Origin of the sequence: Flavobacterium cerinum (genome assembly GCF_004028155.1) — a bacterium.
In the GTDB taxonomy this organism is placed as follows: domain Bacteria; phylum Bacteroidota; class Bacteroidia; order Flavobacteriales; family Flavobacteriaceae; genus Flavobacterium; species Flavobacterium cerinum.
This window is the reverse complement of record NZ_SBII01000010.1, coordinates 1-115343: the sequence shown is the minus strand read 5'-3', so window position 1 is coordinate 115343 and position 115343 is coordinate 1. Positions and strand designations below refer to the sequence as shown.

Here is a 115343-nt window from a genome sequence, read left to right as displayed (position 1 = left end):
ATAAAAATGTATCTTAATAGCAACTGTTTGCTAAGGATGAAAAATCCAGCTATTGGCTATATTCGTTCAGGAGAAGGGAACTTTATGGACTCAGTCGGCAGCCTAATTTGCGGCCACTTTGCCCCAAAACGATTGGGTCACATTCGGGTTTTGGGTTAATGAGTTTTATTTTTTCATAGAAATGATAGAAATTCTTGTTCCATATCGTGTAATTATGCGCAAACTTAAATGTTATTTCATCGGCAGTTCCTTGTTTTATTTTTACCTGCCAAAGCCGCCCATTATTTATTTGAATAGATGTTTTACTAATTTCGGTAATGTCGCTAAGTTTAAAAATTGCTTTTTGAAATTCCTTATTTACGGCATAAAAGTTTTCGTCATCAAAATAAAACTCATCGTCGCTAATTAACCCCTTTTCAAGTCCGAATAGAAAAGGTCGGGTTGATATCTTTTTCAGTTGAAAATTAGTGTTTTCAGAATTTGAATAAGTGATTTTATTATTTTTCGGTTTAAAACCAATGATATACTTTCTATAGATTTCTCCAATTAAAAAAAATGAAAAAATCAAACCGCTAATTGTGATTAAAAGAACAAAATAATCACCAATTTTATCAGCATTTAGAGATATCGCTACAATGAATAATACGTAAATTATGGAAACAATTACTATTCTTTTTACCATTCTTTTTTTAATTTCTGCTAAGGTATTGAACTTGTCGATAACTTCTATGACTAAATTGCTGGTCATTTGGGTTTCAGTAGTAAGTAGTTAGTCTTTACAAAAAATCAGCTACTTTAGTCAACGTGTGAGTTTCGGAAAAAACTTGACGAATTGATAAATGTCTAATTTATGCCCCACAATTGGAGATAAACGATTATCGATAAATTAAAATGCTCTCACTATTATTGATAACAAAAACATAGCGATTTAGATACTTTGCTTACCGAAAGCAAATTGGAGATACTGTTGCTTGCTGTTTATAATATCCGGGTTGGACCTAAAAATACATAAAGCGGGGGATAAGCCGTTTCCCATAATGTCCTTACCTTAGCTGAAGACAGAAGAATTTTAATATTGCCATCCCACCTAATAAATAAAACCATTGAAAAAACTTATCGTACTACTAGGATTCCTCCCCTTTATTACCTCGTGCAAAGGCCAGGACAAAATAGACTTATTCCAACTGCATCTCAATGAGACCATTGAAAGCCTAATCGATTTTGATGACATCAAAAGAATCGGTATTGAAACTGTTGAATATCCCTTTTGCTTGTTGATTGAAGTTTCGGATGGTATTAACTATACTTTTGACGGCATTGATCTGACAGGACAAAAGGTATTTTTCCAGATCGATTCGGAAATGCTTAAAACGGACAGCCTGACCAAACAGGGTGGTGGACATATTGACATGGAACCCTTCAGAGACAAGACCGCATTGACTGCTATCCTAAAAAAGTATACAGCAGCAAATACACTCTATGGTATCAGGATAGAAATGAAAACTGAGAAATTAAAGAAACAGATCCTTACAAAATTGGAAAAAAAATACGGAAAAGGAATTAAAAATCCCAATACCGATAATGGACTCTACTGGAATCTGAAGGAAGCTAATAAGTTTATTTTCTTTGCTCCTGATTACGACCGGTTAATTATTTTAAACAATACTGATCTTTCCAAGACTTGTTACTGGGATATTATGAATGGGACGATTGATTTTGGAGGGTGCAACAAGGAAGAGTATACGAAGGAATTGCTTAAAAACGCACATCCTAAAAAAGAAAGAACCGAAAAGTTAGCTGTGAGGATTGATAAAGATTGGAATCTCAACGATTTTGTTGTGGGAAAAACAACTGAGCAGGATTTTTTGTCCTCGTCAACCAATCAAAACTTTGAAAGAATGATTGTAATAGACGGCAGCAAAGCTTCGGCTAAAGAAATATCCTATAACAATGAGGGAAAAACACTTTTTTTCAATTTTTCAGTGAGTCACGATGTTGAAAATAAAAAAAACAACGTCTTAAAGGGGTATAGTTTTCAGTATTTTAAGAAGGGAGATATCTCATTTGAAAATGGCCTTCGACCGGGTATCTCTTTTAAGGACGCTATCAAGTTATTCAGCAAAAATGAAATCAAGAATTATGAAGATTTAAAATTTTCGAATTATATAGAAATACAAAAGGAAAACTATACGGTGACACTTAACTTTGACGGTGACTATTTGTTTTCGGGTATCTATATAAAATGAGCAGTAGTCTGAATTTAACTCGTTGGAAAATGAGGAGTTATTTGTAATGCTTCATTTAAGATTGGCAACCAAGTTTGACCAGTCTTCCATATATTGATTAAATGCTGCATATGTAAGCGATTGCCCCTCACAGAAAAGCGTCCTTTTTTGCATATATTAGTTGTTCGTTATTCTATATAGAGGCCGATATGCAGTTTAAATACTGCAAAAATTGCTCTAATTTATAAATGATTTTTGTTCAAAAATTTATAAATTTATTTAATAAATAAATTTTCGATGGTAGGTCTAAAAGTTGGTCCAATATTTTATAAAGTAGGTACTGGAGACCTTTTGCACAGTTTTTTTTCTTCAATCGCTTATAACCTTGAGGATAATAAATGGGGAGCAAAGTTTCCTTTTATAATGAAAGAGTTATATGCCAAGGAATTATCAGTTGAAGATATTCCTCAGGCTGTAAAAGAGATTAATTTAATAAGAGAAACATTCAAAGATTATGCACCTAATTGTGTAATATGGGATATAGAAAATCTTGAAAAACGTCCACCATGGGGTGATGATATTGCTGCCCATATAACTAGCTTATCTAATTATTTTCACACTAGTGAGGGGCAGGACTTATTTGAAACATTCTTAAAAGCCTTGGAGACAGCAGCAATAATAAAAAAAGTTTTAAAAATTAAAAGCCTTTAATTTTTATGTTGACATAATCTTAATTAATATTGATTTTTAATCATAGGTTAATATGATTGTAAACCATAAATCTGTAAAATATAAACCCTATGAATTCAACAGATAAAAAGATTAAAGAAACAATTGCTGAATTAAAAGAGTGGTTGGATAAACCGACACGCAAAGAAGAAGATTATCAGAAAAGAATTACTGAAATAAATGAAGAGTTAAAGTCGGAAAAACTAAGGAAGTCGATTCGATTACAATTTGAGTATTTAGACAATTGGTATTGTAATAATTTTGTTTATGAATTATTAACAACTAATTATACTACTTATAAAGTTGATGCTTGTGCAAATGGGTGTCATAACTTATTGATATCAAATAAATTGGCAGAATTATATCTTAACAATCCACCAAAACCAGCTTTTGATAAAGCTGTCTATTGGCTTGCCAATTGTTTATCTCAAAAGTGGTATAAGGAAAGTGAAATATTGATCGAAATTATTAATAATGGATTAGAGTCAAAATTTCTTGATGGTGGATGGGATATAAAAACAGCATCATGGTTTATATTGGTAATAGCAAATAATGGGTTTCAAAAATCTGTTGATTTTTCTGGTTTTAATTATCCTGAGCATATGGGGGTGTATCAAAAAGCTTTAGATAATTGGGATACTGAAAATTTAGCTTTATTGGATGAGATCGTTTCAAGTCTCTGTGAATTTCACTTAAACGAAGCTTCCAATGGTGATTTAAGCGACATCGCAGCAAAGAGTGACCCTATGTTTTTTCAGTTCAGCAGTACAAGATGGTTTGTTTATGCTTTTGAAATCTTAGCATGGTTAAGCGTTAGAGAAAAGAGAAGCTTAAGAAATCCTGAGAAATTTAGTCATCCGTTGATGAATATTGAGCTAAATAAATTAGCTAAAGAAAGTGCCTCAATGCCTATTAATGAGCTTTTTGAAAAAGTTATGGATAAGTTAAATTCTTAAAACAGGATTATTGTTAGATAAAATTGCTGCTATATTTAGTATATAAAGATCTGTTAGAAAATTTGCAGCGTATTAGTGGGGAAATACAAGCCTTGCTGGAGAAATTGAAACATAAAGGATCATATTAAGAGAGAACCCTGCATCAGGCTTCTCTCTTAATTTTCAGTTCAACTTCACTGTTATACCCCGGATGGTAGGATGGCGTATATTTTATATATTCAAAATCCTGAAGTTTCTTAAAGTAATTATGGCAAGTAGGCAGGGTAGATACATGAGATAAAGCCATAATTTTACTCCTGCTGACCTTAATCACACTTTTGTGACCCTGCCTGTATCCCAGATGCAGAATTGCCATCAAAAACGCAATATTTTTTCTTTTTTGGACTTTATCATTGTCAAATTACTATTTAAGAATTTTACATTTTGCTGCTGGAATTACGCTTACAACAAGGAGCTTGGAATATAGAGGATTTTCAACTTAAAAAAAAACTCTGTTTGCTTATCGTTTTAAAGAGAATGTGAAAGGAATACTAAAGTGAACTATTTGATAACTTCATGAAATCCAAGCTGGTTGCATTGTTATTTTTAACTATCAGCCTTGTTGGTGCAACAGGGAAGAAGGATGATAAGCTTAGTTTTAAAACAGCATTCGCTTATATGATCACAGGGCTGGTTACCTTTTTTGTAAGTTATGTATTCCTGCATATGCCTTATGGTATCCAATGGAAGGCTATTCTTTATATTGGTGTTACTTCTGTCGGATTTTTGTTGATGCTTTCAGGTGGAACTTTACTGTCCAGAATTATAAAAGACAGATTAAATGGCAACGACACTTTTAATACTGAAAACGAGACTTTCCCACAGGAAGAGCGCCTTCTGCTGAATGAAAATTCCATTAATATTCCTATGCGCTACCAACTGAAAAACAAATGGAGAAATGGATATCTGAATGTGCTCGCCCCATATCGAAGTTCATTGATATCAGGAAGTGCGGGAGCAGGTAAAACCGTTTTTGTGGTCAGGGAATATATAACCCAATCACTTGCTAAAGAAGACCCGTATGCCATGCTGGTGTACGATTTCAAATTTCCTGACCTTTCGAAGGTAGCTTATAATCATTTTCTGAAGAACAAACATAAGTATAAAGGTCAACCGGAGTGTCTTTTTCTAAATTGTGAAGATCCATCCAGGTCGCATCGTGGTAATCCACTCGAACCACAGTTCATGATTGACATAACGGATGCCACGGAATCATCAAGGACAATACTGTTAGGACTAAATAAGGAATGGCAAAAGAAACAGGGAGACTTTTTTGTAGAGTCACCAATTAACTTTTTTACGGCAATAATCTGGTATTTGAGAAAGGTGTATGATGGTGAATATTGTACACTGCCACATGCGATAGAATTGATACAATTGGAGTATGATGTGCTGTTTACCATACTCAGAACCCAGAAGGAAATCGAGGTGCTTATCAATCCTTTTATTAATGCTTACCTAAATGACGCTATTGAGCAGCTCGAGGGTCAAATCGCCAGTGCAAAAATAGCCTTGGCGATATATAAACAATATCAGGAACTGATTGTAAAGTATAGGTTAGAAGAATAACTTTAATTTTCTTTATCATAATACGTAAAAGAATAAACCTCGCCTATACATTTTAAGCGAGGTTTTATTTTATCTAAAATATTACTTCTTAGATTCTTCGATAGAAACTTTTCTAAATTCTTTTAATAGTTTCTCCAACTCTAAAGTTGATTTACGAGCTCTTGCTCCGGCAGCTTTAACACCTTTCTCAATTAGTGAGTCAGATTCGGTTTTAAAAGTTTCGATTTCAGCATTGATTTTTTCAATTAGATCTTTCATATTTCTACGTTGTTAAATTATGGGGCGCAAAAATATTAGTTTCTCCGTGTTTCCAATAACTTTTATTTGAAAATTACTTTATCGATCCATAGATTAAAGTGATTTTTTCTTCTCCCTAATTAGAATTCATTTTTTTTGAATTTCTAAGTTTGGTATAATACAAATTAAAACTTCCCCTTTGTTAAGCAATTGCTGGCAATTCGATTAAAAATCGAATAAAATTATTTAAATAGTAAGTATTGTTACTTCAATATTATTTATGTTAATTTTAACATAAATAATATAAAATAATGATTTTTTAATAAAAACATAAGCAAATATTTATTCATATAGATAAATATATATTTTTGACTTCTAAATATTAGGCAGTTAATACATGTTAAATTAATGAAAAAAAATTGAAGTTCTATCTGTTTTTATAAGTGTTACTGTGTGATCTTATAAGAAACGCTGTCGATATTTTTCTGGTCGACTCCTTGCTATTGCTTGTATGTATTGACAAAACACTATTTTTTTAATTGATCATCCCAAATTTAATACTACTTAAAAAATGCTAATAAGATGCTTTTTACTGACGCAATCACTATTTCTTTTTTGTACCACTATGCAAGCCCAGGATGTTCTTTGGGAGAAATCCTATGGAGGTAAACATGCTGATTATCTTTTTGATGTAGAGCCTACGGCAGACTATGGTTTTATTCTGGCGGGAAGTTCTCTTTCCGAAAAGTCAGGAAATAAAACCTCCGATAATCAAGGTGATCTTGATTACTGGGTTTGGAAGATGGATGAGCAGGGTGAACTTAATTGGCAAAAAAGTTTTGGAGGGCCGGGAGCAGATATGTTGTATAGTATTCGTAACACAATTGACGGAGGCTTTATCCTGGCTGGAACATCGGATTCTGGAATAGGATTACATAAAAAAGATTCATGTCGCGGAAGAGAAGATTTCTGGATTATTAAATTAAATGCTAAGGGACATGAAGAATGGCAGAAAACTATTGGAGGAATCGGACAGGAGTTATTAAAGAGTATTGCCCAAACCACTGATGGCGGATACATACTAGGAGGCTCCTCTGCTTCAGACATAAGTCCAATAATTGCTAAAGGCGGCAACGATAAATATGGTAAATCAGAGGTAAACCGTGGCAACATGGATTACTGGGTCGTTAAACTGGATGAAAGAGGTGAAATAAAATGGCAAAAAACATTTGGAGGAATATATTCAGATGTTTTGGAAAGTATTGAACAAACCAAAGATGGAGGATATATTCTGGGAGGATCATCTAACTCCCCATCATCTCAGGATAAAGCAAATGAAAGTTATGGAGCGGGAGATTACTGGATTATAAAACTTGATAAGGATGGAACCGTAGAATGGCAGAAAACCCTGGGAGGTGAGCATGACGACCATCTTTCCTGCATATCACAAACTAAAGATGATGGGTATATTATTGGTGGTAATTCTATTTCATCTTCTTCGGGAAATAAAAGCAAACCCAATAGTAAAGGTACCGATTTCTGGGTGGTTAAATTAGATAACATGGGCGATATACAGTGGCAGGAAACCTATAATACGGGAAGTGTAGATATCCTTACTTCCTTAATTGAAAATAACGATGGTACATTTCTTATAGGCGGTTATGCACAAAGCGAAGTTATTGGTCTTAAGAAAAACGATAAAAAAGAAATCAATGATTATATCGCTTTAAAAATTTCTGCGGAAGGGCAAGAAATATGGAAAGAAACGGTTGGTAGTAAAGGAGAAGATATTTTGAAAAAACTCATTGAAACCCGCGATAGAGGATATCTCTTGGCTGGGACTTCCCAAGGAGAAATATCAAGAGATAGAAATAGTAGTAAAGGCAGTAATGACTTTTGGGTTGTAAAGCTTAAAGACAAGGCAAAGAAAGAAAAAAGAAAAACTTTATTAGAAGCTATTCCGAATCCTGCAAAACCATTTACAAATATAATTGTAGGTTTTGATTTTACCAGCGGTACATTATCATTATTTGATCTTAGTGGCAGGCAATTGCAAACCTTTGAAGTAGACAGTAGGACAATTCCACTAGACTTAGGGGCCTACCCCGAGGGTATATATGTTGTAGAGGTACGTACTGATAAAGGTACCGATTCAGTAAAAGTCATGAAAGGAAAAAATTAAAAACTCACAAAGCTGTAAAACACTTGAATAATGAAAAAAAAGGCTTTTTTTATAATAATAAATTTATTTTTTTGGATCAATCTATATCCTCAAAAACCAGCCAGTATTGTTGGTCAGTTACCTAGTATTTCTCCGTCTTCTCCAACAGTTGCGGGTTTAATGAAATTTGAAGAAGTACCGGTTAATTATTATACAGGTATACCGGATGTTTCTGTTCCATTGTATAGTGTTGAAACTTTATCTGCAGATATTAGGATGGATATTGCTCTTAAGTATCATCCGGGTTCAATAGCGGTAGAAGAGACAGCATCATATACAGGTTTAGGATGGAGTTTGTTTGCAGGAGGGAGTATTTCAAGAACTGTAAAAGGTTCTCCTGATGAACAGGCAGTTTTCTTTGGAGGAAGTTCTAATATCAGGATAGGAATTCTGCAAGATAACATTAGTGATGCAAGTGGCGGGGATAAAATAAACAGATACGAGCAGGTTATGGCTTTACAGGGAACCTATCCAACGGGTCCTTTAAGTGACATGATTGGAGAGTTTGGCTGGGGAGTAGCTCAGAAAGGGGTATTTGATACCCAGCGTGATCTTTTTCAATACAACTTCATGGGAAATACAGGAAGGTTCTTTATTAAAAGAGATAAAACTAGTGGAGCTTTAGTAGCTGTAAAGCTGGATAACGATAATGCAATAACCATTAAGCTTAATTATTTTCAATCCTATAGTAATACGGAACATAGATATACTATTGTATTTAATGGTTTTGAGCTTTACGATGATAAAGGGTATAAGTATATTTTTGGTACACCGGGGCAAAACGGACCAAATGAAGTAAAGGTAGGAATAGAGATGACAGAAGAGTATAATGATATAAGGTCAAATCCTTTTGCTCTAGGTTTTGGTAATTCGTTTCCGGTTCTTAATCCTTCCCTTTTAAACTATCCTAGTGCCTTTCATATTACCGAAGTTTATGACAACAATAACAGGAGTTTAGTGAGATTTACTTATAAGCCAGCGCAGGAAAACACTTCCAGTCATCAGGAAACTTCAAATTATATTACATCTCCAAAATACTTTTTGAGTGATGTTCAATCTGCACAAGGAACCATTTATGGATTGTTTCCGGAGTATTCAATTTCTGACAAAACAACCTCTGTTGCGACTCAAAAATTAGATGTAATAGAAGTTATCAATAAAGCGAGAATTAAATTTGAAACGGGAACAGGCAGGTATGATTCCGATATGAATGCTGATGGCCCTGTATTAAATTCTATGACAGTAACAAACTGGTATGGGCAAATAGTTAAACGATATGATTTTAGCTATGATTATGCCAGTATTTCTACGTCGGCTCTTAACGCTAAAAGTCTTAACAGAATGATTTTAACAGGTGTTAATGAAAAAAACACAATAAATAATACTGAAACTATTGGTTATAGTTTTTCTTATAAGGAACCTATAATATCTGTTTCCACTCCGGTTCTAAAAGATTACTGGGGCTATTATAGCAAAAGAATGGCTAACAGTAAAGAACCCGATACCTATTGGTGCAGTGCACAGGTACTTGAAAAAATCACACAGCCAACAGGGGGGAGTATAGTTTTTGATTTTGGCCCTAATACCTATTCGTATGTTGGTAGTGAGGAAGTTACTGATTTTTCTATTGATGATAACTACAGGGAACCATTGGTAATACAAGTAGCTGAAAATGGAGAAATAGGTTTTTACCCCACTATAGTTATTCCTACACCTTCATGGCATTCTACGGATTCCCCATATGTAGGAGGCAGAGTCTCGATACGCACCGATGATGGAGAGGTTAAAAATGAACCATTTGATGTATTAGGCGATTATGGTATGAATGATGGTACCGGAACAAGTGAATTATTCACTTTACAGCCAAATAAAAAGTATTATTTAAGTTATAAAATCCCTGATGGAGCAACTCCAACGGGACTCCCGGCTACTGTAAAATTATATACACCTGGTAGTAATGGAAAATTCACAACCGACTCAAAGGGCACAGATAATGAATGGCTCATGGGGGGAGGTATCAGAATTAATAGGATCAGCTATTATACTGACGACAATGCTTCAGCACCTGCTATTACAAAACATTTTGACTATCAGGTTTTTAATAAAAGAGCAAGAAGCAGCGGATCTCTGGCATTCGCAAAGCCACTGTATAGATTTCACCAGGGTAGTACTGTATATTATCCAGGTATACCGGCGGATTTTGGAGGTACGACAAATCCGGATCCTTTATTCAATGTTGGATATTCAACAGCTACAATAAATAATAGCTTATCTTATATTAGAACTAAAGGATCTGATGTAGGATATAAAAATATTACTGTTTGGGAAACAGGAAAGGGTAAGTCAGAATACACGTATACGAGCCCTATTGATTATCCAGGAGATTATGAGCTACGACCTCCATTCAGACCATCTGAGCATACAGATTATAAAAGAGGCTTAGTAAGGAATGAAAAACATTATAGTGAATTTGTAGGGCCTAGTAGTGATACAATTTACAGGCCTGTTTCAGAAAATATCTATGATTACGATATGGGTACACATGATAGTTTTGGACATATTGGTAATATCATGGATGCAGGAAGTTCACCTAAAGCTCCTGAGTTTGCTACATACCTTAGTTTTCGTGACTGCATAATCAACACTTACTGCCGTAATGGTTGGGCATATGGGAACGAGAGTGATTTCTATCTTACTATTGGAAATGAAGTCAGGGAGCTGTTTGGATGGCCTACATTATTACAAAAAACGTCAAAAGAGTATTTCTATGAAGGTAACGGTTTAACTGCCAAAACGCTTACTACTGTTGAAAACTATGAATACAATTTTAGTAATAAAAAATTAAGTAAAGCAAGCACAATTAATAGTTTAGGTGAAATACTGACAACTAATTATTTTTATGATACCGATTGGGATTCTAAAAACCGCATTGGCGTACTTAAAAAGACAGAGTCTAAAAATGGAAGTACAGTTCTGGAAACCAAAGATATAACCTATGCTAATACTATTGGAGCCAGCGGTAATATAGCTTGGCTGCCAAAAACCATTTCTACATCAAAAGGGACTAATGCTTTAGAGTCAAAGGTACAGTTCCTAAAATATGATCTGTATAATAACCCTCTTGAAGCCAAGCTGGAAAAAGGTACTTCGGTATGTTATATTTGGGGGTATAATTTTAGCCAGCCAATAGCAGTTATAGAAAACATTACTTATAGCGCTATTAACTTGCAAAAAATAACAGACGCGCAGGTGGCATCTGATCTTGCTGCATCTACAGATGCACAGTTCTTCTCTAAAAATCTTTCACTAGCAGGGAAACTGGAAGCATTAAGAACTTCATTGCCGGCAACCGCAATGATGACTGCATATATTTACAAACCTTTAGTTGGGGTTGTTACCATGATAGATGCCAGAGGGTATAAAACATATTATTCTTATGATGGTTTTGGGAGGTTAAAAGATGTTAAAGACAATGAAGGCAATCTGCTTAGTGAAAATGATTATCGCTACAAAAATTAATCATTAGTAACATTAGGCAAATCTAACAACAGACACATCATGAAAATCAAAATATACGCATTATATATTTCTCTGTTTTGCTCGCTTTACGGCGCGGCACAGACCACCACAGAAAACCACGTAAAAACCACAGCTTATCGCTTGCCTACAACAACTTCAGATGTTACTAAGGCAAAAGTAAGTGTAACTTATTATGATGGCTTAGGCAGGCCTGTGCAGCAGGTAGCAGGAAAGGCTTCGGCAACAGGTAAAGATATCATTACACATATTGAGTACGATGCTTTTAATAGACAATCCCGCGAGTATTTACCTTATGCCAGCGGTGCTTCCAATTTGTCATTTGATAGCTCGGCAAAAGCGAATACAGAAGCGTTTTATAATACAGCTGTCTATGAGAACACTTTGAACCCTTATAGTGAGAAGTTCTTTGAACCTTCGCCGCTTGACAGGATACGCAAAGAAGCTGCCCCGGGTAATATATGGCAGGGAGATCCCTATATGGATAATGACCATACTGTAAAATTTGCCTATCAGACGAACACTACAGACGATCAGGTATCGAAGTTTACTGCTGTGGCCACATGGAGTGACAAAAACAAAATATATGAGGTTTCGCTGGTATCTTCCGGTTATTATGCAGAAGGGCAGTTGTATAAAAATGTAGTGCAAAATGAAAATAAGACAGCAGCTGTTTATACAGGAACAGTAACAACGAATAAAAGTTATCTTACAGAGGAGTTTAAAGACAAAGAAGGTAAAGTGGTCTTAAAAAGAGCCTATTGGGATACTGATTTTACAGATACTTTTTTTACACGTGCTTTAGATACCTATTATGTTTATGACCAATACGGCAATCTAACCTATGTTCTGCCTCCATTAGCAGAGGGTACAACATCTCAGTTAGATGATTTATGTTATCAGTACAAATATGATAATATGAACAGGCAGGTTGAAAAAAAGCTGCCGGGTAAGAACTGGGAATATATAGTGTATGACGGGCTTGACAGAATAATTGCGGTAGGACCAACAGCATCTCCTTTTGGGGATGGAAGTACAGGATGGCTTTATAATATGTATGATAGCTTTGGCAGGTTATGCCTTACAGGATGGTATCCTGCAACCATAAATGCCAGTAACCGTAAAACGCTACAGGCAGCAAACACAGGAACAATTAATTTATTGAGAGGCACAGATGTTATAGACGGTATAAATACAGGATATACGGCAGCGGCTTTAGTACCTGCGGGCTTTAAACTGCTTTCTGCAAAATATTATGATAATTATACATTCCCGGGAGGGATCTCTAGTTTTCCTGCTGTAGAAGGGCAAACTGTTTTAACTGAGGTTAAAGGACTTGCTACCGGAAGCTGGACACGTGCAGTGACCTCCTCTTCTGAAACCTTTGGAGAAACAGCCTATACTCTTTATGATAATAAAACAAGACCTATTTGTAACAGGAATACCAATTACTTGGGAGGTTATACCCAAACCGATACTAAACTGAATTTTGACGGAACACCTTCTTATACTGTAAACAAGCATAAAAGGATTACAAGTAGTGTTGAACTTGTTACAAGAGAGGATTTTGCATATACTGAGCAGGATAGACTCTTACGAATTACACATAAAATAAACGCACTGCCTGCACAATTAATGAGTTATAATTTCTATAATGAATTAGGGCAGTTAATATCTAAAAAAGTTGGGGGAGTGGATATAAATGGTGCTAGTGTGGCCTATCTTCAAAAAGTAGATTATGCTTATAATATACGGGGATGGCTTACGGATATTAATGATGTTACCGACCTTGCACTTCCTGATGGGAAACAGGATCTTTTTGGGTTTAATATAAATTACACTGATGCACCAATTAATACGGTTAACAATCTTGTAAAGCCAAAATTCAATGGTAATATAGCTGAAACATCATGGCGTACTACAAGTGATAATATACGACGTAAGTATGGATACCAGTATGATAACCTGGACAAGCTGGTTAAGAGCTGGTACCAGATGCCTGGCGCTACTGTAAGTCTAAGAAATTCATATAATGAGCAAGTGCGTTATGACGCCAACGGGAACATCACTGCCTTAAAACGAAATGGAGAAAATGATAAGGAAGATGCAACTATTGAAATTGACGATCTGAAATACACATATAAAGGAAACAGGTTATTGCAGGTAATAGACGCTACAAACCATCCAAAAGGATTTAAAGACAGTAGCGACAACACAGGTGATGATTATACCTATTATGACAACGGTGATCTTAAAACCGATAAGAACAAGGGAATTATTACTCCTATAAAATACAACCATCTTAACCTGCCTGTCGAGATAGTCTTTAATAACAATACCAGTACAAAAATTAATTATTTTTATGATGGAGAAGGTAAAAAACTGATGAAAACCGTTACTAATGGGGCTTTGGTTACAACCACAGATTATCTGACAGGGTATCAATATACAAATGGAGTTTTGGATTTTTTTCCTACGACAGAAGGTTATGTAAAAAGTACGGTAGCAGGATCAACAACATCCTACAATTATGTGTTTAATTACAAAGACCATTTGGGGAATGTAAGATTAAGTTATACATTAGATCCTGCTGACAATGTAGTTAAGATAATGGAGGAGAATCATTATTATCCGTTTGGGTTAAAGCATAATGGGTATAGCCCAACGCAAAAAATATTTGCAATGTCCAATCCTCCTCATGTAGTTTTAACACCGGTACTAAATTCGGCAGATGCTACATACAGATATAAATACAATGGGAAAGAACTGCAGGATGAATTGGGGCTTAATCTTTACGACTATGGAGCCAGGAATTATGACCCAGCAATAGGCAGATGGCTTAATATTGACCCACTAGCGGAGAAATCCAGAAGGTTTTCGCCTTATGTATATGCACTAAATAATCCTGTCTTTTTTATAGATCCTGATGGTATGGAAGCAAGAGCTGGTGGCGTTGGTTTTTTGAGTGGTTTAGGTGCAGAAATAGCAGGAGTTAAAACTTCATTTTTTGATGGACCAATAGCACCAAATCCAAAAGCAAAAAGGAAAAATGTAGATTTTTCTAAATACTTAGACGGTCTTTCGCCTACTTTAAATGATAAGAATAATATTCCATTATCTAGTGAAGAGCAAATTGCATTAGGATTGAGAAATTATGGAGGTGATTATTCAGGAAGTGTATTTGACAAGACAATGTATGCTTTAGACCAAATTAACGAATATAACCCAATAGCTAGTTTATGGGATGGCATCAGTGGATCAATAAGCGGTACAGATAGACTTGGTAATCCACAATCTGATTTTGAAACTGGTTTAAAATATGCTTCTGCTGTTCCAATAGGTCGAGTTACCACTACAGTAGGGAAAGCTTTAACAAAAGCCGAATTATCGATATTAAGAAAAGGAATTAACACGACACTTGCAAGTCCTAATAATATAAGTCATATAATGCAAGCAAAACATAAACTAAATGGTATATTAAAAATTGCAGGAAGTGAAAGAAATGTAGTTCGTAGATTATATTTGTCATTAGGACAACAAGCATCTTTACCTGCTTCAGGAACTTTTGAGAGAATTGTAACTGTATATGGTGAGAATATAACTATTAGAGGTGCTGTAGTAAATGGAACTCCTAGGATATCTACAGCCTTTATACCATAAAATATATAAAGACATGGAAATTGATTATAATTATGAGATTAACAACTTTGAAAACGAAATTTTTAATAATGAAATACCTTCCGATGTAATTCTTCTTAAACAAACGTTTGTTGTTTGGTATTCGTTAGTCGAAGGAAATACTAAACTTGATGAAGTTTGGTTACAAGATATTTTGAATAGAAATACTAATCTTATTAGAAAACATTATCCCAGAGACCCTAACCTCCTCTTTTTGCGAGGATGGATGATAGAGATTAGTTCTTGGTTGTTTGATTCTGAAGATAGCAATTTTGGTAGTAAATATTTAATTTCAGCATATAAATATTGTCCAAATAATCTATTATTCAAATGGGCTTTGAGAGGTAGTATAAACTTATCTAAGGATGAATTAAATATAATAAAGATTTCTATTCAAAATAGGTTTGAAGATTATTATGTTGATTACAGACCGATTAGGGAATACTATCAAGATATGATTAAGGACTCTTAACTCTTATTAACATGTTTTAACTACACATGCATAATTGTAATTTTATAATAAAAAATTAATAGCGACAGCTTTAATGAATTACTCTAACTAGTGTTTCACTTTTTAAGATACTTAAAAAGCAAATTGCATCAAATTAGGATTATAATGTAATGATTATGGAGCAAGGAATTATGATCCTGCAATAGGCAGATGGCTTAATATTGACCCACTAGCTGAGAAATCCAGGAGGTTTTCGCCTTATGTTTATGCTTTAAATAACCCCGTCTTTTTTATTGACCCTGATGGAATGGAGGCGAGAGCAGGAGGTGTTGGGTTCTTAAGTGGTTTAGGTGCAGATATAGCGGGAGTTAAAACTTCATTTTTTGATGGACCAATAGCACCTAACCCAAAAGCAAAAAGGAAGGAAACGAATTTTTCCGGGCAATTGGAAGGTTTGCCACCTCCACCGTCAACAGTTTTAGAAAATCCGAACGAGCCGCCGGTTAATTTATTTAGAAAGACAGAAGAAGATGGTTTTCTGGATATTGTTAAAGATTTTGAAAAAAGCGCAGTAACCGGAGATAATGTTTTTAGAGTCTTAGGACATGGAAATGTAGGACTGCTGCAAAATGATTCTGACTATGGAAGTTATAGGAGAATTCAAAAGGTGGAGCACTTTAATGAGATGATGTCTGAGGCTAGTCCTCAATTCAAAAAGATTGCAGGGGATAAAAATGCAATATTTACTTTAATTTTATATGCATGTCTTTCAGGAAAAAGTGATCCTGGAGTACCATCAATCGCTGAAACAATATCAAAAGCTTATCCAAATGCAACAGTAATAGGCTTTGACGGTTATTTGTATTACGGAGGGAAAAATGGTCTTCGAGGGGTTAGCTCTGATATTACTAAAAATCTAAAGGATGGGAATGCTGTTTATTTTCGTAATGGCCAACAAACAAAAAAATTATCTACAAATCAATATTTTAAAAAGAAAAAGTAATGAAAAAAATTATTTGTGTCGTATCAGTAATCCTTTTTTTTGTGAGTTGTAATAAAAAAGTTGAAGAAATCAATACTGGACAAAAATATTTGAAGGATTTCAACAACAGTAAAAAGATGGAGGAATTGTCTAATAAAGTTCTTAATGAAGGCGACACGATTGCTTTTTTGGAAATGTCTGATATTTATGCACTTAGTAGTCATCAAAAAGAATTTTTATGGTATGCGCTACGAATGGCAACAGATTATGAATATCACGGGGCCTATTATGAAGCATATTTTATCCTCCATACGGATTACGATATTGAAAAACATGAAGGGGTTAATAAACTGGCTAATTATTATCTTCTAAAAGCCTATGAGTTAGGAAATAAAGATTGTAAAGCAAGCATTAAAGAAAGGTTCAATCAATCGGAGATTCCGACTTCAAAGGAATATTGGCGAACATTTAATTAATGTACTTAGAAATAAACTTTCATTAACGTACTTAAATAACACATCAATAAAATCGGAAGATCTTTGGAAAAGTATTCAATGATTATAATATTATTTCAGATTTAGGGATATGAGATTTAGTGTTTCTAATATTTCCAAAAAAGAAAAAGCAATGAAAAAAAATATTTGTGTCGTATTAGTAATCATTTTTTTTGTGAGTTGTAATAAAAAAGTTGAAGAAATCAACACTGCACAAAAATATTTGAAGGATTTCGACAACAGTAAAAAGATGGAGGAATTGTCTAATAAAATTCTTAATAAAGGCGATACGATTGCTTTTTTGGAAATGGCTGATATTTATGCACTTAGTGGTCATCGAAAAGAATTTTTATGGTATGCTCTACGAATGGCAACTGATTATGAATATTCCGGGGCCTATTATGAAGCATATTCAATCCTCCATACGGATTACGATATTGAAAAGCATGAAGAGGTTAATAAAATGGCTAACTATTATCTTCTAAAATCCTATCAGTTAGGAAGTAAAGACGCTAAAAGGAATATTCATTCAAGGTTCAATCAATCCGAGATTCCGACTTCTAACGAATATTGGCGAACAATAAATTAATGTACTGAAATGACACATCTTATTTAATTAATTCTTTTTTTAATACTTTATTAATCACCTCGAGCGACTAAAAGACAATGCGATATTTATGAAAAAAATTATTATAGTGTTCGCTGGCATCATTACAATTTCTTGCAGTAAACGAGATAATGATGTTAAGCAGAAAGATGTTAATCAGAATGAGGCGATTAATCATTACAAGCAAAATGCATTATTAAAAGGAGATGACTTTGCATACGGTACTTATTTGGAGTATTGTGATAATAACAATCTCTATTTAGAAAAGCTGCCTGTATCATTAATAATGAATAAGAAGTATAATAGTAAAAAGTCATACTATCAGATATATAGAAATATTATTGAGCTTTATAATAACAATAATTATAGAGCAGATTATTTAGAGAACTTGAATGACATTGATAGACGTTTTGCTATTTCTTATTTAGAGGCAGGGGCAAAAAAAAATTTTCGTAGTTGTCAAATGACTCTTGAAAAAATCTTACGAAAAGGTTATGGAATTAAAAAAAATACTGCTAAATCAGATAGTTTATATTCTATTTTAGAGAAGGATTCTGCTATTGGAAGAATTTATTTAGAAAATAGGAATAATAAATCAAAAATTGACAATATTGTATTCTAAATATTTGCGATATCAAATCCTCCTCACGTAGTTTTAACTCCGGTACTAAATTCGGCAGATGCTACCTATAAGTACAAATACAACGGGAAAGAATTGCAAGATGAACTAGGATTAGACCTCTATGATTATGGAGCCAGGAATTATGATCCCGCAATAGGAAGATGGTTTAACATTGACCCATTAGCAGAGAAATCTAGGAGGTTTTCGCCATATGTTTATGCACTAAATAATCCTGTTTTTTTTATAGATCCTGATGGAATGGAGGCGAGAGCAGGCGGTGTTGGGTTCTTAAGTGGTTTAGGCGCCGAGATAGCAGGTGTTAGAACTACATTTTTTGATGGACCAATAGCACCTAATCCAAAAGCAAAAAGAAAAAACGTAGACTTTTCTAAATACTTAGACGGTCTTTCGCCTACTCGAACAGCAGGAGGAGACCCAAAAATAATTAAGCGAAATGAATGGGGAGCGAAAGCACCAATTACACAAGGCCGTGAGTGGAAAAAAATAAAAACTAATTTAAAGGTTTATTATGACACTATAACAGTGCATCATTCAGGAAACCAAAACAATGCACTGACAATTCAAGCATTGTAGTATAACGAACAAAAAGATGGGTATGCTGACATCCCTTATCATTTTGCGATTGACGGTAATGGTAATATTTATGAGGGAAGACCGATTGATATTGTTGGGTCTCATGTAAAAGGTGCCAATACCGGAAATATTGGAATAGTGCTTATGGCCGACCTTGATAGTCAGAATACAGGCTTAGGTAAGATCCAAGGTTTTGTAGAAAATGTTTTAGGAGATGGAAGTGCCTCATCTCAGATGATTGAGTCCTTAGTTAATTTAACTCGATATCTAAATTCAACTTATGGAATTAAATATTTTGGAGGACATCAAGAAGCTATCCCTAATCGATATTGCCCGGGAGATATGGGTATGGAGTGGGTCCAGAGAATTCGTAATACATACAAGTTTAGTAAACCTATTGAAAAGCAATAATCAACAACATGAAACAAATTTCTTTTATTTTAAACTTTATAACACTTTTACTTATAGTTATAACTCCAAGGTTTTTTCACAATGATTTTACAAGTTTAGCTGATCGCTGCATAATTTTCAGTTTAATTTTAAATCTTATATTATTTAAATTTAAAAATTATACTTTCCTAAAAAGCTACTTAATTATTTCTATTTGTCAGATAATGTATTGTCTTATAACAGTCACTTCAAATTCTGAACTAGATCATCATAGATCAAGGATATTTGACTTGTTTGCCTATCCTGAAATTTTTGGAGATGAATTCTTAACCATTTTGGAAAGTACATCAATGATTGTTTTAGTAGTATTTTTATTTTTAGAAATACGATATATCTACATAAATCTAACAAGAAAAGTATAAAGTGGTAATACATTAATGTTTATTATAAGGTCTTGTTTAAGAATTATATATACTATGAAAAATTATTTATTATTGCTTTTATTACTAGTTATTTCTTGTAATGAGAAAGTTGAGAGCAAAAAAAATACTGCAATGGGTAGTGCTTTTTATGAAGGTTACCGTAATGAACCAAAATTAGAAGAATTATGGAAATCAGCATACAAGAAAGGTGATACAATTTCTTATTTGGAGATGATGGATATTTTTGTTCTGAGCGGTCATGAAAACGAATTTCTCTATTATGCAATATGTATGGCCGACAAGCATAATTATCGTCATGCAAATATAGAAGTATATGACATTTTGAGAAAATTACCAGAAAGAAATGATAGAATGAATAAAATTGCAAACTATTATCTTCTGAGGGCCATCGAATCCGGTCACAAGGGCGCGATTAGAGATTTAAAGGAAAGATTTGGTACTGATTCCCCTCCAAAATCAGAAGATTATTGGAAAACTATTCAGTAATTATAATACTGTTTCATATTTAGTAATTCTAGTGTATTGAAAAAGAAAAAGTAATGAAAAAAATTATTTGTGTCGTATCAGTAATCATTTTTTTTGTGAGTTGTAATAAAAAAGTTGAAGAAATCAACACTGCACAAAAATATTTGAAGGATTTCAACAACAGTAAAAAGATGGAGGAATTGTCTAATAAAATTCTTAATAAAGGCGACACGATTGCTTTTTGGGAATTGTATGATATTTATTCATTAAGTGGTCATCAACAAGAATTTTTATGGTATACTCTACAAATGGCAACAGATTATGAATATCATGCTGCCTATTATGAAGCATATTCAATCCTCCATACGGATTTAGATATTGAAAAACATGAAGTAGTTAATAAAATGGCTAACTATTATCTTCTTAAATCCTATGAGTTAGGAAGTAAAGACGCTAAAAGGAATATTCATTTAAGGTTCAATCCATCAGAGATTCCGACATCTAAGGAATATTGGCGAACAATTAATTAATGTTCTGAAATAACAAATCTTATTTAATTATTTGCTTTTTTAGGCACTTTATTTATCACCTGGAGCTGCTAAAAAACAATGCGATATTTATGAAAAAAATTATTATAGTTTTCGCTGGCATCATTACAATTTCTTGTAGTAAACGAGAAAAAGTTGTTAATCAGCAGGAGGCGATGAATCATTATAAACAAAATGCATTACTAAAAGGAGATGACTTTGCATACGGTACTTATTTAGAATATTGCGATAATAACAATCTCTATTTAGAAAAGCTACCTGTATCATTAATAATGAATAAGAATTATAACAATGAAAAGTCGTACTATCAGATATATAGAAATATTATTGAGCTTTATAATAACAACAATTATAAGGCAGAGTATTTAGAAAATTTGAATGACATTGATAGGCAGTTTGCCATTTCTTATTTAAAGGAAGGGGCAAAAAAAAATTCTCTTGATTGTCAAACAACTCTTGAAAAAATTTTGCGAAAAGGATATGGAGTCGAAAAAAATACGGCAAAATCAGATAGTTTATATTCTATTTTAGAGAAGGATTCTGCTATTGGAAGAATTTATATAGAAAATAGGAATAATAAATCAAAAATTGACAAAATCGTATTCTAAATGACTTGTATTTTAATTAATTAGAAATATTTAATTTTTGTTTAAAGGCTTTCGATAGTCGATCAGAACGTGGAAATACAAAAAGACAATGTGAGCCTCATTGTCCTTTTTTTTGTAAAAATTTAAGTTTTAAAAGACTACTAATGATATTTAAAAGTAAGGTTGCAAAATCTTGTATATTTTATCTGCTGAAAGCTAAATTAATGTCCTGTCTATCTCAGGATGTTCTTTTTGAAGTTCCTTGATAAAATAGGAAGTTGGCATTCCGGTTCTGGCGTAAAAAGCGTTAGCAAACCTTTGTGTGCTACTAAATCTACCGGCGTATATCCTGTATAGGTGCAGAAAAGAAATATATCTCTCACGCGTTGAAGTCTTTCAAAAGATATTTTTTTCTTTCGATTTTATTAAGCTCTTCCTGAGTTAAAAATACAGCATCTTTGACATTAAGTCGACCTTGATAGACATTAAAAGGATTTTTTTGGAGCAAGTCAAGCTTGAAACAATGGTTACAGGCCGTTTTGTATGATTTAATGTATTTCACTACAGAATTGTTTTTAATTCCTTTGCGTCCTCTGTAAATACTTTCGTAGGTTAGAAATTCTTCAAGGTTGTGAACAAATGCGCCATTAACTTCTGTGCTCTCTATGTCATTTAATCCATACTGTTTCTCCATATAATTTTTCAGAAGATCCTTTGCTCTTTCGTATTTCTGTAAAGAAGCCGGGGAACGATCTCCTGCTTCTACCTTTTTTCTAAAGTATACATTATGCTTTTCCATGACTTCCAATATCGTAATGGAGTTCGTTTTAGTTTTAGTTTTACCTGTGAGTTCCTTTTTCAATAGAAGTAGCGATACGTCCGGATCTATTTTATAAAATTCATTGAACTTTTTTTCAATAGCTAGCTGGAAATTGTCCAATCCTTGTTTTATAATTTTTTCTTTTTCCAGTTTAAGGAGGCCTCTAAGTTTTTTAGTCTGTTCCCAACGTTGAAGTTCGATTGATTTTCCAGTTGAGATTGAGGTTTCACTTGTTTTGTAGCTAATGCGTGCGAAGATCGGAGCTTCACCATTATTATTAGCTTTTTGTGCTTTGATGTAGAAAATTACTTTTACCATGACTCATTGTTTTTCGTTAATAAAATTGAATAAAAACTATGAGAGTCTTCTTTGTTTTTAGGGAATTCCCGGGGAATTCTCTAAAAGTAGTGTACCTATTTTGTTTAAAAATTGCTCAAAAAATGGAGGTACACCTATAGGTACACTATGGTTTGACATTTAATGTGTATTTTAACTAGGGAATTGAAATAGAAAAAATAAAACTCAAAAGGCTTTTGCTTTAAAAATCTCTTTATAAGATCTTGTAAAGTAGTGCAAAAATCTCCTCAGTTTTCTTATTACCCCAGTAAATAAAGGTGTTAACCATCATTTATCAGAACAGTTGTACCAAGAGGGATACGCTAATGTCCAAAAACAAAAAAACCTTTAAATCGTGAGATCTAAAGGTTTTGATAATTAATCAGCGGAGAAAGAGGGATTCGAACCCCCGGACCTGTTACAGTCAACAGTTTTCAAGACTGCCGCAATCGACCACTCTGCCATTTCTCCAATAAAGTCTGCAATCAGTTTCTCATTGCGGTTGCAAATATAGAAAGCTTTTTCTATTTTCCAAAGACATTTTTAATAAAAAAAAAGTTTTTGAGACTGCAGTTTTATAAGCGTTTCATTACCTTGTAATTAAGGCTGATTTTTTTTTTAGAATTCTGTGTATTCAGTTATTTCAAGGCCGTAACCGATCATTCCTACACGTTTTGTCTGCCCTGAATTTGTAAGTAAACGTATTTTACAAATATCAATATCGTGTAGTATTTGTGCACCAATACCAAAATCCCTGTCATCCATTTTTACCTGAGGAGCTTTTGTGATGCCTTCAGCTTGTAATTCTTTAAGCTCTTTTATACGGGTTAACAGTTCCAAAGATGACACCTCCTGGTTGATAAATAATATAGCTCCTTTTCCTTCTTCGTTAATACGACGGAATATGTTATCCAGTTTAGTATCCGCATCGTTTGTTAGCGTGCCTAAAATATCGTTATTTACCTGTGTAGAGTTTATTCTTGTCAATACAGGTTCACCATTGTTCCAGCTTCCTTTTGTCAACGCAATATGTACTTGCTTGTTTGTAGTTTGCACATAAGCTCTTAAACGGAAAGTTCCAAAACGCGTTTCGATTTCAAAATCTTCTTTCTTCTGAATAAGACTGTCATGCTTCATTCTGTATGCAACAAGATCTTCTATAGAAATAAGTTTAAGGTCAAATTTCTTAGCTACTTCATAAAGTTCCGGTAAACGGGCCATAGATCCGTCTACGTTTAAAATCTCTACTAAAATACCTGCCGGTTTAAAACCTGCAAGTCTTGCAAGGTCAATTGCAGCTTCTGTGTGACCAGTTCTACGCAATACACCACCTTGTTTAGCTTTTAATGGAAAAATGTGTCCAGGGCGGCCTAAATCTTCAGGCTTAGTAGTGTCATCAACTAAAGCTTTTATGGTTTTAGCCCTGTCATGAACAGAAATACCTGTTGTGCAGCCGTGGCCTATAAGGTCTACCGATACTGTAAAAGCAGTTTCATGCAGAACAGTATTATTGGTAACCATCATATGTAATTCAAGATCTTTACAACGTGCCTCTGTTAATGGAGCACATATAAGTCCGCGGCCATGTGTAGCCATGAAATTAATCATTTCAGGAGTAACTTTTTCTGCTGCGGCAATAAAATCGCCTTCATTTTCACGGTCTTCATCATCTACTACAACCACTACTTTCCCATTTCGGATATCTTCAATGGCTTCTTCTATAGTATTAAGTTGTATACGTTCTTCTACTGGCATTATTCTTCTTTTTGTTTAATTTTAAATAATTTCGTAAATACCTTTTGCAAAGGCAATAAGATGTTATCCATGTTAATCATTCCTATGTCATTAGTAGCCCTGTAGGTTAGGAGTATGGCAAGCGGACTCAATACAAATGATGACATCCAGGCACCTAAAAAAGGAGGGATGCCATTTTCCTGCGCCAGTTTCCTGCCAAAGGTATTAATGAAATGGAAGATGATAAATATCAATACGGCAAACACAATAGGCAGACCTAATCCGCCTTTACGGATAATAGCACCTAAGGGAGCGCCTATAAAAAACATTAGTAGACACGCAAAAGCAATAACAAACTTATCATACAGTGCAAGCCAATGGTTATTTACGTTTTTCGTTTTTTCATACATCTGGTCTTTTCCAGATTTCACTAAATAGTCAGTACTGCTTATATTATTAGCAGCAATATCTAATATACGTGATTTGTCTTCTTTAACCTTAATAAGGTCTAATAGGTTTTTAGGAATACTGTCTTTTTTTACCTGATTAGGTTGATTAGGAAGAAGCTTACTCGCGTTTAGATCTTCTAAAACGACACTAGATCTTTGTACTATATTGTCTGTTATACTTTTGGCTTCCTTAATCTGGTTGTTTTCAAGTGAATCGAGTGTATAATTCAATTCACTAACATTAAGCATGGTATTTGTGTGTGCTATTTTTTCATCGTCTATGTCATTAGAATTTAACATGGTTAGATCGATGTTCATTATTTGTTTAGAGAAACTGCTTTTAGCAAAAGGCTGCCTCATGCGTTCTACCGGATTTTTACTATTGATGTCTTCGTAATAATGACCGTCAAAAAGTTCTAATTGTAAAAGATTAGATTTTTCATCACTTTTAAGTAAGCCTTTTTTAGAACGTATAATGGTAGCATTTGCAGCACCTGGAACTCTTTTATGAATGGTAACCCCGGCAAGTTTCTCACCGTTTTCACCTGATTTTTTATCAACTTTTATATTGAAATTTCCCAGCGCATTAAACTGGCCTTCTACAATTGCCATGGCTGGTTTACGCTGTATAATATTCTTTCTAAGATTTATGAATTTATATTCTGCTTTAGGAATAACGTTGTTAGCGAAGAAGAAGGCTACAATACTTAGTGCGCATATAAATACAGTAAGTCCTCTCATGGCCCTGCCTAAAGAAATACCAGAGGATTTCATCGCTGCAAATTCATAATTTTCGGCAAAGCTGCCAAAAGTCATGATCGATGCCAGCAAAATGGAAAGAGGAAGTACGAGTGGTACTATTTTCGGCGAATAAAAAGCAAGGAATTTAATAACCAGCCACACGTCAAGGTCTTTACCAGCAAGTTCTGAGATAAAGAGCCATATACCTTGTAATACAAATATGAAAAACAAGATAATGAATACCGACGCAAAAGTCGTGATGAACGAAGTCAGGATATAGCGGTCTAATATTTTCACCAAAAATTAGTCTAATCTATTAATGTAGTAATTAGGATATTTACTCTCGGTAAAGGTAAAATGATTTTTCGACAAAGGCTGATTTGTTTTAAAAGAATTTATGGTAATTGTCATTTTAGTACCATCCTTTTCTGTCTGTATTAGATTGTAAATATGTTTTGTCTGTACATCAACACCCATAAGTACTTCTTTAGTATTGTCTTTAGCGTTTGTAGGGGTTAGTTTTATGTACTGTATTTTTCTTCCTTTTACATTTTGCAATATATCCCATGAATATTTGTATCCGGAATTAAAGAAAGTAAATATTTTTGATGGGGTAAGGTTATCATCTTTTTGGTCGTTGTATTTGGAAATAGAAATTTCCTCGTCTTCCGGCACAATATTATATACTCTTTTCCCGTCAAAAATTCGGGTAATACCCATAAAGTCCAATACATACATATTGCCTTTTTGAACTACAGTTCCTTTACTTTCCTGATTTAGGTTTTGTTTAGGATTGCTTAATGAATATCTGAAATCTACCGCAATATTCTCATAACTCTTAACCCTGCTACTCACCTGATCCAGCAATGCTTTTGCTTTTTCAGAATTTTGAGCCTCCAGGGTAATTGTGAAAAATAAAGTCAATATGATCCCGTAAATCTTGTACATGCTAAAAGTTGTTTTCTTCGTTTTTGAAAAATTGCTCAAGAGAGGTAAGGTCCGGGATAATTACATTCCTTGCTTTACTACCTTCAAAAGGGCCTACAATACCTGCTGCTTCCAGCTGGTCAATAAGTCTTCCTGCACGGTTGTAACCTAATTTTAATTTTCGTTGCAGTAATGATGCCGAACCCTGTTGGGCTGTAACGATCACTTCTGCAGCATCCCTGAACATTGAATCTCTGTCTGATATATCTATATCAAGATTGATGCCACTTTCCTCTCCAACATATTCCGGTAGGAGGTAAGCGTTAGGGTAAGCTTTTTGCGAACCAATAAATTCGGTTATTTTTTCCACCTCCGGAGTATCAACAAAAGCACACTGAACACGTGTAAGGTCATTTCCTTGTGTATATAGCATATCACCACGGCCAATTAGCTGGTCTGCACCCTGACTGTCTAAAATTGTACGGGAGTCAATTTTAGATGTAACCCTAAAAGCTATCCTGGCCGGGAAGTTAGCTTTAATAATACCGGTAATTACATTTACCGATGGTCTTTGGGTAGCAATAATAAGGTGAATACCAATAGCACGTGCCAGCTGGGCAAGACGTGCAATAGGTGTTTCTACCTCTTTACCTGCTGTCATTATAAGATCGGCAAACTCATCAACTACCAGTACAATGTATGGTAAAAAACGGTGTCCATTCTCAGGATTTAGTTTCCTGTGACGGAATTTCTCGTTGTATTCTTTAATATTTCTAACCATTGCATCCTTAAGCAGGTTATAACGGTTATCCATTTCTATGCACAAGGAATTAAGAGTGTTAATTACCTTGGTATTATCTGTTATAATTGCATCGCCGTCATCAGGAAGTTTAGCCAGATAATGTCTCTCAATTTTATTGAAAAGCGTAAGCTCAACCTTTTTAGGGTCAACCAGTACGAATTTAACTTCAGCCGGATGCTTTTTATACAATAACGAAGTAAGTACTGCATTAAGACCTACCGATTTACCTTGTCCTGTTGCCCCTGCCATAAGTAGGTGAGGCATTTTAGCAAGGTCAACCACAAAGGTCTCGTTAGATATTGTTTTCCCTAAAGCGATAGGCAGTTCCATTTCGGCAGCCTGGAATTTTGGAGAACCAATAACACTTTTCATGGATACCATAGTAGGATTCTTATTAGGAACCTCGATACCAATAGTTCCTTTACCGGGAATAGGAGCAATGATACGGATGCCTAATGCTGATAATGAAAGAGCTATATCATCCTCAAGACTTTTAATTTTTGAGATACGTATTCCTGCTTCAGGTACAATCTCGTATAAGGTTACTGTAGGACCTACGGTCGCTTTTATCTGAGCGATCTCAATTTTATAATTACGCAGCGTTTCTACAATACGATTTTTGTTTTCTTCAAGTTCTTCCTGATTAATGGTAATACCACCGGAAGAATAGTCTTTTAATAGTTCAATAGAAGGGAACTGATAGTTTGAAAGTTCCAGAGTAGGGTCAAACTCTCCAAAATCCTTAACCAGTCTGGCCGCAAGGTTTTCTTCAACCGTTGGTTCTTCCACAGATTTTTCGATAACAAAATTCTCATCTGCCGTTTCTATAATTTGGCTTACAGGCTTTGCAATCGGTTCAGGTTGTTTTGGTTTAGGAGAAGTTTCTAGTTTAATTTCAGATGAATGTTCTATAGTCGGCTTTAAAGACTCACGGTTGATCTCAAACTGAGAAGGTACCGGAACTACCGGAGGAATAATTGGAGACGTAACGGTTTTTAGCTCAATGTTATTGAGCTCTTGATCATCCTCGTCTTCTTCAAATGTATCCATGGCTGCAATAGGTACAACGGGCGCCAGTGGTGTTATTGGAGTATTTACAGTAGAGTTTTCAGTAACTGGATCTTCGGTATCTTCTTCAACGTCATCGTGTTTACGTTCAAATAGTGTTTTTATAGCATCGGGCGATATTTTGATCCTGAAAATAAGGAAGATAAATAACCCGAATACAAGTACCAGTATTGTACCGATCTTACCTAAGTAATCCTGCATAAACAGGTTCATTTCATAACCTATAACGCCACCTAATTCAGGTAAATAAGGATTAAAGAACCCGCAAAGTATCGATACAATTATAACAAGGAAAATATCCCAGAATAGTGTTCTTTTTAATTTTCGTACCGGAAGATCTAATACAAGATAAGCACCCGTTAAAAAGAAAAAGCGTATAAGTATAAACGAAGCAATACCAAAACCGCGGTACAGAAAAAGATCGGCCAGATAGGCACCAAATTTCCCCAGCCAGTTATGTACACTTTCTTTTCTGTCGCTAAAAGCGGTTAATTCACTTTGGTCAAACTCCCAATAAAGAAAATAGGAGATGAAGGATAATAACAATGCTACCGAAAACAAGAAGAACAATACGCCCACTAACACTTTGTGCTGACGGGAAAATGCCCATTTCTTTTTTTCGGTAACAGATTTAGCCGCCGCAGCGCCTGATGTTTCTTTTTTGCTCTTTGCCATTAAATAGTAAATATCGCGAATGTAAAAATATCAATAAATTTAAAAAAGAAGCGCCACTTTAGGATAATAAATTATAGCACCTACTGCTAAGGCAGCCATAGCAGCAAAGAATACAGCTCCGGAAGCTATATCTTTTATAAAACCTATTTTTTCGTGATATTCAGGATGGATAAAATCGGCAATTTTTTCTGCAGCCGTATTAAGCCCCTCTATTGCCAGTACAAGTCCTATTGCCAGTATTTGCAGCATCCATTCTGTTGCAGAGATGTCAAAATAAAACCCTGCTATGGTTATGGCTATGCCTATAAAAAACTGTACCATAATACTGTGCTCGGTAGTAATGAGTTTGTATGCTCCTTTAACCGAATACTCTGTACTCTTTAACCTGCCTTTAACAAACCTGTTGTCTTTCATTCAAATAAGTAAATTATGTTATAGTGCTGCAAGTGCATTATCATAATTAGGCTCGTCTTTAATATCGGCTACCTGCTCTGTATATTTTACGTTGCCATCTTCATCTATAACTACAACCACTCTTGAGTGTAATCCTTGTAACGGACCATTAGTAACATTTAAACCATAGCTTTCGCCAAAGCTTCCGTCTCTAAAGTCAGATAGGGATATTACGTTTTCAAGACCTTCTGCACCACAAAAACGATTTTGTGCAAATGGAAGATCGCGGGAAATGCAAAGAACTTTTGTATTCTCTAATGTGCTGGCTTTTTGATTGAACTGTCTTACAGATGCTGCACATGTTCCTGTGTCAACGCTTGGAAAGATATTTAGAACCAGTTTGCTGCCTTTAAAATCAGCAAGAGATGCTGTAGAAAGATCTGTTTTAACAAGAGTAAAGTCTGGCGCTTTTGTGCCTGTTTTTGGCAATTCGCCTGATGTTTTTACGGGATTCCCGCCTAAAGTGATATCAGCCATTTTCTTTGTTTTGTTTTAAAAAAGCAAAAGTAAGAATTTATAAAAGATTACAGGCATTAGGATTAAGGATTCTTAAAAATTACAACTGTATTTGTACATGGGGGCTCTCCATTCCCCCAGTTATTAGTATATGTACCTGTAAAAGTTTTAGTTGTTGAATTAAAATTATTGCAATGGATTGTAATACTTGAATTATCTATACCATCTGTATAGTTAATTGTAATGTTTAGCTGCTGTCCCTCAAGTACATATTCCTGGATAAATTCATTACTATTTAGACCTGCTCCCGAAGGGTCGGTTAAAAATGTAATTGTACCATCGTTATTAAAAGATAAGGTTAGATTTTGATCACTTTCATCCATAATTAATACTTCATCACAAACCCCACCTGTTGGTAAATTCAAATTCATTATCCATGTCCCCGATAAATCTATTTCTCCATTTGTAGCATAAAAAGCAAGGGGAGAATTCAGAATATTGGAGCCGTCTGCTTTTTTAGTACTAACATGAAGTTCATTCTCGGTTTGATTTCCAAGTGTCCAAATAACACTTGCAATACCTTGATCATCGGTTATTACAGTTTGTGTGTTAACAGAGCCTCCTCCATGTACAATGGAAAAATAGACATTCACACCAGATTGGGGATGCTCAAGTTCATCAACTACTTTTACAACTATTGGATCTGCTAAAGGCACTCCAGTTGAACCTAGCTGGTTATTACCTGAGATAGCTGAAATTTTGTAGGGGGTATGGTAGGATAGTTTTGGTGTTTCCCAACTGTGGCTATAGTCAGTTGTTAATTCTTTATCAAGTATTTTTATCCCTGCTTCAATTCCTATTGTTGATTTCAACCAAATGTCTGCTTTAAAATCCCAATTTATTTCGGGTAATTTTACTGCTGCAGTTAATTGCTCTTTTAATGAAACTGAAGCATAAGGACCTACAATACCGTATAATTTTGCACTTATTTTAGGAGTAAGAGCCAGATCTAAATTTAAATTTGCATTCCCTGAAGAATTATTTAATATAAAGGTATTATTAGGGGAAAAACTATTAGTACCATTCCATTGGTTATTGTCATATTTTATACCAAGTGTGAATGTATTATTGCTTGTAAACGTAGCGGATCTTGAAACAGCAGCACTCACCTGAACAGAGTAATCTGCGATTAAATCTATTTCTACAGTAATAGTAACCGGAACTAGTATAGGTAATCCCAGCAATGTTGCGGGAACATACTTAGTGAAACTTTTTTTGTATGGACTATTTAGTAGAGATGAGGAGTGCTGTCCTAAAGTTGTAGCTTGTGAAGCAGTAACTGTAGCTTTAAATTGTCCGTTTAAGACAGCATTTTGAGCACTCATTTCAAACTTTTCAACACCTGTTGATGAAAATTCAAAGTCAAAAGTCCAATTTGGATCGAGTTCTACTTCACCATTATCTAAAACGATACTCAGCGCGCCTTCTTTATATAATGCCTGAGCACTAAAAGAGTGTTTAAAATTTTCTGCATTTTTTTTCTGCTCCATGCCATCCATATCCATAGAAAAATTAAATGCTCCATCTTTAAAAACGTCTGTCATGTCTGCATCTGTCGTCTGTAAAGTAATTTTATTTGCAGTTGTAGTTACCGCAGTCACTTTTCTTAAAAAACCTTCTCCCTGGTCTCCAATTATAATATCTCCAATGCCAATTACCGGCGTATCGCCGGTAATTACAAACTGATATATACCTGCATTAATTAATTCAGGATTAGAGTCAAGTTCCATTGTGTTTTTATCTACAATCTTAACATTGTCATGTAAGATAATTTCATTTGGAGTTGATGTAGGTTTACTATCATCATCCTTTGAACATGAAATAGTTACAGAAAGTATAGTTGCAATAAGCAATAAATGTATTTTGATTTTTTTCATGGCGTATTAATTTGTTTCTTAGATAAAATTAATACGTTTTTTTTGAGTATAAAATCCCCAATAATAGGGATTTTATAGGTACATAAACAGCATAGCTACACTCATGGCAATCATAAGTCCGTCTTCTATAATGGTTACTGTACTCATTGGCAGGTTAAACACCGCGCCAAGACAGGCACACTGTATTTTCTTTTTAGTCATCACACTTTGAAGTACACCAATTAGACTTACCGACATTAATACAGCTGTAAATGCATTAACAAACAATGGAAAAATACCTAGTGCAAAAGCTAATCCTAATCCAAGTTCAAGGAATGCATAGATGTATCCCCAGCTTTTAAACTTCTTAGCCACAATATCATACATGGCATAACTATTTGCAAAACCTTTAAGATCGAGCATTTTAAAGAACGAAAAAATGAGAAAAAAACCTGCCATGAAAACCTGCATAAACATCATTCCACTAAAGCCGTTACCCCACAAAGAAACAATTAAAGATATGGCAGTTATGTATCCAAAAATTAAAAGAATAGGCTTGTAAGTAGCTGCCCAGCTTTTCTTCTCTTCAACCTGCTCTGCAAATATATTTACAGATTTTACCATTTTTTCTGTAAGCTTGTATTTAGGGTGTTCTTTTAAAGCTTCCTGTAGTGTAGAAGTAGCAACATGGTTTACCATTGTAATGGTTGCATCACCGGTTCCAAGATCAATGCTAACACTGGTTACATCCGGGATTCGTTTTAATAAGTGGCTTACTTTGGCAGAACATCCTGCGCAGGTCATCTCGGTAATATGATACGTATGTGTCATTTTATTAGAGGTTTAGTTGTACAGAATTATCTGTATCCGGTTAATTGAAAGTTTGCGTTTATTTACATTACAAAGTTCTGCATTATACCTTGGTTGCCCCTTATGTTATTTTTGGAATTGCTATTAACATTTACAGTTCGTCAATGTTTTTGCGTTTGGTTTCTTTTATGGATTTGTAAAAAGTAGGAGTGAGGCCGGTTACTTTTTTAAACTGGCTGGATAGGTAGGCTGTACTGCTGTAGCCAAGAGCATCTGCGATTTCAGATAATGACAGCTCATCATAAACCAAGAGTTCCTTAACCTTTTCTATTCGCTGTGTGATATAATATTTTTCTATTGTTGTTCCTTCAACTTCAGAGAAAAGATTACTTAGATAAGTGTAGTCGTAATGCAGTTTATCGGCAAGCCAGGTAGATAGATTAGTGGTAAGCGCTTCGTCTGAATGATGTACCAGATATACAATTTCATTCTTTATCTGCTCGATCATCCTGCTTTTTCGATCGCCTATCAGCTCAAAGCCCAATTTTTTTAACGAATGGTCCAGTTGCTGGGTTTCTTCATGGCTAAGTTCGCTTGCAATTTCTACTTCGCCGAGTTCTATTGATACAGTGTCAATTTTCATTTGTTCCAGTTCATTGCGTACAGCCGTGATGCAGCGGGGACAAACCATGTTTTTTATATAAAGGCGCATAGTATCTTTCAATTTGGATGTAAAATTAAATAAAAAACGCTCCCGTTTCCGGAAGCGTTTCTGTGTATGTAAATATAGAACCTAATTTTTGTCTATTGCGCCAAGGACACGTTTCATAAAACTGTTTAGAGCTTCTTTTTTATCCATGCCGTCTTTTATCATTTTGTTTACCTCAAGCGCGCCATACATGTTAGAGATCAGTTCGCCAATAACGTCAAGCTCTTCGTCTTTAAGCGACGGAACTTCGGTTAATGCTTCCAGTACCTCAAGGGTTTCTATAACATAGTCCTGGTCATTATCCTCAATAAATTGAGTTAAATGCTTAATTACTGGTAACTTCATTGACTAAATCGGTTAAAATTTCTACTTTATTTGTTTGTACCTGGTTTACAAGTGCTCCATTTTTAAAAGTAGCAAATGTTGGCAGGTTATCTACGTTAGCCAGTTTCCTTGATTCAGGGAAATTTTCGGCATCGGCAATAACAAATGTTACATTTTCATTCTCAGCAGCCATTTTTTTAAATTTTGGCTTCATTATTCTGCAGTTACCGCACCATCCTGCCGAGTATTGTACTACAACAGTTGGGGTACCGGCTACGATTTCTGCTAAATTATCTTTTTCAAGTTCTTGTAACATAATAAATTGGGGGATTTTTATATTAATTAATTAGAAGCAAGGTATGATGCAACACCAGTACGGTCAGCAGTCATAGCTTCTTTTCCTTCTTCCCAGTTTGCCGGGCATACTTCACCTTTAACCTGTACGTGAGTGTAAGCATCAATTAATCTTAGGTATTCGTTTACGTTACGGCCTAGTGGCATATCGTTAACACTTTCATGGAAAATTTTTCCTGTTTCGTCTACAAGGTAAGTAGCTCTGTATGTTACGTTAGATCCTGTTAATACAACAGAGTCAGTCTCGTCATTGTACTCAGAAGACTCGATGTCAAGGATACCAAGAATGTTAGCAAGGTTTCTGTTAGTATCTGCAAGAATTGGGTAAGTAACACCTTCTATACCACCGTTATCTTTTGGAGTGTTAAGCCACGCAAAGTGAACTTCATTAGTATCACAAGATGCACCTATTACAATTGTATTTCTTTTTTCGAATTCACCTAAAGCAGCTTGGAAAGCATGAAGTTCTGTAGGGCAAACGAAAGTGAAATCTTTTGGATACCAAAATAATAGTACTTTTTTATTGTTGTTTACCGCTTCTTCGAAAATGTTAATTTTTAGGTTATCGCCCATTTCTGAAATTGCATCAACTGCTAGGTTTGGGAATTTTTTTCCTACTAATGACATATGTGTTAATTTTAAGTGATTATTAATTTTTACTGAGCAAAAATAGAGAAAATAAGCCTTCTCGTGTTATAACATTAATCACATTTCCTTATATGTTCATAGAAAAATCCTATAGAAATAATTTAAGGAAAAATTATGAATTATGCAAATAAGTGGCACTTTTTTTAGATTAAGTTTTTATATTTGTTAGTTGCATCTAAGTGCAGCTAAATCCAATTCAATGGCGTTAAAAGATTTATTCAGAAAAAAGAAGGTTCAGGACATATTAGACCAGGTTGAAAGCAATGAACACAGCCAGCAGTCATTAGGAAGATACCTAACCGTTAAGGACCTTGCAGCCTTTGGAATTGCGGCAATTATAGGTGCCGGTATATTTAGTACTATTGGTAAAGCCAGTTCAGATGGCGGTCCTGCAGTGATTTTCCTCTTTCTTTTTACAGCCCTTGCCTGTGGCTTTGCAGCTTTTGCTTATGCCGAATTTGCTTCTATGGTACCGGTTTCAGGTAGTGCATATACCTATTCTTATGTTGCTTTTGGTGAAATAATTGCTTGGATGATAGGCTGGGCACTGATTATGGAATATGCCATTGGTAACGTTACAGTAGCTATTTCGTGGAGTGATTATTTTACGGGGCTCCTCTCCAGCGGCGGCATACACCTCCCTCAATGGATACAAATGGATTACCTTACAGCTTCAAACGGCTATCATGAAGCGGTAGCGCTAATGCAGGGTGGAAAGACTTTTGAAAACCTAAATGCGGGTTTACAGGCAGCTTATACTGCTTATACAACATCGCCAACCATAGGCTCACTTCACCTTGTTGCCGATTTACCAGCTCTTTTAATCATTATCTTAATTACTGCCTTAGTTTACCGAGGCATGAAAGAATCGCGTAATGCCAGTAACCTTATGGTTGTGGTAAAACTATGTATTATTCTGTTAGTTATCGCTGTAGGTGTATTTTATGTAGATACTGCCAACTGGGATCCGTTTGCTCCTAATGGTGCAAGTGGCGTACTTAAAGGAGTATCGGCGGTATTCTTTGCTTATATAGGTTTTGATGCGATCTCTACAACTGCCGAAGAATGCAAGAACCCACAACGCGATTTACCGAGAGGTATGATGTGGGCAATCATAATATGTACTGTTCTTTATATTCTTATAGCATTAGTACTTACAGGTATGGTAAGCTATACCGAATTGAGTGTGGGTGATCCATTGGCCTTTGTCTTTGAACGACTTGACCTTAAATGGATGTCGGGTATCATTGCTGTAAGTGCTGTAATTGCTATGGCGAGCGTACTGCTTGTGTTCCAGATGGGGCAGCCCCGTATCTGGATGAGTATGAGCCGTGACGGCCTATTACCAAAGCGTTTTTCTAAGGTACATCCTAAATTCAAAACACCTTCTTATGCAACGATAGTTACCGGTTTTGTAGTAGCTATTCCAGCATTATTCCTTAATCTTACTATAGTAACCGATCTTTGCAGCATCGGTACTTTATTTGCATTTGTATTGGTTTGTGCAGGTGTATTGGTACTCCAAAACAAACCAAATATTCCAAGAGGGAAATTCAAAACGCCTTATGTAAATGCTAAGTATATCATGCCTGTGGCACTTGTTATCGGGCTTATAATATCATTTACTTATAATAAAGAAAACACTATGGCTTTCCTGACCAACGAGAAAGAAATGAACAGTCCGTCAACCATAGTTACTTCACTTAATGAAAAAGAAGCTAAAGAGATCTATGAGCACCTGCTTAAGAATGATGCCAATAATGTTACTACTGGTTCTCAGGATTTGGAGCACATACTGAGCTATTATCATGATAAGACCGATCAGTATCCTGCTATAGTAGATTCTCTTCCGATAGCTGAGAATATTAAGTATGAAAGCGGTTTCGACCTCTTTAAGCACAAACTGCCAATGTATATCTTCTTTATATCGCTGATATTTATTTCTGTTTGGACTTACCGTCAAAATCTGTCACTTATCCCACTATTAGGACTTATCTGCTGTTTGTATATGATGGCACAGCTTAGTGTTTGGAACTGGATTTATTTCTCCATCTGGCTGCTAATCGGACTTTCAATTTATTTCGGATTCAGTAGAAAAAACAGTAAACTGAACCTGCTGAAAATTTAAACATTTTCTTATAATAGAATCACATATAATATTCCACTTTCTGCATATTCAGAGAGTGGAATAATTGTTTTAATCAAAATCACTAATATCAGTTGTTTATGGATTAATGATCCACTTTTGGTACATTTTGATGTGGAACGTGTGGAACATTAATTTTTAAGATCGAAAAAACGCTATTATGGATACAAATATTTCTGAACCTTTTATCTCCAAAAAATACATTTATGATCCTTGCAGATTTAATTTTGAAAATGCCGTTCCGGAAATTGAGAGTTCAGAATACAATGCCTGTACTTTTGAGCTTAACAATTTAAAAATACGATTCAGGTCGGCTAAAATTACCCCGACAAAAAATGGTCAGTTTGTGACGCTATGGAAAAGAATAGGCAAGGGGTCTATAATGCCATTTGATGCCTCAGACGAAATTGATCTGGTAGTCATAAGTGTTCAAAAGGATGATCATTACGGACAATTTGTTTTCCCCAAAGCAGTACTTGTCAAACAAGGCGTGTTTACCCATGTCAAAGAAGGGAAAAGAGCTATCAGGGTATATCCCTCCTGGGATATTACCGAGAGTGCCCAAGCACGGAAGACCCAAAAATGGCAATTGGAGTATTTTTTAGAAGTTTCTAAAGAAAAACCTTTAGATATTGAGAGGGTAAAATTGTTATACTCTTAACTGTTTTTCATTACCAGTTTATAAGTAAAGGCCGTATTTTTATTCTGAAGATTCCATTGTGCTAATTCTTCGTCAACAATTTCTTTATGTTTTTTATGGATGTCCCGCAAAGCGTTGCCTACTGATTTTCTAAGGTATTCGCTAGCATCGTCTTTATGTTTGCTAATTAAAACAACCGCTGTTTGTGGATTCTCTTTAAAATAGGGACGGCTCGTCCAGATGCGCAACCCTTCAATGACAGCTCTTTTTGTATTAGGGTTTTCATGAGAAAGCCATTCTTTTATGACCTGTAATGACTTTTCATAGCCAATTGCAGAACAATAGTAATCAAAAGCCTTTGCAAGCATTTCCTGTACCCTCCAGTTCCCATCGGTGCTTACATTATCCCGAAGAAACAAAAGAGCCGATTTATCTTTGGGAGATAATTGGCCCATTATATACGTTCCCAACATTCCTGCCTGATAACTTTCATGTTGCAACAGCTCTTTAGCTTCAGCAAAATGATCAAGCGAAGCATCTCCCATTACTATATCTCCGGCTTCAATTATATGTTTAAAACCGTGTTCTGTATTTTTGAGGGTATCAATGGTATTTTTAATAATAGTGTCCAAAATTTGAGTATTAAATCCAAAATTAAATATAGTATAATTTTAGAAATCATGAGCTATAAGAACTCTTTTAGATATTTCTAGATATCGATGGGAGTAAAGCTGGTGCATCAACTAAGTTATAAATAATTTTTAAAATCAACTTCAATTTTTTGAAATTGAATATCTTGTTCAAGCAATCTGTTGATTTCAGAAATACATTTCTGATTATTTTCTGACATAATAAAACAAAGCCCCCAAATATCCTTTGAAAGGATAAAGTTTCCCATATTAGATTCAATCGTAAGCAAAACTTCATCATTCATCCAAAGATCTTGGATATCATTAATGCGTATAGAAAGTTTAGAAATAGCCTGAAAAAGATCGGACAAGAAATTTTCGTCCTCTACACCAGAAAAAATTTCAATTAACAGTTCTTTAGATTTATAACCTGGTCGGTAATGATAGTTGTAAAGCTCTTTAGAGATGATATTCATATTAAGTAATTAATTCTAAAACCCTTCAAATACACCCAATCCAAATAAGGCAAAGTCATATTTAGACGGATCGTTCTTATCCATTAAACGCAGCTGTGTATCAAGTTCAAGCAATGCTTTGGCATCGTTTTGCTTTCGCGTAAGCAGTCCCAGTTTTCGGGCTACATTGCCGGAATGCACATCAAGCGGGCAGGAGAGGAGTGATGGCGAAATGGTTTTCCAGATGCCTAGATCTACACCGGTATTATCATCGCGCACCATCCATCTTAGGTACATGTTAATACGCTTTGCTGCCGAACCAGCTAAAGGGTCGGATACATGCTTTTGTGTACGGTTTTGGTGTTCTATTTCAAAAAATACCTTTTTAAACTCGTGAATGCTTTTCTGCATGGTTTCACCCTGATGATGTTTGGCAAAAACAGCTTCGAGTCCGCCGTGATTAGTGTAGATATTACGGAGTGCTTTTATAAATGTAGTGAAGTCACCGCCGTTAAAAGTGCGGTGTACAAAGGTTTCAAGATTTTCGAGGTGATGATCTTCATGACTCATTATAAAGTCAAACGGACTCCCACCCATATGGTCGATCATCTTTTTAGCATTGTTAATGATCATCTTTCGGTTTCCCCACGCAATTGTAGCGGCAAGGAATCCGGCAATCTCGATATCTTCCTTTTGAGTGAACAGGTGCGGTATCTGTATCGGGTCAGAATCTATAAAATCGGGGTTATTATATTGTATAACTTTTTCGTCCAGAAACGAGCGTAATTCATCTGCATTCATTATCAATTCCATGCTGCAAAATTAAAAAAGTAGTTGTAACACTGCAAAGCAGCAGTAGTATAATTAAAGTTTGTGGGGTAAATTTGAGATTTCAGACAGTATTTGTCCGTCACTCATTACCAGTTTTCTGTCGGCCATATTAGCCAGTTCTTCGTTATGAGTAACAATAACAAAAGTCTGTCCCATTTCATCGCGAAGCTTAAAGAACAATTGGTGTAGGTTCTCGGCAGATGCAGTATCTAAATTACCTGATGGTTCATCGGCAAAAATAACAGCAGGTTTATTGATCAGGGCTCTGGCAACAGCTACACGCTGCTGTTCACCTCCGGACAGTTGTCCCGGTTTATGATCTATGCGGTGCGATAACCCAAGATATTCCAGTAAACGCTTTGCCTCAGCTTCTGTGGCTGCTTTTGGCTTCCCTGCAATGTAAGCAGGAATGCACACATTTTCTAAAGCTGTAAATTCAGGAAGTAATTGATGGAACTGGAAGATAAAGCCCAAATGCTGATTACGGAATTTAGACAATGCCTTATCCTTCATATTAAGGATATCTTCATTATTAATAGTAAGTGTCGTTCCGGTTTCTTTACTTGGTCTGTCAAGCGTGCCCAGTATTTGCAAAAGCGTGGTTTTACCCGCTCCCGATGCGCCTACTATAGAAACGATCTCTCCTTTTTTTATATGCAGGTCTACGCCTTTTAAAACATGAAGCTTGTCGTAATATTTGTGTATGTTCCCTGCCTGTATCATTATGTACTGTTTTCACAAAGAAACAAACATTTTAAAAAATAATAAATCTTTTTTGGCACAATATTTCGTATACAGTAGTGTAAAGTTTAGTTAATGGCTTTGGGAAGCGATACAATATCAATTAATTTTAGAGAAATCCATCATGAAAAAAGCATTTGCACTAGTATTGGCAGTAGTTTCCTTCTCTTGCCAGTCTAAAGAAAGCCCTAATAAGGAAATTATAAAATCTAACAAAGGAGAATTAAGCATGGATAATAAAAAAACAGAAACTGCCATATTTGCAGGAGGCTGCTTTTGGTGTACTGAAGCGTTTTTTAGTGATTTAAAAGGTGTAGAGAAGGTCGTGTCAGGCTATATTGGCGGAACGACCGAAAATCCAACTTACAAAGAGGTGTCCGGTGGTTATACAGGTCATGCTGAAGCCATCAAAATTACTTTCAATCCGGATGAAGTAGCCTATAAAGACCTTTTAGAGATCTTTTTTGCTACGCATGATCCTACTACATTAAACAGGCAGGGCGCCGATGTAGGTACGCAGTACCGTAGTGAGATATTTTACACTACCGAGGCTCAGAAAGCAGATGCTGAGAGCTTTATAAAACTGCTTGCCGAACATAATATATTTGAGAAAAAGATAGTGACCAAAATATCCAAAGCCACAATGTTTTATCCGGCCGAAGATTACCATCAGGACTATTATGCCTTAAACGGTAACCAGCCGTATTGCCAGGCAGTGATAGCGCCTAAAATGGCAAAACTGAAAAAGAATTATAAGTCGAAATTAAAAGACTAAATTGAAAGTCCCGCAAATAGCGGGACTTTTTATATTATTTAAACAGGAAACCTAGCCCTAAAGACCGAAGCATTTTCTTTTCGAATTCCCAGAAGAATTTGAACTGTCCGAAGATAAACCCAAAGGATATAAGCAGTACCTGATAAATAGGGAATATCAGGATAATATATAGCGGATAATACAGCCATAATGAGATCACATCTTTTGTAAGACCCATCCATCCCAATACGGGTTTAGACAAATAGGCAGAGGTAGAACCGGTAATAGCAAATACTATAAATATAACAACCAATTGAAAGTTGCTTGTAATGTTCCAGCGTTGTTTTAGTTTTTCCATGTGGCTAATAAAGCCGCAAATATACCAGTTTTACTATTGCAGAACAACCCTTTAACTTTATTATTTAAAATAATTCCAAATTAAATTTGTAGCGAATTGATGACATTATTTTAAAAGATTTGGTTTTTAAAACTGCGGCACTATACCAGCTAGTTTTTGTCTGTTTGATATCTGGAAATAAACAAGGTAATTGTATAGTAGATAATTTACTTCATAGCCATAGTTAATGGCAGGCTGGTAGTCAATTGCCAAAGAATACATATCACCATATCGCAGCGGATTGAGTGCCCTGTTATTCCATTCCATTACCCATAATCTGTTCTTGTTTTCAAGATAAGATTGTCCATAATAACCTCTTTGTTTCGCTCTTGAGGCCAACCAGCCTGTAAAACCTGGATCAATAATTATTACTTCATATTCAAGGGAGTCATTTGCAATGCGCACCGTATCATTCGCCGCTATACTCTTGCCGTCTTTAGTGGTACCAGGCAGGTTTTTTTGCGTAGTGCAGCTTATTATAGTACTCAATACTATAGTAATTAATATTAGGTAAGTTCTCATAGCCATTGTTTTACTATAAATTTAAATAATAAAAGGCACCTGTGGTATATACAGATGCCTTTTATTATTATTTTGAGCCTAATTTACACTGTAGGTCTATTGCCGGTTGTTACGTCGGCATTTTCCGCATGCGTTTTAATCTTATCAGCAATCTCACCACCTTTTTGAATTACTTCATCAAATTTTTTGCGGGCAGATTCTTTAACGGTAGCATATTTATCTGCAAGGTCACCGCTAAGCTCTTCGGCTTTGTCAATAATTCCGTCTAAATGACCTTTTCTTTTTAAAATAATTCCTACTACTGCCAGGGCAGCAACTCCCGCTGCAACTCCCAATATTAATTTTTTGTTACTCATAATGTTATAATGTATTGAATTGTAAATATTTATTTTTTTGATCCAGTTTAAATCTGCTTATTTTTGAGTGTTTTGTTTATTTTTTAGCACGCTTCCGGTACGCTTTTCCTGATCAGGATTTAAGTTCCTCCGTTCGTTTTGAGTGTTGTTTTTTTGAATGTTTCTGCTCAGGTGTGCTTTTTCATCCCAGTTTCCTGTATTATCCCTTTCAGGATTCGGGTTGTGCGTGGTACGTTCTAATTTTGCTCTTTCAATGTGCCCCTCTTTGTGGTCCTGATCTTGATTTGAATTTTCCATGCTTAGGTGTTTTTTGACAGCACAATTACTGTCTGTCGTTAATTAGATCACTAAGGTAGCCATTGTAAAATGGGTCATCTGCTAAGGATATCTTAAAGTTTTCCGATTTAACTTTTCATTAATTAATAAGCTGAAAAACAGTATGTTTTGTTAATTAAATTAAGACATAAGCAAGTGATACAGCCTGGTATGTTTACTAGCTGTAAATGCATTTATAAGTAAAAAAAGAATTGATTTAATAAAGGAAAAGATTCAGTATAAAAACGGGAAACGGGAACAAAAGGGTATAGCACCCGAAGAGGTGCTTAGAGGATTTGAATATGGATGCTGCAATTAGACAAAAAGAGGGTATTCGTCTTCGTCATGGTTGTCAGTTTCTATTTCTTCGTTAAGTTCTGTTTCGGTCATGTAACCAAACATTTTTACAAGTCCGAATCCGGCAGCTGCTGCCAGGAAAAAGTTAATAAGTTTCATGTCGTTTTTACTTTTAGGGTTTTTATTTTTTTTCATGGCTTTTAAGTAATTCCGTTTTTATTACAGGTTGAAATTACAAATTATCGTGATTCTACAAGCGTTTATTAGGAAAAATTTAATAGATAAACCCTTAATTTGCAGTGAAAAGGAACTTTCGTGTAACGAAATTTTAAAGGTTACCTAAAAGATAAGTACAAACAACATGAATTGAAGGAGTTGTAAGATATTACAGGTACTTTACCATTGTGATCTTATCTACCGGATTTTCTTCCATAAAGAAGTTTTTTATAAAACCGCAGGGTTCAAAACCAAATTTCTCATAGAGCTTTATACCTCCTTTATTATCACTATATACTTCAAGCCATATAACCGAAAGATAGGAACTGCTTAGCGTCCACTTTAAAGCACCTTCCATAAGGTAGCTGCCAATACTCATATTACGCCAGCCGTTAGCAATTCCCATTCCTACCACGCCGGTATGGAACATCTTTTTGCGTTGGCTACCTATGATATCAATATTACCTATTATAGTATCATCATGTTCGGCTACAAGGAGAAGGCTGTTGCGCTCAGAAATAAAACGGTGTATCAGGTCTTTTTCCATTTGTTCGTCGTTCTTATATTCTGATACTAACATTGGAATACTGGTACTGTTCTTAAGATAGCCTTTTTTTAAATCTATAAGTTTTGTAGCGTCGCGTTCTTCCGCCTGGCGGATGATTATTTCTTTACCATCTTTGGTGAAATGGGTGAGTGGTTTTATTTTCATTATACAGGTAATTTAAATTCAGGATTATAGATAAGCCCTATTATATTGTTCCATGGATCTCTCATGGAAGCTACAATAATTTCGCCTCCTACATTTTGCGGAGCCTCATACTCAGTTGCGCCAAGGCTCAGAAATCTATTGTATTCAGTCTGTATGTCTTCCACACCCCAGTACACAACTACATTATCGCCTTTAATAGCTTCATCTGGCTGGAGCCCCAGTTCATAACCACCGATGTTGAAACCAACATAAAAAGATTCGTCAAAATAAGGTCGTGTTTTAAAAGCTTCTGTATACCATTCTTTCGCTTTATTGATGTCGCTTACTTTGTAACCTACGGTTCTTAGTCCAAGTATTGGTGATTTCATATTGTAGTATTTTTTGTATAGTGTTTATAATCTTTGTAATAGGATGGTCATATACAAAGATAAGAAAACGGTATCATTAGGTTTTTTGTTTTTAACAGGTATTATCTGAAAGTTAAAATATTAAATTATGACCCGTGTTGGGATAATTTATGTTGTTTTAAGAAAAATTAAAGATTATATTTACCCGGATTTATATTTTATATGCTATTTTTTTACGATGGAGCGGATACCGGAATTATATAAATACAAGCACATATCATTTGATTTATGGCTTACACTGATCAGATCGAACCCCGAATTCAAGAATAAAAGGAATCTTTTATTTAAGAACTACTTCGGAATTAATAAACCTATCGATGAGGTAGCTTTATTAATTCGTAAGTTCGATGTACTTACCAATACTATAAATGAGAAGGTTGGAAAAAACTTTGACACCTATGAGATTTATTATCTTATCATGGATGCATTCGGTATAGATATTGATAGCTATGAGCGTAAGCATTTAGACGAATTTTACAGCCTCAATGAAGCTTTGCTGTTAGAGTATAAGCCTATACTTCTTTCAGACAAAATACCTGATTTTTTGAAGTCACTCCACGAGGCAGGAATAACCATGAATATATTAAGCAACACTGCTTTTATAAAAGGACATTCACTGCGTAAGATAATTGCTCATTATGAGCTTGACAGGTATTTTACCTTTCAGGCATATTCTGATGAAACGGGGTTTTCTAAGCCGGGAACAGAGATGTACCAGTATGCCTATGATAAGATACTGGAGATAAGCGATATTGCTAAGCAGGACATACTGCATGTTGGCGATAACATGATATCTGACTATGATGGTGCATTAAGATTCGGGTTCAAGGCCCACCTAATTATTAACAACCAGTTGAATGAACTTAACTTACAGCCTGTATAAAATTACAGACAAAAATGATTGCCCTTTTTCGGAATCTGAGTACAGCAAATTTAAATTTGGTGAGAATTCCTATGCCGAGAAATTTGCAAATGAACTTTTCGAAGGCTTTATTGAAAACAATAAAGAACTTATCCTGTCGCATGATGAGATCGTGATACTGCCAAGTCCTTACCTGTCAATACCAACGGCCTCAAACTACTTGTGCCATTATTTTAAACTGCGAATGAATAAATTCCTGTTTGACAATAAGAAAAAAGCACTGGCAGAATCTAAGATTTACAGGAACCAAACCTATACTACAGATTATGGCAGCCTTGATTTTAACGACAGAGTAAAACTGATCTCTAACGATACCTATTATATCGACAGGAACTACATTAGCGGTAAGCTGTGCCTTTTTATAGACGATATAAAAATTACAGGGAGCCACGAGCATATCGTAAAAAAGATACTGGACGAGTACAACGTAGAAGGCGAATTTGCCTTTGTATACTTTGCCGAACTGATCAATAAAGATATCCATCCTAATATCGAGAATTACTATAACTATTTCTATGTTAAAGACATACATAGCCTTATTTCTATAGTGAACTCTGTATCTTTTTCTTTTAATACCCGTATTGTAAAGTACATTTTAAAACTGGAAGAAAAAGACTTTTTAAAACTTGTAGCTGCAGTGCCTACAAGGCTGAAACACCAATTGTTTGATCTTGCGCTAAGCAACAATTATCATACAATAGACGAGTATATAACGAATCTTGATTATATAAATAATAGTTTAACCAATAAAACAACAAATTATGGCTATCAATTTACAGAAAGGTCAACGTGAAACCTTAAATGCACCTAAGTTTACTATAGGCTTGGGATGGGATACTAACTCATCTGCAACCGGAGCACAGTTTGATCTTGATGCGTCAATATTTATTATGGGTGACAACAAGAAACTACTTGCAGACGATTTTTTTATATTTTATAATAATCTTAAATCACCTGACGAAGCAATTGAGCATACCGGAGACAACCTAACCGGAGACGGCGACGGCGATGACGAACAAATTATTGTAGACCTTTCTAAAATAGATCCAAGGGCTACAGAGATCTGTATCGTAGTAACGATACACGATGCTGATGCAAGAAAACAAAACTTCGGACAGGTTAGAAATTCGTTTGTACGTATCGTAGATGCAGCAAACAATACCGAAATTGTAAAATATGAACTCGAAGAAGATTTCTCTATAGAAACTGCTGTAGAATTCGGAAGGATTTACAAAAGAAATGGTGAGTGGAAATTTGAAGCTGTAGGTGCCGGAATGAGAGGCGGTTTACAGGATTATTTAAACAAATATAACTAAGACAAGGCAATGGCAATTAATTTAGAAAAAGGACAACGTATCAATCTGGAGAAAAGCAACGGTTCTAAACTTCAGAGTATTTGTGTAGGCATTAACTGGGGAGCCCTTGAGAAAAAAGGTCTTTTCGGTACAAAAAAAGAAGCTGTAGACTTAGATGCAAGCTGCGCAGTATACGACGAGAATAAAAGAAATATAGATACCGTTAGCTTCAGGAAACTGAAATCTGACGATCAGGCAATAAAACACAGCGGTGACGATCTTACCGGAGATTTAAATGGTGATGACGGACTTGATAATGAAGTGATAACACTTGATTTCACGCAGCTTTCGCCATCTGCAAACTATGTAGCTTTCTTTATAAATAGTTTCCGCGGTCAGGATTTTAAAGACATCCCGTTTGCATCGATCAGAATATATGAAGGTACTCCAACACGCGTAACCGAAGTATTCGCTAAGTATGATGTTGCTAACGAAAAAGCTTTTGCAGGCAGCGTATCAATGATACTTGGTGTATTCTACAAAAGAAATGGCGAATGGAAATTCAATGCCATCGGAACTCCTACAGCAGATAAAAAGCTGGAAGAAACAATTGTTACCATTCAGCAAAATCACCTATAATCCTAATTAAATGGAAAATAAAGAATTAACGCTGCCAGGTATTTCCGGTCCTATGGACAAAGAAGGAAATGTTAACCTTGCCAATGTTTCTGACACAGAAGTTACAAATACATACAGGCCTATAGCCAACCAGCTTAATGAAAAGGATGTAAACTCGATACTTAATTATGGTGCAGAGATACAAAACACTATTGCAAAGCAGAGTGATACGTTCCTTTCTAACGTAAGGGTACAGCAGGGTGGAGAAGTAGGTGTACTTATCAACGATCTATTAGCTGAGCTAAATTATATCGATGTTGATGAGCTGAACAAAAATGCTTTCCAGAGATTTATGTCAAAAGTGCCATTGCTTAAAAAGCTGGTTATTGATGTAAAACAACTGTTCCAGAAGTACGACAAGATTACTGCTAATGTTGACAGGATAAGCAACAAGGTAAAAGCTGGTATGATCAACTCGATAAAAGACAACACCTCACTTCAAACTATGTTTGATGGTAATGTGGAGCTTATCAAGGAGATGGAAAAGTATATTGTTGCCGGACAGCTTCGTTTCACGGAGCTTAGCGAAGAGCTTGCCCAAATGGAAGCAAATGCGTCTCAGTACCAGGATTATGAAATATCAGACAAAAGAACTTTTATAAACAGGCTGGACAAAAGGCTTGCCGATATGAAAGTTGTTCGTTTTATATTACTGCAGTCATTAGCACAAATAAGAGTAGTACAGAACAATAATACGTCACTGGCAGAAAAAGCGCAGTCTATCCTTACCACAACAATGCCGGTATGGAAAAACCAGCTTACACTCGCAGTAGCACTACAAAGACAGAGACAAAATATTGAAGTACAGCGAAAAGTATCTGAGACTACAAACACTATACTACAGAAGAATGCAGAAATGCTGAAAACAAACAGTATAGAAGTAGCGAGAGAGAACGAGAATACCATTGTATCGCTGGAAACATTAAAAATGACAACAAAATCCCTTATCGATACGCTTACTGAAGTGAAACAGATCCATGAGCAGGGTACCCAGACAAGAAGGGAACTTGATGCCGGACTGCAAAGTCTTGAAGCAGAGCTTAAAAAAGGGGTAATTAGTTAAAAACCGCAAAATAGCGCGGACAATAAATGTAAATGACGGAAGAGCAGGAAGAAATATATGCTCAGGTGATTCAGGAGAGCAACAAGAAATTATTGGTTTTAAAAATGTTATCTAATTTTTTTAACCATAAAGATCTTTTTGCGGTTTTTATACGCACAAAAATTATTCACAATCTTTTTGAAAAGAATAAAAACCTTGATGTTAATAAGCTGGAATTGTTTCATGTACAATACACCAGCACCCTGATCGAACTGTTCCAGAAGCTTAAAAAGGCGAAGGAACAGCAATACCTCCTGATATCTGACGAAATTTATATCAATGACGACTTGTGCCGTAAACTGGAAACAGAAACCGCCGCTGCAAATTTTACCGATGAGTCAAGGAAACACGCCAGAACCATGTCGGCTAAATTGCAGGAGTTGTATAACATGCTGGCTGCAGGAGGAGTAGCACCATTTAGTTGGGGTGATATCGTTTTATTTTCAGGAAAAAGGAGTACCGAGTATTACAGGGAAATTTCAGGTGAAGACTTTGCCAGAATTACCAGTAGTGATAGAAAAAGCGCCTACAGTAATGAGTTTGCTACAATAGAAAGAAAACTGTTGGGCAGGCTTAATATACTTAATTTCAGGATAAAATTTGCCTGTGGATTGATGCATGAAAACAATGTTGTTGAAGTCTATGATTTTATAGACTCTAACGATAAATTTATTTTCATAAACAGTGAGAAGTCATTTTATTTTCTTCATGAAGAAGATAGTAAAACGATAGATTTGTCGAAGAACCTGTCCAATAAAAGCAGGATAATAATGGATCTTAAGGCAAAGAGTGATCAGTTGAAAGAAAAATTAGGCACCGTAAAAACTTCTATAGCGAAAGATGTGGAAGAGGTGCTTGCCAGTTATCTGGAAAAGATATCGGGTGTAGATTTTCTGGACGAGCTGCAAAATGTAGACGAACAGACCAATATTTTAAGAGCAATGCTAAATATTAATATTAATTCAAAGTAGAAAAAATGGCAATTAATTTAGAAAAAGGACAAAGACAAAATATTTCGGCTCCAAAATTTAATGTAGGGCTTGGATGGGATACAAATTCAAGCAATACAGGCGAGGGGTTTGATCTTGACGTTTCAATATTTATTCTTGGTGCAAACGGCAAGATCATTAACGATAGCTATTTTGTTTATTACAACAACCTGAAATCTCCGGATGAAGCAGTAGTGCACACAGGAGATAATCTTACAGGAGATGGAGATGGCGATGATGAAAAGATAATGGTTGACCTTTCTAAAATATCTCCGGATGCTGCCGAGATATGTTTTGTGGTAACAATTCATCAGGCAGATACCAGAAGGCAGAACTTTGGCCAGATAAGGAACTCATTTATCAGAATTGTTGATAGTTCTAATAATACCGAGCTTGTAAAATATGAGCTAGACGAAGATTTCTCTATAGAAACAGCTGTAGAATTCGGTAGAATTTACAAGAGAAATAACGAATGGAAGTTTGAAGCTGTAGGAGCGGGGATGAAAGGTGGACTTCAGGACTTTTTAAATAAATACAACTAATAATTATGGCAATTAACTTAGTAAAAGGGCAAAAAATTGACCTTAAAAAAGCCAGTGGCGAATCACTAACCAATTTTTGTGTAGGTGTGAACTGGGGTGCAATAGAAAGTAAAGGCTTTTTAGGACTTTCTAAAAAAGTACAAAATATTGATCTTGATTTGAGCTGTGTACTTATAGACAGCCAGAACAAGATTTGCGACCATTTGTATTCTCCACTGTACAAGTTAGAAGTTTTACAGAAATTCGGACTTCAAAAAGGAAAACTGGAAACTTCTGATAAAGCCATGAAACACTCCGGTGATGACCTTGCCGGCGATGCAGGAGGTGATGACGGACTTGATAATGAGATTATCACGGTAGACCTTAGCAGGATAAATGCTAATGTATCACAGATATTCTTTTTCCTTAATAATGCAGGTAAAGAAGACTTTTCTCAAATACCATATGCAAAGATCAGGATGTATGAAGGAACACCAACAAAAGTGGTTTCTGAATTTGCATCTTATAACGTTGCTGCTGATGGACAGTACAGAGGTAAACAGTCTATTATTATGGGCAAACTATACAAACGTGAAGGAGAATGGAAATTTAGCGCGATAGGTGATCCTACAGAAGATGTATTCTTAGGGCAAACTATTCAGAGAATTGTAAAATCATATTTGTAATATTAAAACAGCCTGTTATCATTTCAGGCACATTAACAATAAAAACACATACTATATATAATGGATAACTTAATTAATCATCCCGGCATTATAGCTGTATTCTCGATTGTGGTCGTGATAATGCTATTGCTGGATCTTGGTGTTTTCAATAAAAAAAGCCATACGGTTACCAACAAAGAAGCTATAGCCTGGTCGTTGGTATGGATTAGCCTTTCAATGATTTTCAGTGGGGTTATATACTATTACATGGGGATTGAGAAATTCTCCCAGTTTCAGTCGGCTTACTGGATTGAAAAAGCCCTATCGGTAGATAACCTGTTCGTGTTTATTCTTGTATTTGGTTTCTTTAATGTTCCAAAAGAGAACCATCACAAAGTATTATTTTGGGGTATTATAGGTGCCCTTGTACTTAGAGCTGTATTTATCTTCAGTGGAGTTGGGCTTATCAAGCTTACTTACCTTCCTGAAATGGTAATTATGGGTTACACGCTTAAGATCAATGTTGTACTTACTCTTTTTGGTATCTTCCTTATCTATGCAGGTATCAAGTCATGGTTTGCAGAAGACGATGATGATGCAGAAAAAGACTTCAACAAGAGCCCTGGTGCTAAAGTGGTTAATAAATTTTTTAACGTAAGTAAAAATTATGACGGAGATAAATTCTTTACAATAGAGAACGGTAAAAAATTAGCAACTCCTTTATTGGTAGTTGTAGGTGTAATTGAGTTTACCGACCTTCTTTTTGCTGTAGATTCTATCCCTGCAATATTTGCTATTGCTCCGGATGATCCGTTTATTCTATATACATCTAACATATTTGCTATCTTAGGTTTAAGAGCTTTATATTTCTTACTGGCTAACTTTATCCACCTGTTTAGTAAACTTAAATACGGTCTTGCATTAATTCTTGCATTCATAGGTGTAAAAATGGTTATATCTCCATTATACCACATTGAGTCACTGCATTCATTGATCGTAGTAGCTGGTGTACTGATATTATCGGTAGTAGCATCTGTAATGTTCCCTGAAAAAGAGGAAGCATAAAAAACGGGAGTAAACCACAAACATTTTATTATATTTGTGGCTTTGTATAGAAACAAATAGAACAAACCTATGAAATTATTAGAAGGAAAAACGGCAATTATTACCGGCGCAAGCAGAGGGATAGGTCGTGGTATAGCTATAGTATTTGCACAGCATGGTGCTAATGTTGCTTTTACATACAGCGCTTCTGCAGAAGCAGCTAAAACACTTGAAGAAGAACTTAACGGTTACGGTATTAAAGCTAAAGGATACCAGTCTAACGCAGGAGATTTTAACGAAGCACAAAAACTGGTAGATGATGTTGTTGCTGCCTTTGGTACTGTTGATATATTGATCAATAATGCCGGTATCACAAAAGATAATTTATTACTGCGCATCTCTGAAGAAGATTTCGATAAAGTAATAGAAGTAAACCTTAAGTCGGTTTTCAATATGACTAAGGCGATCCAAAAAACAATGCTTAAGCAGCGTAAAGGTTCTATCATCAACATGAGTTCTGTGGTAGGAGTTTCAGGTAATGCTGGTCAAACCAATTATGCAGCATCTAAAGCGGGTGTTATTGGCTTTACAAAATCGGTAGCTTTAGAGCTTGGTTCAAGAAACATTCGTTGTAATGCTATTGCTCCTGGTTTTATTGAAACAGAAATGACTGCTAAATTAGGTGAAGACGTTGTAAAAGGATGGGCTGATAGTATTCCTTTGAAAAGAGGAGGAACTCCGGAAGATGTGGCAAATGCCTGCGTTTTCCTGGCATCAGACATGTCTGCTTACATTACAGGACAAACCCTGAATGTAGACGGCGGAATGCTTACCTAATCATTTATTAAAATTAGTACTGAATATTAGAAATACCCGATAACTAAAAATGACTGCATCTACGATCGTATTGTTAGTATTATCTGCATTTGCAGCGTTTGGATTATCGTTTTATCAATATCTTTTTAAGGCCAAAAAGAAAGGACGTGTGTTCTTCTTTTTGGCTTTTTTACGTTTTGTTACTTTATTCTCTATTTTCCTGTTGCTTATTAACCCGATCATCACAAGGAAAGACCTTGAAACGGTTAAGACTCCGTTACCGATAGTGGTCGATAATTCACAGTCGATAAAAGAGCTGGGTCAGGATAGCCTGGCAGCAGCGCTTTCGGCAAAAATAGCAGGAAACAAAGGATTAAAAGACAAATATGATGTGCAGCTTTATACCTTTGCAGATGGTTTTGAGAGTGGTAAACCGCTCGATTTTAAAGGTAAACAAACACATATTGATCAGGTAGCACAAAACCTGAAACAGTTATACAGAAACGCAAATTATCCTGTAGTTATGCTTACCGATGGTAATCAGACCATAGGTAATGATTATGTGTACAGCTTCCGTGAAAATACGGCTGTATATCCATTAGTACTGGGCGATACAACTACATTTCTGGACCTTAGGGTAAGCCAGGTAAACGTAAACAAGTATGCCTTTTTAAAAAATAAATTTCCGGTAGAAGTTTTTCTTCAATATAGCGGAAATAAAACTGTGAATGCCGTTTTTAATATCATGCAGGGCAATGCTGTTTTGCATAAACAGAATATTAGCTTCTCTAAAAACAAAAAGGCAGAGTCGCTATCAGTATTGCTTAGCGCAGATAAAGTAGGTGTACAAACCTACAGGGCAGTAATATCATCTGCCGAACCAGAGAAGAACCGCTACAACAACGTAAAGAACTTTGCAGTAGAAGTTATCGATCAGCGTTCTGAAGTAGCTTTGATAGCCTCGATAAATCATCCTGATCTTGGCGCATTGAAACGTTCTATCGAAACGAACCAGCAGCGAAAAGTAACCATTCTTAAACCTAATGAAGTAAAATCACTGCAGGATTATAATGTACTGATATTGTACCAGCCGGATGCTTCGTTCAAGACTATTCTGGAGCAAAACAAAAATGCAGGTTTAAATACCTTTACGATTACAGGTCTTAGTACCGACTTTAATTTACTGAACCAATATCAGGATCAGCTCAATTTTAAAATGACTTCACAACGAGAGGACTATCTGGCTGATTTTAATTCCCAGTTTAATATGTTTGCCCTGGATAATATCGGTTTTGAGCAATTTCCGCCATTGGTGCATCCTTTTGGGACAATTACTACAAAAGCAAATGTAAGCAGTTTGCTGCAGGCACGCATCAGAAATGTAAAGACAGATAATCCATTAATGGTATTCTCTGAAACCGGACCTTCGCGTTCTGCATTCCTGTTAGGGGAGAATATCTGGAAATGGAGAGTAGAAAGCCACCTGAATACTAAATCATTTGAACAGTTTGATATTTTTATCGATAAGACTATCCAGTTTCTTGCTTCAAACTCCAAAAGGAAATCATTGGTTGTTAACCACGAGAGTTTTTATAATTCTGGTGAGGTCATCCCGGTTACGGCACAATACTTTAATAAGAATTATGAATTCGATGAAAATGCGAGGCTAACCATCCAGCTTAAGAATAAAAAGACGAATTCGTCTAAAACATACGACTTCCTTAAAGGTACAGCCGAATATAAAGTAAATCTTGACGGACTGGATGCTGGCCAGTATACCTTTACAGTGAACGAAAGCACTTCTAAAACACAATACAATGGTTCTTTTGAAGTGTTGGATTTTGAAATTGAAAAACAATTTGTAAATCCTGATCTGGCACGTCTTCAACAAACAGCTGCTAATACAAATGGAGCAGTCTACTATGCTGATACAGCAGACAAGCTTATCGATTTCCTTATTAATAATGATAATTATAAGGCAATACAAAAAGAGATCACTAAAAAGTCTCCACTTATCGACTGGATCTGGTTGCTTGTATTACTGGCTATTACCCTTGCGGCCGAATGGTTTATAAGAAAATACAACGGATTGCTTTAATTTCGCTGTATTAAAATTGTTATAAATACACCTTCGGTGTTTAAAATTGGTCTTAAATTTGTTGAAACATTTAATAAATTCAACGTATGAAAAAGCTAATGGCAACTTTAAGTCTAATGGTATTTGCAGTAGTAATAACAGGCTGCAGCAGTACTAAAGGAGGCAATGCAAAAAATCTAATAACATCGACCGAATGGGAACTTTCTTCTATAAATGGCAGTGCTATCAATACAGCCGATTATGACAGAGGTATACCAGACGCCACTTTTGGAACAGATGGGAGGGTGAATGGCGGAAATGGCTGTAATCGTTACGGAGGAACTTATACGCTCGAAGATAATGGAAAGCTTACTCTTGGACAAATGATGTCTACAAAAATGTTTTGCCCGGGAACAGGAGAGGGAACATTTATGAAAGCACTTCACGAAGCAAATATGGTAAAAGTTCAAAAAGACAAACTGGTTTTACTAAACGGTACCAAAGAGGTATTGGTATTTGTGCCTAAAAAAACAAACTAATGATTACAAGATCGGTTTTAGATTTTCTTACCCAGCTTACTAAAAATAACAACAGGGAATGGTTTACCGAAAATAAAGCTGCTTTTCAGGTTGAAGAACAAAAAGCAAAGACTTTTTTTCACGAGATCAATACAGAACTGCAAAAGCAGGATTCTATTGAAAGCGTGCAGGTATACAGAATTTACAGGGATGTACGTTTTTCTAAAGACAAGTCACCTTATAAAAAATACCTGAGTGCATGGTATTCCCGAACCAAACCTTTTTACAGAGGGAGTTATTATCTCCATCTGGAACCGGGTAATAGTTTTGTTGAAGGAGGCTTTTGGGCACCCAATTCTGAAGATTTAAAACGCATCCGTAAAGAGTTTGAACTTGATGATGCCGAAATACGCCAAATAATGGCTGCTCCCGGCTTTAAAAAATGTTTTGGGACTATGGAGGGCGAGGAGCTTAAAACGGCTCCTAAAGATTTTGATAGAGCTCACAGCGCTATAGATCTTATAAGGAAGAAACAATTTCTAGTTGTAAGGCGTTTTACAGATGATGAGGTACTGGATAAGAATTTTAAAAACGAAGTACTTGCTACATTTACAGCAATGCGGCCATTTTTTGATTATATGAGCGATGTGCTCACAACAAATCTCAATGGTGAAAGTAATATAGAATAAAAAAGAGGGCTAATGCCCTCTTTTTTATTCCTTTTCAATAAGTAATTGTATTTGGTCTTTTAACCGGTCAATAAGTAAATTCATCATTCGCTTATTAAGGTTCGATGAGTTTTGTATGTACTCCTTAAACTCTTCAATAGTAAATAAACCAATTACCATTCCCTTTAATGCATTACGGAATTTTATATCCTTATGTACAGCATTGTCTATAAAGAGCATTTTCCTTTCTATGGTAAAGTTATAGAAATCACTTTTAGACTTGTTTATGTAGTTAATAAACGATTCAATAAAAAGCTCGTTCTGTAATTTTAAAATAGGCCGCAGGGTTTTGTTCTGGAATATCTCTTCTTTTGATGATTGGGGATGGATCTCTCCCAATGTTTCGCCGCGAAGGGCAAGAATGTCAGGGTCTCGCTGGTTCATCTTTTTCTTTTAAAGATATAAAAAAAGCCCTGCATAATGCAGGGCTTTTTAATATTATTATGAAATAATTATTTGATAATAAATGTTACTCTTCTTACAACCTGACGGGCTTCTTTAGAAGATTTGCTTACAGATGTATCTTCACCGTTTCCAATGATGTTTAATCTTGAAGCAGCAATACCAGAATCAACTAATATTTTCTTAACATTTTCAGCTCTGCGTTTAGACAGGTCTTTGTTGTAATCAGTATTACCAATTTCGTCAGCATATCCGATAACATCAGCAGAAGCAGAAGGGTTTTCTTTTAGGTACTTCATAAGGAAGTTGATACCACCTACAGATTGTGCATTAGGTACATCTTTATTGAAATCAAAGTATACGTTTACATAACCACCGTTAATTAAACCTTCAAGATCAGTTCCTGAACCTGAACCTTTACCTACTTTTTCGATTACTTCTTTGTTTTTAGCATCAACGTATTTCTCTAATTCGTCAGGAATACCATTGTTGTTAAGGTCAATTGCTCTACCTTTTGTATCTACAGCAACACCTGTAGTACTGTTTGGTTCAGCGTCAAGATAATCAGGTACACCATCTTTATCTGTATCATTCATCATCGTTTCGATAGAACCTAATCTATCTTCAATAGCAGCAAGTTCGTCTTTTTTCTCGTTTGTAGCCCAGTCAGCATGTTGTTCATGTTTTCCTAGGTAAAAAGTAAGACCAAGTGTACCATTAACGACAACACCTTTACCATTGTTAGCGGTAAATCCGTCAAAACTTCTATTTTGGAATCCGTTAGCAATACCGGTAACGTCTCCTGTCAATACAATGCTTCTAGAAAGTTTTAACTGAGCTGTTAAACCTCCAATCAGGTTAGCTCCATAATCTTCTCCATCAAAGCCTTTGTCACTAGATAGTTGGTATACACCACCACCACCGTGTGCTAAAAGTCCAATAGAACTAGTCCAGTCTTCAAAGCTTAACACTCTTCCAAGGTTTATTACTGCCTGGATATCTGCTCTTAAGTAAGTACTTTCAAATTTTGGAGATTCATCATTGTTTTCAAATTTGTTGTAACCAAAATCTAATTTCAAACCAAACTTGTTATTAAACATGTATCTGGTTCCTAGATCTACGGTAAATAGATTAGCTCTGTCAGTACGAAAGCCCGGGGTAAATGTTCTAAAAGGCTTATTAACACCACCTGCAACTTCAATAGACCATTTATTATAGCCATTGTCGCCGGTAGCGGTTGTTTCTTGTGCTTCCTGCGCACGTAAACTTGCCGATGTAAGGCAAACTAATAATAATGGGAGTACAACTTTTTTCATGATAAGGGTATTGATTTACTGTTTGATTATTTCTAATCGTTTTAAATTTTTTGTAAAAGTAATAATTTCAATTCGACTAAAAATTTGGTAATTTTAAAACAAATTCCAAAAATTAATTCTAGAATGTATAAATTAACAAATCCTTATGATGGTAAATTAGTGTCAGAACATCAATATTTAACTGATATACAGTCAACTCAGCGAATTGGTGTTAGTCAGGAAACTTTTGCAAGATGGAGCGTTTTGCCTTTAAAAGAAAGACTAAAATTTATCAAAACTTTAATATTTGTTTTAACAAAACAACAACAGTTTTTGGCTGAAACGTGTACTTTGGAGATGGGTAAGCCTATAAAGCAGTCTATTTCGGAAGTTAAGAAGTGTGGACTTTTATGTCAATACTATCTTGATAATGCTGAAAATTTTTTAAATACAAAGCAAATAGATACCGATGCAGATGAGAGTTTTGTAACCTATGAACCTCTTGGTGTAATACTCGGTGTGATGCCTTGGAATTTTCCATACTGGCAGGTTTTTCGTTTTGCTATTCCTGCTATATTGGCTGGAAATACCGTTGTAGTAAAACATGCATCAAATGTTGCCGGAAGCGCCAAACTGATTGAGCAGATTTTCCTTGAAGCGGGGTTTCCCGAAGGTGTATATCAAAACATGCTAATAGCAGGTGATCAGGTAGAAAATTTGATTAATAATCCAATTATTAAAGCAGTATCGCTTACCGGAAGTGAAAAGGCAGGGGCGGCAGTTGCATCTGCTGCGGCAAGGCAAATTAAAAAAGCTGTACTGGAGCTTGGTGGAAGTAATGCGCTTATTGTATGTAAAGATGCTAATCTTGATGATGTTATTCCAATTGCTGTAAACGCAAGAATGCAAAATGCGGGACAAAGTTGTATAGCAGCAAAACGATTTTTAGTGCATCAATCTCTTTTTGATGAGTTTATTGCTCGCCTCAAAGAAGCTGTACAAGAATTAAAAGTAGGAGACCCTATGTTGAAAGATACCGATATGGGGCCTTTAGCAAGAATTGATCTTGCTGAAGATGTAGAGAAGCAGGTAAACAGATCGGTAGCGATGGGAGCAAAGATAGTTACAGGAGGTAAACGTAAAGACGCTTTCTATGAGCCTACCGTATTAATTGATGTTACTACAGATATGCCTGTTTTTAATGAAGAGGTGTTTGGTCCGGCTGTACCGGTTATGCCATTCGATACTTTTGAGGAAGCTGTAACATTAAGTAACAAAACAAGCTTTGGGCTGGGTGTTACAGTATTTACTAAAGACATTTTAGGTGTCAAAAAGAAAATACATCTTTTTGAAGAAGGTGCTGTATTTATAAATGCAATGGTAAAGTCAGATCCGGCATTGCCATTCGGCGGAATAAAAAGATCCGGTTATGGAAGGGAACTGGCAGAAAACGGAATTAAAGAATTCGTTAATGTAAAAACGGTTTACATTAAATAATTAAAGAAATAATAGATATAAAAAATCCCCCTGCAGAACAGGGGGATTTTTGTATTAATATAGTTCAGGATATTCGTTTGGTTTAGCTTCATTCATGATAGCATAAACTTTTTCAAAAATATCTTCAGAAGATGGTTTTGAGAAGTAATCACCATCTGTTCCATACGATGGACGGTGAGCCTTAGCGGTAAGGGTTTCCGGTTTGCTGTCAAGATGTTTGTAACCATTCTGTACGTCTACAATTTGCTGCAGGATATAGGCCGAAGCTCCTCCCGGCACATCTTCATCAATAACCAATAGCCTGTTTGTTTTAGCTATGCTTTTTACAATGTCATGGTTAATGTCAAATGGAAGTAATGACTGGATGTCTATGATCTCAGCATCAATACCTATCTCTAAAAGCTCTTTGGCTGCCTGTTCTACAACACGCAGGGTAGAACCATAAGATACCAGTGTAATGTCCTTACCTTCTTTGATTGTTTCTACAACTCCGATAGGTGTTTTAAACTCGCCTAAGTTAGTTGGCATTTTTTCTTTAAGACGGTAACCGTTAAGACATTCTATTACTAGAGCAGGCTCATCAGTTTCCAGCAGTGTATTATAGAATCCGGCTGCTTTGGTCATATTTCGTGGTACTAATACGTGAATACCACGAATAGCATTAATGATCATCCCCATTGGAGAACCGGAATGCCATATTCCTTCTAGTCTGTGGCCACGTGTTCTTATAATAAGTGGTGCTTTTTGTCTTCCTGCTGTTCTGTATTGTAGTGTAGCAAGATCATCACTCATAATTTGTATTGCATACAGCAGGTAATCAAGGTACTGTATTTCAGCAATAGGGCGAAGGCCTCTCATTGCCATACCAATTCCCTGACCTAATATTGTAGCTTCACGGATACCGGCATCACATACTCTAAAATCACCATATTTCTCCTGCATTCCTTCAAGTCCCTGGTTAACGTCGCCTATGTTACCACAGTCTTCACCAAAAATAAGGACCTCAGGGTGTTTGCTGAATATAGCATCAAAGTTATTACGTATAACCATACGTCCGTCAGCATCATCTGCATCATCCGCATATTCAGGAAGTACCTCTTTTACAGTAAATACATTCTCGTCAGACTGAGAGAATAAATGTGAGCTGAATTTTGGTTGTATTTTTTCGGTATAAGCAGTGATCCATTGCGAAAGACTGTTTTTACCGTTTTCTTTAATAATTAAGCGAAGTATTTTTCTTGCTGTTACTAAAAGATCTTTTCTGATAGGCTCTTTGATAGCAGCAACTTCAGTTACATACTTGTCAATAAAAACTTTATTAGGGCTTTGTGAAGCAACCGTATTAAGTAATGCTACCAGCTCTTTTTGCTCTTCTTTTATAGGAGTAACATAAGCAGACCATGCCGCTTTTTTACCTTCAAGAACATCTTTTTTAGCCTGCTCGTCAATTGCATTAAGCTCTTCAACTGTAGAGATTTCATTCTCCAGCATCCATTTTTTCATCTGTGCAACACAGTCATATTCGCTTTCCCATGCAAGACGGTCAGCATCTTTATAACGTTCGTGAGAACCCGATGTGGAGTGGCCTTGTGGCTGTGTAAGCTGGTTAATATGCATAAGTACCGGTACATGTTCAGTACGTGCAATTTCAGCCGCTCTCTCATAAGCCGAAACCAGTTCAGGATAATCCCATCCTTTTACAGTGATGATCTCATATCCTTTTGCATTCTCATCACGCTGGAATCCTTTAAGGATTTCAGAGATGTTTTCTTTTGTGGTTTGGTAACGTGCATGTACAGATATTCCGTACTCATCGTCCCAAACGCTTATTACCATCGGTACCTGTAAAACACCCGCAGCATTTATAGTTTCAAAAAATAACCCTTCAGACGTACTGGCATTACCAATAGTACCCCAGGCAATTTCATTTCCATTGACAGAGAAATTGCTGTTATTTTCTACACCTATAACATTTCTGTATATTTTTGACGCTTGCGCCAATCCTAGTAAACGAGGCATTTGTCCTGCTGTAGGAGAAATATCTGCGCTCGAATTTTTTTGTTGTGTTAAGTTTTTCCAATTACCGTTTTCATCAAGACTGTGCGTAGCAAAGTGCCCGCCCATTTGTCTTCCTGCCGACATCGGATCGTGATCAAGATCACTATGGCCGTATAATCCTGCAAAAAACTGCTGAATATTCAATTGACCGATCGCCATCATAAAAGTCTGGTCACGGTAATAGCCCGAACGGAAATCGCCATTCTTAAACGCTTTTGCCATAGCAAGTTGAGGCACTTCTTTTCCATCACCAAATATCCCGAATTTTGCTTTTCCGGTAAGTACTTCACGACGGCCTAAAAGGCTGCACTCTCTGCTGGTTATGGCAATTTTATAATCCTGGAGCACTTCAGCTCTGAAATCCTCAAATGAGATCGATTTTTTTGTTTCTGTATCTGTCATAAACCGGTGTTGTGTGACTACAAATTTAATTAAAAGAATGAAATATCATAAAAACATGATAAAAATTTGATTTCATTTTTGATAATAAAAAGTGTCGATGTTTAGATTTGAATGATTTTTTTTTAATGAATCAAACTAAAAAATAGGTATAATTTATGTTTTAAGTCTTAATTGCAATAATAATACTTGTCCTAAAGCCATTTTCTTGTAAAGAGACTTATTAAGGTATTGGGGCTAATTGTTACTACAAAACGAATTTTTTCTGCATATTTTCCTTCGTTTGGTTCAAAACCATTGCTGGAATATACAGGAAAGTACAGTTCGAAATAATCAGGAAGTACATTTAAGCGTATACCACTGTCATATACAAATTTTGCGTTACGGTATTGATTTTTAAATAATCCGGCATCGCCATACACTTCTACCCAGTTCCATATATTAAAGCTGGCATTTATAGTTGTCATCCATTGGTTGGCATAACGGGTATCCAGTTTCGATTTAAATCCTCCTTCAGCCATTATAAACTGCTGGCTAAATAAACCTTTAGTTTCAGATCTCCCATAAAAGTTATAGTCAAACATATAATCTGTAGGCTTATCAAGACCAAAACTAAAAAAATCAGAGTTAGTACTACGGTAAATAAATGTACCCGCAAAAAGGCGCAGGTTGATACGCCTGTTATCATTAAAGAGCCTTCTGTATTGAATTTCTCCCGAAAACTTACCAAAATTCCCTGCGAGCTGCATATCAGTATAAAAATTATAATGACGTGTTATTTCCGATTCAAATTTACTGTAACGTGCATTGAATACAGAATAGTTTTCGTTTTTATCATCCGTTGCTACAAATGCCGATTTCTCACGGTTTACAAGCACCTGCCTGATAAGGATGGACTGTTTTTTATTTTCACGATAATCATCCTCCCGAAGACGGAACAATATCATAGGTGTGAATTTTGTATATCGGGCATCAGATGCATAATGAAAGGTAGATCCGGTTATAAAATAACGTACGCTATAAAGCGATTGCTCCCGTATATATTGATTGAAAATTAAAGAAAAAGAGCCTATTAATTCCCCCGTTTTTACAGAATAGGTGGGTTCTACATCAAAAACAAAGGGCTTGTCGAGTAAGGATTTGTTGTGGAGCCTTAAACCAGGAGAAAAACCATCGTATATATTAAATGTAAAACTCGGGACATAAAAGATCTGGTTATAGCGGGGATCTTCTATATCCTGGAAAAAAGTAAACTTTACAGGCCTGTTGTTAGGAAAAAAACTATTTAATTTTTTCCAGTTGTTACGGGTATTATATTCAGGAATTTCATTGTTATAATTAAGCGCCAGTTTGTCTATTCCTTGTTTTGGTATTGTAAAAGTGCTGTCTTTCTCAATGTTATTGAGCCATTGTTTAAATACCACAGTGCCTTTGTTTAAACCATATAATGAAACGGGAACGTTTGTTTCTGTCCTGTTTTTAATAGTAATTTTCAATGAGTCTTTTTCAGTATGGATCTTTCCAAACTTAAAATCGATAAGCTTACGGGTATTGACTAAAGTAGTAAAGAACCAGTCAGTATCTTTTGTTGTTTTAGATTTAAGGATATTTTCAAAATCCTTTCTATCGGTTTGTCTTTCTGTTATATTCAGCTCATAAAACTTAGCAATACTCTGAGATACGATGCTGTCTCCTAAATAAGCATCGAGATATTTAAAACTTAGTCCTGCCCTGTATTTTCCAGCTATCTGTTCGTTGAACTTTATGAATGTATTTTTTGGATCGCCTATTGGCTGATCCAGATTTTTACGTGCGGTAAGTAAATAGACATAGTTGTACTGACCGTTAAAGTCGATATTAAAAAGATTGTGTCCTTTCAATAGTCCCCAGCTGGAGAGCTGTCCCATCATTTTTTTATCAAGATGGTTCTCTTCAATATACTTCATCATCAGCTCCATCTGAATACCGTCATAGAGCCAGTTGTCTTTGCGGGAATCGAGTCTTAAAGTGTTTTTTAAGTAAGCATTAAGGTATGTTTTTAAGAATCTTATTTCATAAATAAAAGAATCAGGGTAGGGGGTTAAAAAGGCTGGCAGCTGGTTTAATCCATACATTGGGTTACGGTCATAATCTGCCTGTGTGATCAGTATTTTACCATAAGGATAAGCACCAAGGTTTTTAGCAGTAAACTCGGTTATTTTTTCAATTAAAGCTGTTTTTTGTAAATCGGTAACACGGTTATCTTTTAGGTTACAGCTAACTTCTATGTATTTATTTAGGTAGATGTTAAAACTATTAACAGGTTCAATGATAAGGTTAAAGCTATTTCGGCTTTTGCCCACTAAATAAAACACATCAGCGTTTTTGTCGGTAGTCTTATTACCCACATAAAGGTCGGTTGTTATTTTAGTGTTTTCAGGTACAGTAAGGGTTACTTCATAGTCGCTTATACCATTAGCAATATCATCCAGATTCTCATTACTGTATCGAACGAACTTGTTGTTTTCTACACGTGCAGGCGCTAGGAACCAGTCTTTAAGGGTATAGCTCCCGGTTTTATCATTGTAGCCAAATTTGGTAAAACGATCGTTTGGGATTTTTACCTCGTAGGTAAGAGTAAATTTGAATTTATGATTGGGGTAGATGGGATTTTTCATCTGAACATCCACAATGTCCGGATGTTTTTTTTGACGTGTCCAGCTTAGTAAAAGATTATTCTGGTCAATTATAGAATAGATCACAGTACTGCCACGTTCTTCACTTTTTGCCAAATGGAATGCCCTTATGTATTCGTCCGAAAAACGTTTTGCTAAAGGGGTATCTTTATCAGAATAGGCATGGTTCCAGTCATTAAGTACAAATTGTTTTAAAGTGTCAGGGGTTTGATTATAATAAACAATCTCCTGTCTTACCTTTAATACTCTTTTTGTAGCATCCAGCTCAACAAAAATTTTATTTTGGTGCTGGGCATACAGATGCGCTGAAAACATCAGTAGAAGTAAAGTAAAAAGAAGCCTTGCTATTAAATTCAAATTGCCTTAAAATTAATTGTACTGTACTTTAAATAGTTTTAGTACTCCCGTTAGATACTAAACTAAACAAAAAGTTGCTTTCTGCAATGTTAAAATACAGAAAACAACTACGTTTTTTTTTAAAAATTAGGACTAAGGCTGTATTTTTTATAAAAAGCATCTATAACCTCTACAACTTCCTCAGCAGTATCTACGACTTTAATAAGGTTTAGGTCTTCAGGATTTGCATTTTTATTTTGTTCAATCATTACTGTTTTAATCCATTCCATCAAGCCGCCCCAAAATTGTGTACCTACCAGTATAATAGGGAATTTGGCAATTTTCTTGGTTTGTATAAGCGTTATAGCCTCAAACATTTCGTCCAGCGTACCAAACCCGCCCGGCATAACCACAAATCCCTGTGAGTACTTCACGAACATTACCTTACGAACAAAGAAGTAATCAAAATTCACATTCTTATCGTGATCGATATATGGATTGAAGTGCTGTTCGAAAGGGAGTTCTATATTAAGACCTACAGATGGTCCGCCGCCCTGGCTGGCACCTTTATTACCGGCTTCCATGATACCCGGGCCGCCGCCTGTTATCACGCCATATCCGGCACGAGTAATCTTTTCGGCTATTTTTTCAGCAAGCAGGTAGTATTTATTATCAGCACTGGTTCTGGCAGAGCCAAATATGGTTACACAAGGCCCAATTCTGGACATGGTTTCATAACCATTCACAAATTCCGACATTACCTTGAAGATAACCCAGGAATCATTACTTCTTATTTCATGCCATGACTTTTGCTTCAGGCTTTCATTAATCCATTCGTCGTCGTTCTCGTATTTTTCTTTCGCCATTTGTATTCAAAAATTTAATCAACTAATACGCCTAAGATAATTCTTTTTTCAGGAAATGTGCCGTATAGCTTTTTTTGTTTTTAGCCACTTCTTCAGGTGTTCCTTTAGCAATTAGCTGTCCGCCGCCTTTACCACCCTCATAACCAATGTCTATGATGTAGTCGGCAAGTTTTATAACGTCCATATTATGTTCAATAATAAGTACCGTATTTCCTTTATTAACCAGTTTATTGATCACTTCCATCAATACCCTGATATCTTCAAAGTGAAGTCCTGTAGTAGGCTCATCAAGTATGTAAAAGGTATTTCCGGTGTCTTTTTTAGAGAGTTCGGCAGCCAGTTTAATCCTTTGTGCTTCACCTCCGGATAGTGTTGTACTTTGCTGTCCCAGTGTAATATAACCAAGACCAACGTCCTGTATGGTTTTTATTTTTCTAAAGATTTTAGGTATGTTCTCAAAGAATGGAACAGCCTCATCTACTGTCATATCCAATATATCGGATATCGATTTCCCTTTGTATCGAATTTCCAGTGTTTCACGATTAAAACGTTTGCCCTGACAGGTTTCGCACTCCACATAAACATCTGGAAGGAAGCTCATTTCTATAACACGAAGTCCTGAACCTTCACAGGTTTCACAACGCCCACCGCTTACATTAAAGCTGAAACGTCCCGGTTTGTAACCGCGTATCATTGCCTCTGGTGTTTGGGTAAATAGTGAACGAATCTCCGAGAATACATCAGTGTACGTAGCCGGATTAGATCGCGGCGTACGGCCAATAGGCGACTGATCGATATCAATTACTTTATCGATATGCTCCAAACCTTCAATTTTTTTGTACGGCTGCGGTTTCTTAACACCATTAAAAAAGTGGGCATTAAGTATAGGGTATAGTGTACCATTGATCAATGTCGATTTTCCACTTCCCGAAACGCCTGTAACACATATCATTTTCCCTAACGGGATCTCTATCGAAACATTTTTAAGATTGTTACCTGTAGCCCCGGTAAGTTTAAGGGTTTTTCCATTGCCCTCTCTTCTCACTTTAGGTACGGCAATTTCTTTTTCACCGTTCAGGTAAGCCGCTGTAAGCGTATGTTCTTTTAGTAATTCAGCAGGAGTTCCGGCACTTACTATCTGGCCGCCAAAACGACCTGCAGCAGGACCAATGTCAATTACATAGTCGGCACGCTCAATCATGTCTTTGTCGTGTTCTACAACAATAACTGAGTTGCCTATATCGCGTAGCTGTTCCAATGAATGGATCAGTTTTTCATTATCCCTTTGGTGCAAACCAATACTTGGTTCGTCCAGAATATAAAGCACACCAACCAATTGCGAACCTATCTGTGTTGCAAGCCTGATACGCTGTGCTTCACCACCCGAAAGTGATCCTGATCCACGGTTTAATGCCAGGTAATTCAATCCAACATCAACAAGGAAGCTTAGTCGAGATTTTATTTCTTTAACTACTTCAAGGGCAATTGCTTTTTGTTTTTCGTTCAGGTTTTCATGCAGGTGCTCAAACCATTCAGCAAGATCAGATATGTCCATTGCAGACAGTTCGGCAATGTTTTTATCATTAACCTTAAAGTACAATGACTCTTTTCTTAATCGGGTTCCATGGCATACCGGGCAATCTACCTCGTCCATGAAATCTTTAGCCCATCGTTTAATAGAAGCCGATCCGCTTTCGTCATGCTGGGTTTTAATAAAGCTCGAAATACCTTCAAAATCTACCTTGTATTCACGGTCAACACCCAGTGTTTTAGAACTTACGGTAAATTTCTCTTTTCCGCCATTAAGGATCATGTCCATAGCTTCATCAGAGATTTTCTCAATGGCATCCGTTAGTTTGAAATCATATTTTTCCCCAATGATCTCGATCTGCTTAAATATCCATGAGCTTTTATATTCGCCAAGTGGAGCAAAACCACCTTTTTTGATAGATAGTTTAGGGTCAGGTATTATCTTTTTAAGGTTTATTTCGTTTACAGTACCCAAGCCATTACAATGCGGGCACGCACCCTTAGGTGAGTTGAACGAAAAGTTGTTAGGCTCAGGGTTAGGGTAAGATATGCCCGAAGTAGGACACATAAGATTACGACTGTAGTAGCGCACCTCTCCACTTTCCTGCTCAATAACCATCATAACATCTTCACCATGGTACATTGCTGTCCTGATGCTGTCAGCAAGGCGTTTATCATTATCAGGAGTATCTTCAACCAGCATACGGTCAATAACCGTTTCAATATCGTGATTTTTGTAACGATCCAGTTTCATACCGCTTTCAATATCCTTTATCTCGCCATCTACCCGCACTTTAAGAAAGCCCTGTTTAGACACCTGCTCAAACAGTTCGCGGTAATGTCCTTTACGGCTGCGTACAATAGGCGCCAGTATAGTAATGCGCTTACCTTTAAATTTTTCAAGAATAAGGTCTTTAATACCTTCATCGCTGTAGCTCACCATCTTCTCTCCGGTCATGTAGCTGTAAGCATCTGCACCACGGGCATAAAGAAGACGCAGGAAGTCATAGATTTCCGTAATAGTACCTACTGTAGAACGCGGACTCTTGCTTGTGGTTTTCTGCTCAATAGCAATAACCGGGCTAAGGCCGTCAATTTTGTCTACATCCGGGCGCTCCAGGCCACCAAGGAACTGACGTGCATAAGCCGAAAAAGTTTCGATGTAGCGGCGCTGCCCTTCGGCATAAATGGTGTCAAATGCAAGTGATGACTTTCCTGAACCCGAAAGTCCTGTGATCACCACGAGTTTTTCACGCGGAATGGTAACGTCTATATTCTTAAGATTGTGGGCGCGGGCACCCAATACTTCTATATTATCTGTAGTATCTAGCATAGCTTTTTTGTGCAAAACGCAAAGTTACTCTTTTTTAAGCTATTTTAATACAGAGGGTTTAGGTAAGAAGTTGTTAAAAGTGTTATATTTAAATTGAAATATAATTTGTTTAAAACCATCCTGCCAGTTGTCCTGTTTACGCAGCGTTATATAGGCACTAGAAGGTACTTTGTTATAATAAAATCAACCAAATGACACAAAACAAACTTACTGTACAAAAATACATGGACGGTTTTAATGCCGGAGATCATGAAATGATACTATCCTGTCTTACGGGAGATGTAGTGTGGTATATGCCGCAATTCATCAATATTCAGGGAAAAGAAGCTTTTGATAATGAAATTGAGAATGATGCTTTTACCGGTCTTCCTACTGTTACTATCATAAAGATGGTAGAAGAAAACAATGTAGTAATTGCAGAGGGTGCAGTACAGGCAAGATTCAAATCAGGTAATCTTCTTGATGCTGTTTTTTGTGATGTTTTTGAAATGGAAGAGGGATTGATAAAAAAACTAACTACTTATCAGATGAATAAATAAAACTTTAATCATAGAGTTTGAAAGTCATAAAATCAAAGGATTACAGGTCATGCTGAGCATGTCGAAGCATTTTGTAGTCAAGCGTGATGTTGTAATTAGTAGATTGTCATGCTGAGCTTGTCGAAGCATTATTAAGCGTAAAGTTGAATATTGTCGTGGAGCTTATGGAAGCATTCCTATCTTTGCAATGCTATAATCAAATATCATAAAAATGACCCCAACCATACAAACCATCCAGGAAAAAAAACTCATCGGTAAGCATATTATCATGTCGCTAGTCAATAATAAAACCTTTGAGCTTTGGAAAAATTTTATGCCTGTAAGGAGTCAGGTTAAAGATACTATTGGTTCCGATTTATATTCGATGCAGGTATATGATGACAACTACTTTGAAAACTTTAATCCTGCTGCTGAATTCAAAAAATGGGCGGCCCTTGAAGTAATAGCTTTTGATACTGTTCCGGATGGTATGGAGACTTATATCCTGCCCGGAGGAAAATATGCCGTGTTTCATTACATTGGTAATCCCGAAAATGGAGCAGAGGTGTTTGGGTATATTTTTAAAGAATGGCTGCCTAGTTCTGGTTATGAATTGGATAACAGGCCGCATTTTGAACTATTAGGTTCAAAATATAAAAATGGAGATCCAAAATCGGAAGAAGAAATATGGATACCGATTAAATAAAAAAGCCCCAAAACAATATATTTTGAGGCTTTTAAAATAGTTGCATTCTAGGTTATCGTGGTCTATCGACAGACTGACGGTCTACCATCCATTCCGGATATTCTTTAGTTAAAGCACTTATTGCATCGATTTTTTCGAGATCGGCAGTACTTAGCTCAATTTCGATCGATTTAATATTGTCATTTAGCTGTTCAATATTTTTTGCTCCAATGATGGTACTCGTAATTCCCGGTTGATAACGCACCCATGCTAAAGCTATTTGAGATGGAGAGGCATTGTACTGCTGTCCGATTTCGGTAATTACATCTACAATATCATAGGTTTTTTCTTTGTTGATAGGAGGAAAGTCGAATGTATCCCTTCTTGAATTTCCTGTTTTTTCGATATCACGGGCATATTTTCCGGAAAGAAATCCTCCTGCCAAAGGACTCCAGGGCATGATCCCCAGGTTTTGATCTTCGGCTAAGGGAACGATCTCACGCTCAATATCCCTACCAGCTAACGAATAGAAATATTGAAGTCCAATAAATCTATTCCAACCGTTTTTATCGGCTATGCCCTGTGCTTTCATAACCATCCATGCAGGCCAGTTGCAAACGGCTATGTAGCGCACTTTGCCTGTTAGTACAATATCATTAAGTGCCCGCATTGTTTCTTCTACAGGTGTTCTGTGATCTACACCATGTACATATAATATATCAATATGGTCAAGTTGCAGGCGTTCCAGGCTTTCATTTACCGAATTGAAGATATGGTAACGCGAAAGGCCTACACCATTTGGCTTATCATCCATACGACCGCGCACTTTTGTCGCAATCACAAGTTCGTTTCGGTTAAGTCCTAAATCTTTAATAGATTGTCCTAAAAGTTTTTCCGATTCCCCGTAAGAATATACGTTAGCGGTATCTATGAAATTAATACCGGAGTCGATAACAACCTTCATTAGTTCATTTACTTCCTGCTGCTGTGTACGGCCAATGGCTTCCCAAAAACCTTTACCGCCAAAAGTCATGGTTCCAAAACATAACTCAGATACTAACAGTCCTGTGTTTCCTAAAAAATTATATTTCATGATGTTTAACTTTGCTGTTTAATAAGAACAAAGTTAGTTTGTTAGCTCATTTTACAATCTGTATGTATCAAGCTAATACTTGTGGAAATCAAACAGGGGAGAATAATCTGTGGAGTTTTATAGATTATCAGAGAATTTAACATCCATAAGGTTGGCGAATGCATTTTTAATAGTGCCGTCAGAATTTAAAATGATGGTTCGGTTTATTTTGGTAAACACCCATTTGTCTTTAAGAGCCTGCAGGTTTCCTGCCCGAAGTTGAAAAGCATTTTGGAATTCATGTAATTGCATCATTTTTTTCCATTCTTTATCTTCATCTACATTTACGGCTATAAAGTTTATGTTTTTATGTTCCTTTTTAAGCACATCCAGCTTTTTATAAACGAGATCAAGATGATTTTGTGCACAAACGGTCCAAAAGAAGATAACAGTTTCTTTGCGGATGTTGTTTTGTATATCAAAACAATTATTATTAGTATCAAGCAGCTTTATTCCGGGAAGCTTTTGTCCTTCTTTGAGTAGTCTTACGGCATCACTCATTTTTTTTATATCATTGGTCTTGTGATCGTCTGTGGATAAGGTAAGGAAATGATCAAGGAATTTTTGACTGTTTGTAATATTATGATCTTCCAGCATATAAGCAAAAGCAATATTATCCAGCACTTCATTTTTTACGATTTTATTAGAGAATATAGAATCGGCAATATTTAACTTAAGAATATTGTCTTTTAGGGAATTCTCTTCAGAGTTGGTACTGTTGTGTTTATTAGTGTCGGCAATATTATTAAGCATTGCGGTGAAGTAACGCACAAAAGGAGAAAAATTAGTAAGTCTTGGGTCATTAAAGTTTATCTCTTTCCTGAAATCATAAAAATTTGCCGGAACTTTAGATATGGCTTCTTTACCTGTCCTTCGTTTATGGAGGTAAGGATAACACTCTTTCTTAGCATAATAATTAAGATTGAGCCTTGCATTGGCATAGAAATTAAAATCGTCGCTCCAGTTAATTTCCGATTTCTCTTTTTTATAAAAAGCCTGCCTTAGTGAATAAACAGAATCAAGGTTTTTTTGGAATGCGTTAAAATTAGCATTGTAAATATTATAATCAGCTATACGGTCTTTTTCCTGCATAAGGTAAAGATCCATCATGAAATTGTTTTTCTTGTCACCATTTCCGCTAAACACTATCGATTCATCAAAATTTGATGTGTTTATAGAAACCATCAGGCTGTCGTTTTTATCAAAGTAAACATATTGATAATCAGGTTCGTGTTTAAAGCTGTAAAGCCCTGGGGCAAGGGAGTCGAATTTTATAAAAAATCGGTTTTGCTCATCAAGGTGTAACGTATCGATAACCTTATCGTCCTTGCTAAATATTACATAAGGCGTTTTTGGATTGGTAACTACGCCGCCAAAATAGGCAGAATAGTCATTATCATCATTTTTACATGATGTTAATGCCGCTATTAAAAATAGCAGTAATCCGATTTTATGAAAATTTGACATAAGGTGTGTAAGGTGTAAACACAAAAATATTTTTAATAGCTCCCTGTAGTTGTTAAAAGACAGTTAAAAAAACTTTCAAATTTTAATATTGTTCGTTATCTGATAAACTGTAGCAAATTTTGTACTTTTGCAAAAATTTTTTAAAATGCTATCAGTTTCAAATTTATCGGTACAGTTCGGTAAAAGGATTTTGTTTGACGAAGTAAACACCTCTTTTACACAAGGTAACTGTTACGGAATCATAGGCGCAAACGGTGCCGGAAAATCTACATTCCTAAAAATTATTGCAGGAGAAATAGATCCAACTTCAGGCCACGTTCATCTTGAGCCGGGCAAACGTATGTCGGTACTTAGTCAGAACCACAACATGTTTGACGAAAATACGGTACTTGAAACGGTCATGATGGGTAATAAAACCCTATATGCCGTTAAAAAGGAGATGGATGAAATTTACCTTAAAGCTGACTTTTCTGATAAAGATGGTGAGAGGGTAGGTGAGCTTCAGGTGATTTTTGAAGAAATGAATGGCTGGAATGCCGATTCTGCTGCTGCATCAATGCTTTCTAACTTAGGTATTTCTGAGGATTATCATTATACATTAATGGGAGATCTTGACGGTAAACTAAAAGTACGTGTGTTATTAGCACAGGCATTATTTGGTAATCCGGATGTACTTATTATGGATGAGCCTACCAACGACCTGGATTTTGAAACCATTTCGTGGTTAGAAAACTTTTTAGCAAATTATGATAATACTGTAATTGTTGTATCTCACGACCGTCACTTCCTGGATGCTGTTTGTACACACATTTCAGATATCGATTTCAGTAAGATAAACCAGTATTCGGGTAACTATACATTCTGGTATGAGTCAAGTCAATTGGCAGCAAGACAGAGAGCGCAGCAAAACAAAAAAGCTGACGAGAAGAAAAAAGAACTTCAGGAGTTCATTATGCGTTTCAGTGCTAACGTAGCGAAGTCTAAACAAGCTACCAGCCGTAAAAAAATGCTTGAAAAACTGAAAATAGATGATATTAAGCCGTCAAGCAGAAGATATCCTGCAATCATTTTTGATCAGGAGCGTGAAGCAGGTGACCAGATATTAAATGTAAAAGACCTTAGCGCATCGATTGATGGAGAAGTATTGTTCAAGAACATAGATCTTAACATGGCTAAAGGAGATAAAGTTGTTATCTTCTCTAAAGATTCCCGTGCTACATCTGCTTTCTATGAAATATTAAACGGTAACGCACAACCGGACAGCGGAACGTTTGACTGGGGTATTACTACGATCCAATCGTACCTTCCTTCAGACAACCATTCATTCTTTGAAAATGATCTTACGCTTGTAGACTGGCTTCGTCAGTGGGCTAAGACGGAAGAAGAGCGTGATGAGGTGTATATCCGTGGATTTCTTGGTAAAATGATCTTTAGTGGAGAAGAAGCGTTAAAAACAGGGCGAGTATTATCCGGAGGGGAGAAAGTGCGTTGTATGCTTTCAAGAATGATGATGCTTCGTGCTAACGTATTAATGCTTGATGAGCCTACAAATCACCTTGACCTTGAATCGATCACGGCGTTTAACAACTCGTTGAAAAACTTTAAAGGATCTGTGTTGTTTACAACCCATGACCACGAATTTGCACAAACGGTTGCTAACCGTGTACTGGAAATTACACCAAACGGAGTAATAGACCGTTACATGACCTTTGATGATTATCTTGATGACGAAAAGGTACAGGAACTTAGAAAGAAAATGTACAAATAGTATATTTAGGAATAAAAAAATCCCGAACTCGCGTTCGGGATTTTTTGTTTTATACCAGTGGCTATTTCCTGAAACGACTAATCACCCAAATAAGGATCACTACTACCGCAACTACTAAAATTACACCAACGCCTACACCGGCCTGAAAAATATCGCCAATAACTTCACACCCTGTAAGAAGTGTACCAATTAACAGGGCGAAGAATCCGAGTTTAAATATCCTGTTTTGCATAATTTTTTGTTTTTGTGATTGTATGAGGTTAAAGTTATGGCGTATAAAAGTATATTTTGTTAAAATAAAGTAAATTATGTATAAATTAAGACGAATCGGGTTGATTTGTTAAATAATGATTTGCCCAATTAATTGTAATCTAATTTTTTCTAAATCTATTTTTTACCTACTTTTACAAACCAAACACAATACCGCATTATGAGCCAGAAAGTATTGCTCAATTCCAGAGAAGTCAATATCATCCTACACCGTTTGGCCTGCCAGTTAATTGAAAAACATCTCGATTTTTCAGAAACCGTACTTATTGGGCTTCAGCCGCGTGGACGTTTTCTTGCAGAGCGCATAAAACAGATGTTAGAACAGGAATACAACGTCACTAATATTCAGTTAGGGCTTCTTGATATAACGTTCTTTAGAGATGATTTCCGTCGTTCTGATAAGCCTTTAGAGGCAAACAGGACAGAGATCGATTTTCTTGTAGAAAATAAGAAAGTTGTTTTTATAGACGATGTACTTTATACAGGACGAAGCATTCGTGCAGCGTTAACTGCTATACAATCTTTTGGGCGCCCTTCTGAGATAGAACTTATGGTACTTATAGATCGTCGTTTTAGCCGCCACCTGCCTATACAGCCTGATTATCGAGGCCGTCAGGTAGATGCCATTAACGATGAGAAAGTAAAAGTATCCTGGGTAGAGAACGACGGAGAAGACAGTGTTTTTTTAATATAAGGCTTAACCGCAACAGCAATTTAAGATGAAAGAATTAAGCGTTAATCATTTATTAGGAATAAAATATATCAACAAAAACGATATTGACCTTATTTTTGAAACTGCCGATCAATTTAAAGAAGTAATAAATCGCCCCATTAAAAAAGTCCCATCGCTTAGGGATATTACCATTGCCAATATATTTTTTGAAAACAGTACACGAACAAAGCTTTCGTTCGAACTGGCGCAAAAAAGGCTGTCTGCTGATGTAATTAGTTTTTCTGCAGCGCAGTCATCGGTAAAAAAAGGGGAAACACTTATAGATACCGTAAACAATATCCTGTCTATGAAAGTAGATATGGTTGTTATGCGCCATGAAAGACCGGGTGCTGCCCATTTTCTTTCTAAAAATGTAAAAGCAAGTATTGTAAATGCCGGAGATGGAGCGCATGAGCATCCTACTCAGGGTTTACTGGATTCTTTTACGATAAGAGAAAAATTAGGAGAAGTAGGCGGTAAAAAAGTTGTAATTGTTGGTGATATACTGCATTCAAGGGTAGCACTATCTAATATATTTGCACTACAGATGCAAGGTGCCGAAGTTAAAGTATGCGGTCCAAAAACACTCATACCTAAATACATTGAATCATTAGGAGTAAAAGTAGAACCAAACCTTCGCAAAGCTTTGGAATGGGCCGATGTTGCTAATATGCTAAGGGTGCAAAACGAAAGGCTGGATGTGAACTATTTCCCGTCAACACGTGAATATGCGCAACAGTATGGTGTAGATAAAGCATTATTGGATTCATTGAATAAAGAAATCGTGATCATGCACCCGGGACCTATAAACCGTGGGGTAGAGATTACAAGTGATGTAGCCGATTCTCAGCAATCAGTAATTCTGGAGCAGGTAGAAAATGGTGTAGCGGTAAGGATGGCTGTGATTTACCTGTTAGCATCTAAAATAAAACAATAAAGTTTTAAGTTGAGCGCCAAAACCTAAACGACTTAGCAACTAAGGTGCTCAGTAACACTAAAAAAATGAAAGTAGAACAAAAAGGACATACTGTAATAATTAAAAATACTCAGGGAGATATTGCTTCTTTTCTGGAAAAAGTGACTACGGAATACAATAGCTATAAAGAACACAATATTATTCTAGACTTAAGTCAGGATAGTGCTATCGATCTTCCGCGTATTCTTACCTTTCTTTCATTATCAAACAAACACAGGAAAGCTAAAAAATCATTCGTACTTGTTGCATCAGATCTTGATTTTAACGATGTGCCTGATGAAATGGTTGTTGTGCCTACACTCCTTGAGGCACATGATATCATTGAAATGGAAGAGATTGAACGGGATTTAGGCTTTTAATTAGTATACTTGTTGGTTTTTACCAATATTTAGGAATTAAAAGACAGCTGAATTCCTAGTTTAAACCTTAAAATTAATGAACCTCACAATACTTGGCTGTTATGCAGCTACTCCAAGAACAATAACCAACCCTACATCGCAGGTGTTGGAAATGAAGAATCAAATGTTTCTTATAGACTGTGGTGAAGGTACGCAGGTACAATTAAGGAAGCATAAAATTAAATTTTCCCGCATAAACCATGTATTTATTTCCCATTTACATGGTGACCACTTTTATGGTCTTATAGGTTTAATATCTACATTTTCGCTTCTTAGCCGCCAGAATGATCTGCATGTATATGGACCAAAAGGAATAAAAGAAGTTACTTTATTACAATTAAAATTATCGGGTTCATGGACCAGTTATAATCTTTATTTCCATGAGTTGGATAGTAAAGAATCTCAGATTGTTTTTGAGGATGACAAGGTCGTTGTAAGTACAATTCCGTTAAAACACAGAGTATACACCAATGGCTATTTGTTTCAGGAAAAAACAGGTGACAGGAAACTGAATCTTAATGCTGTAATGAATCATAATATCGATACCTGTTACTATAACAAGATTAAAAGCGGTAGTGATATGACAATGGAGGATGGTACGGTTATTCCTAATGAGGAATTAACGTTTGATCCAATTGCTCCAAAAAGTTACGCCTTCTGTTCTGATACGGTTTATGATGAAACCATTGTAACACTGATTAGAGATGTAGATGTATTGTACCATGAAAGTACTTTTCTGGAAGCAGATGAACAGTATTGCGAAATGACAATGCACTGTACAGCTAAACAAGCTGCTAAGATTGCTCTTTTAGCCAATGCAAAACACTTGGTACTAGGGCATTATTCTACACGATACGGATCTATAGAACCATTCAAAGAAGAAGCTAAAACGGTATTTGAAAACGTTGAGCTGGCTGACGATGGTAAAGTATTTGAATTTTAAGCTGGATTATTTATAATTCAGTAATTTTATACATATTCTGTTCTTCTAAAATCCAACAATCTAAAACGCCTAAAATGACTGATTTAAGTAATTATAGAAGATCTTACGAGAAAAGTCACCTGGAAGAGGGGAATCTGCCGGAAGACCCTATAAACCTGTTTAAGACATGGTTTTTGGAAACAGAAGACTTCGGTACTACTGCCGAAGTTAATGCTATGACAGTGTCTTCTATTGGTCTTGACGGCTTTCCTAAGTCAAGAGTAGTGCTTTTAAAACAGTATACATACGAAGGTTTTGTTTTTTACACCAATTATAACTCAGAAAAAGGCCGTGCTATAGCTGCTAATCCTAATGTTTGCCTCTCGTTCTTTTGGTATGAAATGGAACGCCAGGTAATAATTAAAGGCAGGGCAGAGAGAGTATCTGCAAATATGTCTGACGGATATTTTGAAAGTCGTCCTGAAGGCAGCAGGCTGGGTGCTATGGTGTCACCGCAAAGCGAGGTAATTCCATCCCGGGAGTATCTCGAAAACAATTTAAAAGAACTTGAAGAGCAATTTGAAGGTAAAGAAATACCAAGACCTGAACATTGGGGAGGTTATATTGTTAAACCTGTAGAGGTGGAGTTTTGGCAGGGAAGGCCAAATCGCCTTCACGACAGGATTAGATATAAATTACTGCAAGACTTTTCCTGGAAGATTGAAAGGCTAGCTCCTTAAGCGTAAACTTTAATAGCAAATTAACATATAATAGGGAGTCTGGTTTTATTTTTTTTTAGAAATTTAGTATTTACTGATATTAATTCGTAATACTAAATCGTATGAAAAACCTAATTCTTATTCGCCATGCGAAGTCCAGTTGGGACACCCCAATGGCGGATAAAGACCGCCCTCTTACTAAAAGAGGAATTAATGATGCGCATTTAGTGTCGTCACAAGCAGAGAACTACCTTCCTAAGTCCTATATAGTGTGGAGCAGCACGGCGCAGCGTGCAAAAAATACAGCTTTTATATTTGCTGAGAACCTATCCATTCCCATTGATACCATAGTTTTTAAAGATGAGTTGTATACTTTTGATGAAAAAGCTCTGGAAGAAGCTATAAAAAGCTGTAATAACCAATTTGATAACCTAATTCTTTTTGGTCATAACGATGCTATTACTAATTTTGTTAATATCTTTGGGAACCGCGCTATAGAGAATGTGCCTACAGCGGGGTTTGTATCTCTTTCTTTCCAGGAAAATGACTGGAAAGATATACGAAGAGGTAAGATAGAAAAAGTATTATTTCCAAGTGAATTAAAAAAACATGATCCACCACTCACCGGTAAACAGGTATATTGATAGAGAAAAAAGCTGGCTGGCATTTAATGCAAGGGTACTGCAGGAAGCAGGAGATGAGAAAGTACCATTATTAGACAGATTACGATTTTTAGGAATATTTTCAAATAACTTCGACGAATTTTTTAGGGTACGCTATGCAGCTATCCGCCGTCTTAGCCTAGAGGGGCAGACTGGTGAGAAAATTCTTGGTGGTATAACTGCCCAAAAGCTTCTTAACGAAATAACAGAGATTGTTATTGAACAGCAATCGGAAAGCTTAAGGATACTTAGCGTTATTGAAAAAGAACTCGAGAAAGAGAATATCTATATCGTAAACGAAAGTCAAATTAACAAAGCGCAGGAGCAATTTATAAAAGACTACTTTATTCAAAAAGTAAGTCCTGAGTTAGTTACCATTATCCTTAACGATTTAGATGAATTTCCGTTACTGAAAGATACTTCCGGTTATCTTGCTGTTAAGCTTGTTATGAAGGCTAAACCTGCCACAGAAGAGGATGAGGCTACACTTCAAGAAGTGCGTTATGCAGTAGTAGAGATTCCGAAGAACATTAACAGGTTTGTTATACTTCCATCAAATAATGATAAACAGTATATCATTATGCTTGATGATGTTATACGTCTTAACCTGCATAGTATCTTTAATATATTTTTATATGATAGTATCTCGGCTCACATGATTAAAATTACACGTGATGCTGAATTGGAAATAGATAGCGACCAGAGTAAAAGCCTTATGGAAAAAATTTCCACAAGTGTAAAAGACAGGCGTATTGGAGAGCCCGTACGTTTTGTTTACGATCAGGCTATAGGAAAAGATACATTGGAGTTTTTCCTTATGCGCATGGAGATTGATTCATCTGATAGTATCATTCCCGGAGGAAGATATCATAACAGAAGAGATTACATGAGTTTTCCGCAACTGGGAAGACCGGATCTTTTATACAGTCAAAATGTACCATTGCCTGTAAGTGGTCTTAGTTTAGAAGGGAGTATCCTGCATAAGATCAAACAAAAGGATTATTTACTTAATGCGCCTTATCAGTCGTTTGCTTATGTTATTAAGTTTCTTCGTGAAGCAGCATTGGATCCTAAGGTAATATCAATTAAGATTACATTATACAGGCTGGCAAAGAACTCGCAGATAATAAGTTCACTTATTAATGCAGCTAAAAATGGTAAGAAAGTAACAGTGCAGATAGAGCTGCAGGCTCGTTTTGATGAAGCCAGTAATATATCGTATGCCGAACAGATGCAGACAGAAGGTATAAACCTTATATTTGGAGTAAAAGGATTAAAAGTACACAGCAAAATATGCGTTGTTGAGCGTGTTGAAGAAAAGAAAATAAGACGATATGGTTTTATATCTACAGGAAACTTTAATGAGTCTACTGCAAAAGTATATACCGATGTTACGCTTTTTACAGCTCATCAACAGATATTAAAAGAAGTAAATACCATATTCGAATTCTTTGATATAAACTATCGAGTGCACCGTTACAAGCATCTTTTTGTATCGCCACACTATACCCGATCTAAGTTTTATAAACTTATTGATAGGGAAATACTTAATGCTATTGCCGGTAAAGAGGCTTATATAAAGCTTAAGATGAACAGTCTTACCGATTATAAAATGATTGATAAACTGTATGAAGCAAGCAGGGAAGGTGTTAAGATCCAATTGATCATTCGTGGTATCTGCTGTCTTATACCGGGAGTTCCGGAGATGAGTGAAAATATTGAAGCAATAAGTATTGTAGATAATTACCTGGAGCATTCCAGGGTATACATCTTTGCAAATTGCGGCGATCCCGATGTATTCATTTCATCGGCCGATTTTATGACCCGTAATCTGGATGCAAGGGTGGAAGTTACCTGTCCTATCTATGATAAGGATATAAAAACAGAGCTTATAGAGACGTTTGATATTGGCTGGAAAGCTAACGTAAAAGCGCGTTTACATTCAGAGAACCTGGAGAATAAGTACAGGAAGCGTCCTGATGAAAAACCTTTCCGTGCGCAGCTTGAAACCTACAATTATTACAGGAATAAATTAGAAGTTATTTACGAACAATTATAAGCAAAGCTGCTTAGGGTCTATTGAACTAAGCATCTAAGGCACTTTGAGAATGATTACAATAAAAAAATATGCTGCTATAGATATTGGATCCAATGCCATGAGGTTATTGGTATGTAATATTGTAGAACAGGAGGGGAAAGAGACGCAGTTTAATAAAAGTTCATTAGTTAGGGTTCCTATTCGTTTAGGGCAGGATGCTTTTACGGTGGGTGAAATTACCGAAGAGAACATTGAACGCATGATCGATGCTATGAAGGCTTACAAGCTGCTAATGAAGGTTCATAGAGTAGAAAAGTATATGGCCTGTGCTACATCGGCAATGCGCGAAGCGTATAATGGGCATGAGGTAGCCGATTTAATTGAGAAAGAATCGGGTATTAAAATTGAAATCATCGATGGTAAAAAAGAAGCGGCTATAATTGCTTCTACAGATTTACATCATCTTGTAAAAACAGATCAAACATACCTGTATGTTGATGTGGGTGGTGGCAGCACAGAATTTTCACTGTTTGATAGCGGTAAAATCGTAGCATCTAAATCCTTTAAGAATGGAACGGTTCGTCTGCTTAATAATATGGTGAATGATGTGGTATGGCAGGAGATAGAAAAATGGATAAAAGCAGTGACAGAGCCTTATGAAACAATAACGCTTATTGGGTCTGGAGGTAATATTAATAAGCTCTTTAAAATGTCGGGTAAACAGCAGGAGAAGCCATTGTCGTATTTCTATGTGAATTCTCAGTATCAATTTCTTAATAGTCTTTCTTACGAACAGCGTATCGCCGAATTAGGACTCAATCCTGATCGTGCTGATGTTATTATCTATGCGACTAGAATTTATCTTAATGCCATGAAATGGAGTGGCGCCAGAAATATCTACGTACCAAAAATCGGACTTTCAGATGGTATCGTTAAGGCAATGTACTATAATACTATTTAGTATAAAATATTTAAAAACAGATTGCTAAGGATATCTAGATGAATCCCAAAATAAAACTTATAAAAGGAGATATTACAAAAATAGCTAATGATGCTATTGTCAATGCAGCTAATACTTCGCTGCTTGGTGGTGGCGGAGTGGATTGAGCAATTCATCGTGCAGGAGGACAGGCTATTTTAGATGAATGTGTTGCAATACGTAATCGTCAGGGCGGATGTAAAACGGGTGAGGCGGTAATTACAACAGGAGGAAAACTTCCTGCAAAGTATGTTATTCATACCGTTGGTCCGGTTTGGAATGGTGATAAAAATGAGAAAGAGGCTCTTTTAGCTAATTCTTACCGTAATAGTCTTATGTTGGCTGTTGAAAATAATATTACCAGTATTGCATTTCCAAATATTAGCACAGGTATTTATCATTTCCCTAAAGATAAAGCAGTCAGGATAGCAGTAGATACTGTAAATGATTTTCTAAGCGAAAATGAAACTATCCAGAAAATAGTCTTTGTTTGTTTTGATGATGAGAATTATAATCTGTATGATGCTATTTTAAAAATTTGATTATATATCTAAATCAAATGTTTTTCTCAACAGCTCAAGGGCAGGATTTATTGATTTAAGCTTTTCAAATTTTTCAATTGGCGTAAAGGCATGTTTTGTAGATACCATTTCGTTAACATTTACATCAATAACAATATCGTGATTATGTAGTTTACCGCGTAAATAGCCTAGTAATTCGTGTTTATTGGTGTCGAAATCTACTTTAGAGCCTTCATTAGGTAATTCCAGACGAATCGTTGTACCCTCAAGAGAAGGATCGTTAATCGTCATATAAGTAGCCATGATCTTTTGTCCAGTATTGTTTAATCGATCAACAAATTTATTCCATTGCAAACGCATATCTGTTTCATTGAATGGTTCACGTGGAAGTTCATCAGTATGTCTTACCATTGCTTTCTGACTTTCGGCCAGTTCACGTTTTTTACGTAAACCGGATAAAGAAAACGCAGAAACTCTAGGCTGGCCATCATCTTCGGGTGTTACAACAGGCGGTTTCACGACTTCCGGTTCTTCTACTTCAAGTGAAGCAGTTGGAAGCGGAGTAATTCCAATTGGTTTTTCCTCTACAGGCTGTGTAGCGGTATTGTTTTCAGTAACTTGTGCCCGAGGGGTAGTTTCTTCGGTAGTTGTTTTAACAGGAGAAGGTGCATTATCTTTAAAATAATGGGGAGGAATTATAAATTGGTCAGCTTTTTTTTTTCTCCATCAAAAGTGATAGAGGCAAGCTGCATAAGGCATAATTCAACAAGTAGTCTTTGATTCTGACTTGATTTGTATTTCAGGTCACAGTCATTAGCGAGATCTATGGCTTTTAGTAAAAAATCCTGGCTTGCTTTCTGAGCTTGTATTCCATATAAATTTTGAGCTGCTTCACCAGCTTCTAATAATATTAGTGTAGCAGGATTTTTACTAACCAAAAGATCACGGAAGTGAGAGGCAAGGCCAGCTACAAAATGGTGTCCGTCAAAACCTTTGGCTAAAATATCGTTATAGGTAAGCAGTAATTCTGGAATTTTATTTTCAAGTAATAAGTCGGTTACTTTTATATAGTACTCATAGTCAAGAACATTCAGGTTTTCTGTTACTGCCTGACGTGTTAAATTGTTACCGCAGTAGCTAACTACCCTGTCAAAAATAGACAAAGCATCACGCATCGCGCCATCTGCTTTTTGGGCAATAATATGCAGTGCATCATCTTCAAAGGTAATCCCTTGATTATTGGCAACATCTGCTAGATGTTCTTTAGCATCCTTAACTGTAATTCTTTTAAAATCAAAGATCTGGCAGCGGGATAGGATCGTAGGGATAATTTTATGCTTCTCAGTGGTTGCTAATATAAAAATAGCATGCCTTGGTGGTTCTTCAAGCGTTTTTAGAAACGCATTAAAAGCAGCCTGTGAGAGCATATGAACCTCATCGATAATATATACTTTATATTTACCTGTTTGGGGTGGTATCCTTACCTGATCGATCAGGCTTCGAATGTCGTCTACTGAGTTGTTAGAAGCAGCATCGAGTTCAAACACGTTGAATGCAAAATCTTCATACGGGTCATCATATCCTTCCTGATTTATTTTACGGGCTAAAATACGGGCACAGGTTGTTTTACCTACACCACGCGGACCTGTAAACAGCAGTGCCTGAGCAAGGTGGTTGTTTTCTATGGCATTAAGTAGTGTATTGGTTATAGCCTGCTGCCCCACAACATCCTTAAAGGTTTGCGGGCGGTATTTTCGGGCTGATACAATAAACTGTTCCATAGAAATAACTGAGTAGCAAATATAGCAATTGTGAAGTGGATTTTGATGCTTTTAGGAGATAGATTTTTACATTTTATCAACAGATTTTTTAGGATGTAATTACCAATTAAATCTTGTTGTTTTTATTCAGATTTTTGCTCGTTATCGCTGGTAGGCTGTAGCTTTTTAACTAACCAGGGTAGTGTAAGTCCCTGACCCAATAGAGTAAAAAGTACCACGGCTATAGAAATGAATATAATCTCATTGCGAAGTGGGAACGGACTGCCGTCTTTCAGTGTATGTGGTAATCCAATGGCAATGGCAAGAGAAACAATTCCTCTCATGCCCGACCAGCTGATTATAAGACTGTTTTTAAAGTCTAACAGCGCATGTTCGGTAATTTGTCCTCTCTTTTTATCATACGCTTTTTGAAGGTTTACCTGCTGCAAAAACACTCTTGCCATACGAATGATCAGTACTACTATTGTAATTAAAAAAGCATAGCCAATATATGGTAATACAAGTGCCTTATCTATATTTTCAAGAATGTAAGGAAATTGTAGGCCTATAAGAATAAATATTAATCCATTGAGGAGAAAAATAATCATCTCCCAGATTGATTTCGACTGGTGTAATAAGTTGGTTGGCAGTATTTTGTTGCTAAAATGAGAAATACCTAAACCAAGCATAACGACAGCAATCACACCCGAGACATTTAATTCTTCGGCAATCTGATAGGTTACAAATGGCATAAGCAGCATAAAACTGATTATTATAATTGCATCATCCTGTATTCGCTTTATAATGAATGCCAGTATTTTACCCATAATGAGTCCTATAAGGAATCCTCCGCCTATCAGAAGCAAAAATTGAAATGAGGCTTCCCAAAACACAAAAGCGGTACCGGTAACTGCTGCAACCGCAAAGCGATAAGCTACAAGTGCAGAGGCATCATTGATAAGGCTTTCACCTTCTAATATTGTACTGGTTTTATGAGATAGTCCCAGCCCTTTTGTGATACTAATGGCAGCAACGGCATCTGTAGCTGATAGAATCGCTCCTAATACGAAACCAAGCGGCCATGTCATACCCGGGATAAAATAACGCGCCATAACAGCAATACCGGTAACGGTTAAAAACACTAACGATATTGCCAGTGTGCTTATAGTATTAAGGTTTGTTTTAAATTGAGAGAAGGAAATGTTAAATGCAGCATCATACAGTAAGGGGGGGAGAAAAATCAGAAAAATAATTTCAGGGTTTATTTCCATCTTCGGGATCTCGGGAATAAAACCAATGCCTATGCCTGCTATAATTAATAAGATAGGATAGGGTAGTTTTATTTTATCGGCAACAGCCGATAAGCAGATCATAAGGGCAAGGATAAATAAAACGATACTATAATTTTCCATTCTTATTTTTTAAGATGCATATTTATAGAGGAGTAAAACAGAGTATATAAAAATAAGGAATAGAATAATTATAAAACACTATTGTTCTGATTTATTTGCATCAGGCAAGTACTTCTGCTATATCTTCAGTAGTAAGCAATTTAAGAAGTGCTTTTTCATTTGAATTCAATTCGCTGCTATCTGCCTGATCTGGCTTATAATTCCAGATAGAACCTTTCTCATATGCAGCAATAACAGTAGGGTGCACATAGTATTTTTTACAAACAGTACGTGTGTTGCCTAATTTTTGAGCTACGGAATCGAGTACGTTTATAATTTTATGTTTGCAGTCGGTCTCACTGGTAAATTCACCAATGTCTAAAAAAGCACAGAGTGCATTAATACTGCCGGACCATGCACGAAAATCTTTTGCGGTAAAATCTTCCCCTGTGATTTCTTTTATGTAGCTGTTTACATCTCCGGATCCGATGGTATGTCTTTGGTTGTTATCATCATAGTATTGAAAAAGTTCCTGCCCCGGTATATCTTTGCATTTTTTCACCAAATTGGCCATTTTACGGCTTTGGAGTTTTATTTTATGTTTAATGCCTTTTTTTCCAACAAATTCGAACCATACGGTTGTACCATCAAATTTTACGTGTTTGTCGCGCAATGTAGTGAGTCCAAAAGAACCGTACAGCTTTTTATAAGCATCGTTACCAATTCGAATATTAGTCATTTCTATGAGTTTCACAACTAAAGCAACTACTTTTTCATAAGGTAATCCTTTTCGATTAAGATCTTTTTCTACCTGTTGCCTGATAACCGGCAGTGCATTGGCAAACCTTCTTAATTTAAAGAATTTTGACTGATTTCGTATTTTATTCCAATACGGATGATATCGGTATTGTTTTCTGCCCTTAGCATCGGTGCCGGTAACCTGTAAATGACCATTCTCAAAAGGAGAGATCCATACATCCTGCCAGGCTGGTGGTATAACAAGTTTTTTTATGCGATCAAGAGTGATTTTATCCTTAACAGATTTCCCTTCTTCGTTTATATAACTAAACCCGTTATCCCTGTGTTTTCGATAATAGCCTTTATCAGCCTTTAAAGAATACCGAAGGCCAACGGCTTTAGCAGTTACTTTGGGATCATTCCCTATTTTTTCTAGTTTTTTTTGCAGCCTGTTCATTGCTATTATTGTTCAGCTCTTCCTCTAATGCTAATATCAAGAAGTACTTTTGCGGCACCATTTTCGGTATAAGCGCCGGGACTAACTACAAAAACGCCTTTTTCGCCTGATGTTGATTTAATACCAAATACAGTTGCTTCGTCCCCAGGATCACTTTCACCCTCATAGCGGTAAATGTGTTCTATTTCAAAATCTTTCCAGTGATTAATGATGTGGTCTTCTTTAAGATTAAAATCGGTAGTAAAACCTTTTTCGTTCAATTCCTGCAGGGCTTTTGTAACCGTTGCATAGTGATACATTTGTCTGTCCATGATGCTGTATTTTAAGTTTATTTACTTTAATACTTAAAATTAAGGCTTTCATTTTTTTTGGCGAGCCAACGAAATGTTAAACGTTTTACTACAAAATTGAAGAGCAATGTTGTTTCATTTTTAGATTGTTTGAAACCAGTAGGTTATGTTTTTCTCTGTTTTCTCATAATCTAAAGATCTTTTAATCCAAAAATCTAACGTACTTTTGCGCCACGCAGGCCGCCTTATCGCCGTCCGCAAGGAGGGAGGAAAGTCCGGACACCATAGGGCAGCATAGCGGGTAACACCCGTCATTCCGGTTTGCAGAGCCGGGAGAGGACAAGTGCAACAGAAAGTATGTACAGGTAATGCTGTAGTGAAACCAGGTAAACTCTATGCGGTGAAATGCCATGTACACCGGCAATTAAGGGCTGCCCGCCCAATGCCGGGGGGTAGGCAGATTGATCCCCGCAGTAATGTGGGGTCTAGATAAATGATAAGGATTCCGAGGGAATACAGAATCCGGCTTACAGGCCTGCTTTTTTTATAACTTGTAGCTAAACATAATTCCGCCACGGTAAGGAAGCCATTCACCGCTCTTATTGTAGCTTGAAAATTCATAAGGTTTGCCTGTAGATAAATAGCGGCCTTTGTAATGGGCTTGCTGGTTACCACCGCCTACAAACATATCGATCATCCATTTATCACTAATTTGAAACTGATAGCCTATAGTAGCACCAAAAAACAATGCTTCTCCTTTTTGGTATTTATCGGTATTTATATAATCCCATTTTTGAATTTCAAACAGTGCACCACCAATATGACCTCCTACATATAGGCCTTTGTATTTTTCATTAAAATGGTAACGAACTTCACTAAACACCATTAAGGTTTTAAAAGGAGCTCCATTAATAGACTCCCAGTAAGAACCTAAAACATCGGCTTGGTAGGTCCATTTTTGTCCTAAACTAGTTTCTATTCCTATTTGTGGTACTCCTACAAGAGTTGTTGGAGCATTAAATTTAAAATAAGTTTGCGAATAGGATGAAGAGAATGTAAGAACAAACAGGACAATAAGGAAACGTAGCTTTTTCATTGAATGATTTGATGATTGAATGTAATTTTTTTCGGCTAATTTACTATGTAATTGTAAGAAAACTATATTTCATCTTCATTTTCTTCAATACCGCTTTCTTCAAGTACATCATTTTCGAATTCAAAGAAAGAAAATACAGATCCACCGTAATTTTTCTGGAATGAAAAATTCATCATATGGCTCAGCTTAGTATACTTTGAGTGTTCTATCACCATCATACCATCTTGCTGCAGCAGTTCGTTTTCAAATACAAGTTCAACAATTTCTTCAAAATCTTTTTGATCCATATTGTAAGGAGGATCGGCAAAGATAATGTCAAAAGAAGATTTACTTCCTTTAAGGTATTTTGCTACTTCACTTTTTATAGCAGCAATATTAAAATCAAACTCTCCTGCAGTCTGCTTTATAAACTTTACACAGCCAAAATCGGCATCTACAGCAGTAATATTAGCTGCGCCACGAGATCCAAATTCATAACTTATGTTACCCGTACCTGAAAAAAGGTCAAGTACTTTAAGCCCTTCAAAGTCAAAACGATTATTTAGGATATTAAACAATGCCTCTTTAGACATGTCTGTAGTAGGGCGCACGGGTAGGTTTTTTGGTGCGCTTATCCTGCGGCCTTTGTATTTTCCGGAAATAATCCTCATGAGTTAAAAAGTATAAAGTGTTGTAGGGTATCCTGTTCGTTTTGATCCCATTTAGTTTGTAATGTCTGCGTATTAAGCAGGGATATATTTCTTATGTAAGTGTAGGCTAGTGTAAAGCAAGGGTGGGTTTCTGTAATCTTACCCAGTAAAATCACCTTAGCCGTTTCAGGGTTTAGAAACAGTTGCTCCATTGTAAATAGCAGGTAGTATAAAAAATCTTCAGGTGTTTGGTATTCAAAAGAATTGTAAAGCAAGAGTTTTTGGTTACGTACTATAACAATTTCAAAATGAGTATCCTGGATGTGCACAAAAACCTGTTTGTCATCAATGTTTTTAGAAGAATCAAGCAGTTTGCTTACCAGTAGGCTGTTTACGTTTTTATAATCAAAGGCACCAAATTGGTCAATTAGAAAATTATTTACGTTCATCATTGGTACATACACATTGTTAAGCTCATAGCTTCCCAGCATATCTACTGCAAAAAAATCGGTTTCAAAAACTTTAGTATTGTATTGAAGGTAGCTTCCCGGATAATTAGCATCAAAAAGAGCATCGGGCACAAAAGTATTAAGGCTGCTGTCGTGAAGTACTACTATCTCATCATAGGGTTTGGTAAGTTCAGGATTGCTTACAAAAACTTTCCATAACTCATCTTCAATAGGGTTGTACTTAGAGAACACCACCGAATCACGGTGTGTTATTTCAAAATTTAATATATCAAAGCAGCAAAAAGACATACCATTAGCAGCAATTTGCAGCGACAGTTTTTTATAATTCTTTTCGGTGATAGTATCGTTCATAAACAGCTATGGTTTCATTGCAAATTTACATTCTTTTTTGGTTTAGGATGAGTTACTCATTAAATTCATGTTATCTTTGGGCTAATAATTATAATACCCGTTCCCATTAATGAATTCCAGCTTATTTTATAAGGTACTTCGCCAAAATTTTCCGTTTAACCCAACCGTAAAACAGGATATATTTTTACAGAAGGCAGCAGAATTCATTACCAATACGAACAAAAATGAATTATTCGTACTAAAAGGTTATGCCGGTACCGGTAAAACGACCATAATATCTACTATTGTAAATCATTTGGCTGATGCCAATAAAAAGTATGTACTGCTTGCACCTACAGGGCGCGCGGCCAAAGTAATATCAGGGTATTCGCAAAAGCCTGCTTTTACTATTCATAAGCGAATTTATTTTCCTAAAAAAGGTAGTGGTGGGGGTGCTGTTGGGTTTACAATGCAACCCAATAAATTTACCAATACTATTTTTATAGTAGATGAAGCCTCTATGATTTCTGACACCATTCAGGAATCAAAAATGTATGAGAACGGTTCATTGCTGGATGATCTTATCTCTTACGTGTATTCAGGTAATAACTGTAAAATGATATTAATTGGAGATACAGCGCAGCTGCCTCCGGTAAATTCAGATCTTAGTCCTGCACTTAATATCGATTCTCTTTCACTTAATTACGACAAAGACGTTCATTACATTGAATTGGATGAAGTAATGCGTCAGGAAGAGAATTCTGGCATACTTTATAATGCTACAGAGCTTAGGGAAATACTTAAGTCGGCATTTATGGATACGTTTCAGTTTAAACTACGCGGATTTAAAGATATTGTACGCTTAGTAGACGGTTATGATATTCAGGATGCCATTAATCAGGCATACAGCAATTACAGTATAGAAGATACAGCTTTTATTGTTCGTTCGAATAAGAGAGCGAATCAATACAATCAGCAGATACGTACCAGAATATTATCCCGCGAAAGCGAACTTTCTACCGGAGATTTTATGATGGTGGTAAAGAATAACTATTTTTGGCTTAACGAAAAGAGCGAAGCCGGTTTTATTGCTAATGGCGATATTATCGAAATCCTTGAAATTTTCAGGATCGAAGAGCTGTACGGCTTTAAATTTGCGCGCGTAAAAGTGCGAATGGTCGATTATCCTTCACAAATTCCGTTTGAGACCTATTTGTTACTGGATACAGTAGAGAGTGAATCGCCTTCACTTACCTATGAGCAGTCCAATCAGCTGTATCAGGAAGTAATGAAAGATTATGAAGACGAGACAGCACAGTACAAAAAGTTCTTAAAAATAAAGAACAACCCTTACTTTAATGCATTGCAGGTAAAGTTCTCTTATGCCATAACCTGTCATAAATCACAGGGTGGGCAGTGGAATACCGTATTCATAGAACAGCCTTATTTGCCTGAAGGAATAAATAAAGATTACATTCGTTGGTTGTATACGGCAATTACAAGGGCGAAAGACAGGCTTTATCTTATTGGTTTTAAAGATGATCATTTTAAAGAATAAAATACACTGATACTATGAAAATTATAGCAGTTATACCGGCACGATATGCCTCCACACGTTTCCCAGCAAAATTAATGCAGGACCTTGGCGGAAAAACCGTAATTACACGCACCTATCAGGCTGCTGTAACCACAGGTTTGTTTGATGATGTTTTTGTGGTGACAGATTCAGATATTATTTTTGATGAAATAGTGTCCAATGGCGGTAAAGCCATTATGAGTATTAAAGAACACGAAAGTGGCAGCGACCGAATTGCAGAAGCTATTGAGAACTTAGATGTAGATATCGTGGTTAATGTTCAGGGTGACGAGCCATTTATCAATAAAGAGCCTTTAGCTGACGTTTTAGAGGTTTTTAAAGGAGATATTACCCACGAGGTCGATCTTGCCTCGTTAATGATTCATATAACAAATAAAGAGGATATAGAGAATCCTAACAATGTAAAGGTTGTTGTAGATCAAAAGAAATTTGCCCTGTATTTTTCACGTTCGGTAATTCCTTATCCAAGAGATATAGAAGCAGGAGTCAAATACTACCGCCACATTGGGATTTATGCCTTTAGAAAACATGCTTTGCTTGATTTCTACAAATTGCCGATGCAGACATTGGAAGCGTCTGAAAAACTGGAACAATTACGTTACCTGGAATATGGTAAAAAAATAAAAATGGTTGAGACAAGCCATGCAGGTATTGGTATTGACACCCCTGAAGACTTAGAAAAAGCAAGAAAGATATTTAATAAAAAAAGGGATTAATTATCCCTTTTTTTATGCTCTAAATAGTTACGTGCAGCCTGGCTCATTGTAATTAATGCTGCTCCCATCATAATAGTGTCTTTAAGAACTAATCTTCCTGCGCCGCTCAGGTAAGGGAAGCCATATTCGCTGTCACCTAAATTGGGCACCCATGTTTCGGGGGTTGTAATCAAGAATGATAACGTTGCGAGCGACATACCAAAAGCTAAAAGGCTCCCAATTGCAGATACTTTTGGAGATACAGGATATAAAGCAATCAATAATCCTATGGCAACAATTACAGCGCCCAGCCCGTAAGAGAATCCATAAGTATTATTGGCTTTGTGCCATTCAATATTTTCAGGCTTATATTCACCTTCTTTATTCATATGGGTTTTATATTCCGGGGCATCTTGCGTGTAGAAAAAACTCATCAGACTGCTGTTGGCAGCAAAAGGAACAATCCCAACCGCTTCATAACGAAACGCTTTTAATCCTCCAATCCATAATAAAACAACGATTAAACCCAAACGGGTTAAGTGAATAGCTTTGTCCTGCAGTGAAGCAGCATATACAAATAATTTTTCCATAGTCCTAAAGTATTACTAGTAATACGCAAATGTCTGAAGTATATGTGTACACGAAAATGGATAGAAGACATTAAGGGATGGACAAAAATCCTTTTCTCATATTCCATTCTTCTTCTCTAAACTGTTTTGGGGATAAACCAATATGTTTTTTAAAGAAACGGCTAAAGTAATATTCATCGTTAAAGCCCAGTTCTGTGGCGATCTGTTTAATTTGAGTATTAGTATGCAGTAATTCCCATTTGGCTTTTAAAACTAGTTTTTCAGTGATTAAAGCCAAAACGGTTTTAGTGTAGTATTGCTTCGCAGCCTTACTCAAAGCTTTTACGGTCATGTTGAGTTGATCTGCATAGAAAGCCGGCTGATGTTGCTCTTTGAAATTAGTATTTATTAATGCTTTTAATTCTTCCAGATATTCAGGAACGGCTGTGAAACTTGTCTTTAACGAATGATCTGAATCCGATTTTAAGCGGGTTAATTTTATAAGGAATATTTTCAGATAGGAAAATACGAGTTCATTCGATGCCAGTTCTTCCTCTTTGATTTCATTTTTAATGTTGTTTAGGATCGTAGAAAGTTCATCGGTTTCTGTTTCCGGTAAAAAGATTTTAGAGGTAGAATAGATGTTATTAAACAAAACTCCATTACATCCCACCTGATGATGATAGGTTTCAATGCAGAAAAAGTTCGCATGGAACAATAGGAGTGTAGCAGTTAAATTCTCTTTTGGATGAAATGCAAAAGCCTGATAAGTATTGAAACAAAAAATCTGATTTGGTGAAAACGTGGTTTTCATCAAATCGGTTTCAACAATTCCGTTTCCTTCGTGAACCCACAAAACAGCAAAATAATTGGAATGCAATTGCCATACTTCATTTTGCACTGTAATATCAAAAGTAAGTATCGGAGCACTTTCTTTAGATGCTTTTTTAGTTCAAGATGAATAGAATTGGTTAGCATTTATCGCAGTTTTTTAATGGTATACAGTTCATTGTGATCTTCGACTTTCGGATACATCCGCACCGAATATTCTTCATTGAATCGGGAGCGATAATGAATATTTCTGTCAAAATCTTTTTTTGTTAATGTCATGGTATTAAATAATATAAAACCATTTATATTAAGTAATAAGTTAACTCTGTTTATAAAGAAATCTTCAAATAAAAAGTTAGGCATAACAGTGTCCTGGAAGATATCGATTATAATAAGATCATATTTTTCTTTAGTCTTCAAAACAAATTCAAAAGCATCATCAATTACAATTTTGCAGTTATCAATTTTGTTGAGGTCAAAGTAAGTATTCGCAATTTCTATAGCGGCGTGGTCAATTTCTACACCAGTGATCTGGCCTTTAAATTTAATTTCTTCCGCAATGGTTTTTATTACGCTTCCGGCAGCAACACCAAGTACAAGAATATTATCAAAACCTCTTATTCGTTCAAACCCAATATAAAGCAAACCCTTTCTCAGGATGCGCTGTAGGCTTCCATAAGAGTAATTGGTGTTTTTAGAATCGAGTACTAATTGACCGTTGTTCCATGTTACTTCAAGATTCTGGCTTATTTCTGATTTTTTCTTGTAGATGTTAATAGGGATAAAATAGCTAAGGAATTTATTAAGCATTGGGCTATGTTCTAAATTATAAATTTAAATGATTTAAGCTAAAGTATATTCATTTTTTCAGCCCACTGCAGTCCATCAGGTAGTCTTTTGTTACTGAATTCGATATGTATTACTCTTCGCCTGTTATTATTTATTGTTTTACCGGAACTGTGCAGGAGTAAAGGTTTCATAAACATTATACCGCCTTTAGGGACTTCACAGGTAATTTCAGTTTCTATCGACCAATCTATTGTTTCTGCCCGGTAAATTTTCTTGTTATGTGATTGAGAAATAACTCTTAAAGCACCATTGTCTTTGTTGGTTTCATCTAAATGAATACGAATAGTGAAGATGTTTTCTAATAGTTCTAATGGCGGCTGTACAGCAAATTGGTTCTGTTTCGTTGTCCAGGGACCAAAGCCTTCAATTTCGACTTTTGTATTGACAGAAATAGTAAGATCTTGATGATACGCTACAAACCAATTCGACTCACCGGGTTTGTCAAAATAAATTGATTTTACAGCAAAATAATCTTCACCAAATACTTCTTTTATAAGCTGTTTAAGGGAGTTATTAAATAGAAGATGGCTTATTTCAGGCATTTCTTTTAAAAATTGTCTTATAGCAAAGAGATTGGTTGATTTCCGAAAAGTCGCACCTGATGTGTCAGTATTATCTATAATATCAGTTAGTTGCTGTATTTCGATATCTGTATAAATATTTTCTATAATGGAAAAACCATTTTTTTCAATCTCTTGTTTAGTGTCAGTAGTAGTCATATTATCTATTTCAACCCTTGGGTTAAATTTCTATTTGTAAATATATACTATTTTTACAGCTGGATTTTTATTAGAATATGAAAAAAATACATCAATTTATCTTCTTTAGGGTATTGGGCTGGCATACAAAAGGAGCGATGCATGCTGAGGTAAAGAAGTCGGTTATTATAGTTGTGCCTCATACAAGTTGGTTCGATTTTCTTATAGGCGTTTTTGCCCGTGGCGTGATTGATCTGGAAATGAACTTTGTAGCAAAGAAAGAACTGTTTCGGTTTCCTTTTGGTGGATATTTCCGCTGGATGGGAGGTGCTCCATTGAACAGGCATAAGAATGAAAACAAAGTAGATGCGATCGCAGCGATGTTTAAAGAACGAGAAGTGTTTCGTTTAGCAATAGCACCCGAAGGGACGCGTAAAAAAGTAGACCATTGGAAAACAGGATTTTATTATATTGCTCTTAAGGCAAATGTACCTGTCGTTGCGGTAGCATTTGATTATAGTAAGAAAGAACTAAAAATTGCAGAACCCTATTATCTAACAGGCGATATAGATCGTGATTTTAAAGTGTTGGAAGAGAATTACAAAGGTGTAGTAGGATATAATCCAGAGAACGGTTACATCGGTAATTAAATGATTAAGAATAGTTTAACTAAGCGTTTGGACTATTTAACATTTAGTGGTTGTAACTTTACTATAAGAAACAAAAGATAATTAGAAACCAATAAAGTATGTATTAAATATCGTTTCCCGGAATATAGGGATTGTTGTTATAAAGATAATTTGTGTTTGTTTTATTGGTTAATAGCCCCGGTCGCTTTTTATAAAGCTATCGGGGTTCTTTATTTTCTGGTGAATAACTTTTAAAAGTGCCATCTGCATAAAAAACCACGATCCTTTCAATGTTCTTTTCCTTGCTCACCGATAGTGTTGAAGACTTGGTTTCTAGATTAAATAAGTCTGGTATTTGAACCGATTCTTTTTTCTCAGTAAAAGGATCATCTATTTTAGTTTCTTCTGGCTGTGAGGTAGGAGTAAAGGACGTGTCAGGAATTCTATATCCGCTGTCTTCTTTCTTAGGAAACGAACCTGTTCCCTGTAGCAGCCAGTAAAGGTCTACTTCTGGAAAATTTTCTACAATTTTCATCACAAAATCAAGACTGGGTTTGTTTCTGCCGGATAATAAATGGGATAAGCCGGAGCGTTGTACACCCATTTTATCAGCAAAAACTGAAGCCGAATAGCTGTAGTAGTCCAGTATAATTTCAAGTCGCTTAATAAAATCGTCTGTGTTTACCATTGTAATTTACTGTGTTGAAATACACATGTTACAAATGTAAACAATTAATTTTAAACATGCATTACTAGATGAAATTAGTCAATAATATTGAAACTAACAGATTAGATAAACTAATGTAATGTTTTGATATTATATATATTAAAAGTAAAAACACAAAGCGAACAACCTGAATGATCATTTACAATATTCGGATGTTTACAATTGTAAACAAAATCAAATACAATATTGTTTACAATTGTAAAATGTAAGATGTTTACTTTTGTAACCTAATAAAGCGGGCATGAATTACGAACAAATATTTGAAGCAAATAAAGAGAATAGGCTTTCAGGGCGTTACCTTACGAATAAACATATTGAGCCTATACTGGAGGGATTAAAAGACAAGTTTGAAATCACAATCATAGGTTATTCCGTACTTGCTAAACCTATATATAGTATAAAGGTCGGCACGGGTGCGATTAAGATCTTTATGTGGTCTCAAATGCACGGTAACGAATCAACTACTACTAAGGCTGTATTTGATTTATTAAATCTCCTTGAAAGTGATGATGCATTAGCTCAAAAACTAAAAAAAAGATTTACCTTTTTAATACTACCGATAGTTAATCCGGATGGTGCTGAACTTTATACACGTGAAAATGCTGTTAAAGTCGACTTGAATCGCGATTCGGTAAACCTATCGCAACCTGAAAGTAGGGTTCTTAGAGCTTCTTTCGATGATTTTAGGCCTGATTATTGTTATAATATGCACGATCAGCGCACAATTTTTGGTATAGGAGATGAGCCCAAACCTGCAACTGTATCTTTTTTGGCTCCTTCTTATAATGAAGCAAGGGATATTAATGAAGTGCGTTTAAAGGCAATAAATGTAATTGCGGCAATGAATGAAACGTTACAGCAATACATTCCGGGTCAGGTAGGTAGGTTTGATGACTCTTTTAATATCAATTGTATAGGAGATATGTTCCAGTCACTGGAGGTTCCGACTATTTTATTCGAAGCCGGACACTACCCAAATGATTATGAAAGAGAAATAACAAGAAAATATGTATTTTTTGCATTATTGTCAGGATTTGATACAATTCACGAAAACGTTATAGTTGTTAACGAAAAGATGGATTATTTTAATATTCCTCAAAATAAGATTGTTTTTTATGATATGATATGGAAAAATGTCAAAATAAATTATGAAAATAAAGAAAAAATAACGAATTTTGCATCACAATATAAAGAAGTGCTATTTGATAATTCTGTAATTTTTCAAGCTATAATTAGCGAAATAGGCAATTTAGATGGTTTTTATGGCCATGTAGAATTTGACGTTTTAGGGGCTCAATTTGAGTCGGGAGACGGAAATAAAATGCCAATAATTGGTGAAAAAGCTAATTTTTCAATCAATTCTGATAGAAAGTTTGTTAATGGACAGGAAATAAAATAGCTAATTGTCTTTATAGGTGAATATATTTTAACATTAGGTTTTTAAAAAGAATTTAAAGAAACCAATATAAACTTTAAAAAAAAGATTTATGAGCAAATTTCGTTTAGATGAAGTTGATCACCAGATTCTGGACATGCTGATTGACAACACAAGGGTTCCATTTACTGATATCGCAAAAAAATTATTAATCTCTGCTGGAACTGTCCATGTAAGGGTTAAAAAAATGGAAGATGCAGGTATTATAATGGGATCTTCGTTAACCCTTGATTACGAAAAACTAGGCTATTCTTTCATCGCTTATGTAGGTGTATTTCTTCACAATACATCACAAACTAAGTTTGTATTAGAGAGAATCAATGAAATACCTTTTGTTACTGTAGCTCACGTTACAACTGGGAAATTCAATATCTTCTGTAAAATCAGGGCAAAAGATACTAAACACGCTAAAGAGGTTATCTTTATGATAGATGATATCGAAGGTGTTTACAGAACTGAAACTATGATATCGCTTGAAGAAAGTATCAACGACAAAAAAAGGTTGATGCACACTATATTTAAAGACTTGTAAGATTCTTTATCAAAATTTTATAACCCTCATGTCTCCGGCATGAGGGTTTTTTTATTAAATTCATAAAAAAAATATCGTATGTATCCTTCTACTAGAATTGAGCGGTTTAACGAAGAAGTACAGTTAAAATACCAGCTTTTTAACAGCATATTCATGACACTTCCTTTTAGGGCAATAGACAATACCGGAGTGCTGCTTCCGTTATTTTCTGAGTTGTGTGATGAAGGGTTTAAGAATAATAAAAGCCCTGAACAGATTTTTGATGAATTTAGTGATAAATACCTTCAGGACACTACAGAAGAAGAGCGGATAGGACTTATGTTCCGTTTTATACAGTATGTCGAACGTCAGGTGGTTTTGTTTGATGCTATTGAAGATGCTGCTTTTACGAGCATTCATAACCTTGAGGGCAGCGGTTCATTAAAATATAGCCGTGAGAATGCAGAGAATCTGGGAGTTAAAGATGAGGTAAGATCGTTTTTAAGTGATTTTCAGGTAAGGGCGGTGCTAACGGCACACCCTACACAGTTTTATCCGGGATCTGTACTTGGAATTATTGCCGATCTTACTGTTGCAATAAAGAAAAATAACTTGGCAGATATAAAAGTACTGCTCGCTCAGCTTGGAAAAACCCCTTTTATCAAAAAAGAAAAGCCTACACCTTTTGATGAGGCAGTAAGTTTGGTTTGGTATCTGGAAAATGTATTTTATAAAGCAGCCGGAGATATTTCCTCTTATGTACAGGACTCTATTTTTAAAGAAGAAGATCTTAAGCAGCCTATTTTAGCTTTTGGCTTTTGGCCGGGTGGAGATCGCGACGGAAATCCATTTGTAACTACAGAAATTACACTCAAAGTAGCCGACAGGCTGCGTACATCAATACTTAAATGTTACTATAGGGATATTCGCGATTTAAAGCGAAAACTAACCTTTAATGGCGTGGAGGATAAGGTTACAGCGATCGAATTGAAACTATACCGTTCAGTATTTTATTCGGAGGGCGAAATTTACCTTACACAGCAAGAATTATTAGCTTCATTAACAGAGATCAAGAATATTGTTGTAGAGCAGCATCAGTCACTATATGAAGATGATATTGACGGACTGATCAATAAAGTGAATCTTTTTGGGTTCCATTTTGCTACCTTGGATATTAGACAGAACAGTAAAATACACGATGCTGTTTTTAGCGATGTGATTAAATATCTTGAAAAAGAGGACAAGTTTGTTTCAGGCTATGCAGATCTTGATGAAACAGCAAAAATAAAAGTGCTTGGAGCTTTAAAGTCAAACATTAAACCGGACAGTTTTACTAACGAAGAGACCCGCAGTACATTGGAGTCTATTGTTACCATGAAAACCATACAGCATAACAATGGTGAGTCAGGTTCTAATCGTTATATTATTAGTAACAATGAGAGTGCACTCAATGTTTTAGAGTTACTGTCGCTTTTTAGATTATTAGGATGGGAAGATGCTCCCGTGGATATAGTTCCGCTATTTGAAACAGTTGAAGACCTTGAAGATGCGCATACTATTATGAAATTGCTGTACGAAAATGAAATCTATGCGAAACATCTTAAAAACAGAGGAAACAAACAAACAATAATGCTTGGTTTTTCTGATGGTACAAAAGATGGTGGTTATTTAATGGCTAACTGGAGTATTTATAAAGCCAAAGAGAACCTTACACAAATGGCTTGTAATCATGATGTTAAAGTCGTTTTCTTTGATGGTCGTGGTGGTCCTCCAGCTAGAGGAGGAGGGAAGACACATAAATTCTATGCATCACAAGGAGCTACAATTGAGAATCACGAAATTCAGGTTACGATACAAGGGCAAACCATAAGTTCTAATTTTGGTACACTGGATACCTGTCGTTTTAATTTGGAAAACCTTTTGAGTGCCGGTATTACTAACGGTGTCTTTAATAAAGATAAAAAACAATTCACTACGGAGCAGTATGAAGTACTGGATAATATGGCGAGGTTGAGTTTTGAAGAGTATACAGCTTTCAAACAGCATCCAAAATTCCTGCCGTACCTTAGTGAAATGAGCACGCTTAATTATTATGCTAAAACAAATATAGGCAGCCGTCCTTCTAAACGGAGTAAATCGAAAGATCTTGATTTTAGTGACTTAAGGGCTATACCGTTTGTTGGTTCCTGGAGTCAGCTAAAGCAAAATGTCCCCGGTTTTTACGGACTTGGTTATGCACTGGGTGTATATGAGAAAAATGGCGAATGGGATAAAGTAAAGAGTTTATACGATCAGTCGTTATTTTTTAGAACTTTAATGGAAAATAGTATGATGTCGTTAAGTAAATCTTTTTTCCCGCTTACGGCTTACATGAAAGATGACCCTGAATTTGGAGCATTTTGGGATATTATTCATAATGAGTTTCTTGAAACAAAGCGTCTTCTACTTAAAATTTCGGGATATGAAGAATTAATGGAAAATTATCCGGATGGTAAAGCATCTATTAAATTAAGAGAATTGATTGTTTTACCTTTGCTTACCATACAACAGTATGCCTTAAACAGAATCAGGCAGATGAAAAACGGTGATATAAGCGCCGATCAACTGGAAGTTTATGAAAAAATTGTAACACGTTCCCTTTTCGGGAACATTAACGCCAGCAGAAATTCCGCATAAAAAACAATATGAAATCAAATCAATTAGAAACAAACGAATATGCACCTTACCACGGTGCTTACATTACAGAAATTGATCCAACGTATACTTTAGTAGAAGAGTTGGAAATCAGCGTGCATAATTTTGTTCACTTTGTACGCGAAATCCCTATGGATAAATATGATTATCGCTATGCTGAAGGTAAATGGACAATTAAAGATATTATTCAGCACCTTATAGATTCAGAAAGAGTATTTGCTTATAGAGCACTTCGTTTTTCACGTGGAGACACTACGGCGCTTCCTGGTTTTGAAGAAAATGATTATGCTGCCAATGCACATGGAGATGATAGAAGTATTAATGATCTGTTGACCGAAATGTCTGCACTACGTCATGCTAATATTATGTTCTTTAAATCACTTAAGGAAGAAGACCTTATGAGAAAAGGAACAGCATCCGGGTTTACAGTGTCAGTAAGAGCTTTGGGTTTCTTAATTATAGGACATCAAAACCATCACATGAAAATATTTAAGGAAAGATATCTTTAAGTACACAGTATCTATAAATAAAAAAGGTCCCAACCCTATTTTGGGGTTGTGACCTTTTTTATTATACTTATACTTGCTCTATTTACAATCTACTTTAGTTATAGCCATAGGGGATGTATTGTTTACATTTTTGTATCTGTAAACTCCGTCGTCGCCTTCAATCATTTCGCCAAATTTGATAGAAGCCTGCTTGTCATCTATAGTGAAGATAATTTCTTCTTTGTTTGTCATTCCTTCTGCAGATACAGTTCCAACAGCGGTAACTACATTGTCTTTGATAGTACCCTTAAAAACATTTGTTTTTTTATCTTTCTCGAAAGGAATTGATTTGTAAGTTCCGGAAATATTATCACCATCTCTTGTAATAGTAAGCATTATAGTATCACGTGAAATTACCTGTAAAAAGCACATGTCTTTTTCAGCAGCAGTTTCTGTGATCTTTTCAATAGTTGTTTCTTCAACTACAGTTTCAGGCTTTTCTTCTTTCTTCTGACAGGAGTTAAGCAGCAATAATCCTGCTGCAAAGATGGTAATGGTATGCTTCATTGTATTCATTTTTTATAAAAGTAAATTATTGCAAACAAAAAAAGAACTCTGTTAAGAGTTCTTTAATATTATTTAAAGATGAGTTAATCTTCATCTTCGTCATCTTCAGAATATTCGGTATCTTCAATATCACGATTATCTCCATCTTCGCCATCATCTTCATTATCCGGACTATCCACTTTTTCTTCAACGTCGTCATCGTCATCCGCATCGTCAGCGATGTCAAGATCTTTTAATCCGTCGATTTCCTCTGTAGGGTCTATATCATCCTCATCAAAATTTTCAATCCTGTCTGCAAGTTTAGTGCTTACTTTTACAAGGTATATGGTGTCTTCCGTTCTTACTTCAACAGCTTCAATGGTTTCATTTTTAGCATTTTTAAAACGGATGATATTAGAATCATCATATCCTTCAGGAAATCTTTCAACCAACAGGGTTAAAATCTCATTAGTTAGTTTGGCGTAGTCAACTATAACTCTTTTCATAAATCTATTATAAATCTAATAAGTAAGCAAATATAAGTGGGGCAACAATAGTTGCATCAGATTCTATTATAAATTTGGGGGTATTAATATCAAGTTTACCCCATGTAATTTTTTCATTAGGTACAGCGCCTGAATATGAGCCATAACTGGTTGTTGAGTCAGAGATCTGGCAGAAATAGCTCCAGAAAGGAACATCATGCATTTCCATATCCTGATAAAGCATTGGTACAACGCATATAGGGAAATCTCCTGCAATACCACCACCAATCTGGAAGAAACCTACACCATTACTACTATTTTTAGAATACCAGTCTGCAAGGAAAGTCATGTATTCAATACCAGACTTCATTGTAGATGCTTTTAATTCTCCTTTAATAACATAAGAGGCAAAAATGTTACCCATTGTACTGTCTTCCCATCCTGGTACAATTATAGGTAAATTTTTCTCTGCAGCAGCATACATCCAGCTGTCTTTAAGATCTATTTCATAATATTCTTCAAGAACGCCTGAAAGCAGCATTTTATACATGAATTCATGTGGTAAATAACGCTCACCTTTATCATCAGCATCTTTCCATATTTTGAAAATATGCTTCTGTAAGCGACGGAAAGCTTCATGTTCAGGAATACAAGTATCCGTTACACGATTAAGTCCTCTTTCTAAAAGATCCCATTCCTCTTGTGGAGTAAGGTCTCTATAGTTAGGTACGCGCTCATAATGAGAGTGTGCCACAAGATTCATAATATCTTCTTCAAGGTTAGCTCCTGTACATGAAATGATTTGTACTTTATCCTGACGTATCATTTCTGCGAAAATTTTCCCCAGCTCTGCCGTACTCATAGCTCCTGCAAGCGTCACCATCATTTTTGCACCATCTTGCAATTGCTTTTCATACCCTTTTGCGGCATCTACTAAAGCAGCACTGTTAAAGTGAAGATAGTACTTTTCAATAAACTGGCTAATTGGTCCTTTGCTCATTGTAGTCGTAATTTATTAAATATTCAATAGTTATTTTTTCTCTCTGTTGTATCCTAAAATATTAAGAACTTCTTCGGCTTGCTGCTGCTCAGAAAATACTTCTGTTGCAAGTATACCGTTTTCGTCCCTGTCAATAAGAATATGCTTAGGCTGGGGGATAAGGCAGTGGTGAAGTCCTCCATAGCCGCCAATAGTTTCCTGATAAGCACCTGTATTAAAGAACCCAATATATAGTGGTTTCTCTTTATTGTATTTAGGCAGGTAAATGGCATTCATGTTTTGCTCTGAGTTGTAATAATCGTCGCTATCACAAGTCATACCGCCTAATAATACTCTTTCATATTGATCATTCCATCGGTTTACAGCAAGCATGATGAAACGCTTGTTGATAGCCCATGTATCAGGAAGAGTAGTAATGAAAGATGAATCGATCATGTTCCATTTTTCCCTGTCATTTTGTTGTTTTTGGTACAGAACCTGGTAGATAGCTCCTCCACTTTCACCTACAGTGAACGAACCAAATTCTGTAAAAATGTTTGGTACATCAACTTCGGCGTCATCACAAGCAATTTTGATCTGGTTAAGAATCTCGTCTATCATATATTGATAGTCGTATTCAAATGCCAATGAATTTTTGATAGGGAAACCACCACCAATATTAAGACTGTCTAATGATGGACATTCTTTTTTAAGGTTTACATATACCTTTAAACATTTAACAAGTTCGTTCCAGTAGTAAGACGTATCTCTAATGCCGGTATTAATAAAGAAGTGAAGCATTTTTAGTTCCACATTCTTGTTTTCGTGTATTTGCTTTCTGTAAAAAGGAAGGATGTTTTTATAACCGATACCTAATCTTGAAGTATAAAACTCAAACTTCGGTTCTTCTTCGGCAGCAATACGTATTCCTATTTTGAATTTGCCCGGAATTTGTTCCTGTAAAAGATCAAGTTCTTCGTAGTTATCAATAATTGGAATAGTCCTGCTATGTCCGTTGTTTATAAGTCGCGCTATGTTCTCTACATACTGGTCTCTTTTAAAACCGTTGCAAATTATATAAGTGTTTTTATTTATTTTGCCTTTTTCAAGCAGTTTCTCAACAATGTTAACGTCAAATGCTGAAGACGTTTCCATATGGATATTGTTTTTAAAAGCCTCATCCATTATATATTCAAAATGAGAACTTTTAGTACAATAACAGTAATAGTATTTACCTTCGTATTTGTTTTTTTCCATCGAATTCCTGAACCAGCTTTTCGCTTTACGGATATTGTTTGAAATTTGAGGCAGGTAGGTGAATTTTAAAGGCGTTCCATACTGCTCAACAAGTTTCATCAAATCGATGTTATGAAACTGTAAATTATCTTTGTTTAGGGTGAATTCTTCCTGTGGAAAGTAAAAAGTTTGGTTTATAAGGTCAAAATATTTTGTATTCATTAGATGTTTGATATATAAATTAGATTATAAAAATTTAGACATGTCCTAAAATTATAATCTGATTTTCAAACCCTTATATTTGCATATACAATCTGCAGTTTTTCTTGCCAGGCATTACCATTATTAAAAGTTTCCATACCGGAAATATTCCGCAAAGAAAAAACCGACCTGCTAATAACAGGAAAAGCCATGGATTTTCTAATAGTCCCAAAGAGGGAAAACATGTTATGGTTCATTTTCATCTCGGCAAATGTAAAAAATATTACTTCGTATTTAAAAACAAATGTTTAAAAAATTATTAGTTTTGATAATCATCAAATGCATTGAATATCAACGCATTTTCTACATCTTGGTCAATAACCGCATTTCCTATTCCGTCAAGTAGTACAAATTGCACCTTTCCTCCTACATTTTTTTTATCATGAACCAGCAATTTCAGGATTTCTGCAATGTCTTTTTCACTAAAGTTAACGGTATTAAAAATGGATTGGATTACGGTTTTTATCTCAAAATATTCTTTGGGAGTAATTAGCTTTTTGTTCAACGAAATATAGGCTTCCAATATCATGCCAATGGCTACCGCTTCTCCGTGTAATAAAGGAACGTTTTCTGGACTCTCTAGAAAGTATGACTCTATGGCGTGACCCATGGTATGACCAAAGTTAAGTATTTTGCGCAGCCCTTTTTCTGTAGGATCCTGTTCTACAACACTGTTCTTGATTTCAACCGAACGGTATATTAAAGCGCCAAGATCATCTGTAGTTAATCCGGTAAGGTTAGAAAATTGTTTCCAATACTCGCTGTCAGCAATTAATCCGTGTTTTAGCATCTCTGCCAGACCCGAACGCATTTCAGGAGCAGGAAGGGTATTTAGAAAATTAGTATCTATTAAAACAGCTTTAGGAGTGTTTATAACGCCAATTTGATTTTTAAGTACACCAAGGTCAACGCCGGTTTTTCCGCCTATCGAAGCATCTACCATAGAAAGTAGTGAAGTAGGTACGTTTATAAAATCCATTCCTCTTTTAAAAGTAGAAGCTACAAATCCGCCTAAATCAGTTACTACTCCGCCGCCAATATTAATTAAGATACTTTTTCTGTCGGCTCCAAGTTCTGTCATTGCATGCCATACTTCAATGCAGGTTTCTATAGACTTATTGCTTTCGCCCGGTTCTATTTCAATAATTTCGATAGAGAGTTCAGTCGCTAACTGCGAAAGAAAACCAGGAAGGCAGTGCTGAGATGTATTAGAATCTGCTAATATAAATACTGTAGAATAATCATTTTGCTGTAAAACATCCTGCAGGTAGGTGTAACAATTATCGTTAAAGAGAATGGAATATCCTGTAGTTTTAAGTGTCTGCATAATTTATTGTAGTAATGAAAAAGCAAAATAAGGTAATTATTACGATTAATTCTTGCGTAGTATTTATATTTGCACAAATTTTTTAAAAACAATGGAAAAAATCTTCAATAATACCGCCGATGCATTTGTATTGAAAAGCGATACAGAACTGGATAGAGCTTACTTTCTTTTTAAAATGATCGCTTCAGAGCCATTAGTTAAAATTGGTACTGCTGTAACTAATTTTGCGCTTAAAGTGCATTTGCCGGTTGAAGGCCTTATCAGGGCTACTGTTTTTGATCATTTTTGCGGAGGAACTACCGAAGAGGACTGTCTGCCTGTCGTAGATAAATTGTTCACTAAAGGAGTGTCATCCGTATTGGATTATTCTGTAGAAGCAAAGGAAGATGAGTCTGAATTTGATAAGGCACTGGAAAAAACATTGAAAACCATTGATTTTGCAAAAGAGAAAAAAGCCATTCCGTTTGCTGTATTTAAGCCAACCGGTTTTGGAAGATTTGAGCTTTGGGAAAAATTAGGTGCCGGTACAGTATTTACACCTGAAGAAACTAAAGAATGGGAGAGGGTAGTAGAACGTTTTGAGATTGTTTGCAAAACAGCTCACGCTAATGATGTTGCATTACTAATTGATGCAGAGGAAAGCTGGATGCAGGATGCAGCAGATGATTTAGTGGCTGATATGATGCGCAAATACAATAAAGAGAAGGCTATTGTTTTCAATACTCTTCAAATGTACCGTTGGGACAGGCTTGATTACCTTAAAAAATTACATGAGCAGGCTAAGACCGAAGGCTTTTATATTGGTATGAAGATCGTTAGGGGTGCTTACATGGAAAAAGAAAATAAAAGAGCCGAAGAAATGGGGTATGTGTCGCCAATATGTGTTTCTAAAGAAGCTACGGATGTTAACTATAATGGCGCTGTAAACTATATGGTAGAGCATTTAGATAAAATGGCCATTTTTGCAGGTACGCACAATGAAGATAGCTCTTATATGCTAATGGAGCTAATGCAAAAGAATGGTATTGCTTCAAACGACGAAAGAGTATGGTTTGGGCAGTTATATGGTATGAGTGACAACATTAGTTTCAATCTTGCGGCTCATGGTTATAATGTTGCAAAATACCTTCCGTTTGGCCCCGTTAGGGATGTTATGCCCTACCTGATAAGAAGAGCAGAAGAAAATACTTCGGTAGCAGGACAAACAAGCCGTGAATTAAACCTGATAAGCGCAGAAAGGAAAAGAAGGAAACTTAAAGACTAAGCGCCTTTTTGATTACTTTTGCAAAAAAATAAAGAATGAAGTTTATACATCGATTTGCCTATTATATGCTGGGATTTTTAATAGGAGGAGTGTTCCTTTTATTTATCTTTCAGAATAAACGCACAGAGTTTTGTTATATGCCCAATTGCAGGGTTTTAAAAAGCATAAGAGCTAAAGGAATTGTAATTTCCAAAGAAGCTCAGGCAGTTTTTGATCAAAAAGCGATAACCCTTCAGGACGTGAAAAATAGTCTTGATAATGGAGATGTTGATTTTTCAAGAAGTAATAAGCCAAATAAAGAAGGAGGTAAAGTTTATATAATAGAAGGGAATACATCTAAAAATGAGCCTATTGAATTGGAAATTATAAATTACAGTGAGAAGGCTATTTTAAAGAATGTAAAAAAAGTTTAATCTTTTTTTTTAAATTCTTGTAGATTCAAATAGTAAGTGTATATTTGCACTCGCAATAAGGAATTGTATCTAACAGTAAATTATTGTGAATTCGGGCGATTAGCTCAGTTGGTTCAGAGCATCTGGTTTACACCCAGAGGGTCAGGGGTTCGAATCCCTTATCGCCCACCACCTATTAATAGTGAGTTGAAAGTAATTCTTCTAAAGAAAATAAATTCATTAAAATATCTTATAAAGCTTAGGAAAACCTGCAAATTTTGATTTGCGGGTTTTTTGCTTTTACTCCCAAAACCATCAAAATTTATAAAGATACTCAAATAGTTTGTGGCAGATTTGTGGCAGTAAAAAAAAATGAAAAAAAATGCCACAGAATCAATGTTAAAATATTGATTATCAACATGTAAATCACGTTAACGACTTGTGTTTAAAGCATTATAGTTCGAAATTTATTAATTTTTAAATCGATGAATTATGTTAGAAACAAGTTTTGGATTAACCTTCTTCCTGAAGACCCCAGAGAAACCGTCAAACATTAGATTTATTTATCTTAGAATCACTGTTGATGGTATTCCAAAAGAAAAATCAACAAAACGTAAATGGGATATAGCCAGATGGGACCAGAAGGCTGAAAGAGCTATTGGTACAAAGGAGGACGCAAGGGCAATTAATATGTTCCTTGATACAATGATTTCCAAGATCAACCAGATTAAGCTGGACATGATGTGTAATGACCGCACCATTACTTCACAAAGAATTATGGACAGCGTTCTTGGAAAGACCGCCGATAAAGCTAAAGTCCTGGAAGAATTTCAGCTGCATAATGACGAGATGCTTGCCCTTGTTGGAAAAGGGGAATTTGCGCTTGGTACTCATAATTAGGTATACGACGACTAAAGACCATATTGCAAATTTCATCAAATTTAAATTTGACACTGATGATCTTGAATTCAGGGAACTGAACTTTCAATTTGCTAAGGACTTTGAGTTTTACCTCAAAACGGTACGCAACTGCTCTAATAATACGACTTTAAAATACTGTACCTAAATTTTCAGGGTTATTTATAGACGTAAGCCAGCCTCTAATATTGTAAGTATAAATCCATTATCTTGATGCGCTTCATGTTGAACTTTGGCTTGCAGAAAAGCTCAATAAACTAACCTTAGGAATTGATATATTTTAAAATTTGATTAACAGGTTCTACTGTATTTACAAATGACATTTATATAAGTCTATTTCAAATTTATATATAAAAACATAAATAGTTCATTTAGAATAGTAAGAGAAGACTCATAAATAAGAATTGAAAAAACATGAGTGAATTCAACAGTTTATAGTCATAAATGCTAAAAATAAAACTTTTAACAATATGTATATTTGTTAATTTAATGTTAATAATTATTTATAATTGGTTGATAAATAGTCTATTATTATATTTTTAACATAAATACCACCTTGGTAAAATTCAAACTTAATCTATGAACAAACAACTACTCGTCCCGTATGGAAATGCTATACGGTTATTGTTTTATTCCTTTCTTGGTAATAAAATTTCGCTGTATTTTAGCTTGGTATTTGTACTGCTATTTGCAGATCCAGTAATGAGCCAAACGGTTCAACCCACACTTTTCCTTTGGGATACCTTTGTAGGATGTACAGAAGGGGCAAATGCCACTCGTAAAACTTACGAGGAATTAATAGCTGAGGGACTTTGCTTGGAATTTTGTAAGGGTACTACCGTAAACTACGAATTTCATTCTGGTGGTCCAATTCCTTATACCAATACCCAATGGACAGTGGTAGGTGGAACGATACTATTTCAAGATGACTTACATTGTAGGGTAAAGTGGTCAAGTACTTTAAATGCTGGTTCTATCGCTGTTAGTACTACTACCCCAACTGGTGCACTGAATTATCCGGCACTATGTGTCGATCTGAAAACCTCACCGACTGCGTCGTTTCAGATTGTACCTCAAAATACAACTGATACAAATTTACCTTTTGATGCATGTAGAAACCAAACCATATATTTTACTAATACTTCCAGTTCAAATGGCGGTACCGCTTTAGAACATTACTACTGGGATTTTGGTGATGGATCGACTTCAGCAGCGTTTGAGCCTACCCATGCTTATCTTAATGAAGGAACTTTTAACGTAAGATTAGTGGTTGTAAATAGTTGTTCTTGCAAAGATGTTTTTACTAGACGTGTAACAGTTAAAAAAAGAGGTGTAGATATTAGTTGTGCAAGTGTAGTTTGCCAAGGACAAAAAACCTTTTACTCACTTCCTCCTGATTTTAATGATTGTGAAAAATACGATTGGTCAGTTGTTGGAGGTACTATAGTTTCAAGGATTCCTTATGGGCGTATTATAGAAGTAGTCTGGACTCCAACGTCACCTGAACGACCAGATACTACAGGATTTGGTTATGTGACTTTCAATCCTTCGGATTGCCGGACAGATTGTTATGAACCCAGAACAATCAAGATTCCTATAATTGCAAGTCAAGGTATTATTATTGGAGATGCCTCACTTTGTGAAGATACGCAGACAGGTTATAAACTTCCACAGTGGCCAACAACAGACTTTGTATGGGAAATTGTAAACAGTGCAAACACTAACGCAGCAGTTATATTTACAGATCAGCGAAACGAAGTACTGGTTAATCCGGGTAGCGGTTCTGGGACATTTGTACTTAAGTGCACCTACCAAAATACATTACTTAACTGTGGAGGTACTGCTACAAAGACCATAACTGTCAAGTCAGATTCCGATATTGATGGACCAACAAATTTATGCCTGAGTACCCCAGGAGCATCATACACGACTGCCTCGGGACTTTCAGGTACTTGGAAAGTAAAAAAGTTACCAAGTGGATCAACTGTAACAACTACAGGAGAGTCTGTTACGCCAAATTTTGCAACAGCAGGAAATTATAGCATTACTTTGAGTGGTAATAATTTTTGTGCCGAAAAGGTACTACAAGTCGGTATAAAAGGAAATGAAATCCCTCTGATTGCTAGTTTTTCAGGTAATACTGTAGTATGCCCAGCTTCTCCAACAACATTTACGTTCAGCAATACGGTTCCCAATACAATAATTGGATGGGAAGTAGATGGAGGTCACATAGCAGGCTCTACGTTTGGAAACACGGTCAGTGTAACTTTCGATTATCCGTATGCAGGAACCTATAAGCTAAGAATATGGAGACAGAGTACGAATGAACCTGTTTGTAAATCGGACTCTTTGACTATTCCTTTGAACCTTATTAGTTTCCCCGGAGGAATTACTGGAACTAACATTACATGTGCTAGTTCTTATCAAACTTACAGTTATGTGATGGCAGATGCTGATAGCTATTCTTGGACCATTTCTCCAGCATCCTCAGGAAGCGTACAAGGATCAAACACTGGTTCTACCGCTACCATCTTATGGAATGAATTTGCAACATCACAGAATGTAAATGTTGTTTTGGCTATCAAAAAGTGTAATATTACAGAAATAAAGACTTTCGCTGTAACTATTGGTTCACCTCAAATAACAATCAATCCAATTGTAGGAAATATTTGTAGTGGAAGTTCAAAAACATTCTCATTGAGTTCAAGTCCTGCATTGAATAATGGCACTGGATCTATTACTTGGGATTTTGGTGATGGCATTACTGCCTCAGGAACAACAGCCTCTCATGTATTTAATGTAACAGATGGCTCTCCTAGCAATTTTACAGTTAAATTAACCGTTCAAAATCCGAATGGTTGTAATAGTACAATAGTAAAGACTGTAAATGTAAATGTAGCTTTGGCACCATCAGCTAAAGTCACAAATCCTGCGGGAGCAATCGCGTGCAATATGTCAGATGTTCCAGAATCAGCTAGGAAATTATCTACTTCGCTTACTACAGGTACATGGAGTACCCATACAATAGTGTGGTATAAGAATAATGTAATTATTCCCGGGGAGAATACCCCAAACTATGAAGTATCAGCATTAGAATCTGGATTTGGAAACTATTATGCAGTTGTTTCAAACTTAACATGTGCATTGAAGACGAATGTGGTGGTATTTGAGAAAAAATGTAGTGATGAGCAATGTACAATTTCTCCGCCTGCGAATTTGACACTGAATACTATTTATAACTGTGGCACAGTAACTGCTACGGCGACTTATTCGGGAAGCCCTACCATAACGTGGGGTGGGGATCCTGTTTCGTCATCAAGTACTCAAGCTACTTATAAGTATCCAATTGCCGGAAATTATTCTATTTCCTATACCGCAACCTACATTGTAAATGGACAGCCTTGTAAAGCAGTTAAATCTGCTAATGTGCTCGTGCCTTATATTCCTGATTTAAAATACAATGTTATTTGTGGTTCTGGAGGTACATATAATGTTAAATTGCTGGATTATTCCAACTATTCTGTTACAACACCAATAACAGTTTGGGAGTTTAAAGTAAATAATGTTATCAAACCCCAGGTAGGAGCAAACGGGGATACTACAACCACGCGTAACCTAAGCCTGGCTCCGGGTACTTACAACTTGCTTGTGAATATTTCCGGGAGTGGTTATCCTACCTGTTCTAAGCAAGTTACTCTTGTTCTACCAGCCTTTCCTGTAGCTAATTTTGATATTAGCTCCGGTCCATATTGTGAGAAGGAATCTATACAATTTACAATACCGCCATCAAGCATTCAGCCAGGAGATACTTATCTCTGGGACTTTGGTGACAATACCACAAATACTCAAAAAAATCCAAACAAGGTTTTCTCTACTGCTGGTGAAAAAACAATAACCCTTGTCGTCATTAACAAGTATGGTTGCATTAGTAGTAAAACTAAAAAGACCATCAAGGTAGTTATTAAAAATATGAATGGTACAATTACACCTTCATCTGCTATTGGATGTACAGGAAGTACTATTTCATTATCATATTTACCAGCAGGAGGAACGCAAATACCAACGGGCTTCCAATGGATGAATGACAATTTGCCAATTTTGGGTCCGGGAGGCACATCTAATCCTTTTTTGGCAAGTACTGAAGGTAGTTACTGGGTTAGGGTAATGAATACAAATAGTTGCTTCGAAGATATTTATAACAAAGTAGGCGTTAGCTTTGTAAATCCTCCAGAGGCAAAAATTACGGGCTTCCACAACATTTGTAATGGTCAGGCCGTTAAGTTTACCGGGAGTGGGGGAGATTCTGTTACACTTCAATATCTATGGACTTTAGGAGGAATTACATTGGGTACAAATGCCATATTGGAACATACACCATCTGGAACGGGTACCTATATCTATACTCTACAAGTAAAAGAACCATTGGAAGGAGGTTTGTTCTGCACAAATACAACCACGCATGAGCTTACCGTTTACGACCCACCTCAAATTACGGATCTATATATGGACAATCTTGTCTGTAATCCTTTCTCTTTCAAATTGCATGCAACTGCTGACAGTCCGGGAACCTTTTTATGGAGTAATGGCGACAGTGGTCCAGATATTACAGTAACTCATGGAGGTGCATATCAGGTAATCTTTACCAGCGAAAGTGGCTGCAAAACCTCCCTGCAGATAGATGTTCCTAAGAGTCTTGAAAGTTACATGTGGATATTTCCATCTGGCTGTTATACTTTTTGCGATAAATTTGAAACTGGAACCTTGCTGGGCCCATCAATTGAAGAATTTGACAATTGGAGTTGGCGTTCTAATGGTGTATCTGTATTAGCAGGAACAGGTGAAGTATCCCAATACAATATCCCGAGTGCATCTGCTACCTACAATATGGCACTAGGGAATGCACAGTGTACTTTTGTAAGTCCGGATTTAAATATAAGAGTAGACAATTGTGGTTGTGTAATTGATGCGACTCTAAATTCTATTACAGCACAAACATCACCGTTCAACCAATATGTCCTTAGTTACCATATAGGCAACAATAACTCACAGCCAATTAGTGTTACTATATCCACTTCCAATAATGTAGGCATATTTCAGCCATCTACAGTAAGTGTACCTCCTGGAGGAGGAAACTTTACATTCAGTCTGCTTCCGGATCAAGATTTTCAAGGAGGTTCAGCTAAGATTAGAATGAATAGTATCAATTCGGAAAGAAGACCTTGTTTTAGGGATTTCAGTGTTATGTTACCTAGTTTTGCCGTATCTAGACCAGCAGGAGTTGAGGAAACAAATAAAATAGAAAACAGCTTACTTATAGTACCTAATCCTGTTATACAGGAGGTGAAATTTGTTTTCGAAATTGAAAGTATTATTCTGGTAAATAATCCCATTATAGAATTATTCGATCCGATGGGACGCTTACTGGATTATTATATCCCAAAAACCGAAAAAGGGAGCTGGTTATTGGATTTAGGACATTACGCAGCTGGCAATTATGTTGTTACCCTTAAAGAAAATGGAAAAATATTGTTACAGAAAAATGTGTTAGTCACCCATTAATTTTGTGGTTTACTATTTCAATATAAAGAAATTAAATGCACACTTAGTTAGTGTATTTTAAATCGACGTTTTAAAACTAGACCTACAAAATATAATAAAAATTTGTTTTATTGTTTTATAAATATAAATTCTTCAAATTATAAATAGGATTGGAAGAAAAAAATGTCCGATTTAGCGATAAAACCATAGAAAATAAAATCCCGTTAAATTTCTTTTTTTACAGAAATTTGGCGGGATTTTTTGTGTCGTTTCATCAAATTTTATTTACTAATATAGAAAATTTCAAATCTTTATTTTATTGAATGATTTATTTTAAGATAATTATATACCCAGTATACTACATCTTTGAATTTTCAAATCTTTCAACATCTTTAAAGTATAGAATTTTATAACAATGAGCGAAGGCATCAGTCAAACCAGGATCTTACTCCAAATGAGGTATTCTATAGGAGCAATAAAAAAGTGTCGTAAATAATCTTAAGCTTGAACCATAATTATGATGAAAATGAGGCAGTAATGCCTGAGGAAGTGAAATATCAAAATTTATGGCTGCTGGCAAATAATTTTGATGATTTTTTTGCTCGGTTACATGTTGAAGTATAAAGTAATCCTGTACAATGTGAATTGTAAATGATCTGACATTAGAACATGTGATTCTAAAAAAAAAGTAATATATTATTTAACGAAGGAGCAACTGCTGTCCGAAAACACCATATTTTTGTCCCATATCGTTACCGTATAGGTGTTAGTTCATTACCGGCCGCCTTTTTATGAAGTAGGAAAGAAACTTGGATATCATTATCTTCAGTCTGGGCCTGAATAGCAGATAGGTAATCTTTATACATTTCGTTCGTAGGCTCTGGCTATTAATGATAAATCAGCACAAGAAATATTTGGTTCTCCTGACGATATGAAACTTCATTCCAGTATGACCCTTTTTGGTCAGGTTGAAAATGCTGATCCTGTATTCGCAGAGGTTTTAAATAAATATTTCGGAGGATTATTTGATAGCCGTACACTACGTATCATTGAAAAAAACGTAGAAGATGATTCGATTCAATGACCCGGACTATTTTCTCAGGGTAATACGGCAGGAAAGTATTGGATCTGCCTGAGGCGGAAATACTGTTAATCGATAATTTCTTTAGCAGTTAGGATTCTGACTATTATTACAATCGCTTAACCGGACTTCTGCTTCCGTTAAAGTTTTATAGTAGCCACTTATATTCCGATGGAAATTATTAATTTCATAGTTCACTTTCATAGTGATACTAAATCATAGACAATGAACTACGAAATATTATTTATTCAGGGTGCAGGGAGTGTGACTACAGAACAGGAGCAAGTGATTGTAGACGAGCTAAGAATAAAACTTGGTGATCAGTTTAAGATAATATATCCTCATATGCCGGATGCTGATACACCAAGTTATTTTGATTGGGAAGCGGTTTTAACAAAAAATCTCAAGAATTTATCGGGGAAAGTAATTCTAATGGGTCATTCCTTAGGAGCCTCAATTATATTAAAATATTTTTCAAAAGAACCGGTTCCTGATAGCGTATTAGGAATGATCTTATTTGGTGTTCCCTATTGGAAAGACCAGGACTGGGATGTTTCAGAATATGTAATAGAGGATGATTTTATAGGTAACCTTAGTATGCTTGACAATATTTATTTATATCACTCAATCGATGATGATGTGATTCCTGCTAACCAATTTACATCCTACCGTAAAATAATTCCGAAGGTACATTGGAGGGTATTGTCAGGTACGGACCATTCTTATCACGGCGCAATTCCGAATATGATTAATGACATACAGGAATTGATTTCTAAAACGTAACAATGGCAGCCTCGCTAAATATGGCGTAAATTGACCCATCAAAGTAGTATTAACCCATGTTCAGTATCACTTTTGATCAGCTAATAGAGTTAAGTGCCAATTATCTGCCTAAATTTATAGAG

General features: G+C 35.8%; 114 protein-coding genes, 2 tRNA genes, 1 other RNA gene and 2 pseudogenes (1 of these 119 running past the window's edge). 64 read left to right on the top strand and 55 right to left on the bottom strand.

The window, feature by feature from the left end; genetic code table 11:
- Positions 1 to 4, top strand: partial view of a hypothetical protein gene (locus EPI11_RS14080; protein WP_128390621.1) — the 3' end only. It extends 1367 nt beyond the left edge of the window; 4 of the gene's 1371 nt are visible here — the last part of the coding sequence; its start codon lies off the left edge, out of view; its stop codon occupies positions 2 to 4.
- Between the two features lie 78 nt (positions 5 to 82).
- Here the strand turns inward: EPI11_RS14080 and EPI11_RS14075 are convergent, their stop codons facing one another.
- Positions 83 to 748 carry a hypothetical protein gene (locus tag EPI11_RS14075; protein ID WP_128390620.1) on the bottom strand — a complete coding sequence of 222 codons (666 nt, stop codon included), beginning with the start codon at positions 746 to 748 and terminating at the stop codon, positions 83 to 85.
- A gap of 355 nt (positions 749 to 1103) precedes the next feature.
- Between EPI11_RS14075 and EPI11_RS14070 the strand changes: the two genes are divergently transcribed.
- The 3 genes from EPI11_RS14070 (at position 1104) to EPI11_RS14060 (ending at position 3910) form a co-directional block, all read left to right on the top strand.
- Complete coding sequence (locus EPI11_RS14070; protein ID WP_128390619.1) at positions 1104 to 2246, top strand: hypothetical protein; 1143 nt, start codon at positions 1104 to 1106, stop codon at positions 2244 to 2246.
- Between the two features lie 276 nt (positions 2247 to 2522).
- Positions 2523 to 2936, top strand: a complete 414-nt coding sequence (locus EPI11_RS14065) for an Imm70 family immunity protein (RefSeq protein WP_128390618.1) — start codon at positions 2523 to 2525, stop codon at positions 2934 to 2936.
- Positions 2937 to 3025: 89 nt separating this feature from the next.
- Positions 3026 to 3910 carry a hypothetical protein gene (locus EPI11_RS14060; protein ID WP_128390617.1) on the top strand — a complete coding sequence of 295 codons (885 nt, stop codon included), beginning with the start codon at positions 3026 to 3028 and terminating at the stop codon, positions 3908 to 3910.
- 142 nt (positions 3911 to 4052) lie between these two features.
- On the opposite strand, the gene EPI11_RS14055 is transcribed toward EPI11_RS14060, so the two are convergent.
- Positions 4053 to 4265 carry a hypothetical protein gene (locus EPI11_RS14055; RefSeq protein ID WP_128390616.1) on the bottom strand — a complete coding sequence of 71 codons (213 nt, stop codon included), beginning with the start codon at positions 4263 to 4265 and terminating at the stop codon, positions 4053 to 4055.
- Between the two features lie 194 nt (positions 4266 to 4459).
- Between EPI11_RS14055 and EPI11_RS14050 the strand changes: the two are divergent.
- Positions 4460 to 5518: pseudogene (locus tag EPI11_RS14050) on the top strand (YWFCY domain-containing protein); the annotation flags it as partial.
- A gap of 81 nt (positions 5519 to 5599) precedes the next feature.
- Here EPI11_RS14050 and EPI11_RS14045 read toward each other — a convergent pair.
- Positions 5600 to 5776 (bottom strand): histone H1, encoded by a 177-nt coding sequence (locus EPI11_RS14045; RefSeq protein ID WP_128390614.1) that lies wholly within the window; start codon positions 5774 to 5776, stop codon positions 5600 to 5602.
- A 604-nt stretch (positions 5777 to 6380) separates the two neighbouring features.
- Here EPI11_RS14045 and EPI11_RS14040 point away from each other — a divergent pair.
- The 14 genes and pseudogenes from EPI11_RS14040 (at position 6381) to EPI11_RS13980 (ending at position 21395) form a co-directional block, all read left to right on the top strand.
- Entirely contained in the window at positions 6381 to 7937 is a 1557-nt protein-coding gene (locus tag EPI11_RS14040; RefSeq protein ID WP_241657632.1) for a T9SS type A sorting domain-containing protein, read from the top strand.
- Positions 7938 to 7967: 30 nt separating this feature from the next.
- On the top strand, positions 7968 to 11495 hold the full coding sequence (locus EPI11_RS14035) for an RHS repeat domain-containing protein (protein WP_128390612.1): 3528 nt from the start codon (positions 7968 to 7970) through the stop codon (positions 11493 to 11495).
- 39 nt (positions 11496 to 11534) lie between these two features.
- Positions 11535 to 15173, top strand: coding sequence for a DUF6443 domain-containing protein (locus tag EPI11_RS14030; protein WP_128390611.1), 3639 nt, complete (start codon positions 11535 to 11537; stop codon positions 15171 to 15173).
- A gap of 13 nt (positions 15174 to 15186) precedes the next feature.
- On the top strand, positions 15187 to 15663 hold the full coding sequence (locus tag EPI11_RS14025) for a hypothetical protein (RefSeq protein WP_128390610.1): 477 nt from the start codon (positions 15187 to 15189) through the stop codon (positions 15661 to 15663).
- A 163-nt stretch (positions 15664 to 15826) separates the two neighbouring features.
- Positions 15827 to 15940 (top strand): annotated as a pseudogene (locus tag EPI11_RS19275) (RHS repeat-associated core domain-containing protein); the annotation flags it as partial.
- Between the two features lie 9 nt (positions 15941 to 15949).
- A complete protein-coding gene (locus EPI11_RS14020) occupies positions 15950 to 16645 on the top strand; it encodes a hypothetical protein (protein WP_241657631.1) in 696 nt (231 codons plus the stop codon).
- The gene (locus EPI11_RS14015) at positions 16645 to 17100 is read left to right on the top strand and encodes a hypothetical protein (RefSeq protein ID WP_128390608.1); all 456 of its coding nucleotides are present in this window, start codon (positions 16645 to 16647) and stop codon (positions 17098 to 17100) included. Before EPI11_RS14020 ends, EPI11_RS14015 begins: the two co-directional genes overlap by 1 nt.
- A 151-nt stretch (positions 17101 to 17251) precedes the next feature.
- Complete coding sequence (locus EPI11_RS14010; RefSeq protein WP_128390607.1) at positions 17252 to 17707, top strand: hypothetical protein; 456 nt, start codon at positions 17252 to 17254, stop codon at positions 17705 to 17707.
- 88 nt (positions 17708 to 17795) lie between these two features.
- Positions 17796 to 18347: a hypothetical protein gene (locus tag EPI11_RS14005; RefSeq protein ID WP_128390606.1), complete on the top strand. Its 552-nt coding sequence runs from the start codon at positions 17796 to 17798 to the stop codon at positions 18345 to 18347.
- A complete protein-coding gene (locus tag EPI11_RS14000; protein WP_128390605.1) occupies positions 18348 to 18941 on the top strand; it encodes an RHS repeat domain-containing protein in 594 nt (197 codons plus the stop codon).
- A 30-nt stretch (positions 18942 to 18971) separates the two neighbouring features.
- The gene (locus tag EPI11_RS13995; protein ID WP_128390604.1) at positions 18972 to 19352 is read left to right on the top strand and encodes a peptidoglycan recognition protein family protein; all 381 of its coding nucleotides are present in this window, start codon (positions 18972 to 18974) and stop codon (positions 19350 to 19352) included.
- 455 nt (positions 19353 to 19807) lie between these two features.
- Positions 19808 to 20260 carry a hypothetical protein gene (locus EPI11_RS13990; RefSeq protein ID WP_128390603.1) on the top strand — a complete coding sequence of 151 codons (453 nt, stop codon included), beginning with the start codon at positions 19808 to 19810 and terminating at the stop codon, positions 20258 to 20260.
- A 53-nt stretch (positions 20261 to 20313) separates the two neighbouring features.
- A complete protein-coding gene (locus EPI11_RS13985; RefSeq protein WP_128390602.1) occupies positions 20314 to 20769 on the top strand; it encodes a hypothetical protein in 456 nt (151 codons plus the stop codon).
- Positions 20770 to 20858: 89 nt separating this feature from the next.
- Positions 20859 to 21395: a hypothetical protein gene (locus tag EPI11_RS13980; protein ID WP_128390601.1), complete on the top strand. Its 537-nt coding sequence runs from the start codon at positions 20859 to 20861 to the stop codon at positions 21393 to 21395.
- A gap of 358 nt (positions 21396 to 21753) precedes the next feature.
- On the opposite strand, the gene EPI11_RS13975 is transcribed toward EPI11_RS13980, so the two are convergent.
- The 14 genes from EPI11_RS13975 to EPI11_RS13910 form a co-directional block, all read right to left on the bottom strand.
- Entirely contained in the window at positions 21754 to 22512 is a 759-nt protein-coding gene (locus EPI11_RS13975; RefSeq protein WP_128390600.1) for a phage integrase SAM-like domain-containing protein, read from the bottom strand.
- Between the two features lie 404 nt (positions 22513 to 22916).
- Positions 22917 to 23001: transfer RNA gene (locus EPI11_RS13970), tRNA-Ser, on the bottom strand.
- Between the two features lie 147 nt (positions 23002 to 23148).
- Complete coding sequence (gene ribB / locus EPI11_RS13965) at positions 23149 to 24285, bottom strand: 3,4-dihydroxy-2-butanone-4-phosphate synthase (RefSeq protein ID WP_128390599.1); 1137 nt, start codon at positions 24283 to 24285, stop codon at positions 23149 to 23151.
- Positions 24285 to 25751, bottom strand: a complete 1467-nt coding sequence (locus EPI11_RS13960) for an LptF/LptG family permease (RefSeq protein ID WP_128390598.1) — start codon at positions 25749 to 25751, stop codon at positions 24285 to 24287. The genes ribB and EPI11_RS13960 overlap by 1 nt, the downstream gene beginning before the upstream one ends.
- A 6-nt stretch (positions 25752 to 25757) precedes the next feature.
- Positions 25758 to 26402, bottom strand: a complete 645-nt coding sequence (locus EPI11_RS13955; protein ID WP_128390597.1) for a LolA family protein — start codon at positions 26400 to 26402, stop codon at positions 25758 to 25760.
- A 1-nt stretch (position 26403) separates the two neighbouring features.
- A complete protein-coding gene (locus tag EPI11_RS13950) occupies positions 26404 to 28926 on the bottom strand; it encodes a DNA translocase FtsK (protein WP_128390596.1) in 2523 nt (840 codons plus the stop codon).
- Positions 28927 to 28965: 39 nt separating this feature from the next.
- Complete coding sequence (locus tag EPI11_RS13945; RefSeq protein ID WP_128390595.1) at positions 28966 to 29340, bottom strand: diacylglycerol kinase; 375 nt, start codon at positions 29338 to 29340, stop codon at positions 28966 to 28968.
- 18 nt (positions 29341 to 29358) lie between these two features.
- Positions 29359 to 29856 (bottom strand): thiol peroxidase, encoded by a 498-nt coding sequence (gene tpx, locus EPI11_RS13940; RefSeq protein ID WP_128390594.1) that lies wholly within the window; start codon positions 29854 to 29856, stop codon positions 29359 to 29361.
- A gap of 62 nt (positions 29857 to 29918) precedes the next feature.
- Entirely contained in the window at positions 29919 to 31772 is a 1854-nt protein-coding gene (locus tag EPI11_RS13935) for an Ig-like domain-containing protein (RefSeq protein ID WP_128390593.1), read from the bottom strand.
- Between the two features lie 72 nt (positions 31773 to 31844).
- Positions 31845 to 32582, bottom strand: coding sequence for a heavy metal translocating P-type ATPase (locus EPI11_RS13930; protein WP_128390592.1), 738 nt, complete (start codon positions 32580 to 32582; stop codon positions 31845 to 31847).
- Between the two features lie 130 nt (positions 32583 to 32712).
- Entirely contained in the window at positions 32713 to 33273 is a 561-nt protein-coding gene (locus tag EPI11_RS13925; protein WP_128390591.1) for a helix-turn-helix domain-containing protein, read from the bottom strand.
- An 81-nt stretch (positions 33274 to 33354) separates the two neighbouring features.
- Positions 33355 to 33615: a DUF6952 family protein gene (locus EPI11_RS13920; RefSeq protein ID WP_128390590.1), complete on the bottom strand. Its 261-nt coding sequence runs from the start codon at positions 33613 to 33615 to the stop codon at positions 33355 to 33357.
- Positions 33596 to 33910: a thioredoxin family protein gene (locus EPI11_RS13915; protein WP_128390589.1), complete on the bottom strand. Its 315-nt coding sequence runs from the start codon at positions 33908 to 33910 to the stop codon at positions 33596 to 33598. Before EPI11_RS13915 ends, EPI11_RS13920 begins: the two co-directional genes overlap by 20 nt.
- Positions 33911 to 33936: 26 nt before the next feature.
- Positions 33937 to 34575 (bottom strand): peroxiredoxin, encoded by a 639-nt coding sequence (locus EPI11_RS13910; protein WP_128390588.1) that lies wholly within the window; start codon positions 34573 to 34575, stop codon positions 33937 to 33939.
- Between the two features lie 220 nt (positions 34576 to 34795).
- Between EPI11_RS13910 and EPI11_RS13905 the strand changes: the two genes are divergently transcribed.
- Together EPI11_RS13905 and EPI11_RS13900 are read left to right on the top strand one after the other, a co-directional pair.
- Complete coding sequence (locus EPI11_RS13905) at positions 34796 to 36724, top strand: amino acid permease (RefSeq protein ID WP_128390587.1); 1929 nt, start codon at positions 34796 to 34798, stop codon at positions 36722 to 36724.
- A gap of 178 nt (positions 36725 to 36902) precedes the next feature.
- Positions 36903 to 37403, top strand: a complete 501-nt coding sequence (locus EPI11_RS13900; RefSeq protein ID WP_128390586.1) for a MepB family protein — start codon at positions 36903 to 36905, stop codon at positions 37401 to 37403.
- On the opposite strand, the gene EPI11_RS13895 is transcribed toward EPI11_RS13900, so the two are convergent.
- From EPI11_RS13895 to EPI11_RS13880, 4 genes are all read right to left on the bottom strand, one after another.
- Entirely contained in the window at positions 37400 to 38014 is a 615-nt protein-coding gene (locus EPI11_RS13895; protein ID WP_241657629.1) for a DNA alkylation repair protein, read from the bottom strand. The genes EPI11_RS13900 and EPI11_RS13895 overlap by 4 nt on opposite strands.
- A 116-nt stretch (positions 38015 to 38130) precedes the next feature.
- Positions 38131 to 38487 (bottom strand): hypothetical protein, encoded by a 357-nt coding sequence (locus tag EPI11_RS13890; protein ID WP_128390585.1) that lies wholly within the window; start codon positions 38485 to 38487, stop codon positions 38131 to 38133.
- 15 nt (positions 38488 to 38502) lie between these two features.
- Positions 38503 to 39267, bottom strand: coding sequence for a TIGR02757 family protein (locus EPI11_RS13885; RefSeq protein ID WP_128390666.1), 765 nt, complete (start codon positions 39265 to 39267; stop codon positions 38503 to 38505).
- 63 nt (positions 39268 to 39330) lie between these two features.
- Positions 39331 to 40020, bottom strand: a complete 690-nt coding sequence (locus tag EPI11_RS13880; protein ID WP_128390584.1) for an ABC transporter ATP-binding protein — start codon at positions 40018 to 40020, stop codon at positions 39331 to 39333.
- 247 nt (positions 40021 to 40267) lie between these two features.
- Between EPI11_RS13880 and msrA the strand changes: the two genes are divergently transcribed.
- Positions 40268 to 40813 carry a peptide-methionine (S)-S-oxide reductase MsrA gene (gene msrA / locus EPI11_RS13875; protein WP_128390665.1) on the top strand — a complete coding sequence of 182 codons (546 nt, stop codon included), beginning with the start codon at positions 40268 to 40270 and terminating at the stop codon, positions 40811 to 40813.
- A gap of 34 nt (positions 40814 to 40847) precedes the next feature.
- Here the strand turns inward: msrA and EPI11_RS13870 are convergent, their stop codons facing one another.
- The 7 genes from EPI11_RS13870 to EPI11_RS13845 form a co-directional block, all read right to left on the bottom strand.
- Positions 40848 to 41150, bottom strand: coding sequence for a DUF6787 family protein (locus tag EPI11_RS13870; protein ID WP_128390583.1), 303 nt, complete (start codon positions 41148 to 41150; stop codon positions 40848 to 40850).
- Positions 41151 to 41276: 126 nt separating this feature from the next.
- Entirely contained in the window at positions 41277 to 41711 is a 435-nt protein-coding gene (locus EPI11_RS13865) for a DUF6146 family protein (protein WP_128390582.1), read from the bottom strand.
- Between the two features lie 83 nt (positions 41712 to 41794).
- Positions 41795 to 42067: a hypothetical protein gene (locus tag EPI11_RS13860; protein WP_128390581.1), complete on the bottom strand. Its 273-nt coding sequence runs from the start codon at positions 42065 to 42067 to the stop codon at positions 41795 to 41797.
- Between the two features lie 57 nt (positions 42068 to 42124).
- Positions 42125 to 42364, bottom strand: coding sequence for a hypothetical protein (locus tag EPI11_RS13855; RefSeq protein ID WP_128390580.1), 240 nt, complete (start codon positions 42362 to 42364; stop codon positions 42125 to 42127).
- Between the two features lie 333 nt (positions 42365 to 42697).
- The gene (locus tag EPI11_RS19005; protein WP_164879177.1) at positions 42698 to 42874 is read right to left on the bottom strand and encodes a hypothetical protein; all 177 of its coding nucleotides are present in this window, start codon (positions 42872 to 42874) and stop codon (positions 42698 to 42700) included.
- A gap of 190 nt (positions 42875 to 43064) precedes the next feature.
- A complete protein-coding gene (locus tag EPI11_RS13850) occupies positions 43065 to 43607 on the bottom strand; it encodes a GNAT family N-acetyltransferase (protein ID WP_128390579.1) in 543 nt (180 codons plus the stop codon).
- Entirely contained in the window at positions 43607 to 43975 is a 369-nt protein-coding gene (locus EPI11_RS13845; protein ID WP_128390578.1) for a VOC family protein, read from the bottom strand. The genes EPI11_RS13850 and EPI11_RS13845 overlap by 1 nt, the downstream gene beginning before the upstream one ends.
- 217 nt (positions 43976 to 44192) lie before the next feature.
- Between EPI11_RS13845 and EPI11_RS13840 the strand changes: the two genes are divergently transcribed.
- From EPI11_RS13840 to EPI11_RS13780, 13 genes are all read left to right on the top strand, one after another.
- Positions 44193 to 44897, top strand: a complete 705-nt coding sequence (locus EPI11_RS13840) for an HAD family hydrolase (RefSeq protein WP_128390577.1) — start codon at positions 44193 to 44195, stop codon at positions 44895 to 44897.
- Positions 44872 to 45729, top strand: a complete 858-nt coding sequence (locus EPI11_RS13835) for a phosphoribosyltransferase family protein (RefSeq protein WP_128390576.1) — start codon at positions 44872 to 44874, stop codon at positions 45727 to 45729. Before EPI11_RS13840 ends, EPI11_RS13835 begins: the two co-directional genes overlap by 26 nt.
- The gene (locus tag EPI11_RS13830) at positions 45698 to 46252 is read left to right on the top strand and encodes a TerD family protein (protein WP_128390575.1); all 555 of its coding nucleotides are present in this window, start codon (positions 45698 to 45700) and stop codon (positions 46250 to 46252) included. Before EPI11_RS13835 ends, EPI11_RS13830 begins: the two co-directional genes overlap by 32 nt.
- Before the next feature lie 9 nt (positions 46253 to 46261).
- Positions 46262 to 46870 (top strand): TerD family protein, encoded by a 609-nt coding sequence (locus EPI11_RS13825; protein WP_128390574.1) that lies wholly within the window; start codon positions 46262 to 46264, stop codon positions 46868 to 46870.
- Between the two features lie 10 nt (positions 46871 to 46880).
- On the top strand, positions 46881 to 47972 hold the full coding sequence (locus EPI11_RS13820) for a toxic anion resistance protein (protein ID WP_128390573.1): 1092 nt from the start codon (positions 46881 to 46883) through the stop codon (positions 47970 to 47972).
- Positions 47973 to 48004: 32 nt separating this feature from the next.
- The gene (locus EPI11_RS13815) at positions 48005 to 48982 is read left to right on the top strand and encodes a hypothetical protein (RefSeq protein WP_128390572.1); all 978 of its coding nucleotides are present in this window, start codon (positions 48005 to 48007) and stop codon (positions 48980 to 48982) included.
- A gap of 5 nt (positions 48983 to 48987) precedes the next feature.
- Positions 48988 to 49542, top strand: coding sequence for a TerD family protein (locus EPI11_RS13810; RefSeq protein WP_128390571.1), 555 nt, complete (start codon positions 48988 to 48990; stop codon positions 49540 to 49542).
- 5 nt (positions 49543 to 49547) lie between these two features.
- Positions 49548 to 50207, top strand: coding sequence for a TerD family protein (locus EPI11_RS13805; RefSeq protein WP_128390570.1), 660 nt, complete (start codon positions 49548 to 49550; stop codon positions 50205 to 50207).
- 60 nt (positions 50208 to 50267) lie between these two features.
- The gene (locus EPI11_RS13800) at positions 50268 to 51251 is read left to right on the top strand and encodes a TerC/Alx family metal homeostasis membrane protein (protein ID WP_128390569.1); all 984 of its coding nucleotides are present in this window, start codon (positions 50268 to 50270) and stop codon (positions 51249 to 51251) included.
- Positions 51252 to 51320: 69 nt separating this feature from the next.
- A complete protein-coding gene (fabG, locus tag EPI11_RS13795; protein WP_128390568.1) occupies positions 51321 to 52067 on the top strand; it encodes a 3-oxoacyl-[acyl-carrier-protein] reductase in 747 nt (248 codons plus the stop codon).
- 49 nt (positions 52068 to 52116) lie between these two features.
- The gene (locus tag EPI11_RS13790; protein ID WP_128390567.1) at positions 52117 to 54144 is read left to right on the top strand and encodes a hypothetical protein; all 2028 of its coding nucleotides are present in this window, start codon (positions 52117 to 52119) and stop codon (positions 54142 to 54144) included.
- An 86-nt stretch (positions 54145 to 54230) separates the two neighbouring features.
- Positions 54231 to 54662, top strand: a complete 432-nt coding sequence (locus EPI11_RS13785) for an META domain-containing protein (RefSeq protein ID WP_128390566.1) — start codon at positions 54231 to 54233, stop codon at positions 54660 to 54662.
- Entirely contained in the window at positions 54662 to 55330 is a 669-nt protein-coding gene (locus tag EPI11_RS13780; RefSeq protein WP_128390565.1) for a DUF2461 domain-containing protein, read from the top strand. The genes EPI11_RS13785 and EPI11_RS13780 overlap by 1 nt, the downstream gene beginning before the upstream one ends.
- Positions 55331 to 55354: 24 nt before the next feature.
- Here the strand turns inward: EPI11_RS13780 and EPI11_RS13775 are convergent, their stop codons facing one another.
- Together EPI11_RS13775 and EPI11_RS13770 are read right to left on the bottom strand one after the other, a co-directional pair.
- Positions 55355 to 55753, bottom strand: a complete 399-nt coding sequence (locus EPI11_RS13775) for a glyoxalase (protein WP_128390564.1) — start codon at positions 55751 to 55753, stop codon at positions 55355 to 55357.
- Positions 55754 to 55821: 68 nt separating this feature from the next.
- Positions 55822 to 57087 carry an OmpA family protein gene (locus EPI11_RS13770; RefSeq protein ID WP_128390563.1) on the bottom strand — a complete coding sequence of 422 codons (1266 nt, stop codon included), beginning with the start codon at positions 57085 to 57087 and terminating at the stop codon, positions 55822 to 55824.
- Between the two features lie 123 nt (positions 57088 to 57210).
- Here EPI11_RS13770 and EPI11_RS13765 point away from each other — a divergent pair, with 123 nt between their 5' ends.
- Positions 57211 to 58563 (top strand): NAD-dependent succinate-semialdehyde dehydrogenase, encoded by a 1353-nt coding sequence (locus tag EPI11_RS13765; RefSeq protein WP_128390562.1) that lies wholly within the window; start codon positions 57211 to 57213, stop codon positions 58561 to 58563.
- Positions 58564 to 58617: 54 nt separating this feature from the next.
- Here the strand turns inward: EPI11_RS13765 and EPI11_RS13760 are convergent, their stop codons facing one another.
- From EPI11_RS13760 to uvrA, 4 genes are all read right to left on the bottom strand, one after another.
- The gene (locus EPI11_RS13760; protein ID WP_128390561.1) at positions 58618 to 61023 is read right to left on the bottom strand and encodes an alpha-ketoacid dehydrogenase subunit alpha/beta; all 2406 of its coding nucleotides are present in this window, start codon (positions 61021 to 61023) and stop codon (positions 58618 to 58620) included.
- 191 nt (positions 61024 to 61214) lie between these two features.
- The gene (locus tag EPI11_RS13755; RefSeq protein ID WP_128390560.1) at positions 61215 to 64010 is read right to left on the bottom strand and encodes a gluzincin family metallopeptidase; all 2796 of its coding nucleotides are present in this window, start codon (positions 64008 to 64010) and stop codon (positions 61215 to 61217) included.
- A 161-nt stretch (positions 64011 to 64171) separates the two neighbouring features.
- Entirely contained in the window at positions 64172 to 64897 is a 726-nt protein-coding gene (locus EPI11_RS13750) for an LOG family protein (protein WP_128390559.1), read from the bottom strand.
- A gap of 31 nt (positions 64898 to 64928) precedes the next feature.
- Positions 64929 to 67760 carry an excinuclease ABC subunit UvrA gene (uvrA, locus tag EPI11_RS13745; protein WP_128390558.1) on the bottom strand — a complete coding sequence of 944 codons (2832 nt, stop codon included), beginning with the start codon at positions 67758 to 67760 and terminating at the stop codon, positions 64929 to 64931.
- Positions 67761 to 67951: 191 nt separating this feature from the next.
- On the opposite strand from uvrA, the gene EPI11_RS13740 reads away from it, so the two are divergent.
- On the top strand, positions 67952 to 68299 hold the full coding sequence (locus EPI11_RS13740) for a nuclear transport factor 2 family protein (RefSeq protein WP_128390557.1): 348 nt from the start codon (positions 67952 to 67954) through the stop codon (positions 68297 to 68299).
- A 211-nt stretch (positions 68300 to 68510) separates the two neighbouring features.
- Positions 68511 to 68984 (top strand): GyrI-like domain-containing protein, encoded by a 474-nt coding sequence (locus EPI11_RS13735; RefSeq protein WP_128390556.1) that lies wholly within the window; start codon positions 68511 to 68513, stop codon positions 68982 to 68984.
- A gap of 52 nt (positions 68985 to 69036) precedes the next feature.
- Here the strand turns inward: EPI11_RS13735 and EPI11_RS13730 are convergent, their stop codons facing one another.
- Both EPI11_RS13730 and EPI11_RS13725 read right to left on the bottom strand, forming a co-directional pair.
- Positions 69037 to 70056: an aldo/keto reductase gene (locus tag EPI11_RS13730; RefSeq protein ID WP_128390555.1), complete on the bottom strand. Its 1020-nt coding sequence runs from the start codon at positions 70054 to 70056 to the stop codon at positions 69037 to 69039.
- Positions 70057 to 70173: 117 nt separating this feature from the next.
- Positions 70174 to 71562, bottom strand: a complete 1389-nt coding sequence (locus EPI11_RS13725) for a TlpA family protein disulfide reductase (protein ID WP_128390554.1) — start codon at positions 71560 to 71562, stop codon at positions 70174 to 70176.
- 145 nt (positions 71563 to 71707) lie between these two features.
- Between EPI11_RS13725 and EPI11_RS13720 the strand changes: the two genes are divergently transcribed.
- Positions 71708 to 73330 carry an ABC-F family ATP-binding cassette domain-containing protein gene (locus EPI11_RS13720; protein WP_128390553.1) on the top strand — a complete coding sequence of 541 codons (1623 nt, stop codon included), beginning with the start codon at positions 71708 to 71710 and terminating at the stop codon, positions 73328 to 73330.
- A 61-nt stretch (positions 73331 to 73391) separates the two neighbouring features.
- Here EPI11_RS13720 and EPI11_RS19000 read toward each other — a convergent pair whose 3' ends face one another.
- Positions 73392 to 73562, bottom strand: coding sequence for a hypothetical protein (locus tag EPI11_RS19000; RefSeq protein WP_164879176.1), 171 nt, complete (start codon positions 73560 to 73562; stop codon positions 73392 to 73394).
- Positions 73563 to 73760: 198 nt separating this feature from the next.
- Here EPI11_RS19000 and pyrR point away from each other — a divergent pair, with 198 nt between their 5' ends.
- From pyrR to EPI11_RS13675, 9 genes are all read left to right on the top strand, one after another.
- On the top strand, positions 73761 to 74294 hold the full coding sequence (gene pyrR, locus EPI11_RS13715) for a bifunctional pyr operon transcriptional regulator/uracil phosphoribosyltransferase PyrR (protein ID WP_128390552.1): 534 nt from the start codon (positions 73761 to 73763) through the stop codon (positions 74292 to 74294).
- A 25-nt stretch (positions 74295 to 74319) separates the two neighbouring features.
- A complete protein-coding gene (locus EPI11_RS13710; protein WP_128390551.1) occupies positions 74320 to 75249 on the top strand; it encodes an aspartate carbamoyltransferase catalytic subunit in 930 nt (309 codons plus the stop codon).
- 65 nt (positions 75250 to 75314) lie between these two features.
- The gene (locus EPI11_RS13705; protein ID WP_128390550.1) at positions 75315 to 75647 is read left to right on the top strand and encodes a ribonuclease Z; all 333 of its coding nucleotides are present in this window, start codon (positions 75315 to 75317) and stop codon (positions 75645 to 75647) included.
- Positions 75648 to 75723: 76 nt separating this feature from the next.
- The gene (locus EPI11_RS13700; protein WP_128390549.1) at positions 75724 to 76629 is read left to right on the top strand and encodes a ribonuclease Z; all 906 of its coding nucleotides are present in this window, start codon (positions 75724 to 75726) and stop codon (positions 76627 to 76629) included.
- 74 nt (positions 76630 to 76703) lie between these two features.
- Entirely contained in the window at positions 76704 to 77348 is a 645-nt protein-coding gene (gene pdxH, locus EPI11_RS13695; RefSeq protein WP_128390548.1) for a pyridoxamine 5'-phosphate oxidase, read from the top strand.
- 101 nt (positions 77349 to 77449) lie between these two features.
- A complete protein-coding gene (locus EPI11_RS13690) occupies positions 77450 to 77971 on the top strand; it encodes a SixA phosphatase family protein (RefSeq protein ID WP_128390547.1) in 522 nt (173 codons plus the stop codon).
- The gene (gene ppk1, locus EPI11_RS13685; RefSeq protein ID WP_128390546.1) at positions 77937 to 80048 is read left to right on the top strand and encodes a polyphosphate kinase 1; all 2112 of its coding nucleotides are present in this window, start codon (positions 77937 to 77939) and stop codon (positions 80046 to 80048) included. Before EPI11_RS13690 ends, ppk1 begins: the two co-directional genes overlap by 35 nt.
- A gap of 49 nt (positions 80049 to 80097) precedes the next feature.
- Complete coding sequence (locus EPI11_RS13680; RefSeq protein WP_128390545.1) at positions 80098 to 80988, top strand: Ppx/GppA phosphatase family protein; 891 nt, start codon at positions 80098 to 80100, stop codon at positions 80986 to 80988.
- A 149-nt stretch (positions 80989 to 81137) separates the two neighbouring features.
- Positions 81138 to 81548, top strand: a complete 411-nt coding sequence (locus tag EPI11_RS13675; RefSeq protein ID WP_317125645.1) for a macro domain-containing protein — start codon at positions 81138 to 81140, stop codon at positions 81546 to 81548.
- Here the strand turns inward: EPI11_RS13675 and EPI11_RS13670 are convergent, their stop codons facing one another.
- The 5 genes from EPI11_RS13670 to EPI11_RS13650 form a co-directional block, all read right to left on the bottom strand.
- On the bottom strand, positions 81549 to 82046 hold the full coding sequence (locus EPI11_RS13670) for a DNA polymerase III subunit gamma/tau (RefSeq protein WP_241657628.1): 498 nt from the start codon (positions 82044 to 82046) through the stop codon (positions 81549 to 81551). It lies immediately after the preceding gene.
- A 176-nt stretch (positions 82047 to 82222) separates the two neighbouring features.
- Positions 82223 to 83308 (bottom strand): DNA polymerase III subunit gamma/tau, encoded by a 1086-nt coding sequence (gene dnaX, locus EPI11_RS13665; protein ID WP_128390544.1) that lies wholly within the window; start codon positions 83306 to 83308, stop codon positions 82223 to 82225.
- 122 nt (positions 83309 to 83430) lie between these two features.
- Complete coding sequence (locus tag EPI11_RS13660) at positions 83431 to 84699, bottom strand: Na+/H+ antiporter (RefSeq protein ID WP_128390543.1); 1269 nt, start codon at positions 84697 to 84699, stop codon at positions 83431 to 83433.
- Positions 84700 to 84799: 100 nt separating this feature from the next.
- Positions 84800 to 85873: a DNA topoisomerase IB gene (locus EPI11_RS13655; RefSeq protein ID WP_128390542.1), complete on the bottom strand. Its 1074-nt coding sequence runs from the start codon at positions 85871 to 85873 to the stop codon at positions 84800 to 84802.
- A gap of 5 nt (positions 85874 to 85878) precedes the next feature.
- Positions 85879 to 86184 carry a hypothetical protein gene (locus tag EPI11_RS13650; protein WP_128390541.1) on the bottom strand — a complete coding sequence of 102 codons (306 nt, stop codon included), beginning with the start codon at positions 86182 to 86184 and terminating at the stop codon, positions 85879 to 85881.
- Positions 86185 to 86395: 211 nt separating this feature from the next.
- Here EPI11_RS13650 and rnpB point away from each other — a divergent pair.
- Positions 86396 to 86709: RNase P RNA component class A (gene rnpB, locus EPI11_RS13645), an RNA gene on the top strand.
- Here rnpB and EPI11_RS13640 read toward each other — a convergent pair.
- The 3 genes from EPI11_RS13640 to EPI11_RS13630 all read right to left on the bottom strand — a co-directional run bounded on the left by EPI11_RS13640 (position 86708) and on the right by EPI11_RS13630 (position 88709).
- On the bottom strand, positions 86708 to 87259 hold the full coding sequence (locus tag EPI11_RS13640; protein ID WP_128390540.1) for a DUF3575 domain-containing protein: 552 nt from the start codon (positions 87257 to 87259) through the stop codon (positions 86708 to 86710). The genes rnpB and EPI11_RS13640 overlap by 2 nt on opposite strands.
- Before the next feature lie 62 nt (positions 87260 to 87321).
- Positions 87322 to 87909 (bottom strand): 16S rRNA (guanine(966)-N(2))-methyltransferase RsmD, encoded by a 588-nt coding sequence (gene rsmD / locus EPI11_RS13635; RefSeq protein WP_128390539.1) that lies wholly within the window; start codon positions 87907 to 87909, stop codon positions 87322 to 87324.
- On the bottom strand, positions 87906 to 88709 hold the full coding sequence (locus EPI11_RS13630; RefSeq protein ID WP_128390538.1) for a DUF3822 family protein: 804 nt from the start codon (positions 88707 to 88709) through the stop codon (positions 87906 to 87908). Before EPI11_RS13630 ends, rsmD begins: the two co-directional genes overlap by 4 nt.
- A 109-nt stretch (positions 88710 to 88818) precedes the next feature.
- Here EPI11_RS13630 and EPI11_RS13625 point away from each other — a divergent pair, with 109 nt between their 5' ends.
- Positions 88819 to 90246 carry an ATP-dependent DNA helicase gene (locus EPI11_RS13625; RefSeq protein ID WP_128390537.1) on the top strand — a complete coding sequence of 476 codons (1428 nt, stop codon included), beginning with the start codon at positions 88819 to 88821 and terminating at the stop codon, positions 90244 to 90246.
- Between the two features lie 14 nt (positions 90247 to 90260).
- Positions 90261 to 91001, top strand: coding sequence for a 3-deoxy-manno-octulosonate cytidylyltransferase (gene kdsB / locus EPI11_RS13620; protein WP_128390536.1), 741 nt, complete (start codon positions 90261 to 90263; stop codon positions 90999 to 91001).
- On the opposite strand, the gene EPI11_RS13615 is transcribed toward kdsB, so the two are convergent.
- From EPI11_RS13615 to EPI11_RS13600, 4 genes are all read right to left on the bottom strand, one after another.
- Positions 90998 to 91570: a DUF417 family protein gene (locus tag EPI11_RS13615; protein WP_128390535.1), complete on the bottom strand. Its 573-nt coding sequence runs from the start codon at positions 91568 to 91570 to the stop codon at positions 90998 to 91000. The genes kdsB and EPI11_RS13615 overlap by 4 nt on opposite strands.
- Before the next feature lie 70 nt (positions 91571 to 91640).
- Positions 91641 to 92363 (bottom strand): AraC family transcriptional regulator, encoded by a 723-nt coding sequence (locus EPI11_RS13610; protein ID WP_128390534.1) that lies wholly within the window; start codon positions 92361 to 92363, stop codon positions 91641 to 91643.
- Between the two features lie 164 nt (positions 92364 to 92527).
- Complete coding sequence (locus EPI11_RS13605; protein WP_128390533.1) at positions 92528 to 93190, bottom strand: spermidine synthase; 663 nt, start codon at positions 93188 to 93190, stop codon at positions 92528 to 92530.
- A 38-nt stretch (positions 93191 to 93228) separates the two neighbouring features.
- On the bottom strand, positions 93229 to 93948 hold the full coding sequence (locus tag EPI11_RS13600; protein WP_128390532.1) for a phytanoyl-CoA dioxygenase family protein: 720 nt from the start codon (positions 93946 to 93948) through the stop codon (positions 93229 to 93231).
- A 77-nt stretch (positions 93949 to 94025) separates the two neighbouring features.
- Between EPI11_RS13600 and EPI11_RS13595 the strand changes: the two genes are divergently transcribed.
- Positions 94026 to 94577: a 1-acyl-sn-glycerol-3-phosphate acyltransferase gene (locus EPI11_RS13595; RefSeq protein ID WP_128390531.1), complete on the top strand. Its 552-nt coding sequence runs from the start codon at positions 94026 to 94028 to the stop codon at positions 94575 to 94577.
- Positions 94578 to 94773: 196 nt separating this feature from the next.
- Here the strand turns inward: EPI11_RS13595 and EPI11_RS13590 are convergent, their stop codons facing one another.
- Positions 94774 to 95244, bottom strand: coding sequence for a helix-turn-helix domain-containing protein (locus tag EPI11_RS13590; protein ID WP_128390530.1), 471 nt, complete (start codon positions 95242 to 95244; stop codon positions 94774 to 94776).
- 280 nt (positions 95245 to 95524) lie between these two features.
- On the opposite strand from EPI11_RS13590, the gene EPI11_RS13585 reads away from it, so the two are divergent.
- From EPI11_RS13585 to EPI11_RS13570, 4 genes are all read left to right on the top strand, one after another.
- Entirely contained in the window at positions 95525 to 96682 is a 1158-nt protein-coding gene (locus EPI11_RS13585) for a M14 family metallopeptidase (protein WP_128390529.1), read from the top strand.
- Between the two features lie 88 nt (positions 96683 to 96770).
- The gene (locus tag EPI11_RS13580) at positions 96771 to 97250 is read left to right on the top strand and encodes an Lrp/AsnC family transcriptional regulator (protein WP_026300077.1); all 480 of its coding nucleotides are present in this window, start codon (positions 96771 to 96773) and stop codon (positions 97248 to 97250) included.
- Positions 97251 to 97328: 78 nt separating this feature from the next.
- Complete coding sequence (locus EPI11_RS13575; protein WP_128390528.1) at positions 97329 to 99905, top strand: phosphoenolpyruvate carboxylase; 2577 nt, start codon at positions 97329 to 97331, stop codon at positions 99903 to 99905.
- An 8-nt stretch (positions 99906 to 99913) separates the two neighbouring features.
- A complete protein-coding gene (locus EPI11_RS13570) occupies positions 99914 to 100432 on the top strand; it encodes a DinB family protein (RefSeq protein ID WP_128390527.1) in 519 nt (172 codons plus the stop codon).
- Positions 100433 to 100510: 78 nt separating this feature from the next.
- Here EPI11_RS13570 and EPI11_RS13565 read toward each other — a convergent pair whose 3' ends face one another.
- From EPI11_RS13565 to aroB, 5 genes are all read right to left on the bottom strand, one after another.
- On the bottom strand, positions 100511 to 100978 hold the full coding sequence (locus EPI11_RS13565; RefSeq protein WP_128390526.1) for a hypothetical protein: 468 nt from the start codon (positions 100976 to 100978) through the stop codon (positions 100511 to 100513).
- An 83-nt stretch (positions 100979 to 101061) separates the two neighbouring features.
- Positions 101062 to 101463: a DNA primase gene (locus EPI11_RS13560; protein WP_128390525.1), complete on the bottom strand. Its 402-nt coding sequence runs from the start codon at positions 101461 to 101463 to the stop codon at positions 101062 to 101064.
- A gap of 7 nt (positions 101464 to 101470) precedes the next feature.
- Positions 101471 to 102442 carry a deoxyhypusine synthase family protein gene (locus EPI11_RS13555; RefSeq protein WP_128390524.1) on the bottom strand — a complete coding sequence of 324 codons (972 nt, stop codon included), beginning with the start codon at positions 102440 to 102442 and terminating at the stop codon, positions 101471 to 101473.
- Positions 102443 to 102472: 30 nt separating this feature from the next.
- The gene (locus EPI11_RS13550; protein ID WP_128390523.1) at positions 102473 to 103879 is read right to left on the bottom strand and encodes a type III PLP-dependent enzyme domain-containing protein; all 1407 of its coding nucleotides are present in this window, start codon (positions 103877 to 103879) and stop codon (positions 102473 to 102475) included.
- A 298-nt stretch (positions 103880 to 104177) separates the two neighbouring features.
- A complete protein-coding gene (gene aroB, locus EPI11_RS13545; protein ID WP_128390522.1) occupies positions 104178 to 105245 on the bottom strand; it encodes a 3-dehydroquinate synthase in 1068 nt (355 codons plus the stop codon).
- Between the two features lie 91 nt (positions 105246 to 105336).
- Here aroB and EPI11_RS13540 point away from each other — a divergent pair, with 91 nt between their 5' ends.
- From EPI11_RS13540 to EPI11_RS13510, 8 genes are all read left to right on the top strand, one after another.
- On the top strand, positions 105337 to 106509 hold the full coding sequence (locus tag EPI11_RS13540) for a proline dehydrogenase family protein (protein WP_128390521.1): 1173 nt from the start codon (positions 105337 to 105339) through the stop codon (positions 106507 to 106509).
- Positions 106510 to 106544: 35 nt separating this feature from the next.
- Entirely contained in the window at positions 106545 to 106922 is a 378-nt protein-coding gene (locus tag EPI11_RS13535) for a DUF4258 domain-containing protein (protein ID WP_128390520.1), read from the top strand.
- A gap of 93 nt (positions 106923 to 107015) precedes the next feature.
- Positions 107016 to 107093, top strand: a tRNA-Val gene (locus EPI11_RS13530).
- Between the two features lie 300 nt (positions 107094 to 107393).
- Positions 107394 to 107801, top strand: coding sequence for an Arm DNA-binding domain-containing protein (locus EPI11_RS13525; protein WP_241657627.1), 408 nt, complete (start codon positions 107394 to 107396; stop codon positions 107799 to 107801).
- Entirely contained in the window at positions 107743 to 107967 is a 225-nt protein-coding gene (locus EPI11_RS19160) for a phage integrase SAM-like domain-containing protein (RefSeq protein ID WP_241657626.1), read from the top strand. The genes EPI11_RS13525 and EPI11_RS19160 overlap by 59 nt, the downstream gene beginning before the upstream one ends.
- 431 nt (positions 107968 to 108398) lie before the next feature.
- Complete coding sequence (locus EPI11_RS13520) at positions 108399 to 113378, top strand: PKD domain-containing protein (RefSeq protein WP_128390519.1); 4980 nt, start codon at positions 108399 to 108401, stop codon at positions 113376 to 113378.
- An 859-nt stretch (positions 113379 to 114237) separates the two neighbouring features.
- Positions 114238 to 114441: a DUF1810 family protein gene (locus EPI11_RS13515; RefSeq protein WP_128390518.1), complete on the top strand. Its 204-nt coding sequence runs from the start codon at positions 114238 to 114240 to the stop codon at positions 114439 to 114441.
- Between the two features lie 222 nt (positions 114442 to 114663).
- On the top strand, positions 114664 to 115221 hold the full coding sequence (locus tag EPI11_RS13510) for an alpha/beta hydrolase (protein WP_128390517.1): 558 nt from the start codon (positions 114664 to 114666) through the stop codon (positions 115219 to 115221).
- Positions 115222 to 115343 lie beyond the last annotated feature (122 nt).

What these genes read in the sequence shown, in the direction of transcription:
- EPI11_RS14075 (WP_128390620.1), bottom strand. Translation starts at nt 748, where the DNA reads ATGACCAGCAATTTAGTCATAGAAGTTATCGACAAGTTCAATACCTTA.
- EPI11_RS14065 (WP_128390618.1), top strand. Translation starts at nt 2,523, where the DNA reads ATGGTAGGTCTAAAAGTTGGTCCAATATTTTATAAAGTAGGTACTGGA.
- EPI11_RS14060 (WP_128390617.1), top strand. Translation starts at nt 3,026, where the DNA reads ATGAATTCAACAGATAAAAAGATTAAAGAAACAATTGCTGAATTAAAA.
- EPI11_RS14055 (WP_128390616.1), bottom strand. Translation starts at nt 4,265, where the DNA reads ATGGCAATTCTGCATCTGGGATACAGGCAGGGTCACAAAAGTGTGATT.
- EPI11_RS14045 (WP_128390614.1), bottom strand. Translation starts at nt 5,776, where the DNA reads ATGAAAGATCTAATTGAAAAAATCAATGCTGAAATCGAAACTTTTAAA.
- EPI11_RS14040 (WP_241657632.1), top strand. Translation starts at nt 6,381, where the DNA reads ATGCAAGCCCAGGATGTTCTTTGGGAGAAATCCTATGGAGGTAAACAT.
- EPI11_RS14035 (WP_128390612.1), top strand. Translation starts at nt 7,968, where the DNA reads ATGAAAAAAAAGGCTTTTTTTATAATAATAAATTTATTTTTTTGGATC.
- EPI11_RS14030 (WP_128390611.1), top strand. Translation starts at nt 11,535, where the DNA reads ATGAAAATCAAAATATACGCATTATATATTTCTCTGTTTTGCTCGCTT.
- EPI11_RS14025 (WP_128390610.1), top strand. Translation starts at nt 15,187, where the DNA reads ATGGAAATTGATTATAATTATGAGATTAACAACTTTGAAAACGAAATT.
- EPI11_RS14020 (WP_241657631.1), top strand. Translation starts at nt 15,950, where the DNA reads ATGGAGGCGAGAGCAGGAGGTGTTGGGTTCTTAAGTGGTTTAGGTGCA.
- EPI11_RS14015 (WP_128390608.1), top strand. Translation starts at nt 16,645, where the DNA reads ATGAAAAAAATTATTTGTGTCGTATCAGTAATCCTTTTTTTTGTGAGT.
- EPI11_RS14010 (WP_128390607.1), top strand. Translation starts at nt 17,252, where the DNA reads ATGAAAAAAAATATTTGTGTCGTATTAGTAATCATTTTTTTTGTGAGT.
- EPI11_RS14005 (WP_128390606.1), top strand. Translation starts at nt 17,796, where the DNA reads ATGAAAAAAATTATTATAGTGTTCGCTGGCATCATTACAATTTCTTGC.
- EPI11_RS13990 (WP_128390603.1), top strand. Translation starts at nt 19,808, where the DNA reads ATGAAAAATTATTTATTATTGCTTTTATTACTAGTTATTTCTTGTAAT.
- EPI11_RS13985 (WP_128390602.1), top strand. Translation starts at nt 20,314, where the DNA reads ATGAAAAAAATTATTTGTGTCGTATCAGTAATCATTTTTTTTGTGAGT.
- EPI11_RS13980 (WP_128390601.1), top strand. Translation starts at nt 20,859, where the DNA reads ATGAAAAAAATTATTATAGTTTTCGCTGGCATCATTACAATTTCTTGT.
- EPI11_RS13975 (WP_128390600.1), bottom strand. Translation starts at nt 22,512, where the DNA reads ATGGTAAAAGTAATTTTCTACATCAAAGCACAAAAAGCTAATAATAAT.
- ribB (WP_128390599.1), bottom strand. Translation starts at nt 24,285, where the DNA reads ATGCCAGTAGAAGAACGTATACAACTTAATACTATAGAAGAAGCCATT.
- EPI11_RS13955 (WP_128390597.1), bottom strand. Translation starts at nt 26,402, where the DNA reads ATGTACAAGATTTACGGGATCATATTGACTTTATTTTTCACAATTACC.
- EPI11_RS13950 (WP_128390596.1), bottom strand. Translation starts at nt 28,926, where the DNA reads ATGGCAAAGAGCAAAAAAGAAACATCAGGCGCTGCGGCGGCTAAATCT.
- EPI11_RS13945 (WP_128390595.1), bottom strand. Translation starts at nt 29,340, where the DNA reads ATGAAAGACAACAGGTTTGTTAAAGGCAGGTTAAAGAGTACAGAGTAT.
- tpx (WP_128390594.1), bottom strand. Translation starts at nt 29,856, where the DNA reads ATGGCTGATATCACTTTAGGCGGGAATCCCGTAAAAACATCAGGCGAA.
- EPI11_RS13935 (WP_128390593.1), bottom strand. Translation starts at nt 31,772, where the DNA reads ATGAAAAAAATCAAAATACATTTATTGCTTATTGCAACTATACTTTCT.
- EPI11_RS13930 (WP_128390592.1), bottom strand. Translation starts at nt 32,582, where the DNA reads ATGACACATACGTATCATATTACCGAGATGACCTGCGCAGGATGTTCT.
- EPI11_RS13925 (WP_128390591.1), bottom strand. Translation starts at nt 33,273, where the DNA reads ATGCGCCTTTATATAAAAAACATGGTTTGTCCCCGCTGCATCACGGCT.
- EPI11_RS13920 (WP_128390590.1), bottom strand. Translation starts at nt 33,615, where the DNA reads ATGAAGTTACCAGTAATTAAGCATTTAACTCAATTTATTGAGGATAAT.
- EPI11_RS13915 (WP_128390589.1), bottom strand. Translation starts at nt 33,910, where the DNA reads ATGTTACAAGAACTTGAAAAAGATAATTTAGCAGAAATCGTAGCCGGT.
- EPI11_RS13910 (WP_128390588.1), bottom strand. Translation starts at nt 34,575, where the DNA reads ATGTCATTAGTAGGAAAAAAATTCCCAAACCTAGCAGTTGATGCAATT.
- EPI11_RS13905 (WP_128390587.1), top strand. Translation starts at nt 34,796, where the DNA reads ATGGCGTTAAAAGATTTATTCAGAAAAAAGAAGGTTCAGGACATATTA.
- EPI11_RS13900 (WP_128390586.1), top strand. Translation starts at nt 36,903, where the DNA reads ATGGATACAAATATTTCTGAACCTTTTATCTCCAAAAAATACATTTAT.
- EPI11_RS13890 (WP_128390585.1), bottom strand. Translation starts at nt 38,487, where the DNA reads ATGAATATCATCTCTAAAGAGCTTTACAACTATCATTACCGACCAGGT.
- EPI11_RS13885 (WP_128390666.1), bottom strand. Translation starts at nt 39,267, where the DNA reads ATGAATGCAGATGAATTACGCTCGTTTCTGGACGAAAAAGTTATACAA.
- EPI11_RS13880 (WP_128390584.1), bottom strand. Translation starts at nt 40,020, where the DNA reads ATGATACAGGCAGGGAACATACACAAATATTACGACAAGCTTCATGTT.
- msrA (WP_128390665.1), top strand. Translation starts at nt 40,268, where the DNA reads ATGGATAATAAAAAAACAGAAACTGCCATATTTGCAGGAGGCTGCTTT.
- EPI11_RS13870 (WP_128390583.1), bottom strand. Translation starts at nt 41,150, where the DNA reads ATGGAAAAACTAAAACAACGCTGGAACATTACAAGCAACTTTCAATTG.
- EPI11_RS13865 (WP_128390582.1), bottom strand. Translation starts at nt 41,711, where the DNA reads ATGAGAACTTACCTAATATTAATTACTATAGTATTGAGTACTATAATA.
- EPI11_RS13860 (WP_128390581.1), bottom strand. Translation starts at nt 42,067, where the DNA reads ATGAGTAACAAAAAATTAATATTGGGAGTTGCAGCGGGAGTTGCTGCC.
- EPI11_RS13855 (WP_128390580.1), bottom strand. Translation starts at nt 42,364, where the DNA reads ATGGAAAATTCAAATCAAGATCAGGACCACAAAGAGGGGCACATTGAA.
- EPI11_RS19005 (WP_164879177.1), bottom strand. Translation starts at nt 42,874, where the DNA reads ATGAAAAAAAATAAAAACCCTAAAAGTAAAAACGACATGAAACTTATT.
- EPI11_RS13850 (WP_128390579.1), bottom strand. Translation starts at nt 43,607, where the DNA reads ATGAAAATAAAACCACTCACCCATTTCACCAAAGATGGTAAAGAAATA.
- EPI11_RS13845 (WP_128390578.1), bottom strand. Translation starts at nt 43,975, where the DNA reads ATGAAATCACCAATACTTGGACTAAGAACCGTAGGTTACAAAGTAAGC.
- EPI11_RS13840 (WP_128390577.1), top strand. Translation starts at nt 44,193, where the DNA reads ATGGAGCGGATACCGGAATTATATAAATACAAGCACATATCATTTGAT.
- EPI11_RS13835 (WP_128390576.1), top strand. Translation starts at nt 44,872, where the DNA reads ATGAACTTAACTTACAGCCTGTATAAAATTACAGACAAAAATGATTGC.
- EPI11_RS13830 (WP_128390575.1), top strand. Translation starts at nt 45,698, where the DNA reads ATGGCTATCAATTTACAGAAAGGTCAACGTGAAACCTTAAATGCACCT.
- EPI11_RS13825 (WP_128390574.1), top strand. Translation starts at nt 46,262, where the DNA reads ATGGCAATTAATTTAGAAAAAGGACAACGTATCAATCTGGAGAAAAGC.
- EPI11_RS13820 (WP_128390573.1), top strand. Translation starts at nt 46,881, where the DNA reads ATGGAAAATAAAGAATTAACGCTGCCAGGTATTTCCGGTCCTATGGAC.
- EPI11_RS13815 (WP_128390572.1), top strand. Translation starts at nt 48,005, where the DNA reads ATGACGGAAGAGCAGGAAGAAATATATGCTCAGGTGATTCAGGAGAGC.
- EPI11_RS13810 (WP_128390571.1), top strand. Translation starts at nt 48,988, where the DNA reads ATGGCAATTAATTTAGAAAAAGGACAAAGACAAAATATTTCGGCTCCA.
- EPI11_RS13805 (WP_128390570.1), top strand. Translation starts at nt 49,548, where the DNA reads ATGGCAATTAACTTAGTAAAAGGGCAAAAAATTGACCTTAAAAAAGCC.
- EPI11_RS13800 (WP_128390569.1), top strand. Translation starts at nt 50,268, where the DNA reads ATGGATAACTTAATTAATCATCCCGGCATTATAGCTGTATTCTCGATT.
- fabG (WP_128390568.1), top strand. Translation starts at nt 51,321, where the DNA reads ATGAAATTATTAGAAGGAAAAACGGCAATTATTACCGGCGCAAGCAGA.
- EPI11_RS13790 (WP_128390567.1), top strand. Translation starts at nt 52,117, where the DNA reads ATGACTGCATCTACGATCGTATTGTTAGTATTATCTGCATTTGCAGCG.
- EPI11_RS13785 (WP_128390566.1), top strand. Translation starts at nt 54,231, where the DNA reads ATGAAAAAGCTAATGGCAACTTTAAGTCTAATGGTATTTGCAGTAGTA.
- EPI11_RS13780 (WP_128390565.1), top strand. Translation starts at nt 54,662, where the DNA reads ATGATTACAAGATCGGTTTTAGATTTTCTTACCCAGCTTACTAAAAAT.
- EPI11_RS13775 (WP_128390564.1), bottom strand. Translation starts at nt 55,753, where the DNA reads ATGAACCAGCGAGACCCTGACATTCTTGCCCTTCGCGGCGAAACATTG.
- EPI11_RS13770 (WP_128390563.1), bottom strand. Translation starts at nt 57,087, where the DNA reads ATGAAAAAAGTTGTACTCCCATTATTATTAGTTTGCCTTACATCGGCA.
- EPI11_RS13765 (WP_128390562.1), top strand. Translation starts at nt 57,211, where the DNA reads ATGTATAAATTAACAAATCCTTATGATGGTAAATTAGTGTCAGAACAT.
- EPI11_RS13760 (WP_128390561.1), bottom strand. Translation starts at nt 61,023, where the DNA reads ATGACAGATACAGAAACAAAAAAATCGATCTCATTTGAGGATTTCAGA.
- EPI11_RS13755 (WP_128390560.1), bottom strand. Translation starts at nt 64,010, where the DNA reads ATGTTTTCAGCGCATCTGTATGCCCAGCACCAAAATAAAATTTTTGTT.
- EPI11_RS13750 (WP_128390559.1), bottom strand. Translation starts at nt 64,897, where the DNA reads ATGGCGAAAGAAAAATACGAGAACGACGACGAATGGATTAATGAAAGC.
- uvrA (WP_128390558.1), bottom strand. Translation starts at nt 67,760, where the DNA reads ATGCTAGATACTACAGATAATATAGAAGTATTGGGTGCCCGCGCCCAC.
- EPI11_RS13740 (WP_128390557.1), top strand. Translation starts at nt 67,952, where the DNA reads ATGACACAAAACAAACTTACTGTACAAAAATACATGGACGGTTTTAAT.
- EPI11_RS13735 (WP_128390556.1), top strand. Translation starts at nt 68,511, where the DNA reads ATGACCCCAACCATACAAACCATCCAGGAAAAAAAACTCATCGGTAAG.
- EPI11_RS13730 (WP_128390555.1), bottom strand. Translation starts at nt 70,056, where the DNA reads ATGAAATATAATTTTTTAGGAAACACAGGACTGTTAGTATCTGAGTTA.
- EPI11_RS13725 (WP_128390554.1), bottom strand. Translation starts at nt 71,562, where the DNA reads ATGTCAAATTTTCATAAAATCGGATTACTGCTATTTTTAATAGCGGCA.
- EPI11_RS13720 (WP_128390553.1), top strand. Translation starts at nt 71,708, where the DNA reads ATGCTATCAGTTTCAAATTTATCGGTACAGTTCGGTAAAAGGATTTTG.
- EPI11_RS19000 (WP_164879176.1), bottom strand. Translation starts at nt 73,562, where the DNA reads ATGCAAAACAGGATATTTAAACTCGGATTCTTCGCCCTGTTAATTGGT.
- pyrR (WP_128390552.1), top strand. Translation starts at nt 73,761, where the DNA reads ATGAGCCAGAAAGTATTGCTCAATTCCAGAGAAGTCAATATCATCCTA.
- EPI11_RS13710 (WP_128390551.1), top strand. Translation starts at nt 74,320, where the DNA reads ATGAAAGAATTAAGCGTTAATCATTTATTAGGAATAAAATATATCAAC.
- EPI11_RS13705 (WP_128390550.1), top strand. Translation starts at nt 75,315, where the DNA reads ATGAAAGTAGAACAAAAAGGACATACTGTAATAATTAAAAATACTCAG.
- EPI11_RS13700 (WP_128390549.1), top strand. Translation starts at nt 75,724, where the DNA reads ATGAACCTCACAATACTTGGCTGTTATGCAGCTACTCCAAGAACAATA.
- pdxH (WP_128390548.1), top strand. Translation starts at nt 76,704, where the DNA reads ATGACTGATTTAAGTAATTATAGAAGATCTTACGAGAAAAGTCACCTG.
- EPI11_RS13690 (WP_128390547.1), top strand. Translation starts at nt 77,450, where the DNA reads ATGAAAAACCTAATTCTTATTCGCCATGCGAAGTCCAGTTGGGACACC.
- ppk1 (WP_128390546.1), top strand. Translation starts at nt 77,937, where the DNA reads ATGATCCACCACTCACCGGTAAACAGGTATATTGATAGAGAAAAAAGC.
- EPI11_RS13680 (WP_128390545.1), top strand. Translation starts at nt 80,098, where the DNA reads ATGATTACAATAAAAAAATATGCTGCTATAGATATTGGATCCAATGCC.
- dnaX (WP_128390544.1), bottom strand. Translation starts at nt 83,308, where the DNA reads ATGGAACAGTTTATTGTATCAGCCCGAAAATACCGCCCGCAAACCTTT.
- EPI11_RS13660 (WP_128390543.1), bottom strand. Translation starts at nt 84,699, where the DNA reads ATGGAAAATTATAGTATCGTTTTATTTATCCTTGCCCTTATGATCTGC.
- EPI11_RS13655 (WP_128390542.1), bottom strand. Translation starts at nt 85,873, where the DNA reads ATGAACAGGCTGCAAAAAAAACTAGAAAAAATAGGGAATGATCCCAAA.
- EPI11_RS13650 (WP_128390541.1), bottom strand. Translation starts at nt 86,184, where the DNA reads ATGGACAGACAAATGTATCACTATGCAACGGTTACAAAAGCCCTGCAG.
- EPI11_RS13640 (WP_128390540.1), bottom strand. Translation starts at nt 87,259, where the DNA reads ATGAAAAAGCTACGTTTCCTTATTGTCCTGTTTGTTCTTACATTCTCT.
- rsmD (WP_128390539.1), bottom strand. Translation starts at nt 87,909, where the DNA reads ATGAGGATTATTTCCGGAAAATACAAAGGCCGCAGGATAAGCGCACCA.
- EPI11_RS13630 (WP_128390538.1), bottom strand. Translation starts at nt 88,709, where the DNA reads ATGAACGATACTATCACCGAAAAGAATTATAAAAAACTGTCGCTGCAA.
- EPI11_RS13625 (WP_128390537.1), top strand. Translation starts at nt 88,819, where the DNA reads ATGAATTCCAGCTTATTTTATAAGGTACTTCGCCAAAATTTTCCGTTT.
- kdsB (WP_128390536.1), top strand. Translation starts at nt 90,261, where the DNA reads ATGAAAATTATAGCAGTTATACCGGCACGATATGCCTCCACACGTTTC.
- EPI11_RS13615 (WP_128390535.1), bottom strand. Translation starts at nt 91,570, where the DNA reads ATGGAAAAATTATTTGTATATGCTGCTTCACTGCAGGACAAAGCTATT.
- EPI11_RS13610 (WP_128390534.1), bottom strand. Translation starts at nt 92,363, where the DNA reads ATGAAAACCACGTTTTCACCAAATCAGATTTTTTGTTTCAATACTTAT.
- EPI11_RS13605 (WP_128390533.1), bottom strand. Translation starts at nt 93,190, where the DNA reads ATGCTTAATAAATTCCTTAGCTATTTTATCCCTATTAACATCTACAAG.
- EPI11_RS13600 (WP_128390532.1), bottom strand. Translation starts at nt 93,948, where the DNA reads ATGACTACTACTGACACTAAACAAGAGATTGAAAAAAATGGTTTTTCC.
- EPI11_RS13595 (WP_128390531.1), top strand. Translation starts at nt 94,026, where the DNA reads ATGAAAAAAATACATCAATTTATCTTCTTTAGGGTATTGGGCTGGCAT.
- EPI11_RS13590 (WP_128390530.1), bottom strand. Translation starts at nt 95,244, where the DNA reads ATGGTAAACACAGACGATTTTATTAAGCGACTTGAAATTATACTGGAC.
- EPI11_RS13585 (WP_128390529.1), top strand. Translation starts at nt 95,525, where the DNA reads ATGAATTACGAACAAATATTTGAAGCAAATAAAGAGAATAGGCTTTCA.
- EPI11_RS13580 (WP_026300077.1), top strand. Translation starts at nt 96,771, where the DNA reads ATGAGCAAATTTCGTTTAGATGAAGTTGATCACCAGATTCTGGACATG.
- EPI11_RS13575 (WP_128390528.1), top strand. Translation starts at nt 97,329, where the DNA reads ATGTATCCTTCTACTAGAATTGAGCGGTTTAACGAAGAAGTACAGTTA.
- EPI11_RS13570 (WP_128390527.1), top strand. Translation starts at nt 99,914, where the DNA reads ATGAAATCAAATCAATTAGAAACAAACGAATATGCACCTTACCACGGT.
- EPI11_RS13565 (WP_128390526.1), bottom strand. Translation starts at nt 100,978, where the DNA reads ATGAAGCATACCATTACCATCTTTGCAGCAGGATTATTGCTGCTTAAC.
- EPI11_RS13560 (WP_128390525.1), bottom strand. Translation starts at nt 101,463, where the DNA reads ATGAAAAGAGTTATAGTTGACTACGCCAAACTAACTAATGAGATTTTA.
- EPI11_RS13555 (WP_128390524.1), bottom strand. Translation starts at nt 102,442, where the DNA reads ATGAGCAAAGGACCAATTAGCCAGTTTATTGAAAAGTACTATCTTCAC.
- EPI11_RS13550 (WP_128390523.1), bottom strand. Translation starts at nt 103,879, where the DNA reads ATGAATACAAAATATTTTGACCTTATAAACCAAACTTTTTACTTTCCA.
- aroB (WP_128390522.1), bottom strand. Translation starts at nt 105,245, where the DNA reads ATGCAGACACTTAAAACTACAGGATATTCCATTCTCTTTAACGATAAT.
- EPI11_RS13540 (WP_128390521.1), top strand. Translation starts at nt 105,337, where the DNA reads ATGGAAAAAATCTTCAATAATACCGCCGATGCATTTGTATTGAAAAGC.
- EPI11_RS13535 (WP_128390520.1), top strand. Translation starts at nt 106,545, where the DNA reads ATGAAGTTTATACATCGATTTGCCTATTATATGCTGGGATTTTTAATA.
- EPI11_RS13525 (WP_241657627.1), top strand. Translation starts at nt 107,394, where the DNA reads ATGTTAGAAACAAGTTTTGGATTAACCTTCTTCCTGAAGACCCCAGAG.
- EPI11_RS19160 (WP_241657626.1), top strand. Translation starts at nt 107,743, where the DNA reads ATGACGAGATGCTTGCCCTTGTTGGAAAAGGGGAATTTGCGCTTGGTA.
- EPI11_RS13520 (WP_128390519.1), top strand. Translation starts at nt 108,399, where the DNA reads ATGAACAAACAACTACTCGTCCCGTATGGAAATGCTATACGGTTATTG.
- EPI11_RS13510 (WP_128390517.1), top strand. Translation starts at nt 114,664, where the DNA reads ATGAACTACGAAATATTATTTATTCAGGGTGCAGGGAGTGTGACTACA.